This is a genomic window from Sporosarcina sp. NPDC096371, from assembly GCF_044762865.1.
Classification (GTDB): domain Bacteria; phylum Bacillota; class Bacilli; order Bacillales_A; family Planococcaceae; genus Sporosarcina.
This window is the reverse complement of the sequence record NZ_JBIWFE010000001.1, coordinates 861,927-977,269: the sequence shown is the minus strand read 5'-3', so window position 1 is coordinate 977,269 and position 115,343 is coordinate 861,927. Positions and strand designations below refer to the sequence as shown.

Below are 115,343 nucleotides of genomic sequence, written 5' to 3'. Positions count from 1 at the left end.
TATACTTATGGATAGGTAATAAAGGACAAAGAAGTACATTTATGAAAACAGAGAATACAAGCACCATTTATACTGTTTCACCAGAGATAACCGATAAATTGATTGAATTAGTTGAATCTCGTTTTAATTGAGATCTCGTATGAGGTCTTTTTTATGCACTTCTAAGTATTTCAATAGTAGTAATACCGCGATTACAACCTTGCCAACTACAAGCGAATTTTAGAGACTTCGACGCAAAAAAACGGAAGAACAAGGACATTACTCCCCTTGTTCTTCCGTTTTTTCTCGTCGTGGCAGCAATTCAGGTGTGGATTCAAGTTGATCGAGAAAAGATCTTGATTTCAAACGAATGCCAACCTGTTCATCATAAATTGTGCGCACTAGCTTTTTCATAAATTGTTTTGTTGTCTTTTTCAACGTTAAGTTACCGACTCGATTAATCGGGACCGTATAAAATGTTCGAATAAGCTTCAATTGCGTTGGTGAAATGCGAATAATATACCGGTCGATATGGAAACAACGATGACAAAGGAAGCCGATTTCTTTAAAAGAAAACGCAAACTCCCCTTCCGTCGCCCCACAATTCGCGCACTGATGCAAAACAGGATGAATCCCCGCTACCGGTAGCATTTTCCACTCGACAAACAACGCGATTGCCTCTGGATCATACTGCTCATTAATGGCATGTAGCGCCTCATGTAACAACCCGTAAATGCCCTCTGAACGCTCGCCATCCTCCGTCAAACGGTCAATCAGCTCCACGACATAACTAGCATAAGCCGTCGCTTCAAGATCTTCGCGAATATGTCGCATCGAGTCAATTGGCTCACCTTGTTCAAGCGTCCCCATTCCTCTACCCTTTTGGATAAGGAACGAGCCATGCGTAAACGGCTGCGTAATCGCAGCCAAACGACTTGCCGGCTTTTTCGCTCCCCTCGCCATCGCGGTCAGCTTGCCAGCTTCCCGCGTATAAAGGGTAACGATTTTATTCGATTCGCCGTATGGCATACTTCTTAAAATGATACCTTCCCATTTATTCAGCAAGGCAATCACTCCAATTTCCTATTGTTATCAGTACTCGTCTTCTCTAAAACCAAATTCTTTCAGTTGGCCCGGCTTATTACGCCAGTCTTTCTGTACTTTCACCCACAACTCCAAAAACACTTTCGAACCAAGTAGCATCTCAATATCATATCTTGCTTTTGTTCCAATCTCTTTCAACAATGCACCTTTTTTACCGATAACGATGCCTTTTTGAGAATCACGGTCAACAACAATCGTCGCCATTACATTCACCATTTCACGTGACTCTTCACGCTCGATTTTCTCAATGACAACCGCAATGGAATGTGGAATTTCTTCGCGTGTCAAATGCAAAACCTTCTCGCGAATCAATTCTGAAATGATGAAACGCTCTGGGTGATCCGTTACTTGATCATCCGGATAATACTTCGGTCCTTCTGGTAAATACTTTGTCAACGTCTCATTTAACCGCTCTACATTATTACCATTCATCGCAGAAATAGGCACAATTTCCGCAAAATCGTATTCAGCTGTATAAGAAGTAATAATCTTCAAAAGTTCTTCTGGGTGAACCAAATCGATTTTATTAATAATTAAAAATACCGGTGTTTTGGTATTTTCAAGCATTTCGATAATAAAACGGTCTCCACGGCCAATCGCTTCGTCTGCATTGACCATAAACATGATAACGTCGACTTCCTTCAATGTATTTCGCGCCGTTTTCACCATAAAATCGCCTAACTTATGCTTTGGCTTATGAATCCCAGGCGTATCTATAAAAATGAATTGAGAATCATCTGTTGTGACAACCCCTTGTACTTTGTTACGAGTCGTTTGTGGTTTATCACTCATAATGGCAATTTTTTGCCCCACGACACGGTTTAAAAATGTTGATTTTCCTACGTTCGGGCGACCAATGATGGAAATAAAGCCCGATTTGAATGATTTATTGCTCTGCTGCATAAGAAAGATCCTCCTTGGAAAAAGCACCGGGTAACAATTCTGCAACTGTTGTTTCTAGAACGTCCCCTTTTAAATTTGTTAAATAAACAGGCATGGAGCCCTCGCAAAATTCTGCTATCACTTGCCTGCATGCACCACATGGTGAAATAGGACCTTCCGTATCTCCAACGACTGCTAGCGCTTTAAACGACCGAACACCTTCTGAGATGGCTTTAAAAAACGCCGTACGTTCTGCACAATTGGTCATACTATACGCAGAGTTTTCAATATTGCATCCATGATAGATTGTTCCATCCTCCGCCACTAGCGCAGCTCCGACCGGAAATTTCGAATACGGGACATATGCCTTGTCCCGTGCTTTTTTTGATTCGTCTAACCATTTTTCCATATCCAAAAAAATCACCTCTTCTACTTAATTAAACCATTTGGGAATAAAAATCATCCATCCAATGACTACACTGATAACGGCATAAATGAGTACCCCACCCGCCGCAAGATCTTTTGCCTGCTTGGCAAGTGGATGACGTTCCATCGTACAAAGATCTACCGTACGTTCGATAGCAGCATTTATCAACTCAAGGGACAACATCCCACCGATTAATAATAAAACGATAGCCCATTCTATACTTGACAAACCAGTAAATAGACCCGCCAAGATAACAACAACAGTCGCGAACAAATGAAATTTCACATTCCGTTCCGCTTTTATGCCGTAAACAATCCCACTCCAAGCATAATGAAACGCTTTGAAGAACTTTCGCACAGGATCACCTCACAAGTCCAAATGAAGCAAGAATCTCCTTCTGCCTACTAATCATCACTGTTTCATCTGCCTCAGTCATATGATCATAGCCAAGCAGATGAAGAAAGCCGTGTAATGCAAGGAAACCGATTTCACGATTGATATCGTGACCATATTCCTCTGCCTGTCTGATAGCTGTTTCCACAGAAATAAGTATATCACCTAACACGGTCGGCATGCCCTCTTTCGCTACGATGGCTATCTCACCTTCTGTCATCTCTTCCAGCGCAAAAGAAATAACATCCGTCGGCACATCTTTTCCGCGATATTCCGCATTCACTTGTTGAATGGCCTGATCCGTCATGAAAGTAACGGAGACTTCTAATTCACCTGTTAAGGCTTCTTCTGCCGAGGCGTGGTTCAATAATTTGTGAATTAATTCCTCCACTTTTTTATCAACCCCAGCTGTTTCGTCTTCAAAATATATGTCCAACATGTGTCGTAACCCCTTTCGTAATTAATCCGGATATTCAATCCGATTATGGAATGTCCCATTTAATGTTTCACAGATAACCTTTTCCGCTTTCTTCAATTCCTTCATGGAAATATCGCATTCATCGAACTGACCGTCATTCAATCGATCGTTGACAATCGCCCGCACGAGTGTCGCAATTTTTTGCGGTGTCGGTTCTTTCATGGAACGTACGGCTGCTTCAACACTATCCGCAATTGAAATAATCGCAATTTCTTTTGTTTGAGGTTTCGGACCTGGGTAACGAAACGCTTCTTCCTCAACGTCCTTGCCAGATTCCTTCGCTTTCACATAGAAATACTTCAAGGTACTTGTCCCGTGATGTTGACGAGCTATATCGATAATTTCTCGAGGCATTTTATGCTTCTCAAGTAGTTTCGCACCATCCGCGGCATGGGCAATAATGATATCACGGCTTTTTTCCGGTGGCAATGAATCATGTGGATTTTGTCCAATATGCTGATTTTCAATAAAGAACCCCGGCCTAATTGTTTTGCCAATGTCGTGGTAGTAACTACCAACCCGTGCAAGCAACCCATTCGCGCCGATTGCTTCACAAGCAGCATCGGAAAGATTCGCAACCATAATGCTATGATGATAGGTGCCTGGCGTTTCAATCAGCACTTTTTTCAATAATGGATGGTTTGGGTTCGATAATTCAATGAGTCTCATATCTGACAATAAACCGAAAGCCGATTCAAAAAACGGCATAAGGCCAATTGTTAATGCCCCAGAAAGAATACCAGAAGCAATTGCAGCTATTAAATAAAATGCCAACTCAGATAGATCATAAGATGATTGTGTCATAAGTAAATAAAAGGCGATGAAGAGCATGTTCGAAATGGCGACTCCTGCGCTTGTCTGTAAAATGCTTGAACGCCTACCTCCATCACCAAGTAGATAAAGGCTTACAATTCCTCCAAACAGTATGTACAATGCCACTTCCATTTGAATGATTGCCGCAAATCCTTCCTGCAGCATGACACCCGCAGTAGCAGCGGTAATGACCGTCATCATGATGGCAATCCGTTCGTTTGTCAATAATTTAACCAGCATCGGTGCGAGTGCTGTTGGGAACAGGAATGCCAATAACACATTGAAATCCTTATCAATGAGCGCAATCAGCTTCATCAAAACAACAAGTAAAAAGAAAACGCAAAGGACAATAAGCAACGCTTTTTTCTTCACTGAGCCACTTTCTTGCCATGTAATAAAATGCATGAAAATGATGGCTGAGATGAATAACACAAATAGACCGAGTCCCGCAAACGGCTTAACTGATGACTGATTAGTCAACAATCCTGTCAATTCTAGTTGTCTGTAGATTTCCCTATCTATCATTTGCCCCTCACGGACAATGACTTGTCCTTGTAAAATTCGTGTAGGCTCAACGGCAGCCCTTGCCTGTTCAATCCCCGCCTCAGTTGCCTCCACATTTATCGTTTCGGTTTCTACAACTAATAATCGTCCAAGTGTCAAAACGGTTTGCAGAACAGACGGAGGAATCTTATCCGCGAGACGTATTTTCTGCTCCACCTCATAACGAATTGTAGACAGGTCTGCATTACGTACCGGTTTCGATAACTCTTCCCCTATAGTTGTTGACAGAACACTTTGGATATCCTGTAGTACTTCAGTTTTTTGTGCCAACAAAGCAGAAATCGCATCGTCACTCAAGCGGAGACCTGGTTCTTCCTTCTCCAGATTACCGAGTTTTTTTCGCACTTCCGCAATTTGCTTTTTACTGTCCGGAACCGATTCTCCACCGTCCGATTTTACTGACTCCTCCATCTCTTTCGCTTCGATAAGGAAATCAAATATCGACACTGCGATTGCTTGTCTATTTTTCCCGACATCTTTAGATAACTGATAAACAGGTGTCACTTCGCGTGCCGCCCGCTCTCTATCCTGCTCAGTTTTCACCGTGTCCTCCACCGTTTTGATGGATCGAATTGTATCCGGTGAAATTTGAAGCGACTTTAACTCATATGTCTCCTTCTTCACACTGCCATACATAATCGAAAACAGAAGGATTGCGGACAATCCGATAAGAAATATAGCTAGATAATTAAATTTCAGTGACATTAAAAATTTCCTGATTGGATGCAACATTAAACATCCCCCATTTCTCTTTCTCTTTATCTGTACATGTAAAAAAGAATTCCATCGTGTCCGCCGCGACGCCAAGGAAGGATTGACCTATCCCCTTCCTTGGTGATGACTTCCCCCATGCGGCTTCAACGCGATGTCTAGACATCACTTGTAAAAAAAGCAGTCAACTTAAGATGACTGCTCCTCTTCATAAGCTTCAATTATTTTTGCGACAAGCGGATGTCGAACAACATCGCCTTGCTCCAAGTACTGGAAATTGATATCGCTAACTTTCCCCAGAATTTTTTCGGTTACAATCAATCCAGACTCGATGCCTTTTGGTAAATCAATTTGCGTTTTATCGCCCGTGATGACCATTTTCGAGCCAAAGCCAAGACGTGTCAAAAACATTTTCATCTGGGCTTTTGTCGTATTCTGTGCTTCATCAAGAATGACAAATGCATCATCGAGCGTCCGCCCCCTCATATAAGCCAATGGGGCAATTTCAATCACTCCCCGCTCAATTAGCCGGTCCGTCTGTTCCGTCCCTAGCACGTCGTGAAGCGCGTCATATAACGGGCGCAGGTATGGGTCAACTTTCTCTTTTAAGTCGCCAGGAAGGAAGCCTAGGCTCTCTCCTGCCTCCACAGCAGGACGCGTTAAAATAATTCGTTTTGCAGAACCCGATTTCATCGCCTGAATCGCGAGAACAACTGCTAAATACGTTTTCCCTGTTCCGGCAGGCCCAATACAAAATACTAGATCACGCGTACGGATTGCATGAACATATTCACGCTGCCCGATCGTTTTCGCACGAATCGCTTTGCCTTTGTTATTCCTTGCAATTTCTTCATCATACAATTCTGCAAAATATTCAATTGTTCCACTTTTCACCATCTCAATCGCCGTTGAGACATCACGTTGGTTGATATTAACACCTTTACGAATTACTTTTAGTAACTGCTCCAAAAGTGCTCTAGCTGAATTTCTATTTTCTTCCTCACCACTGAGCGAAATCGTATCGCCCCTTGTCAAAATTGCAATGTTCAATGCTTCTTCGATTAATTTCAAGTTTTGGTCGGAAATCCCGAGTAGCATGACCGCTTCGTTCGGGTCCTCGACATGCAGTTGAATCAATTGTTCATCCATTCGTCTCATTCTCCTTGGGAATCGGTCTTTTTACTGCAATATTATCATTGATAAGAAACAATACGGTCCCACTAACTTTATCATTATCGAATGACACGTGCAAAACTTTCTCATCTCGAATGATTGCTTTTGATAAAGATTCCGATAATAGTTTGTTTTTTAACAGCGGAATGATAACCGTCTCTTCCATTCCTTCTACTAATTCAAACTGACCTGCCGTTTCTTGTACATGGCGCTCCGTCTGGACAAAAGACTTTGGAGACCACTTCTGCTTTTGTGATTGCCATGGTAGATTAAAAGAAAATTCCACAGTTTCTTCACCTTGTAAACTGTAACCAATTGTTTTAGGTAAGTTAAAAGAATACTCCACCCAATAGTCTGCATAGACCGCACCATCCGCACCAACAACTGCTGTTTTGTCGCCTTGAACGAGGGTACCTGTAGCTAGCACGTCCCCCTTTTTAACGGTTTGATGGACGCGCCCTACCCGTTCCCCTTTTTTTAATGCAAAGCCGGTGATAATGCCCCCAGTACGTGCAATCAGATCGGATGGCGTACCTTCCTCGACAACCTCGTTATTTGTTAAAGGAGATAACATCGGAATAACAGTAAGTGATGTCCCAACTCGTCTAAAGCGGACCCATGATAGTGAAGGGTCATCGAGCATAAGCTCCCGGCGAATTTCACCCTCATCTGGAATAGATGCCAGAGGTTTTAACGGGACAATGGATATCCTTTCTAATTTTTGATCAATCCTTTCCACAACTTCGGGTCGATCCGATTCGACATTCACAGTCCACAAGAATAATGATGCGACAAAGGGAATGATACAGGCAATTAGAAAAAGGTTGGAGGATAGTATTCCTTTAGCACCTGACTCATCCCCCACAATCGAAATCTTGACCTTTAAACGATAGCGCCTTCTATTGCTCCGAATCACTTTAATCCCTTGACGGTCTGTACGAAACCGGGCTACACCGTCCACAACCGATAGCGCTAATACCTTCACCCTCATTGCAACAAGTTTCGTGAGGAATCCTGCAAGGTCTCCATCGCCTGAAATCTTAATATCATACCGTTTACGCACGATGCGTTACCTCGTGGTCTTCTCCCGTTGTCACATGCATAGTTGTGATTACAGTAAAAGAAAACACAGCCATTTCCTCAGATAGCGTTTCGACAAGCAAGTCTTCACCAGACACCTCAATCATGTAATCACCGCTTTTGATCATCGCAAAATCGGGGCCAAGCTTGAGTAATGTGTATGGACCATTAATGCGTAATGAAGAAAACTCTTCAATTGTTACCGATGAACCCGTATTAAATATTTTTCTCAAAAATAAACCCCCTTATCCATATCGTATGAAATGAATAGGGGGTCAATGATTATCGTTTTGATTTTGGTGGACCTAAAATTTCAGAGAAAATAATCCCCTTGACAAGGTCCTCCTTATTCTTGGGTACAAATTCATTCGTTTGCATAGTAGACATTTGATATTGAGCGCCATGTGCAGAAAGGCGTCCACTATGTCTCTGGTGCCCTCTTGTACTGTCTGTACGCTCTTTTCGTTCAGCACTGGCACGTGGTGTAGTGGAACGCGCAGGTGTGGCCGTAACGGGTGGTGCAACCGGTTGGGCTGCAACGATAGGTTTGGGCGCCACCGGCTGTTGTAATTGCCGACTAGGCGGCTCCCCGTCCGTGCGTTGCATTTCTTTCTGTAATTCACGGTACAAGTCTTTTGACATATCTTTCAATTTCTTTTGCGGACTGTCCGGAATGCGTCCCGTTGCTGTGAATGGCTTCGCCTGGCCTTTCGCCGGGGTATCCGTCTTCTCTTTGCCTTTTTTAAAAAAGGCGGAGACAATTGCCAAAATAACGAAAATGATTATCTGTTCCATCCATGCATCCCCTTTCCAGGAAATGGCTTGTTACGTGTTAATCTTTTTTAATATCGATATCGTGTTTATCTCCACCTAAACCACTGATGGAATCACGCATGCCTGTATCTGCCTGGATATTTTTATAATTCATATAATCCATTACACCAATATTACCTGTGCGTAACGCTTCTGCCATAGCGAGTGGAACTTCTGCTTCAGCACTTACAACTTTCGCACGCATCTCTTCAACTTTCGCTTTCATTTCCTGTTCATTTGCAACGGCCATTGCGCGACGTTCTTCAGCTTTTGCCTGTGCAATGTTTTTATCAGCCATTGCTTGTTCAGTTTGAAGCTCCGCACCAATATTTTTACCGATATCAACGTCTGCAATATCAATGGATAGAATTTCAAATGCTGTTCCTGAATCCAAGCCTTTTGCTAGTACAGTTTGTGAAATCATATCCGGATTTTCCAACACTTTCGCATGGTCAATGGATGAACCGATTGTTGAGATAATCCCTTCACCAACACGAGCAACGATCGTTTCTTCACCAGCACCCCCGACAAGACGGTCGATGTTGGCACGTACTGTAATACGCGCTTTTGCTTTTACTTCAATCCCGTTCATTGCCACACCAGCGATAAATGGTGTTTCGATAACTTTCGGGTTAACAGACATTTGAACAGCTTCTAGTACGTCACGACCTGCTAGGTCAATAGCGGCACAACGTTCAAAAGTCAGTTCGATGTTGGCACGGTGTGCAGCGATAAGCGCGTTAACAACACGGTCAACGTTCCCTCCTGCAAGATAGTGACTTTCTAGTTGGTTAATCGATACATCAAGTCCAGCCTTATGGGCTTTAATAAGCGGGTTGACAATACGACTCGGAATAACCCGACGAAGACGCATCCCAATTAATGTAAAGATACTTACACGTACGCCTGCTGCCATGGCAGAAATCCATAATGTTACGGGCACTAAAGTGAAAAATACGGACAATATGATGATAGCGATAACAACGATTGCGATCATGCCTACTGTACCTGCTGAACCTACGAATGCTGGCATTATTCATTCTCCCCTTTCTCTACTGATTCCCTGACGACAATACGGGAACCTTCAACCTTAACAATACTAACACTTATTCCTTTATCAATGTAGCTTCCTTCAGAAACAACATCGATTTTTTCTCCATCTAACTCAATGGCACCGGCCGGTCTAAGTGGAGTGGACGTTTTAGCAATGCGCCCGAGTAATTCTACTCTGTTAACATTTGACACATACCCTAATTCCGTATCTGTCGAATCCATTAGCACAACTTTGTTGAGCAAGTGTAATTTCTTACTGAAAAACTTCATAATAATCACCATCCCTGTGACAGCGATAGCAACCGCGATAAGGACAGAACCTGCCATATACATCGGATTGCCGCCAGCCATAATGATACTACCAATAATTGCGAGCGAACCAATAGCTCCTGCTATACCATGCGGGAGGAATATTTCCGCAACGACGAGAATAGCTCCTAGGACGAACAGTATAATCGATTCATAGCCCGCAAGACCAGCTACTAAATGTCCGTAGAAAAACAGAACGAACGCGATGATAGCCATCGTTCCTGGTACACCAAACCCTGGCGAATACAATTCCAATACAAGGCCAAGACCTGCAATCGATAATAGAATCGGTACAACGACTGGATGTGTAATTAGGCTCGCAAGACTTTCTGCAAAGGTTTTATTTGTTGAAATGATTTCGGCATTTTCATAGCCAGTTTCTTGAAGAAGCTCTTTAAAAGAAGCTACTGTTCCCTCACTATAGCCGACATCAAGTGCCTCCGAGGCCGTAAGAGTTAACAATTTACCCACACCTGCTCGGTACTCAGAAACATCAACCGAACTCTCCGCCATAGCTTGCGCGTATTTCGGATCGCGACCATGGTCAGAAGACTTCGCAGCACTCACCATATCTGCGACCCATGCACTATGCACCTTATCTGCCGCCGCATTCCCCGACGATTCAATTACTTGTGCAGCACCCATTGTGGCATTGCGCGACATATAAATATCATCTGCATGGAGTGCGATAAACGCACCAGCTGAAAGCGCTTTGGGGTTGATATAAGCGATTACCGGCAACTCTGTCTCATCCATTAACTTAGCAATCTCCCAAGCCGCATCTGTAAAGCCACCTGGAGTGTTAATCTCGAGGATGATAGCCTCTGCTCCTGCTTCCTCAGCTTCCGAAAACGAGCGTTGCAAAAAAGCATATAATCCTTTTTCAACTTCATTTTTAATCGGAACTTTATATACTTTCTGACTAGCCGCATCGGTTGACGCAAGCGGAAACGCAAACGTCGAGACGAATAAAATGAACAGGAGCACGGTTCCTATCATTTTACGCATTGTAGTTTCACCTCTTTCTATTATTTATTATATCTCTATATACGGCTGAAAAGCTCGGAAGTTTCATTTTTTCTAGAAAAATTCGTTTCGACAACAAATAAACCGGAAAACCCCTAAGGATTTTCCGGTTTACCAAATTTTAGATTCATTACAAGATCGAATTCATGGCAACAGGAAATTAGAACTTACGTTTCCTTGCAGCTTCAGATTTCTTTTTACGCTTTACGCTTGGTTTCTCATAGAACTCGCGCTTTCTTACCTCTTGTATTGTTCCACTTTTGGATACAGTACGTTTGAAGCGGCGAAGAGCATCTTCAAGCGATTCGTTTTTACGAACAACAGTTTTCGACATATCTCTTGTCCCTCCCTCCAAACACACTTCGAACATAGCCAAGTGCCATGTACTCAGAAATTATACCGCATAATTAAAAATAGGTCAATATAAAACTTTTAATTTTAGTTGGTAAATTAATATTCCGATGTGGATTCGAGCCCTTTCATGATTTCCACACCAGAGCTGGCACCAATTCTTGTGGCCCCCGCATCAATCATTTTTTTCATGTCGTCTAAACTGCGGACGCCACCTGAAGCTTTGACACCCGTTTTAGGTCCAACAACAGCTCTCATCAGTTTGATATCTTCAACTGTCGCACCACCAGTCGAGAAACCTGTTGACGTTTTTACGAAATCAGCGCCTGCAAGAATTGCCAGTTCACACGCTTTTCTTTTTTCTTGATCAGTTAGCAAAGCTGTTTCGATAATCACTTTGACAATTGCTTCACCTTTCGCCGCCTGGACGACTGCTTCAATATCTTGTTTGACTAGGTCATCGTCACCATCTCGAAGCGCACCAATATTAATGACCATATCGATTTCACCCGCACCGTTTTGAATGGCATTTTCTGTCTCAAATGCCTTCACTTCAGAAGTCGATGCACCGAGTGGAAAACCAATCACCGTACATACTTTGACAGGTGATCCTTCTAGTTCTGCTACCGCTGTTTTAACCCAAGTCGGATTCACACAAACAGACGCAAAGGTATACTGCCGTGCTTCTTGACAGAGCTCCACGATTTCAGCTTTCTTCGCATTAGCTTTTAGTAAAGTATGATCGATATAAGTTGCAAAATTTGTATTCAAATGAATACCTCCCTAAAGTTGTCCGTACTTCTTCCATCATAACAAGAACCATTCAATTCTGCACGAAAAAGCCATTCCGACCATTAAGGGTTGGAATGACTTCTTCAACACATCGTTTAAGCATGAACTTCCGAATCTTCAACGACACGAACAAATTGTCCCTCGTTATATGGATAGCCAGGCTTTGTAATCTTCACACGAACAATTTTGCCGACCATGGACTCCTCAGCCGGGAAGACCACTTTTAAGTAATTATCCGTATAGCCCTCATAGAGGCCACTGTCCGGATCCAACTTATAATTCGCTTCTGGGATGACTTCAAGCACTTCATCCTCAAAAGTAGATGCATATTGTTTTGCCAATTGATCGTTCAGTTCAATCAAGCGATGAACGCGTTCATTTTTCACTTCTTCATCCACTTGGTCTTCCATTCTTGCTGCAGGCGTACCTGTCCGTTTCGAATAAGGAAAGACATGTAGTTCGGAGAAGCGATGGTCACGGATAAAATTATATGTCTCCATAAATTCCCCTTCCGTCTCACCTGGGAAACCGACGATAACATCTGATGTGATCGCTAGTTGAGGCAACGCTTCACGCAGTCTATCCAGACGCTCCGCAAAAAATTCCATCGTATACTTTCTACGCATTCGTTTCAACACCGTATCTGACCCCGATTGAATCGGGATATGAAGATGGCGAACAACAATATTTGAATTTCTTAGGACGTCGATTACTTCATCCGTTATTTGGCTCGCTTCAATCGAACTGATGCGCAATCGTTTCAGCCCTGTTACTTGCGATTCAAGATCACGCAGTAAACGAGCAAGATTATAGTCTTTCAAATCTTCTCCGTAACCGCCCGTGTGAATACCCGTAAGAACGAGCTCAAGATACCCTGCGTCCACCAACTGTTGCGCTTGACGAATCACTTCTTGCGGATCACGTGAGCGCATCAATCCACGTGCCCAAGGAATGATACAAAATGTACAGAAGTTATTACAACCTTCTTGGATTTTGAGAGATGCACGCGTACGGTCTGTAAACGCTGGCACATCCAGCTCTTCGTAAACCCTGTTTTTCATAATGTTACGCACGGCGTTAATCGGTTGACGCTCAGTTTGGTATTCTTCAATCAAACCAAGTAATTTCGTCCGATCCTGCGTACCAACAACGATGTCAACGCCTGGGATTGCCATAATTTCCGCAGGTGAGGTCTGTGCATAACAACCTGTTACGCAAATAACCGCATCCGGGTTCTGTCTAATTGCGCGGCGAATCACTTGCCGACTTTTCTTGTCACCCGTATTGGTGACAGTACATGTATTGATGACATAAACGTCTGAATTTCTCTCAAAATCTTCGCGATTATATCCAGCATCCTTGAATAGTTGCCAGATCGCCTCAGTTTCATAATGATTCACTTTGCAGCCCAACGTATGAAAAGCAACCGAAGACATCAACTGCTCACCTCTTTCATTCAAATTCGTAAGACATTGCGGACAATAAATACAACGGAGCCGTTTCCGTTCTCAATATACGCGGACCTAATGCAATCGGCAAAAAGCCAGCGGAGCGTAATGCATCCGCCTCGTTTCTCGATAAACCGCCTTCTGGTCCGAAAACAGTCAAGACGGTTTGCTCTGGTTTTACATTTTTTAGACGCTCAGCCATCCGATTCGGATTTCCGCTCTTGGCATCTTCCTCATCAGCAAATAGAAGAACATCATAATTTGCAGATTGTGCAATCAGTTGCTTGAAGTTGGAAGGTGTTGCTACTTCCGGTATAACCGTTCTGTGACATTGCTCCGCAGCTTCTTTGGCAATTTTACACAGTCGCTCGACTTTTTTACCACCTTTTTTGGCATCCCATTTGACAATAGAACGTTCCGCTTCAAATGGCAAAATGCCCGCCATACCCAACTCAGTACCTTTTTGCACAATCAAATCTAGCTTATCGCCTTTTGGTAACCCGCATGCGATTGTCACACGAACAGGCATCTCATTTGTTGTCAGGGAGCCTTCTTGGCGCTGGATCACGACACCATTCTCAAGTATCTCCGTAATCGTTGATATAAATGCTTCTCCGTCTGATACAGCAATCACATTGTCCCCTACAGCCATTCGCATAACCCGGGTAATATGTTTACCGTCATCCCCTGTAATGGTCGCATGCTGTTGTTCATCAAATTGTGATTGTAGAAAATAACGTTGCAAAGCGTTACACGCCCCTTTTTTGGGCGACGATAGCAACCCAATCTTCCATTAGTACAGACTCAACGATGTCAAATCCTTTTTCGATAAGGTCATCCTTCACAAGATCCCGTTTCTGCCCAATAATACCCGAAACGATGAACAGTCCATCTTCCGGTAAAATGGAATAGGCATCTTGTGAAAAGGACAGAATCACTTCTGCAAGGATATTCGCAATAATAATGTCGGCTGGTTCTTTAACAGAATCCAGTAAATTACCATGTGTCACAGTAATTTTTTCCTCCACTTTATTTAACAAAATATTTTCCTTCGCAGCGACAACGGCAACTTCATCTAAATCTAGCGCATGAATATGGGATGCCCCTAGTAATGCCGCCCCAATTGACAGTACACCTGATCCAGTCCCTACATCGACGACTGTATTCTCCGGCTTAACATACTTCTCAAGCGCTTGTAAACACATGACTGTTGTTGGGTGAGTTCCCGTCCCAAAGGCCATACCTGGATCCAACTCAATGATCAATTCATCAGACTCAACGGGTTCGTATTGTTCCCATGTTGGAACAATCGTAAAACGGCCAGATATCTTGACAGGATGGTAGTATTGCTTCCAAGCAGTTGCCCAATCTTCCTCATCAATCTCATGGGTTTGAATGGCGTTTTTTCCAACATCCAATCCGAATTCGGCTAAGCCCTCGATGGATTGACTAATATCCTTCATTGTCTCAATTAAAAAACTATTGACAGGTAAATAGGCTTTCACAATGACTCCGTCTACAGGGAAATCATTTTTGTCAAGGGCATAAATTTCCCCGTAACGGTCTTCATGGATTCTATCTGGCTCTACCGAATCTTCAATAACAACTCCACTGGCACCTGCTTCATGCAAAATATTTGCTACAGCCTCAGTTGCTTCGTGCGTCGTATGGATGGCAATTTCTGACCACTTCAAATGACTTCAACCCTTTCAGTCGCCTTTGATTGTACGTTTGATTTTATCAAACAAGGAGCTTGAATACTCTTCCGGTGTGTTGCCGCTAATCGCCGCAAATTCACGCATCAATTCTTTTTGCTTTTCCGTCATTTTTTTAGGTGTTACCACTTTCACCACAACATGCTGATCACCGATTCCACGACCATGGACGTTTTTAACACCTTTTCCTTTTAGGCGGAAACGCGTGCCTGTTTGCGTACCTGCAGGAATTTTCAAGTTAACATTCCCTTGCACAGTCGGGACTTCAATTTCGTCACCAAGTGCGGCTTGTGAGAACGACAAGCTAAGTTCCAAGTAAATATCATCATCTTCACGGATGAATTTGTCATGGGACTTCACGCGGAATACGATATACAAATCGCCTGCTGGTCCGCCTTTGTGTCCCGGTTCACCTTGCCCCGATACACGAAGCTGTTGACCATCATCAACGCCCTCAGGTATTGTTACTTTAATTTTCTTGTTTTTAGTTACTTTGCCTGCACCATGACATGTTGTACATTTTTCTGGAATGATTTTCCCTGTTCCTTGACAGTGTGGACATGCTCTACGATTGACCATCTGACCGAGTGGTGTATTTTGCGTAACACTGATTTGTCCCGAACCACCACAATGGTTACATGTTTTAGGAGAAGTCCCTTTTTTAGCACCAGAACCCTCACATGTGTCGCATGATTCTTCTTTAGGTATTTCTATTTCTGTTTCTTTCCCAAAAACAGCTTCCATAAAGTCAATCGTCATAGAATACTGTAAATCGTCACCTTTTCTTGGCGCATTCGGGTCACGTCGGCGTGCATTTCCGCCGAAAAATGTACTGAATATATCATCGAATCCGAAGCCATCAGCACCGCCACCTCCGAAACCACCGAATCCTTGGTTTGGATCTGCATGGCCAAACTGGTCATAATTCGCTTTTTTCGAATCATCGCTGAGTACTTCATAAGCCTCTGTTGCTTCCTTAAATTTCTCCTCAGCATCAGCCGCTTTGTTTAAGTCAGGGTGATACTTTTTGGATAATCCTCTGTACGCTTTTCTAATTTCGTCTTTGGACGCAGATTTGGATAAACCCAGCACGTCATAATAATCTCGTTTACTCATTTTTCACTCTCCCGAAATACTTTTACCTATCTTCTATTGTACCACTACATACTAAAAAGCGTAAGCACCTGGTCAGACCCGACAAGCGCTGGAAGGCTGGAAGATAAAGGCGTTTTTTTGCCTTTACCAGGTAGCCTGAAGCGACACATGGGGCTAGGTGCTGAAGCCAAGATCGCGCAATAAAAACCGAAAAAGCCAAAGCCGGAATATCGGACTTTGACTTTCCCGTCAACAATCATTATTATTTATTTTTTCTCGTCTATTACTTCTTCAAAGTCAGCGTCGACAACGCCATCATCTTGAGGTTCGCCTGCATTTTCTGCTGCAGCTTGCTCATACAATTTCATCGTCATTTGTTGAACGATCTCTTCTAGTTTTTCTTTCTTCGTACGGATATCATCGAAGTTAGCAGCTTCAAGTGCAACCTTCAATTCTTCCTTCGCTTCTTCAACGCTTGTCACTTCTTCTTCAGAAACTTTACCTTCAAGGTCTTTCAAAGTCTTTTCAGCCATGAATACAAGTTGATCCGCTTCGTTTTTCAAGTCCGCTTCTTCTTTACGCTTTTGGTCTGCTTCAGCATTCGCTTCCGCGTCTTTCACCATGCGCTCGATTTCATCGTCAGACAGACCTGAACTCGCTTGGATTGTAATATCTTGCTCTTTTTGAGTACCAAGATCTTTCGCTTTAACCGTTACAATACCGTTTTTATCGATATCGAATGTTACTTCGATTTGTGGAACGCCACGTGGTGCTGGTGGAATATCCGTCAACTGGAAACGACCCAGTGTTTTATTGTCAGCTGACATTGGACGCTCACCTTGCAATACATGGATATCTACTGCTGGTTGGTTATCCGCTGCTGTTGAGAATACTTGTGATTTACTTGTTGGAATCGTTGTATTACGTTCGATCAATTTCGTGAACACGTTACCCATTGTTTCAATACCAAGTGACAATGGTGTTACGTCAAGTAGAACAACGTCTGTTACGTCTCCGCTCAAGATTGACCCTTGAACAGCCGCGCCCATTGCAACGACTTCGTCTGGGTTTACGCCTTTATATGGCTCTTTGCCTGTTTCTTTTTGAATTGCTTCTTGTACAGCTGGAATACGTGTTGATCCACCTACAAGAATAACGCGGTCGATTTGTGATGCAGATAGAGCAGCATCTTTCATCGCTTGACGTGTTGGTACCATTGAACGTTCTACAAGATGTGCAGTCAATTCGTCAAATTTCGCGCGTGACAATGTCACTTCAAGGTGAAGTGGACCTGCTTCTCCAGCTGTGATGAATGGTAGTGAGATTTGTGCAGATGTTACACCTGACAAGTCTTTTTTCGCTTTTTCAGCGCCATCTTTCAAACGTTGCATCGCCATTTTATCTTTTGATAAATCAATGCCGTTTTCTTTACGGAATTGCTCAACAAGGTACTCGATGATGACGTCATCGAAATCATCTCCACCTAGTTTGTTGTCACCCGCAGTTGAAAGCACTTGGAATACGCCGTCGCCTAGTTCAAGGATCGAGACGTCAAATGTACCACCACCAAGGTCATAAACAAGGATCGTTTGGTCTTCATCTGTTTTATCAAGCCCGTAAGCTAGTGCTGCTGCAGTTGGCTCGTTAATGATACGTTCAACTTCAAGACCTGCAATTTTACCAGCATCTTGTGTTGCTTGACGTTGTGCATCGCTGAAGTAAGCAGGAACTGTGATAACCGCTTTCGTTACTGGTTCGCCAAGATACTCTTCCGCATAACCTTTCATATATTGAAGGATCATTGCAGAAACTTCTTGAGGTGTATATTCTTTATCGTCCACTTTTACTTTATAATCTGATCCCATATGACGTTTTACAGACATGATTGTGTTCGGGTTTGTAATCGATTGACGTTTCGCTACTTCCCCAACTTGTCTTTCGCCGTTTTTAAACGCTACAACAGATGGCGTTGTGCGGTTACCTTCTGGATTTGGAATTACTTTTGGCTCTCCGCCTTCATACACTGACACTACTGAGTTTGTTGTTCCTAAGTCAATACCGATAATTTTGCTCATAATCAAATTCCTCCTAGAAATAGTTCTTCTATTTTTTATTCGTTCACTTTAACCATTGAAGGTCGAAGGACACGATCTTTCAACAAATAGCCTTTTTGCATTTCTTCAAGAATAGCTCCTGAAGGTTTTGTGTCATCTGAGCCTGTCATAATCGCCTGATGGACATTCGGATCGAACTCCTGATCAAGCGTCTCGATTTCAACAAGGCCTTCTGTTTCAAGCGCCGTGACAAGCGTACGATAAATCATTTCCATCCCAGTCATAATCGACTGCACTTCTTCAGTTTTCGCCTCAACAGAAAGTGCACGTGCAAAGTTATCCAGAACTGGAAGCAGATTCGTCACGACGTTCTGCGCACGATATTTTTGTAGTGCTTCCTGATCAAGCGACGCTCTTCTTTTAAAGTTATCGTAATCAGCAAGCAATCTCAAACGCTTGTTTTCTTCTTCCTGCAATTTTGCAGTTAGTTCTTCAATGACACTGTCTGCGCTACTTTCAACTTCAACAGCCTCATTTTCTTCAATCGTGTTTTCTTCGCCCACAGCTTCTGTATCCTCTACCGCCATGTCAGCTTCTACAAACTCATCTTTAATTTCTGTCATTTATTGTTCCCTCCTGCTGTTCCTCCACCGATTGTCAGCCTCGCCAGTTCCCTGGACAGATCACTGCTCATAAGATCTAGCAATGTGATGACGCGCGCATAATCCATTCGTTTAGGTCCAATGATAGCAATAGATCCTGTCATGTTGTCCCCAGCAGAATAAGTCGCTGTAATTACACTGTAATCTTCCATCGCATTATGATGATTTTCAGAACCAATGCGCACATGAATCCCTGCAATTCCTTTTTGGAAAAACTTCATAGCAGGTACCCCTTTGTCCATCAGTTCGAAAAATGTTTTCATCTTCTCGATGTCATTAAATTCGGGTTGCTTCATCATGTTCATTTTTCCGCCAAAATACAGGCGCTCTTCTGGTTCGATTGAAATCGCCTGCTGAAACGAGGAATACAGGTCACCCGCGTGATGGATATGACGCTCCAACACCGTTTTCGTTTCCTGGACTAACATCCTCTGCAAATGCGCTAGCGGCGTACCAACCAGTCGCTCGTTTAAGATATTAACCATTTTTTCGATATCGGATGCCGTAAAACCCTCTGGTACATTGAACAATCTGTTTTCCACACGTCCATTATCCATGACAATAATAGCAACAGCCGTTTTATCGTCTAAAGGAACAATTGAAAAACGTTTCACTGTATGCGACGACGTATCTGGCCCAAGTAGTATCGAAGTATAATTCGTCAAATCAGAAAGTATCGTTGCCGATTTCCGGATTAACTCCTCAGTTTCTACGATCTTATCTCGGAAAATGGAGCGTAATTGAATACTGTCTTCGGTTTTCAGTTTTTCTGGTGTCAATAAATGGTCGACATAAAATCGATATCCTTTTTCGGATGGTATCCTGCCAGATGAAGTATGGGTTTTTTCAAGATAGCCCATTTCTTCAAGGTCTGCCATTTCATTCCGTATCGTTGCCGAACTAAATGGAGCTTCCGGCTTTTTGGAGAGCTGCCTTGATCCGACAGGTTGTGCAGACTCGATGAAATCGTCAACCGTCAGTTGCAATATAAGCAATTGTCTGTTCGTCAACATAATCATCACTCCTAAAAGTACCTGATGTTGCGAAGTGCTCTAAGGGCACCAGACTGCGCTAAGTGCTTTGTGGGCACAAGGCTTCGCCATGTACTTTGTTAGCACTCTTTAATGACGAGTGCTAATACTACTGATAATTTAACAAATCCAGATCGTGGTGTCAACGAATTGACTCTATATCATTTAAGAAATTGCTGGAACACGTCGTTTCCTCTATAAACACCACGATGTGTTAACTTAATCACGTCACCCATTCGCTCGACAAGTCCATCTTTCATAAGAGTTTGCAATGTTTCACCATAGACATCTTCGAGCGACTTCCCAAATTTTTTCTGGAACAAAGTGATGGATACACCATTTGATTTGCGGAGTCCGAGGAACATTTCTTCTTCCATCGCTTCTATTTCCGTTACGACATGTGTCTGTTGAACTGGCCTTTCCCCCGCCGTCGTCTTCTCCATGTATTTCGTAATCGGTCCGATGTTCGAATAGCGAATGCCGTCTACGTAGCCGTGTGCACCTGCGCCAACACCTGCATACCCGTCATTTTCCCAATAGATAAGATTATGGATAGATTCACTGCCCAGAACCGCGAAGTTACTAATTTCATAACGCATCCGACCTTGTTTCTCCATTTGATTGATGAGCATCGAGAACATTTCTGTTTCGATATCCTCGCCAGGTAGTGGCAATCTGCCTTTGTTCATTAAATTATAAAAGACCGTTTTTGGTTCAACAATAAGCGAGTACCCAGAGTAATGAGGTAATTCAAGTGCAGCCGCGCGGTCGAGCGTATCTTGCCATTGGACGATTGTCTGATCTGGTAAGCCGTATATCAGGTCGATACTAATATTGTCGAAGCCAGCTTTCCGTGCTTCCCTAACGACACGCTCAGCATCGTCTGGGCCATGTGTTCTACCAATCCTCTTGAGTAGATCCGAGTCAAAAGATTGAACTCCGATGCTCAACCTGTCTACACCACCACTTTTTAGTACGGTCAACTTGCCATAAGTTAATTCATCCGGATTCGCTTCCGTTGAAAATTCTTTTAATGAGCTGACATCTACATAATCGTGAATGATTGTCAGCAGTCGATCAAGTTGCTTCTCAGACAACGATGTTGGAGTTCCCCCGCCTAAAAAAACCGTTTCTAAGTCTTTGAATGATATCCCCTGCTGGCGCATAATCGCCAGTTCCTGCCCAATGGATTCGATATACGCATCGACAGGCTGATTTTTGAAAAACACTTTATTGAAATCACAGTAATGGCAAATTTGATGGCAAAACGGGATGTGGATATACATTCCTCTCATACCGTCGCCTCCTTTCTTAACAGCAAAAAGAGGGCTAAGACGCCCTCTCCTCCCCTTTACAATTTAATCCTCATCCATTCTCAAAACAGCCATAAAGGCTTCTTGAGGCACTTCCACAGACCCAACTTGCTTCATACGTTTTTTACCTTCTTTTTGTTTATCAAGAAGTTTACGTTTACGTGATATATCTCCACCATAACATTTAGCTAATACATTTTTACCCATCGACTTGATAGTTGAACGTGCAACAATTTTTTGTCCGATTGCCGCCTGTACGGGCACTTCGAACTGTTGTCTCGGGATTAGCTTTCTTAGTTTTTCAACAATTAATTTCCCACGCTCGTACGAGAAGTCTTTGTGAACGATGAAACTGAATGCATCGACCTGCTCGCCGTTTAAGAGGATGTCCATCTTGACAAGCTTCGATTGTTTGTAGCCAATCAATTCATAGTCAAGTGAGGCGTATCCTTTCGTACCAGATTTCAATTGGTCAAAGAAGTCATAGACGATTTCTGCCAGGGGCAGTTCGTAAATGATATTAACACGTGTCGCATCGATATAATCCATCGTGATAAAGTTACCGCGTTTTTGCTGACACAGCTCCATAACAGAACCCACATAATCATTCGGTACCATAATTGATGCTTTCACATACGGTTCTTCCACATAGTCGACCTTCTGTGCATCTGGCATCATGGCAGGGTTGTCTACTTTCAGTTCAGTGCCGTCGGTTAGCACAACATTGTAAATAACACTTGGTGCAGTCGTAATCAGGTCTATTTTAAATTCGCGTTCAATACGTTCCTGGATAATTTCCATGTGTAGCAAACCTAAGAAACCACAGCGATACCCAAAACCAAGCGCTTGCGATGTTTCCGCTTCATATTCGAGAGCAGAGTCATTCAATTCAAGTTTTTCAAGCGCATCGCGCAGATCATTGTATTTAGATGTATCGATTGGATACAGCCCGCAGAATACCATTGGATTCATACGACGGTAACCAGCTAACGGTTCGCTCGCTGGATTTTTCACACTAGTGATCGTGTCCCCAACGCGAGTATCCCCAACATTCTTGATAGATGCTGATAAATAGCCTACATCTCCAACAGTCAATTCATCTCGTGGTGATATTTTCGGCGTGAAGACGCCTGTTTCAAGCACTTCGAATTTCTTACCCGTCGCCATCATATGAATCATATCACCAGGCTTAACTGAGCCCTGCATAATCCGGATATTAACAATAACCCCTTTGTATGCATCATAATGCGAGTCGAAAATTAGAGCTTGCAGTGGTGCATCCGGATCTCCCTGAGGAGCAGGAACTTTTTCCACAATTTGTTCTAAAATATCTTCAATACCAATGCCAGCTTTAGCTGAAGCCAGAACTGCTTCTGAAGCGTCCAATCCGATGACATCTTCAATTTCCTGCCTCACACGTTCTGGATCAGCCGCAGGTAAATCGATTTTATTGATAACAGGTAAGATTTCAAGATCGTTATCAAGTGCTAGGTATACGTTTGCCAGTGTTTGCGCTTCAATTCCTTGAGCTGCATCGACGACGAGAATTGCGCCTTCACAAGCTGCTAGACTGCGTGACACTTCATATGTAAAGTCGACGTGTCCTGGCGTATCAATCAGGTGGAATGTGTAGTCCTGCCCGTCTCTTGCCGTATACGTCAGCTGCACAGCATTCAATTTGATGGTAATGCCGCGTTCACGTTCTAAGTCCATTGAGTCCAATGTTTGGGTTTTCATTTCCCGGGATGTTAATGTTTGGGTTGTTTCCAAAATGCGATCGGCCAATGTCGATTTACCGTGGTCAATATGGGCAATAATGGAGAAGTTCCGTATGTTTTTCTGACGTGCCAATTTCTGCTCAAGATTCATCGTTTAGTTCACTCCTATTTTAGCTATTCAAATTATAGCAGTGAACGGGCTAGACTTCAATATTCGGCGCGTATAGAATTTTCTATAATCCACTTTTAAATTGCAAGGGGGAGAGGACAAGAAAAAGCTGATCTAAAATCAACACTGGATGTGTCCATTTCAGATCAGCTCCCTTTTGAGCAATAGTTATTCCTGTTCTTGTTTCACTGTGAATTTCATTTTTGCAGTTGTAACACTTAGTTCACTTGGATGGGTAGCTTGTGCATACGCAACATACGTACCATCAGGTGTATCGGCTTTCGGCGTCCAATTTGAGCGCAACGTATGCTCGTTTTCCACATCAAATTGCGCGACTATTTCTCCATTTTCACTTTCAATAAAGACTGTCCAGTCAAGTCGATTATTGGCAAAACCAGTAATCTCCAAAGGATTACTAGCACTAACATTTTTTCCATATGAGTAGACGGCAAAGTGAGGAACTAACAAATCTCCATCAATAGCAAAAGTATCTCCCCAAACCGCAAAGTTCTGGTTACGGGCATAATCACTGGACATTATGATGACACTCTTTGGCTCATCGTTCACCTGTAAAGATGTAGCTCCAACATCTAAAGAAATATACTTGTTATCTACATAAGCGACGGATCCATAAATTCCGCTTCCATTTGTCTCATCTTTAGCATCAAAAGTGATTTCATATTTCCCGTCTTTCGGTTGAACTTGAATGTTTGTGATTTCAGGCGACTTCGAGTCCACTTTAAATGGCATCTTATTCACTTGAGGCTCAGCACCCTTATAATCAAGCGTGGTTTTAATCACATATTTATAGTCTCCATCAGGAACTATGTTCTGTTTGTCATCGTCCATATTCCAACGATATCCACCATACATATCATCTTGATAAACCATAATATTTTTACGATACTTCCATGGTTTCCCTGTATATTCACTAAAGTCGCCAAGGTAATTAACAACCTTACCCTTATCATTTTCAATATACATTTCAGTTTTTCCTAAATTTCTTAAGGCTGTGAAGGTTGAGAATGGTCCAGGTGCAAAGTAATCGGGTGACATTGCAATTTTACTTGTATCAAATTCACCAGTTGCCAAGTCAAAGCCCATAGGTAAGTCAATGACATCATCCCACAGTACCGTATAACCTAAAAACTCCCCATCTTCCCAAGGCGACGGATCAAGGTTTTTCGGCTTGTCCCATTCACCGTAATACCCCATAAATGGAACCGTTAATGGCACCGCTACCTCGGAATTCTTTGGAACAAGACGTACAAACCCTTCTACAAATTGACCCTTTTTTACTGAATTTGGTAAATCGATTTTCACACTTACTTTTTCTGTTTTCTTATTCTTCACCATCACCGCTGTCCCTTTTTGATGCGTTGTTGATTGACCATTGACAGTTACCACAGCATCTTCAATGCGTTTACTTGTTAATGTAAGATATTCGTGACTTTCATCAATCGTCCCGTCTTGATTATTATCAAACTCTTTTGTTTCCGTTTCGTCTGTCAATACATCCACGTATATATCGTATTCAGTTGTTGCATTTGTTAAAGGGTATAAACTCAGGTCAAATTTCACAGACGAGCTTTTAATTTCTTTTAGTGCAACCGCTGCACCTTGTTCTGGTTTTGCCCCTCTATGAAACACCTGTACAGGTGATTGAATGGCATTTTTCAACTGCATTATGCCCGATCCTTGGTAGCGTGGAGAGTAAGGTACGTCTGAATTTGGTTGATTTGCAATTTTAGATGTGGTCATTAGGGCATTTTTCGCAAGATATACTGTTTCTTTTGTTTTAGGAAGCCCTTTTTCATACAAAGACTGCAATACAAGAGCTGCACCACCTGCGACATGTGGGGAGGCCATTGACGTACCACTCATTACTTCATAACTATCTGCCCCAACCGTCGAATAGATTTTTCCGCCTGGTGCAGAGATTTCTGGTTTGAAGCTTAGATCATGTGGTGATCCGACGGATGAAAAACTAGATATTGTGTCGCTATCAGGGTTTTCATACCAAACTCCATCAGATAGTTTAATCGATACTTTTTCACCTGATTGTAGTTTAGAAATTACCATGTTACCTTGTTCCCGACTTGTAGTTGCAACTGGTATAGAATACGCACTCAATCGTACTCTCTCAAGATCCGGAATCGGTGCCGGAGGAACGACAAGAATTGCTTTTGCTCCACCGCGTTCAGCAGCAAATTGCGCATATGAAAAAGAATAATATTCTTGTTTGGGTTGAACGATAACGATTTTACCTTTTACATCTACCCCTTTGAGATCAGCATCTTGACCTTCCCCTGCAAAAACCAACTCATAAGCAGTATCTTTGTCTAAACCCTTCGCAAGATTGAAATTATACTGCGTTTGATCTTGATAGGCTAGCACCTCTCCATCCGATAATGAAAATGATCCGTACCTGACATGATCATTTTCATAGGAAGCAACAGATAACGCAAAAGGGCTTATCCCTGGTTCGCCTACTGTTCCAATATCAGGGTTCTCTGCATAAGGTTGTGTCGCCCTATTCAATTTCACTGTTTTAGTGCTATATGCAGCATTTCCACCAGCTGCAACAACCAATGTTCCTTGCTCTGTCGCTACACGAATTGCTTTTTGAACGGGATCATTTTCTTCTGATACGAATCCAGCATCAGAACCGAGGCTTAAATTAATGACGTCGGCTCCAAGCTCAACAGCATGATAAATACCTGCAATGATATCATCCTCATATGCAACACCACTTTTATCAGAAAATACTTTTTCAGCTACAATTTGGACCCCAGGTGCAACCCCTTTAATACCGCCCGATTGTTCATTACCATTTGCACCGACCGTTCCAGCTACGTGCATACCATGTTGGCTTCCCGGGGAAATGACATCATCGTCCATATCAGCCCAGTCATAACCACTTGGAACCTTGTCGGAATACCATTTATCGTTAACGGCCGTACTATTTAGGGTGGATACAATAGAAGACTCAGTCCATTTTGCCCCCTCTTTGGAATCCTCAGGTAACAAGAAATCCTTGTGAAGATAATTGACACCTGAGTCAACTACAGCAACAACTAACCCTTCTCCACGATACCCCAAATCTTCCCATACTTTTTGCGCCTGAACCATGTCCTTACTTTCTGTCATTGAAGGTTGGAAAGTTTTTGCGACATGAACTGAAACAACACCAGGAGTGGATTGAATCTTTTCTAGTTCTTGGTATTGTCCTTCCATACTAAATCCATTTAAACCATCATAATAGCGATGCCTTACCTTATTGTCTTTTTTGGCAATCTGACTAATAACAGACTCTTGCTTACTCGTTAATAGACGTCGGTGATCAGCTTTCGACCTTGTTTTAGTTACGGCAGGTTGTTCTACTTCGACAATAAATCGGACTTGTTCATTTGGTGAATAGGCTTTTTTCTTTGCATCTTTATAACCAAGTTCATCGGCCAATTTCGCCGCATGTTCACGACGTTCTTGCATTAATATTTGTTGACCTTGGCTGATAATTCTTTCAACCACTGGTGTTGTGTCACTCTCCTCGGCAAACGATGATGGTGCAGATGTTGATGTAAATAATAGAGTCGAAAGCATTGCTGTTGATAGAACTTTGATTGCTAGTTTTTTTGACTTGTCCATTTACTAATCTCCTTTTAGTTCACATTTTACGAAACCTTCGCACCAATGGTATTCCTTACACCATTAGTTAAAACCTGCATATAAAGGTATAAAAACACAAATTTAATTCCAAATACCTCGACCCATTCAGTAAAGTTGAACTAGTGAAATATGTAAATTAACTAGTTGACGATAGTATTGAACTATGCCAACGGGTCAGACTAGGAATGCAACAGTTTTTTCTTATCAATTTTCATACTGCTAGAATTAAAGGACAAAAAAGCTGATCTAAAAATGAACACTATTCGTGTTCATTTCAGATCAGCTCTTGTTACGTCGTTTTTTAGTCCTATTCCTGTTTAACTGTAAAATTCACTTTTGAAGTTGTAACGCTTAAACCACTTGAATGAGTAGCCTGTGCGTACACAAAGTACGACCCATCAAGCACATCGGCTTTTGGCGTCCAATCGGAGTACAGTGAATGTTCGTTTTTCACATCGTATTGATCGATTAGTTCCCCATTTTCATCTTCAATAAAGATTGTCCAATCCAGTCGGTTGTTTGCATAAGCTGTGACCGAAAGCGGATTATTGACACTTACATTTCTTCCATATGCATTAAAGTAAGGAACAAGCACACCTTCATCGACTGAAGGATCTCCCCAAGCAGCAAAGTTCTGGTTATAGGCATAATCTATTGACATAATAATGACACTTTTCGGCTCATCAGGGACTAGTAATGATGTCACACCAGGATCTAAAGGCGTGTATTCGTTATCTACATAGACGATGGCTCCATAAAATCCACTACCATTCTCCTCATCTTTAGCATCAAACGTGATTTCAAATTGTTCGCCTACCGGTAGAACTTGAATGTTTGTGATTTCAGGAGACTTCGAGTCGACTTTAAATGGTATCTTATTCGTTTGAGGCTTAGCCCCCTTATAATCCAAGGTAGTTTTAATAACGTATTTATAGTCCCCATCAGGAACAGTGTTTTGGTTGCTATCATCCATCAGCCACGTGTATCCGTTATACATATAATCCCTATAACTCATGATGTTTTTACGATATTTCCATGGTTTCCCCGTAAACTCACTAAAGTCACCCAGGTAATTAACCACCTTGCCTTTTTCATTTTCGATATACATTTCAGTTTTCGCTAAATTTCTTAAGGTTGTGAAGGTTGAGTATGGTCCTGGTGAAAAGAAATTAGGCGACATTGCAATTTTACTTGTATCGAATTCACCCGTTTCCATATCATACCCCAACGGTAATTGGCCATTATCATCCCACAGTACGGTATGACCTAAAAACACCCCTTCTTCCCAAGGTGACGGGTCAATGTTTCTTGGTTTGTCCCATTCACCGTAATACCCCATAAATGGAACCGTTAATGGTACTGCTACCTCGTCGTTTTTTGGAACAAGTCGTACAAATCCTTCTACAAATTGATCCTTCTTCGCTGATTGTGGCAAAGCAATTTGCACACTTACTTTTTCTGTTTTCTTATTCTTTACGGTCACTTCTGTTCCTTTTTGATGGGTTGTTGATTGGCCATTTACAGTTACCACAGCATCTTCAATTCGTTTGCTTGTTAATGTAAGATATTCATGGCTTTCATCAATAAACCCGTCTTCGTTATTATCAAACTCTTTTGTTTCAGTTGCATCAGTCAATACATCCACATATACATCGTATTCAGTTGTTGCATTTGTTGAAGGATATAAACTCAGGTCGAATTTCACAGTAGAACTTTTGATTTCTTTAAGTGCAACCGCTGCGCCTTGTTCTGGTTTTGCCCCTCTATGAAACACCTGAACAGGTGATTGAATCGCATTTTTCAATTGCATTAATCCAGAGCCTTGGTAGCGCGGAGAATAAGGTACGTCTGAATTTGGTTGATTCGCAATTTTAGATGTGGTCATTAAGGCATTTTTTGCGAGATATACCGTTTCTTTCGTTTTAGGAAGCCCTTTTTTATACAAAGATTGCAAAACAAGAGCTGCACCACCTGCGACATGCGGGGAGGCCATTGACGTTCCACTCATCACTTCATAACCATCTGACCCAACCGTCGAGTAGATCTTTCCGCCTGGCGCGGAGATTTCTGGTTTAAAACTCAGATCATGCGGCGATCCAATGGATGAAAAACCAGATATTGTATCGCTTTCAGGATTTTCATACCAAACACCATCAGATAGTTGAATCGTCACTTTTTCACCTGACTGTAATTTAGATATTACCGCGTTCCCTTGTTCTTTATTAGTTGTTGCCGTTAACACAGAACTCGCATTAAATGGCAGCCTCTCAAAATCCGAAACGGCTGCTGGCGGAACGACAAGAACTGCTTTTGCACCTTTTTTAACAGCAGCATATTGAATGTAGGCATAAGTCCCATATTCTTGTGCGGGTCGAACAATGACGATTTTATCTTTCACATCTAGGTCTTTAAAATCGGCATCACTACCTCCCCCTGCAAAAACTACTTCATATGAACTGTTTTTATCTAAACCTTTTGCTAGATTGAAATTATATTGTGTTTGATCTTGATAAGCTAACGTCTCTCCATCAGATAATGTAAATGATCCATACTTTACATGGTCATTTTCATACGATGCAACAGATAACGCAAATGGGCTTATCCCTGGTTCACCAACCACGCCAATGTCAGGATTCGCAGCGTAAGGTTTTTCAGCTCTCGGCAAAACGTTTGTTTGAGTGCTATATGCAGCATTTCCACCAGCTGCAACGACCAATGTACCTTGCTCTGTTGCTATGCGAATTGCTTTTTGAATCGGATCATTTTCCTCTGATACGAATCCAGCATCAGAACCTAGGCTTAAATTAATGACGTCCGCTCCAAGCTCAACAGCATGATAAATACCTGCGATTACATCATCCTCATAGGCATTACCATCTGTATCGGAAAATACTTTTTCAGCTACAATTTGGACACCAGGTGCGACCCCTTTAATACCACCGGTTTGTTCATTACCATTCGCACCGACCGTTCCTGCAACATGCATACCGTGTTGATCTCCCGTGGGAATAACTTCGTCGTCCATATCAGCCCAGTCGTAGCCGCTCGGGACCTTATCGGAATACCATTTATCGTTAATAGATGTACTATTTAATGTCGATGCAATTGAAGATTCTGTCCATTTTGCCCCCGACTTGGATTCATCAGACAACAAAAAGTCTTGGTGAAGATAATTAACGCCAGAGTCAACAACAGCAACAACTAACCCTTCCCCACTATACCCAAAATCTTCCCAAACCTTTTGTGCCTGAACCATATCCTTACTTTCCGTCATAGAGCGCTGGAATGTTTTGGCGACGCGAACTGAAACGACACCCGGAGTGGATTGAATCGTTCCTAGTTCCTTATATTTGCCTTCCATACTAAATCCATTTAAACCATCATAATAACGATGCCTTACCTTATTTTCTTTATTAGCAATCTTACTAATAACAGCCTCTTGTTTATTAGTTAATAGACTTCTATGATCAGCTTTTGATCTAGTTTTAGATACTGCGGGTTGTTCGACTTCAACGATAAATCGTACTTTTTCTTCTGGTCCATATGCTTCTTTTTTCTCTTGCTTATAGCCAAGCTTTTCGGCTAGTTCTGCAGCATGTCTTTGGCGTTCTTTTAAGAGAATTTGTTGTCCCCGGTTGGCAATTTGCTCAACCGTAGGTGTGGTTACAACATTATCCTGTGCAAACGTTGTTGGCGTAGTAGTTGCTGAAGTAATTAAAAGTGTTGTAAGCATAGCAGTAGAAAGTACTTTGCTTGCTAATTTTTTCGACTTTTCCATTCTTTATTCCCCTTTATCTTCCGAATTATTCTAAAATGACGCAATTAATAGTATTCTCCGACATGCATCAGAATTCCTTCAAAACAAGAATCATTTTCCATATTAGGTTCTAAATGCCCAATTATTATTAGTTAAGCAGTACTAGTAAATTATTCAAATTCACTACTTAATGATAGGATTGAACTATTCAACCTGGTTATCATGGACGCAAAAAAACCAATCAGTTTATAGAACACTGATTGGTTACATATACTAGTATTCACATCTAAAATAGAGCAAAAAACGACGCAAACTGCATTATTCGACAGCTGAAGAATTTTCTATGACCGTTGCCGCCGCTTTCGCTATAACAGCAACGGACCGATTGAGTTCATCTTCCGTATTTTCAATACCTCCAAGTTCAATGACAAGAAGTGATGGATCCAAATCCTGATTATACTTGCCGTCAACCCCTGGACCATGCTTCATGATGAGATCACGTGTAATACCCGGTACCAGTAGCTCCATCTCTTTTTTCAGTGACAGCGCTTTGGCTCGATTACGCTCAAAATTCGGATGTTCCATTCCAATGACAAAACCAATTTTCGCATAGTTTTCTGCATTGTAGACAATAGTTGTTCGGTCTTTTTTGGGATCATCCCTATGAAGATCAATGATGAGATCATATTTTTTTTCCTGCAGTTTTTTTTCAACATACGGGCGTATTTTCCGATAGGCACCAGTATGCGGAACGCCAACAGTTAACATATCGGTTTCAATACCACTAGACATCAGCTGCATTTTTAACTTTTCCCCAAACTTCGTAATATTTTCAGTTTGATGGGAAACGGCAATGACCCCACTCTTTGCTTGCGTAACCGGTTTATACGCTTCGTTAGAATGCGCAAAATAAAGAAGCGCTTTACCCGGGTTCTTTACTACGATGTCTTCTTCCGCGATATTTGCGGCGTACACCATATACGTAGTATCTTTCAAAGGCTTCGGGGCTTTCGCCGTTTGTTCACTCGGAACGGTCGTGACGATGACAGGAAACAGGAAGAGAATTAGGATAAGTGTGCTCCAAATTAGTGATGTCTTTTTCAATTGGCATCCCTCCGTCTCCAACTATATGCATTGGATAACGGCTCCATGACTACTGTTTTAGGTCAGACATCCAAGATGCCAACGAATTAGAAAGCGCATCCGCATATACGGATACCCACGCATCAATTTCTTTTGGAGATATGAATGTCCTTAGCTCGTGGTTTGTCAACACTTCTTCAAACAGTTGAACGCGGTCTTCATGCGGCCATGATGCCCAATCTCCGAAAATCGGTAGTAAGTTAGAACGATCCGTATCTTTACTCTCATTATGCAACCACGGTGTAACAGAAAGACGTGACGATGGACTATCTTTTTCGTTTATTTTGGAAGCAATATAACCAAACATAGTATCAATAGCATCCGCGATCAAAACAGGGCCATCAACAACTGTCGGAATCCCAATTGCGATGACGGGTAGTCCCAGCGTGTCTTCCGATACTTCTTTCCGACTATTGCCGACACCTGAACCAGGATGTATACCTGTATTCGTTAGCTGAATGGTTCTGCATAACCTTGAACTGCTTCGGGCTGCTAGTGCATCGACGACAATTAGCACGTCCGGTTTTATTTCCGCCGCAATCGCTTTAACAAAGTCTGCAGTTTCAAGGCCAGTCTGGATGGTCACACCTGGTGCATAGACAAATACTTCGCTTCCTTCTTCAGAATAATAATCAGGCACGACATTACGCAAACGATCCATTGTCATCGGACCCACCGCATCAGGTGTAATATCCCGATTGCCTAGACCAATGAAAAGAATCTTCCCTTTTTTAATGGTCGTCAAATCTGCAAGCATTTCTCCTAGTTTGTCAATTAACACGCGAGATAAGTCATCCATACCTTCTTGATCATCTGGCGTCAGCCCTGGTACCGTTAATGTGATATACGATCCTTTTTTCTTTCCTATCCTTTTTTCACCTTCCGCATCGACGGTAACGGACGTTACGATAACGCGCCCCAATCTAGATTCACCAAATGTGACGCCCCCCTCTTCTTTTAACCTATTCTTCTCCGCAGCCGTCCGGTGGCGTACCATTTCTTCACTTTCATCTAGCAGATCCGTCCTATAAAAATCATACTTAGTCATCCAATCACCTCACGTCTCAGTTTGTGCCATGTATTACGGAAATATTCTTATGTAACAAGATGTTGGCCATGTAATTGTCGACTTGAAATGTGACAGTTTTAAATGTCCTTCCTTTTTGATTGGCTTTCTCTAGCTTTTCTAGTTGCAATCTAGCGCGTGGTTTGCTAAAATAATGCTTGTTGTGAAAGTGATATCCTAAACTTAGTGGAAACACTCTTGCCTTACCTGAAATTTGGAGGTGAATGAATTGCCAAACATTAAATCTGCTATCAAACGCGTGAAACAAAGCGCTGCTGCTAACGAACAGAACTCAAACACAAAGCATGCTATGCGTACTGCTGTACGTAAAGCTGAAGTTGCTCTTGACGCTAAAGCTGAAGACGCTACTGTTCTTCTAAAAGATGCGATCAAAAAAATGGACACTGCTGCACGTAAAGGCCTTATCCATAAAAACACTGCATCACGTCAAAAAGCACGTCTTACTAAAAAAGCACTTTAATAAAGACAAGACCGCCCAGAATTCTGGGCGGTCTTTTTCATTTCTACTATGCTATTGGGCACCTTCTGCTTCTACCCCTATTTCCGTAAAGGTTCCATAAAAAACAATTCCATAATTCGTTCCCTTTTCCCACTTGTCGATTTCAATTTATAATCAATCGCAGCAAGCTTGTCTAAAATCATCAGCAGACGCCCCTCGTTGGGCAAACTACGGTTTTCCATCATCAATTTCACTCTATATGGATGGACACTCAATGTTTGGGCAATCTGATTTTGCTGATACCCTTTTTTTCGTAACGCCCCCACATGAATCATCAAACGGATGTGACTCGCGATGAGCGATGTCAGCATAATTGGTTCTTCACCATTGCGTAACAAATCATGATAAATAGAGACTGTATCCTCCACTCTCCCGGAAACATACGCATCGGTCAATTGAAAGACATCCATTTCAGGTGTCCTTGGCACAAGTGATTGGATAACAGTTGTTGTAATTTCACCTGTCTCACCCAAATACGTCGCCATTTTAGTGAGTTCTGCCGAAAGCGTTAATAGACTATCTCCAGCCATTTGTACCAGAAGCTCTGCCTCCTGAGAGCCTATATGCGCGCCGTTCGCCCCTGCCTCCTGCTGAACCCATGTAATGAGGTCTCTGCCTTGCAGACGCCCCGCTTCGATGACTGTCGCTTTTCCCTTCATTATTTTCGTTATCCGTTTCCTGGCATCTAACTTTTCATAAGGTGCTATGAATACGACAATCGCTGTCGGAGACGGGTTCTCAAGCCATGCGCCCAATAACTCTAGATTATGCATCACTTTTTCTTTACTCTTATCTTTTGCAGTTAAAAAAGAGGCATTTCCCGCTATGATTAACTTTCTATCTTCAAGAAACGGCAAGGTGTCCGCCTCTTCGATAACCGTGTCGACAGATGTTTCTTCCAAATCAAAGCGAATAACAGAAGCATCATCAAGATCAGGTAGCGCCTTTTTCAAACGCGTAATCGTCGAATCGAATATATGTTGTTCAAGTCCAGTTAGTAGGTAAACCGAATCAAGTTCCCCTGCGGCTATTTTTTTCCATACTGCTGTCGCCACATTTCTCACCTCTTCTGAATTTATCTCATTCAATTATACAGCATTGCAAAACAACTGTTTGAACAAATTGTGTCATTTACAGACGAACATGGACAAAAGTTTGATTGCTCTGGATTTTTTATCGGCTATCATCTATACTATAATGGAATTAGGAGGTGTAGCAATGAACGAGTTTGAACATGATGTACAGTCCAAACGTAATGATGCAATCGATTCAGGTATCGGATTTATAGTAGCTTTTGTCGCTTTTTCAGCAATTTTTTTGGTTGCTACAATTATCGACATCGTCGCTCGCTAATCATTATCTCAAAAACGGTGTTGTAGTTTCTTTAATGAAATTACAACACCGTTTTTTCATGGCTTGCCAATAAAGACCTCATAACGCTCTTTTTTCACAGTAACAGTGATTGTACCAGATTCCGCCGTCGATAGCGTTTGCAGACCATATTTTCGGAATGTCTCCACAACTTCTGGATGCGGGTGTCCATAGCGATTGTTTCTACCTGCCGAAAAAATCGTCAATTCCGGACGGAGCGCTGCAATGAACGGTTCCGTACTTGATGTTCGACTCCCATGATGCCCCGCCTTTAAGATAATAGAGTCAAAATGAGCTTGTCCATACTGACGCAGAAATTGTCGTTCCCCCTCTTCTTCCATATCCCCCATAAATAGAAATGAAGGACCTGTAGTGGTCATGTACAAGACAAGTGAACTGTCATTTCCCTTGTAAGGACCATCGGTTGGCCCTACATAATGAAAAGAAGTCGAACTTTCTTTCCAAGAAACCCCTTCCTTCATTTGAAAAACCGGAATTTGTTGTTCCTTGACCATGCGCATTACGCTTTCCATTGTCTTTTCTTCGTTGCTATTAGGTGCAATATGAAGTTCGCGCACACGAATCTCCTCTAACACCTCATCCGCCCCCTCCATATGGTCGGCATCCGCATGAGTGAGAATCAGCTTGTCGACAGTCGTAATCCCTCGCCCCTTCAAATAGGGAACGACGATTCTCCTTCCAACTTCAAATGGTTTGGCTGGTGTTTTCCAATTCGCTTCTCCAAAGGTCACCGTCCCTCCCGTATCAATCACATAAACCGCCCGGCGATGGGGAAGTTCAATCACCATGCTATCTCCTTGACCCACGTCAAGATAGGTAATGCGCAACGAACCATCCATGTAAGGTATAACGTGCATGATAACCGCAGGCACGATAACGACTGGCAATGCTCGTAGAACATTAGCCCCCCGCTCAATACAGACAAAAAACACCAAGACACCTACAACAGCTAGCGATACCCACAGCGCATCCGGTTTCCCTGGCGTCCATAATTGATAGGGCAATTCAGCTAGCCAAGTTGTCACGTTGCCAACTATCTCACGAAATGGGACATACAATAGGAACAGTACATCAGCAAGTTTTGGAAGCAAAGTGGTCGTCAATAGTAAGACAATATTGGCAGGCAAAATGACTAATGAGTACAAAGGGACATAGGCAAGGTTCACAACAAATGAAGATATGGATAGCTCATGAAAATGGAACAGCAAAACAGGGTACAGCGACAATTGACTAATCGCAGTTACATAGAATGATGTCGCAAGTGCTGACTTGGCTTTCGCTAAAAGCGAGGACGAATACACGAGTGAGCACGCCGCCAAATAAGACAACTGAAAGCCCGGCTGAAACAACACAAACGGCTGATAGAGAATAAAAACGATGGCACTTATGGCTAGCGCATCATCTAACCTCACTCTGATCCGCCCAGACGCCGCTAACAGGACCATGACGGTCACTGATACCGCGCGCCAAACAGAAGGCGCTCCGCCCGCGAGTACAGCATACAAAGGCAACAAGATAATAATTAACATATCCACGGTCTCTTTCCTCAATGACAACCTAAGAAGTAGAGCACGAAATAAAAAAGCAAGCAGACCAACATGCAATCCAGAAATGGCAAATAAATGCGTGATGCCAAGTGTTCGATAATTCGCAGCTAATTCATCATCCATTCCACTACGGTCACCGATTAGGAGCGCCTCTGCCTCCACCTTAAGCTTTTCAGGGAATGTTGCTGCAATATGAATTTTCACTTTGCGCCGTTGTTCAGATAGGAGGGTTCGGATGTCTGACTTCTCTTCAACTCGAATCATCGAATCCGACTCAAATATTCCAGAGGCCCCGTACATCTTCATATACTTCATCATGTCGAATGAATAGTCATGTGAGGGAGTTTCTGGTTCTCGAAATACACCAGACATCGTAAAGATCATAGACGGAATGTTTATATCAAGAAAACGCATTTTTTCTTGTTCGCTGCCAAATGAATATATGGCGTATACAGTTTGCCCGGAAGAAGTTTTGGCAAAGCCTTTCATTTTTCCACCGTCGATTTTCACACTATCCGACCATGTCAATGAAAGTGTTGCCGGACTTTCTTCAGTAATAACAGGAATTGTCGTTGAAATATAAAAATAGGAAAGAAATGCAGCCGCAACTGCGAGGATAGGTGTGAGGAAATCTTCTTTTCTACGCAAGAAGAGGGGGAGTAAAAACAGATGACAGAACAATAGATAAACCGGACCGTATACAGCAAACACTGATACGGCGACCGGAATGGCGATATAGATAAATCGTACACGCATGATTATTTGCCGAATAAGTCATCCACCCTTTGTTGATAAGGGGCAAGTTCGTCATGTTCGACTCCAAGTGCTTGCATTTTGTGTAACAGTTCATTGAACAGTTCCAACTTGCTATCACTCGTAAAATCAACATGCTTTTCATCAAACGGAATATGCTGAACAGCCACTCCTGATTGGGCAAATAACTTCATGGCATACTCATTGTTGCGATAATCCGCTGAATAGATGACCTGCCGTATCCCCGCCTGGATAATGGCTTTTGAACATTGCAAACACGGAAAATGTGTGACGTACAAGGTTGAACCTGCTACTGGTATGCCATACTTCGAACATTGTAGCAGCGCATTCATCTCCGCATGAATCGTCCGTATACAATGATTGTCTACGACATAGCAACCATGGTCGATACAATGGTCTCCTCCAGATATAGAACCATTATAGCCACCCGCGACAATTCGGTTATCCCTTACAATCGTCGCCCCTACTGCAAGCCTTGTACACGTACTACGCACCGCCAATAAATGGCATTGCGCCATAAAAAACTGATCCCACGTTATTCGCTCCATATGATTGCCTCCATCATTTTTTTAGTTATATTTTTTAGGTATATAAGTTGCTATAAAGGTTTCCCTAGAATCCCTTCAGATCCTACTCGCAAGGTATCTACGTTCGATTTAACTCGGTGGAACATTAGCTTATACACACTTCGTGCACTGATTGGTGGCAGCTATTCTGAATACTATCAGGAAGTAAAAAGCCAATTTCAATCCACTGTGATCTGGGACGCCAGTTTGTCAAATGTTTTCTGACCGATTCCAGATACCTCCATCAACGACTCGGGCAGTTTGAAAAGACCATGCTCTTCCCTGTATTGGATAATAGCCGCGGCTTTTGAAGGGCCTATTCCAGGAATGGTCATTAGTTGTTGTATATCCGCAGTGTTTATATTAACTTTTCCGTCATCTTGATGCGTAGTAGACCCCATTACTAGTGGTGACGATGCCTCTATAGGTTCTTCTCCTTCGACAGGTACATAAATGACCCACTCATCCACCAGTTTCGCCGCATGATTCAACATACGGGAATCAGCGGTAGGCAAATAGCCGCCTGCTGCATGAATCGCATCAATCAGACGTTCTCCTGGGTGCATCGAATAAACACCGGGATGTAACACAGCCCCCTTTACATCGACTACTATTGTCGCTGTAGCAATGGGGTCAGTCGTTTCTCTAGGTTCTTCACTTTGTTCTTCACTTACTTCAGGAAATGGGTTTTGTTCGCTCATGACAAACGTAGTGTTGTCGGCCTGTCCTTTGGGGAGGAACAGTAAAGCGGATATGACAGCGATTGCTGCGATTGGGGTTATGATTTTACGCCATTTATTAGATACAAACGAAAGAAACAGTACGTTCACCCTTCCCTCGGCGGCATCCATATGGAGTTCGTTCCATTGTATAGGAATGGTCAAAAAAAATCAATTACGCCTTGGCGCAACTTCATACCTTAGGGTTGTTAAACCCCTGAGGTATGAAGTTAAAAGATTATTTTCGTACTTGAAAAAATACGCGTTCACATTCTTCGTGCGGTGGCTCATCTTCCCAATCTGCAAATATTCGCTCCACTGAAAAGCCAGCTTCCATCAGCATGTCTACATAATCATGGACTTCAAATGTCCGCTGGTTATGTACCTCATTAAAACGTCTATACAAGCCATTGGCTTCCTGAACAAAAAAGGCCAGTTCAGAATAAACGGAGTGGGGATGTTCCCCCTCTTCCACTTCCCATATGTACGCAATTCGATCATTATCAAATGTAAAAGGACCTTCCATGAAAATGACATCCGTTTTGAACGTCGAATGGACGTCAAACACGAGCGTCCCACCTACTGCGAGCGACGCATGGATATGACGAAATGTCGCACACACATCTTCTTTCTCCGCTAAATAATTCAACGAATCGATTGCGATAACGGCAACATCATAGCCAGTAAAACCAGTCAGCTGCTGCATCGGTTGTTCAATAAATTGGACAGGCAAGGAAAGCGCCCTTGCCCGTTTTTCAGCAACCGCAAGCATATCAGCGGAAAGATCAATCCCCGTGACTTGCGCACCTTGCTTTGCAAGCTTCACGGATAACAGTCCTGTTCCGCAACCGATATCCAACACTCTTTTACCAGCAATCCCCCCCGCTGCTTCGTCAAGTAGTTCAACGTAAGCATCGTAGGGAATGTCCGTCATGAGTTCATCATAGACAGCGGCAAATTCAGTATAGGAATGATTCATTTTCCTTCGGCCATATCAAGCAATGGAGCATCTCCCCAAAGCCTTTCAAGATTGTAATAGCCACGCTCATCGCGATGGAATACATGGACAACAACATCGCCAAGATCGATTAGTACCCATCTTGCTAAATCCATTCCTTCAATTCTTTTTACCATATAGCCGTTTTCTGCAGCTTTGTCTGCTACTTCTTTGGCAATTGCTTGGACTTGTCTTTCAGAGTTTGCATGGCAAATGATGAATTGGTCCGCGATAAGCGAGACCCCTTCCATGTTTAGGACGACGATGTCTTCCCCTTTTTTATCGTCTACTGCTTGGTAAGCTGCTGTTAGTAATGTAGTTGTCATTATGTCACTGTTCCCTTCTGGTTATCTATTCTCCAGCGTCCTGTTATTCAGGATGCTTGTTTCGACAAAATATCGCGTAATTAGACTGCGTTCTACTTCACGTACTCATTGTAACAGTCAATCGAATCCGGAAAAACCGGTACTCTTTTATTCACAAGAAATTGCACCGACTGATAGATGCAAGCTCCCATTGCTGTATCAAGATTTTCCTCAGCTTGTTCCCGTAAATTCTCTACGCCTGGAAAGCTGCGTCCAGGTTCAATCATATCTGCAACATAGATAAGTTTTTCAAGCATCGACATATTGGCACGCCCCGTCGTATGATAACGGATTGCATTCAAAACGTCCACATTAGAAATGCCAAACTCATCACGCGCAATCATCGCCCCCACTGGACCATGCCATAGTTCATGGTGGAATGAATAGAGTCGTGCATCCTCATTCCCTTGCTCAAGTCCGCAGCGCAGATTATCCCTGTCCATACATTTTGCAATGTCATGGAATAATGCCGCCTGCTCCGCCTGTTCAACTGAAATCTGGTACATTACTGCTAGTCGTTTCGCTGTATCCGCGACACGCAAGACATGTTCATAACGCCCTTTTGATAGTCGCTGTAACAATTGTTGTTTGAGTGCGTTAACATCCATATAAACCCTCCTCACGTATAAATGTATCCACAGCAAGAGGGAGTAATAACTGGACGGTCCCCTTATTAGCATACCGTTGTCGTATGAGAGTCGATGACAAATCAATCTGCGGTATGTCTACGAGGTTGATCGGAAAATCTGTTATTCCGATCGTACCAGGTCGTCCCACACCGACAAATTTAACAAGTCCAACAAGCTCCTCAATGCGATACCATTTCGGCAACATGTCAATCATATCACCGCCGATAATGAAGTAAAAGTCGTTAGTAGGCTCCAGGGTTGTTAACTGTTCCATCGTATCATACGTGTAGGAAATCCCACCCCGTTCCACTTCGAACGAAGATACAAACAGGCCATCCATATCAGCCACAGCGAGTTCCGCCATGTGAAGACGCTGTTGAGCCGTAGCATCGCCAGGCGCGGTCTTATGCGGTGGAACCGCAGTCGGCATTAACCGAACTTCATCGAGACCAAGAGCATGCATCACTTCATTTGCAACAAGTAGATGACCGATATGAGGTGGGTTAAACGTCCCCCCAAGTATGCCAACTTTTTTCATAGTATCCTCCTTACGGCAGTTCGATACGTTTTTTCTCTTTTGATTCTTTATATAAAACAATAATACTACCAATTACTTGAACGACTTCAATCCCTACCTGTTCGTCAAGTTTTACAGCAATATCGTTTTTATCTTCTTCGCAATTTTGTAAAATCGTTACTTTGATCAATTCTTTTGCTTCTAGCGCTTCATCAATTTGGTTAATAACTGACTGAGTCAAGCCACTTTTACCAATATGAACGAGCGGTTGTAATTGATTTGCGTTACTGCGTAAAAATCTTTTTTGTTTACCTGTTAACATGTGTTAACCTCCAAGAGTTGTTGTTATTTTTTTTATCATTTGTTCCGTATTCGGTCGAATGCCTGTCCATGTTTCAAATGCAAGCGCACCTTGATGGGCAAACATACCGACACCATTTAGCGTTTTTGCCCCTCTTTTACGGGCTTCTGCAAGAAATTCCGTTTCTAGTGGATTATAGATGATATCGGCAACGATAGTCCCTTTCACCACATGCTTTGGATGAAGCGGCATACCCGGTTGTGCAAAGTTCATGCCGACCGTCGTTGTTTGGACAATTAGTCCAAATTCTGCAAGTGTAGACTCCGCCTCAACAATAGATAAGACGGTGGAATGTACTAATCCCGATGCCAATTGTTCGGCTTTTTCCACGGTTCGATTTGTGAATGAAATAGGACCGTATCCCATGGTATGCAGTGCATAGGCAATGCCGCGTGCCGCCCCACCCGCACCGATGATTAGTACCTTCTTGTCCTTACATTGCGTGCCATACGCTTCCTCTAGCGCGCGAACAAAGCCAAGACCATCTGTATTGGAACCGACAAGCAAGCCGCCAGGGAGGACGTGAACTGTATTCACTGCGTCCATCTGTTCGGCCGACAATTCCAACTGGTCAAGAAATGGGATAATCGCACTTTTATGAGGCACTGTTACATTCCATCCACTGCAGCCAAGACGTTTCAAGCTTGCTACCGCTTCCTCAAGCCCATCCGCTGTTACATGAACAGGAATATAGCTAGCATCGATGTCATTTTCAGCAAACCAGAAATCGTGCATTGCAGGAGACATCGATTGGGCAATGGGGTCTCCGATAACAGCATGCCATTTTTTCATAGAGTATTCCCCCTTAGATTAAGGATGAGCGTAGAACGACATCAACGCCACGCGGTGCATGGACAGCGACAACAACGCCTGGATGCTGAATGGTCAACCAGCCAAGCCCTGAAATAACCACATCCATTTTCCCTTTTTGAATGGAAAACTCATGGCGTACAAGTGGTGGCAGTTTCTCCAGCGATTCACCAGATGGCGGTGAGAGTAGCTCGCCTAAATGTTCTTTATACAACGCATCTGCATTAGACAACTTCGTCCGATGAATCGGCAAATGATTTGATACATGAACCGTAAAGGACGAACGTTCCCCAGCTATAAAATCAAAGCGTGCAAGCCCTCCAATGAACAGCGTCTGCTCAGCGTTTAACTGGAATACTTTCGGCTTAATCTCTTTTTTAGGTGTTACAGCTTTCAAATCCTGTGCATCCAAGTAATGTGCAATCTGGTGATCATTGATGATCCCTGGTGTATCATAAATTGCTTTACCATCTTCAAGTGGAATTTCAACAAGATCTAGTGTTGTTCCCGGGAAATGGGACGTCGTAATCACTTCCCCGATGCCTGTTGCCCCCTTGATAATACGGTTAATGAATGTTGATTTTCCGACGTTCGTACAGCCAACCACATAGACGTCCTTGCCATGTCGATGTGTATCGATTGCCGTAAGGGCCTCTTCCATTCCTTTGCCGGTATGGGCAGAAACAAGCAAGACGTCAGTAGGCTTCAAACCTAGTTTTGCAGCTTCAGCTTTCATCCAATTAATCAAACGATTAGGATTCAACGACTTCGGCAAAATATCGGCCTTATTCCCAATCAACAAAATATCTTTCTTGCCAACAAAACGATGTAGGCCATTAATCCAACTGCCATTGAAATCAAAAATATCGACGACTTTGACGACCAAGCCATCTTTTTGACCAATCCCATTTAAGATATTTAAAAAATCATCACCCGATAACGATACAGGTTGTAATTCATTATAATTGCGTAGCCGGAAACAGCGTTTGCAAATCACATCTTCTTTTTCCATCGATGCAGGGGGCGCATAGCCTTCTACTTTCGGGTCTTCGGTCTGGATTGTAATCCCACAACCAATACATTTAATTTCTTCCAAACTTATTCCTCCCACTTAATCATGCCTTTACGTTTAAGATTGGCCATAATTCGTCTTTCCATCATCCGATTGAATTTCGTGAAAAAACCGTCCGAACTAGCAACAGGTACAACAAGTATCGTATGTAATCCTGCTCGGTTTCCTCCAAGTATATCGGTCATCATCTGATCACCGATGAATACCGCTTGCTCTTTCTGGATTCCCATCGTGGCCAGCGCTTTGTTAAAAGATTTGCGCAGCGGCTTGCGCGCAGCACAAATAAACGGAATGCCTAACGGATCGCAAAATGCTTTCACGCGGGCTTCATTGTTATTTGAAACAATCATCACTTGGATACCAGCATCTTTCATCGCCGTCATCCATTCCGTGACTTCCGGCGTTGCATTTGGCCGGTCCCATTCGATAAGGGTATTATCTAAATCTGTAATAATGCCTTTGACCCCTCTTTCCTTGAGGTTTTCTGGTTTAATATGAAAAACGTTTTTAACATATTCACCTGGCAAAAATTTATTGTACACGTTATCCACTCCGATGTAGTACTGTTTCTGAAACGATTATAACATAACAGCATGCAATACATGTATTGTTGAACAAAAGCGCAGGTCGTCTGTATAAAAATACGCAATCTAAGACCGCCACATCCTGTGGCAACAAAGAGGGATGCAGATCAATCCCTATCCACTGCGTAACTCACCTCAATGTGAGCCTCCGAGCATCTGGCGCCCAGAGCCTAGACGAGAAAATACGGACATCCTGTATCGCATGTCCGACTAAAAAATCGGTGATACGGCAGGACCCGACCGCATATGCTGTCATACAACGACACAGGAGGTGGCCCGATGAGCGGGTTTGTCATGGCAATTGTTCAGCTATGGCTTGAAGTTCCTGCAGTGATCGGCTATATTCGTGGGCAGGCTTTTCAGCGCCCTCTATCGAAAGAAGAAGAAGCGGCTTGCCTTCAACGCCTGGCGGAAGGTGATGAAGACGCAAGAGACGAACTGATTGAACGCAATATGCGCCTCGTTGCACACATCGTAAAAAAATTCCATCCAAAACACGAATTGCTCGATGACTATATCTCCATTGGAACGATTGGACTGATGAAAGCAGTGAACAGTTTCACACCTGATCGGAAAACGAAACTGGCCACATACGCAGCTCGCTGTATTGAAAACGAAATACTGATGTATTTGCGCACTCAGAAAAAAGTTCAAAAAGACGTTTCACTCTTCGATCCAATCGGTATGGATAAAGACGGTCAATCTCTGCAAATTGCGGATTTACTTCAAACGGACGATGAAACCCCCGTTGAGGCGGTCGAACACAAAGAACGTAAGGAACGGTTATATCGCCATCTTGGGAAACTTGACGGTCGGGAACTTGAGATTATCCAAAGACGCTACGGTCTGCTCGATGATCAACCCATGACACAAAAAGAAATCGCAGAACAGCTCGATATCTCCAGAAGCTACGTCTCCCGGATTGAAAAACGCGCAATCGTTAAATTGTATCAGTTATTCAAGCATGAGTATAATGAATAACGAAATGCGAAGGGCGCCTGCTCAGACTTGACAGGCATAAGACTGTTAAAGATGGCTAGCCTAAGATCGCCGCGTCCTGCGGCAACAAGGAAGGATGCAGTTCAATCCTTCCCGACTGCGTACCTGGTTCCTGCAGGCACGACGTGGCGCTCTACGCTACATAGGAGGGATGCAGTTCTACCCCTCCCTGCTGGATTGCTTATGACACGAGCGGCTGGGGCCCGGAGCTAGACAACGAAAAAAACAAAAAGGCGTTTCCATGCGGGGAGTGATCCCAACATAGGAAACGCCTCTTCTTTTCTTACTCAGTCAGCACGAACCTCACTAGAAATGACGACTGCAATGATTGTTGATGCGATAAACACACCTGCCATTAAAAACAACATGTGACATCCCTCCTTGAAAATCTATCAATCAGATTTACTCATAGAACCATCTTACCATGAAATGCTTAAAGTTTCGAGATAGCTTTTAAAACAATATCAGTCGAATGACGAGCCGCAACTGGAAGGAACTCATCGAAACTGATGGATGATTCTTTTCCTGCTATATCCGATAACGCTCGAATCACCACAAACGGTGTACCAAATAGATGACAAACTTGTGCAACAGCCGCTGCTTCCATCTCTGCCGCTATCATCGTTGGGAATTGTTCCTTCACTTTGTCAACATGCGTAGCATCGCTCATGAATGTATCTCCAGAAGCAATCAATCCCGTTGCGTGTGCATGCTTCCCAATTTCCTCAACAGCAGCGCGTGCTACGTCGATTAGTTTAGCATCTGAAAGATATGCCACAGGGTGCCCTGGCACCTGCCCAAGCTCATAGCCAAAGGCTGTCACATTGACATCATGATGACGTACTTCATCAGAAATAACGACTGTCCCGACTTCAAGGGATGCTAGGAATCCACCCGCCGACCCCGTATTCAACACAACGTCTGGTGTGAAATTATTTAACAAGAGCGTCGTCGCCATTGCTGCATTTACTTTACCAATGCCGCTTTTGACAAGGATCACGGTATGTTCACCAATTTGGCCTTCGATAAATTCACAACCTGCAACCGTTGTTACCTGTCCAGAGCCAATCTCTTCACGTAAAAGTTCTACTTCTTCTTCCATTGCACCAATTACTGCGATTTTCATGCTATTCATCCATCCTTTGCTTTGCACCACTATTTTTAATACGCGAAATCTAATGTTTTCAATACGTCCATTTGAACAGGTTTCCAGCCTTCGCCATCGACCCACTCGAGATAGACACGATATTTTTCCTCTTTATCCTTCGAGGAAACAATTCCTACAGACTTCTGCGGTCCGCCATTGTTCTTGATTTTCCAAAAAATCATTGAGTCCTGAGATAACCCAGTTGCATACGCAAGCGCCTGCTGTTTTTCATTCCAGTCAACTGAGTCACTATTATATTGGGAAACATGGTCACCAGTTTGAGTCGTACCGACGGGTTGCCATGATGCATCGACAATTGTCTCGGCAATGATGGCGTCGTCTGATATGACACTTGTAACCGATCCGGAACTTTGATCGTCTCCTTCAACACTGCCATCTTCCTTCACCGAGCCAGTTTCTGGCAGCGTATTAGACCCTTCTGGTTGACCAGACTCCTCTTCATCCGTCGAATCGGATTCAGCATCATTTGTAGTGACATCTTCATTATCTTGAGGATCATCTTCAGCCTGTTTTTCTTCAGCTGCGGTATCACCTGTTAAGGGTAAATTTTCGTCACCCGCTTTTCCATCGTCATCATTTCCAAGAACAATCGTCGCAGCCACAATGATTATCAGTAAGACGACGACCCCAATCAAACTATTCAAAATAACACTCGAACGTTTCCGACTTTTATTTCGCCCCGACCTTGAAAAGTTAGGTCCTTGTTCTGTCATATGTCATCATCCTCCATCTTCATTTTATAGGCTATCTGATGTAGATAAGTTGAATCAAGCAATGCGTTCCCTGCTGTTGGTGCAGATTCAAATAAATGCAGTATGCTCAACCATCTATAGTAGACGATGCAAAAGAAAATTTGTTTCATTGGAAAACAGTGAAAAAACCACCCTCAAAGTTGAAGGCGGTTATTAACACTTTACTTTATTTCTAAAATGATTACTAACATTTCTCCACCAGGCGTTATGATTTTTACTTCCTCGTCTTTACGACGACCAATCAATCCTTTGGCGATTGGTGAATCATTTGAAATGAGACCTTCGATTGGATTTGCTTCAGCAGAACCAACAATTGTATATGTTTCTTCATCACCATCTGGCAGTTCTTTGAATGTAACCGTTTTCCCGAGACGCACTTCATCCGTATTCAGCTCATCTTCTGTAATGATAACTGAGTTACGGATCATTGACTCTAGCGTCGAGATTTTCCCTTCTAGGAAGCCTTGATCTTCTTTTGCAGAATCGTATTCCGAGTTCTCCGAAAGGTCACCGTAACTACGTGCAATTTTGATACGCTCTACAATTTCTTTACGTTTAACTGTTTTTAAAAATTCAAGCTCTTCTTCCAACTTTTGCTTACCTATCGCAGTCATAGGAAACTTCTTCTCAGTAATCATTTCACAACACTCCTCATATTCCTGTTCATAAAAATACTATGCCACGCCTACGATAGGTATGCGGCATAGTGTTCATCTTTATAGAATTCTGTCATCATCATATTACAGTTTCGTTCCAGATTCAAGAATTGTTTTTATTTTTGTAACCATTAGGTCAATTGCGACTTCGTTATGACCACCTTCTGGAATAATAATATCAGCATATCTTTTAGTCGGTTCAATGAATTGATTATGCATCGGACGAACAACAGACAAATACTGTTCTATGACTGAGTCAATTGTACGACCCCGTTCGTTGATATCCCGCATAATTCGACGAATAATGCGCAAATCTGCATCCGTGTCCACAAACAACTTAATATCCATCAGTTCACGTAGGCGTGCATCTTCTAATACTAAAATCCCCTCGAGGATTATAACATCCTTCGGTTCAATGCGTATCGTCTCATCAGACCGCGTGTGTAATGAATAATTGTACACAGGTTTTTCCACTGTTTGACGATCCAATAGCATTCCCACATGGTCAATCAATAGATCTGTGTCAAACGCCAATGGATGGTCATAATTCGTTTCCAACCGCTCCTCAAAAGCTAAATGGGATTGGTCTTTGTAATAAAAGTCCTGTTCGATGACGACGACAGAATGCTCTTTAAACACATCATAAATCGAATGCGTAACGCTCGTCTTACCGGATCCCGAACCACCTGCGATTCCGATAACGAGAGGTTTTCTTGGTTGCATGTCAAATTCTCCTTACACATTAATATTCCTAGATAAAATATCGTTATTTTTTAACTGCGATTAGTAGCCCATCCCCCACGGCTAGCAGGGATGTTTCATAATCCGGGTTGTCCATAATCCACCTAGTAAATTCTTTTAGATTACGTATCATTGTACGATTACGTCTTGGAATATCTTTTTCTTCATACAGCACGGCGCTATGCATAAACATATTGTCGCAGTAAATAACGCCACCAGTAGCAACTGTCGGTGAATACTTTTCAAAAAAACGTTGGTACTGCCCTTTTGCAGCATCAATGAAAAGCGCATCATAAGTCTGACCAAAGATGACGGCCTCTTCTGTTAACAGCGCATCTGCTTCAAGAATAGCAATCCGCTCTTCTAGACCACTCCGTGTAATAAAGTCGACCGCTTTCGAATATCTATCGGTATCTCGTTCAATCGTCACGACAGAGGCATCTGGCAGTGCCTCAGCAATCCGGATAGCCGAATAGCCAATTGCACTACCAATTTCAAGAATACGCTGTGATTTTTGAATGCGTAAAAGACCGATAAGCAGTTCCATACCGCCTCTGTCCATAATTGGAACATGATGCTCTACCGCATACTGTTCCATTTCAACGACAAACGCATCTGGTTCTTTGTTAAAATTGGCTACATATGCCGCATACTTACTCATTTTGTTCCCCTCAGTTTCCGGACAAATAAAGGTCCCGGTTTTTCAAATGTTGATCATACGAGTCAGTAAAATGATTGACTCCTTGCTTATCCGCTAGGAAATACAGATAGTCCGTCTTTGCAGGATCAATAACTGCCTCAAGCGAGGACTTTCCTGCTCCAGCAATCGGCCCTGGCGGCAATCCTTTATTGACATACGTATTATAGGGATCTTGCACTTCCAAATCAGCATATAGGACACGATCTTTATGTTTTCCTAATGCGTACAGGACTGTTGGATCCGTTTGCAAAGGCATATCAATCTTTAGTCGATTGAAAAATACGCTAGCAATGGTTTCCCGATCCGATTGCGCTGTCGCCTCTTCTTCGAGTAAGGAAGCGAACGTCAACAGCCAATGTACCGATTTCTCCTCTTTTTGAAGAAAATCAAGAAAAGGTGTGACAGTTGTTGCGGTCGCACGGACCATCGTTTCAACAATCGTTTCAACAGTTGGTTTTTCTTCATAAAAAGGATATGTCGCAGGGAATAAATAACCTTCTAGTGGATATTTGATATTTTCTGCCCGAATATCCTCCGTCAGGATTGTTGGATATTTACCTATTAGCATACTGATCGTCGCTTCGTCATTGACATAAGCAAGAAATTCATCCTCTGAAATTCCTGTGTGTTTTGCTACGATTTTCGCAATCTGTTGCAAAGTTAAGCCTTCCGGAATCGTAATGGTAAATACAGGTGTTCTGTATACTTTGCCAGTTTTCAGGCTTTCAATCAATTCATCCAACGTCATCGCTTTTGTCAAACCATACGTACCTGCTTGAAATTGGGATTCATTATTAAATTTCGCGTAATACTTAAAAATACGCGCATCTTTGATAATCCCTTGTTCTGCAAGTTTAGCGGAAATCGTGTCGAGTCCTGAACCAATTGGAATTTCCACTTCAATTACTTCTTCGGAATTCGGATCTATCGGCTGCAATGCACTTGTTATGTATTTATAGACAGAACGTCCGCCGATAAGTCCAATGAGAAGAGTAACTAACGTGATAATCAGAACAATTCTCCGAACAACTTTCACTTCTTTTTTCTTTTCACGCATCCGTTCAAACATGACATCTTTTTTTGAGCCATTCGCCATGCGGAATCCACCTCTTTCGATTGGAGCATCAACCGTAAGCCCCTTGTAAAATGACAATAATCAATCGCCCCAATGAAAAAACGGAACGGTCTGGACCGTCCCGTCCGTGCGCATATGGATTACTCTTCGTCTTCGTCCTCTTCAGCAAGGAACGTGTTCAACATTTCTTCAATCATTTCCCACTCAGCGTCGTCCTCAATTGGTAGCAACTCGCCATCTACGTTGTCTTCAGAAGGAACGAAGGCAGATGCGTGGATTTCAACTTCCTCATCGTCGTCTGTATCATCTTCACCCAATACGTGGTAAAGTACATATGATTTACCAAATTCCTCTGAATCGAATGTGAAAATAACCTCACATACGTGCTCTAAGCCATTCTCGTCTACAATCGTCATTGTTTCTTGTCCGTGTTCCATTCCGATCACCTCATCAATTTTTTGAATCAAGATACCCTTGAAGTATCATGATTGCTGCCATCTTATCAATAACAGTCTTTCTTTTTTTACGACTTACATCAGCGTCTATTAACACGCGTTCAGCAGCCATCGTCGTCAGTCGTTCATCCCATAATATAGCTGGAACACCGAATGTTTCTTTTAAAAGTTCCGCATAGTTTTCAGATGCTTCCCCTCTCGGTCCGACCGTGTTGTTCATATTTTTAGGGTAACCCACTACGAATCCACTCACACTGTATTCCTTTACAAGTTCCTGGATTCTTTCCATGCCAAACTGGCCGGCACTTTCATCGATCTTTATCGTTTCAATGCCTTGGGCTGTCCACCCAAGAGCATCACTGATCGCAACGCCGACCGTTTTGGACCCTACATCCAATCCCATTGTCCTCAATCCGGTTGTCCCCCGTTTTCACGGATATAAAACTTCACAAGTTCTTCTAGAATCTCGTCTCGTTCCAATTTCCGAATCAAATTACGTGCTTCCTCATGACGCGGTATATATGCTGGATCGCCCGATAGAAGATAGCCGACAATCTGGTTGATTGGATTATACCCCTTATCATCTAGTGCCTTGTGCACATGGAGCATGACCTGCTTAACTTCTTGCTCCATCGACTCTTCGGGAAAGTTGAATTTCATCGTCTTATCGTATAAATCCATAATCGACACCCCGCTTTCAGATCATCCGTTTTACGAATCGGATAGCATTCCGATTATCATTATAACCGATTCGTATCGTCCCATCAATCACGCTACAGCGAAATTGATTCAGTAGAGGTTTCCCCCTACTGAATAGAATGATACTTCGCATTCTTCCAGGCACTAAAGAGAAGTATAGTTCTCTCTTATAAAAGTGAAGGAATTCTGCTGAAGCAAGTTAAACAGATTTGACATAATCATACACGGATTGAAGCGCTTCATCAAGTTTTGATGCGTCTTTTGCTCCAGCCATCGCCATATCTGGTCGCCCACCGCCTTTACCATCACATTGAATTGCAACATGATTGACGATTTTACCAGCATGATAGTTCCCAGATTTCAAATCATCTGTCACACCTGCAACAAGCATTACTTTACCATCAACGGCTGCACCAAGGACAATAATTGCATTCGTTAATTTCTGCTTCATTTCATCCATCATCTGACGCAATCCATTGTTATCTTTGACATCTACACGTGTAGCAATGACCGAGACGTCACCGATTTGTTGCGCTGACGCCAATACGTCCGCAACCTGGCTATTCCCTAGTTTAGCAGACAGCGATTCATTGTCACGCTGTAACTCTTTCATATCCGCTAATACAGAACTGATTTTCGTTACTAAGTCTTTTGGATTCGATTTCAACAGACTTGCTGCACTGACAAGCGTAGCTTCTTCTTCTTTATATGACCGATAAGCTTGTTGTCCTGTCAATGCCTCGATACGACGGGTACCCGCCCCGATTCCACCTTCAGATACCAGTTTGAACAAACCGATAACGGACGTCGATGGAACATGACAGCCTCCACAAAGTTCCAACGAATAATCGCCGACTGATACGACGCGAACGACATCACCGTATTTTTCACCAAATAAAGCCATAGCCCCCATCTTTTTCGCTTCGTCAATTGGCTTTTCTGCAATATTTACGGCTATGTCTTGCCAAATTTTCTCATTAACCATCTGTTCGATTGTCTCAAGTTCTTCTTTCGTCACTTGGCCGAAATGCGAGAAGTCAAAACGTAGACGATCTGGACCTACATATGAACCAGCCTGATTGACATGCTCTCCCAATACTTCTTTTAACGCCTTGTGTAAAAGATGTGTTGCTGTATGGTTCCTAATTGTCAATTTCCTTGCTTCTTCATAAACCTCAGCTTGTACAGTTGCCCCTGTCAGCAATTCTCCTGAACGAATCACTGCCGTATGCAAGTTTTGCCCGTTTGGCGCCTTCTGAACATCTTTGATGTCTGCCACGAATGTATCACCGCTGATTGTCCCCTTGTCCGCTACTTGTCCGCCGCTTTCCGCATAAAATGGCGTGCGATCCAGGATAAACTGAATTTCATCACCTTCTGACACATGGTCTACTACATTCCCCTGTAGCAATAAAGAAACGACCGTTGATTGACACTGTAGTGTGTCGTAGCCTACAAATTCACTTTGAACATGAATTTCACCAAGCATTCCCGATTGAACATGCATCGAATCAACATCTTGACGAGCGGCACGTGCACGTTTACGCTGATTGTCCATTGCTGTATCGAAACCAGCACGGTCAACTGTGACATCTGCTTCTTCCGCAAATTCTTCCGTTAACTCAAACGGGAAACCATATGTGTCATAAAGTCGGAACGCATCCGCCCCCTCAATAACAGCTGTACCAGATGATTTTGCTTTATCGATAACACCAGTTAGAATAGCCAATCCTTCATTCAATGTTTCATGGAAGCGCTCTTCTTCGTTTTTAACCACTTTCATGATGAACGCCTGCTTGTCGTCTACTTCAGGATAGAAGTCTTTCATAACTTCCCCAACGACCGGTACAAGATTATACATGAACGGTTTGTGAATGCCAAGTTGTTTAGCAAAACGTACGGCTCTGCGCAGCAATCTTCTGAGGACATAGCCCCGACCCTCATTTGACGGTAGTGCTCCGTCTCCAATAGCAAAAGCAACTGTGCGGATATGGTCTGCAATAACTTTGAATGCAGTATCCTTCTCTTCAGTAACGCCATATTTCTCACCAGAAACCTGTTCAGTCGCCCGGATGATTGGTTGGAAAATATCGATATCGAAGTTTGTTGGAACGTTTTGGATGACAGATGCCATACGCTCAAGCCCCATGCCTGTATCAATATTCTTTTTCGGTAGTGGTGTGTACGTATTATCTGGATTATGATTGAACTCCGAGAACACAAGATTCCAGATTTCAAGATAGCGTTCATTTTCGCCGCCCGGATACAATTCAGGATCCGTGAAATCATCACCGTATGTCGGTCCACGGTCATAGAATATTTCAGAGTTTGGACCACTTGGACCTTCCCCAATATCCCAGAAGTTCCCCTCTAATCGAATAATTCGATGTTCAGGAATCCCTACTTTATCACGCCAAATTGCATATGCCTCTTCGTCTTCTGGATGGATTGTAATGGACAGAAGTTCCGGATCAAAGCCAACCCACTTTTCGTCCGTCAAAAATTCCCAAGCATGAAGAATCGCTTGCTCTTTGAAGTAATCTCCGATCGAAAAGTTACCAAGCATTTCAAAAAATGTATGGTGACGTGCGGTTTTCCCGACATTTTCAATATCATTTGTACGGATTGATTTTTGTGCATTGACAATACGCGGATTTGTTGGCACAACACGTCCATCAAAATACTTTTTAAGTGTCGCAACACCACTGTTAATCCAAAGTAGGGATGCATCGTCAATCGGGACAAGTGGGGCTGAAGGTTCGATACTGTGCCCCTGTTCTTTGAAGTATTCTAAGAACATCGTACGAATTTGTGACGTTGTTAAGTTTTTCATAAAAATTCCTCCTCATGATTGGGAAAAGCGTAGGCTAAAGAACGCAGCCAAAGTTCGCAGCGTCCTGCCGCAATAAGGAGGGATGAAGTGCAATCCCTCCCTGCTGCACACTCACATCCTGTGAGCACAAAAAAATCCCCGCCCCTAAAACAAGGGACGAAGATGTTAGTCTCGCGGTACCACCCTAATTACCGAACGACTTGCATTCGGCATCTCTGGTTGCCTTAACGCGGCGGACGGCAGGGATGAGCTGCACTCGGGAGTAGCTTTTCGACATCCACACTCGAAAGCCCTTTCAGCCAAGGGGCTTCTTTCTGAACGAGTAGACATGTGTACTTTCTCCGTCAACGTATTGCGTATGAACTGGGTATTTCGCTTCAATAGTCAGATGCTAATGCATTTCTATCTGGATTATAGAAAAGTTCTGTCCCCTTGTCAATCAGTTGCTTCAAGAAAGTCATAGGGCGTGATGCCTTTCATACCAATCAGCGGGTCAATTGTGATGAATGTATCAAGCGTTAGCTCATACACAATCGGTTCTGAATCATTTGTTTCAACAACTTCTTCTTGAGCCTGAACTTCTGATTGCTGGTCGGCAACTGCATTACTTTCTGACACAACGACATCGCCATTTAATCGTTCTTTCAATGTCGTCTGCCTTTCCAACTCATCCGTTCGGCTAATTCCTGCCCTAAACTCTTCCGGTTCTCCGCATAGGATCAGGAAGTTTTTCGCGCGTGTAATGCCCGTATATAATAAATTACGTCGAAGCATTTTGCGTTGACTACGTACGACAGGCATAATAACGATTGGGAATTCACTTCCCTGCGATTTATGAATCGAACAACAATAGGCCAACGTGATTTGGTTTAAATCACTTCGCTCATAAGTCACTTCAATCCCGTCATACGAAACGACAAGTAACTCCTTTTTGTCAATCGTCTCTTTCGCTTTAATAATCGAGATGACTTCGCCCATATCTCCATTGAAAACGTTACTTTCGGGTTGATTGACAAGCTGGAGCACTTTATCACCAATGCGGTATATGGCTTCGCCAAATACGACTTCTTTACGCTCAGGCCCTGGTGGATTGACCATTTCTTGGATCATCTTATTCAGCCCATCTATTCCAGCAGGCCCCTTATACATTGGGGCTAGGACTTGGATGTCTTTGATATGATGTCCTTTTGCAATGGCATTTTTGACAACTTGCTCCACAACTTCGAGGATGCGTTCCGCGCTCGCTTTGATGAACGATCGGTCGGATGTCTTTTGCGTGATGTCCGTAGACCATTCGGATCGTTTAATCATATGTGCCATTTCGATAATCGTTGAACCCGCACTTTGCCTGTAAATTTCGGTCAGTTCTACAACAGGCACCTTATCGGAATCCAACATATCTCTAAGGACCTGCCCCGGTCCAACCGGCGGTAACTGATCTTGGTCACCAACGAATAAGAGTTGGACATCGTTGGCGAGCGCTTTCAGAAGTTGATGGGCTAGCCAAGTGTCTACCATCGACATTTCATCGATAATAATGAGGCGCCCTTCCACTTCTCGCTCGGTTTCCTCTTCCTTCTCTAGTCCGTTAAATCCAAGTAAACGGTGAATGGTCATCGCGGGTAATCCCGTCGATTCTGACATCCGCTTCGCTGCACGCCCTGTGGGTGCCGCCAATACAATCGGAAACGGTTCTTGCTTCTTAGCGTACTCCTTTGGGTCAAGCGACAAGCCATGCAGTTCTGCATATACCTCGACCAGTCCGCGTATGACAGTCGTTTTCCCTGTCCCTGGACCACCTGTTAAAATCATAGCGGGGGAATGAAGTGCGGTCTCAATCGCCGCCACTTGCGTTTCCGCATAATTGACGCCAAGCCGTTCTTCCACTTCTCCAACCGCTTTTCTTATTTCAGATACAGGAAACCGATCCGTTGTATCATTTTGCAAAATCCGGTCAATTTTCGCCGCAATACCAATCTCCGAAAAATAAAGAGAAGGTATGTACAGTCTACGCCCTTCTGCCGCTAGTTTCCCTTCCTCAACAAGTTCAATGACCGCCTGGGAAATGGCATCAAACGGAATATCAACAGGTTGACTCATTTCAAGAAGTCTCTTCACTTCCGGTAAAATCGCTTCCGCTTCTACGAAAACATGTCCCGCGGATTGCACCGCTTGATTCATCGAATGGAGAATCGCAGCTTTTATCCTTGAGGGATGATTTCCCGTTATGCCAAGATTCTTACCGAGTTCATCCGCGCGTTGAAAACCGACCCCTTCAACTTCTTCAATGAGTCGATACGGATTTTCAGTCAGCTGTGTAATCGCTTCTTCACGATACGTCTGATAAATACGCATCGCGATTTGCGGACCAAATCCCCATTCATTCAACTGGATGATCGTCCGTTCGAGACCCATATTTTGTTCAAGGACAGAGACCAGTGTCTCTTTCTTGTCATCCGATAATCTGGGTACTGTATCCAAAACAGCTGGATTATCTAAGATTTTTTTAATAACATCTTTACCCAGTTTTTTGACGATTGTTTGGGCTGTTTTCATCCCGATACCTGGAAACAAATCTCCCGACAAATAATGAACAAGTCCCGTCTCCGTCGCCGGCATCTCTTTCGCAAACGTCTGCACGTCAAACTGCGCACCGTACGTAGGATGATTGACGAGTCTACCTGTAAATTTATAATCTTCTTCGGGTGTCAACTGCGGAAAACTACCTTTGACGATGATTTCCTTGTCCTCATACCCACTGTTCGTTTCGCGCACTTTCAATTTGACAATTGTAAAGAGACTATCAGGGTTATGGAAGATAGTCACAACCGGTCGCCCAATTAAAAAAATCTCTTCTACCTTTGCTACCCCGCTGTGTCCTTCCATCACCGCCACCCCTTTACTTTTCGTTTTCACCCAGTTGAATCATGTCATAGATATAACGTGCTTGAACATGCTCTGGATCGATTGTAAAGGCTTTTTCTAGATGTGCGAGTGCATCTTGTTTCTGCTCTGTCGACACTGCATACAAAAAGCCTAGATTATAATGTGCATCCGCATTTTCTTCGTCTTGCTCAATAATGAAACGGAATTCGGCTCCTGCTTCCGTAAATAACTCCATATTTGCAAGTACAATGCCATAAGATAGTCGTATTTCAAGATCATCAGGCGCCAATTCGGCAGCTCGTTGCAAGTACGGCAGGGCCAATTTCTCTTTGCCCGCACGTTCAAGGCTTTTACCGAGCATGAAATAAGCATCCGCTTCTTCCACGCCATGACGAATCGCTGTTTCGTATAATTTTGCCGCTTCCTCATAACGTTCTTTATTGTAATAAAGATTGGCAAGGCCATAAAATGCCGTGCCCGCTTCTGCATCAAACGTAATCGCTTTTTGGAAAAACGGCTCTGCTTTTTCAGCATCTCCTAGAGAGGCAAAAACATTCCCTAGGTTGATGTAACCAACCGCGTTTTCCGGATCCCCTTCAATTGCTTTCACAAACGATTCGACCGCTTTTTCATATTCTCCATCTTGCAGTGCAGTAATGCCGATTTCATTATAATTCATCTTTCAATTCCCCTTATCCAACGTATTCAAGTTGTTTACCATTTTTAATAACTGTATCGATTGTTCCGCCACCGAGACACTCGTCCCCATCATAGAAGACCACCGCTTGGCCTGGCGTAATTGCACGAACTGGTTGTGCAAATCGAACCACAGCCGTTCCGTCGCCAGTTAGCTCAACTGTAACCTCTGTATCCGGCTGACGATAACGGAATTTCGCTGTACAGTTAAACGTGGTTGGTAATTCGCGCACTGTTGAGAAGCCAACATCAATGGCTGTCAAACTATCTGAAAATAGTGCTTCATTATGGAAGTTTTGGCCGACAAGCAACACATTCGTCGCCAAATCTTTGCCGAATACAAACCACGGATCACCTGCTCCACCGATACCCAGACCGTGACGCTGACCGATTGTATAATACATCAGTCCATCATGACGACCGACTACTTCTCCATCCATCGTCTTCATATCACCAGGTTGTGCCGGCAAATACTGACCAAGGAAATCCTTAAAATTGCGCTCACCAATAAAACAAATGCCTGTAGAGTCTTTTTTAGCTGCTGTCGTAAGTCCTGCTTCAACCGCTTTTTCACGCACCAAACTTTTATCCATATGACCGATTGGGAACATAACTTTTTGCAGTTGTTCCTGAGTAAGCTGATTGAGGAAATAAGTTTGATCTTTATTTTCATCTTTCCCACGAAGCATGGACACGCCACCTTCTACTTCAACAACTTGTGCATAATGACCCGTCGCCAAATAATCCGCTCCAAGGCTCATCGCGTGTTCAAGAAAAGCTTTGAACTTAATTTCTTTGTTACACATAACGTCTGGATTAGGTGTACGTCCTGCCTTGTATTCTTCAAGGAAATAAGTAAATACTTTATCCCAATATTGTTTTTCAAAATTGACTGCGTAGTACGGAATACCGATTTCGTTACACACGCTGATGACATCTTCATAATCCTCCGTTGCAGTACAGACACCAAATTCGTCTGTATCGTCCCAGTTCTTCATAAAGATACCGATAACATCATATCCCTGCTCTTTCAATAGAAGTGCTGCAACGGATGAGTCGACGCCGCCTGACATGCCGACGACAACCCTTGTATCCGCTGGTGCTTTTGTTGTTCTCATATATTTCTCATCCTTTTTATCTTTATTCAGCTGAATACTCCCACCTCCATAGGTGGTGAATATTTGCGGTATTAATTTCCTGTCCAGCGTGTATTCGAACACCCGCCGAACAAAGATAAAGCCTCCGGCGGATGTCACGGATTTTAGGGGAACTTTTCGAGCTCACTCGAAAAAATCCGGACGCAATTACGCCGGGGCGTAATTGATAATCATTTCACAAGACGTTTGACAATGTTCGCTGTCGTTTCCGCTGCTTCCTTTATCACTTGCTCATCAAGCCCAAGCCCAAAGCTAAACCGTACTGAATTTCGCAGTTTCGGTGAACCTTCCCCGAACATAGCAGACAACACATGCGATGGATCGAGAGAACCAGCAGTGCATGCTGAGCCGCTTGAAACAGCAATACCCGCCATGTCAAGATTGACCAGTAGCGATTCGATATCCGTTCCAGGGAAGCTAATATTGATGACGTGTGGCAGTTTTTCCACATGTTCATCGACATTCACTTCATAGGAAACTGCTAGTTCATCAAATACATTCGTTAACATAGTGGCGTATTTTCTGTAATTCTCAGCATTTTGTTCCATGGTCTGTCCAGCAATGGTTACCGCCTCCGAAAAAGCGACAATTGCCGGAATATTTTCCGTGCCGGCTCGGCGTTGTCTTTCTTGTTGGCCACCAAAAAGCAACGGCGTTGTATCCGTTCCTTTACGTTGATAAAGGAAGCCTATTCCTTTAGGTCCGTTTAACTTATGAGCCGAAACCGATAGTAAATCGACTCCAAGTTCGTCCACATCAAGTGATACAAGTCCATATGCTTGAACGGCATCCGTATGGAATATGGCTTGATGTTCTTTCAACAACTGACCGATTTCACGAATCGGTTGAATGGTTCCCACCTCGTTGTTGCCATACATAATGGAAACAAGAATGGTTGAGTCCTTCAAAGCATTTTTCACTTGCTGCGCAGTGATTTGTCCATTTTTATCCACTTCTAAGTACGTGACCTCGTACCCAAGTAATTCAAGTTGTTTACATGGGTTTAATACAGCGTGGTGCTCAATTGCGGATGTAATAATATGGTTTCCTTTAGCTTTCATGGCCACGGCCGTGCCGAAAACTGCGTTATTATCCGCTTCCGTACCGCTTGCTGTAAAAATGATTTCTGCCGGTTCTGCATGAATAGACTGCGCCAATGTTTTTCTGGCGCCATCAAGCCATTTTCGCGCATCCCTACCGTAATGATGAATGCTGGAAGGATTGCCAAAAACAGATTCGAGCAGTTTATGATGCGTTGCGCTGACTGTCGGATGTATCGGGGTCGTCGCAGCGTGATCCAAATAAATTGTTGTCATAATTAAGACTCCTTTAAATATAAAACATATAACTATCACGTTCAGATGGTTGACCTGATTCCATCAAATCTTGAATCGTTGTGGTATCCAGCACTGCACGTACCGCTTCCCCCATACGTTTCCATAATTCCTGTTGAGGAACGTCAGATTCCTCCAACCCTTCTACAAGCTGAATCGGTCCTTCGAGGATGCGAATCACATCGCCTGCCGTAATTTCAGTTGGCTGCTTCGCAAGCATATACCCTCCGTAGGCGCCACGAACACTTTTCACGATACCACTATTACGTAGCGGTGGAATAAGCTGTTCAAGATACGCTTCAGATAATTCCTGTTCCTCAGCAATTTTACGTAGTGGTACAGGGCCTTCCCCATACTTACGTCCAAGCTCGACGACGATTGTCAATCCATATCGCCCTTTAGTTGAAATTTTCATCTACTAAATCCCGTCCTTTTCTTACGATTACTTCAAAATAGTATAGCATAAATGCGCACCTGCTAGCTTGAAATGACTTCCGTTCTTCTAATGTTGTATACTAGAGGAACTGATGTACGAGGAGTGATCGTTTGCATAATGAACCCTTGGCGTACCGTATGCGCCCCAGAAATATTGATGAAATAGCTGGCCAGAAAGACATTATCGGTGAACAGACAGCCCTTTATCGAATGATTAAAAACGGACATATCCCTTCCATGCTGTTATACGGAGAACCAGGAATTGGTAAAACGTCACTAGCGCATGCAATAGCTGGAACCAGTAACATTCCTTTCATCGCCATGAATGCAACCGTTTCCGGCAAGAAAGATGTCGAAGATGTAGTCGCAGAGTCACGGATAACAGGGAAAGTACTATTATTCCTCGATGAGATTCATCGTTTCAATAAATTACAGCAAGATACCTTACTACCCCATGTCGAAAGTGGCGCGATTGTGTTAATCGGAGCGACAACGGAAAATCCATACCACGATGTCAATCCCGCTATCCGTTCGAGATGCGGTGAAATTCGTCAGTTATCTAGGCTGGAACCGGAGGATTTGTTGGAAGTTCTTCATAATGCACTTACTGACGAAGAGCGTGGTCTTGGGAAAATGGCGATTGACATTACGGACGACCAGATTACGTTAATTGCTGAGGGAGTTAATGGGGATGCTCGCAAAGCGTTAACTGTGCTTGAATCGGTAATCTCTGCAAGCGATGAAACAGATGGAAAAACCATTGTCGAAGACTGGCTGATCGAAAACTTACTGGGCCGAATCGGTTTATTCGGCGATAAAAAAGGATCACATTTTTATAATCTGTTATCTGCCCTGCAAAAATCCGTACGTGGTAGCGACGTCAACGCCGCTATTTATTACCTTGCTAATCTGCTTGAAATTGGAGATTTAGTAGCTGTCTCTAGGAGATTACTTGTGATGGCCTATGAAGATATCGGACTCGCCTCTCCTGAGGTAGGCCCGCACGTCCTGGCAGCAACAGAAGCTGCCGTTCGACTCGGCATGCCCGAAGCGCGTATTCCACTTGCCAACGCCGTTATTGAAATGTGTCTCGCCTCTAAATCGAATTCGGCATATAAAGCATTCGATGCCGCGGTAAAAGCCATCAATGAAGGAAAAACCGGTGACATTCCACTCCATTTACGCGATGCTCATTACGCTGGAGCCGCGGAACTTGGGCATGTCGGCTACAAATATCCTCACGACACCCCACTCGGTTCGTTCGGTGGCTGGATCAACCAACAATACTTACCCGATAAACTTGTAGGCACAGAATTTTACAAGCCAGTCGGCGCAGGTGATGAAAAGAAGTTGGCCGCTATTTATGAAAAGTTGAAAGAATTTCGGAAAAGTTGATTGTCATCAAATATAACCGCCTGGAAATTGTAACCTTTTTCTCCCCCCAATCGTCTAACCAGTCAATAAGGGGGGACTTATTGTTGAATAAAAAATTTACGGCTATCCTACTTTTAGTCGGTCTATGTCTGCTTGCGGCGGCATGTAGTATGAGTACCTCACAAGAAAACGCAAAAACAGAAGAATCGAAGACCATCTCCAATGAGGTAGGAATGGAGAGTGAGATGGAACAATCGTCAGACAAAGATTCGTCACAGCAAACGCAGACAGGAAGCTCAACGGATCGAATGATTATCCATCAGGCACAATTGCAGATAAAAGTGAAGGAATTTGAACAAGCACAGCTGAATATTGAACAAAAGGTTACGGAATATGGGGGCTATATCGTTGAATCCAATGTTCATCGTCAAGATGCTGATGCCGTCAGTGGAACAATCACCATTCGCATCCCAGAGAAGCATTTCCAATCATTTTTAAAGGATGCTGAAGAGCAAGCAACTATCTTAGAACGCAATGTGACCGGGGAAGATGTTACGGAACAATATGTGGATTTGAAGTCCAGAGTCACATCTAAACGCGCGGTAGAAGCGCGACTTCTCGAGTTTATGAGTCAATCACAAAAGACGGAGGATTTATTGAAAATATCCTCTGATTTAGCGGCAGTCCAAGAAGAAATCGAATTGATTGTCGGTAAGATGAACTATCTTGAAAACCAAACATCTTATTCCACAATCGAAATTTCGATGTTCGAAGATCGTATTATCGTTCCTGAACTCGACAAAAACAATTTAGATACCTGGGATAAAACAAAAAAACAATTGGCGACCAGCACAAACTTTATGCTTGCAGCTGGTTCTGGATTGATTGTGTTCTTCATCGGAAACCTACCCGTGATTATTCTTCTATTACTAGTTGGAACTGTAGTTTATTTTATCATCAAAAGAAAAAAGCCAAATAAAAAATAAGTCTACGTAGAAATCTCCCTATGTCATCCAAGACATGGGGAGATTTTGATTTGTACCCGTTACTGCTTGTCCTTCACACGACGAATCGGAATATCGGCAACGATGTCGTTGACAACCCAACTGGCACAGACAAGGCCGGCAACCGATGGGACGAATGCGTTGGAAGCCGGGGGCATTTTGGCTTTGCGTATTTTCGCTTCCGGCTTGCCGACTGTATCGACGACGTCTTCCCTGATTACAATAGGGCTTTCATCAGAAAATACGACGGGAACACCTTTGTGGATGCCCTCTTTGCGAAGTCGCAGGCGGATTACTTTAGCAATCGGATCCGTATGCGTCTTGGAAATGTCCGCAATTTGAAAACGAGTTGGGTCCATCTTATTTGCTGCTCCCATACTTGAAATGATTTTCACATCACGTGTTAGACATTCCTTAATAAGGTGAATTTTATAAGCAATTGTATCTGACGCATCGATGACGTAGTCGGGCTTATAACTGAAAAACTCTTCAGCTGTTTCTTCTGTATAAAACATATGAAGTGAAATGACTTCACACTCTTTATTAATATCAGCAATACGCTCTTGCATAACTTCTGCTTTAGAGCGACCAATCGTCGATAAATAGGCGACAATCTGACGATTAATATTGGTAATATCTACGTCATCTTTATCCACGAGGATGATACGGCCTACACCACTTCTTGCGCAGGCTTCTGCCGCAAAAGATCCCACTCCCCCAACACCGAGTATGGCAACAGTCACGTCGCGCATACGTTGTACACCTTCTGTACCAATTGCTAATTCATTGCGTGAAAATTGATGCAACAAGCTAATTCCGCCTTCCATTCATTAAATAAGTACTATATTTCCCTAAACAGGGAAACTCCAGGGCGTCTGGTGCCCGTAGTTAGACAATAAAAAACCTCTCCGCACATGCGCCAGAGAGGGTTGTAGTTAAGTAAAGAACAAATCCCGAACGTGCCGTCTTTGTAGTATCGTTTTGAACCTGCAATTTCAGCAGGTGGGTGCCCTATCCGATTATTTTGGCGTCCCCCTAGAGGGCATGTCATCCTAATCGAAATGCGGGCTCCCGACGATAGAATGTTCGGTCAAAACTGATTGGCAAATAACGAACACTTCAGGATTTGTTATTAAAGATAGCTTAACACACATTGACAGGCAATTCAATATCTTTATAACAAGTTATTGAATTGGACAGTCGTTCATTACTTATTCTTGGACATCACAAGGATGCCAAGTTCTGCGAGTTGACCGTCATCGACACGGTCAGGCGCCGCTGTTAACAAGCAACTTGCACTTGCTGTTTTAGGGAATGCGATGGTATCCCGTAAGTTTGTAGAACCTGCAAGTAACATGACAATTCGATCGAGTCCAAATGCCAATCCACCATGTGGAGGCGTTCCGTAATCAAATGCGTCAAGTAAGAAACCAAATTGTTCCTGTGCTTGCTCCTTAGTAAAGCCGAGTGCTTGGAACATTTTCTCTTGAACATCGCGTTCGTAAATACGAAGTGATCCACCACCAAGTTCATATCCATTTAACACAAGGTCATAGGCTTGCGCTTTGACTGTTTCAGGGCTTGATACAAGTTCTTCCACATCAGCCGGCATTGTGAACGGGTGGTGTGCAGCGGAGTAGCGTCCCGCTTTTTCGTCATATTCAAATAGTGGCCATTCTGTAACCCATAGGAAATTGAATTTTGATTCATCGATCAAATTATGATCTTTTCCGAGCTTCGAACGAAGTGCACCAAGTGCATCTGCAACAACGCTTTTCTTATCTGCAACGAAAAGCAATAAGTCGCCAGCTTCAGCATCTGCCACTGCTTTCAAAGCCGCTCCTTCTTCTCCTTCGAAGAACTTGGCAATCGGACCTTTGAAACCTTCTTCGTCGACTTTCAACCATGCAAGTCCTTTGGCACCATAAAGTGCTGCAAACTCCGCCAGTGCATCAATATCTTTACGTGAATATTGATCTGCCAAACCTTTGGCATTGATCAATTTCACTTGCTGACCTGATTCGACTGCTCCAGCAAACACTTTGAAAGATGATTCTTTCATAACTTCGGACACATCCGTCAATTCCATGTCGAATCGTGTATCCGGCTTATCTGAACCATAACGTGCCATTGCTTCGTCATACGGAAGACGTTTTAATGGAAGTTCAATGTCGATGCCTTTGACATCTTTCATAACCTTTTGCATTAATTGCTCATTCAATGACATGATTTCTTCCATCGACATGAAACTCATTTCCATATCGATTTGAGTGAATTCCGGTTGGCGATCTGCACGTAGATCTTCATCACGGAAACAGCGTGCAATTTGGTAATAGCGGTCAAAACCGGATACCATTAACATCTGTTTAAACAATTGTGGTGATTGTGGCAACGCGTAAAACTCACCTTCATGGACACGACTCGGTACCAGATAATCGCGAGCTCCTTCTGGTGTTGATTTTGTAAGGATTGGTGTTTCCACTTCAAGGAATCCTTCGCTATCCAGGAAATTACGAACTGTTTTCGTAATGTCTGAACGCATTTTGAAGACATTTGCCAATTTTGGACGGCGCAAGTCTAGATATCTATATTTCAGTCTGATTTCTTCATTGACATCCGTTTCATCTTCAATCATGAATGGTGGGTTTTTTGCTTCGTTTATGATGGTTACTTCATCCACCTGAACTTCAATTGAACCTGTTTTCACTTTCGGGTTCTTTTGTCCTTCTTGACGCTCAACGACCTTGCCCGTAATTTCAACTACATATTCGTTCCGTAGTTTATCAGCAGTTGCTAGTGCTTCTGCTGAAATATCTGGGTTAAAGACAGCTTGAACAATTCCTGAACGATCCCGTACATCGACGAAGATTACTCCGCCCAAGTCACGCCTTTTTTGTACCCATCCCTTTAGTGTGACTGTTTCTCCGATTACTTGTTCTGTTAAATCCCCACAATAATGTGTCCGTTGCATTGCAATCATCAACCCTTCTTCATTTTAACTTATTTTTAATGGTTACTACCAATTCGGCGAAAGGAATTTTTTCTTGTGTCCCGTCCACCATGTTCTTCACTTGTGCGACGCCCTCTGCCACTTCATCTTCACCGATAATAATCACTGTTTTCGCTTCCAGGCGATCCGCCGATTTCATCTGTGCTTTCATTTTACGATCCATATAATCCATATCTGATCGAATGTCCGCTGCTCTTAGCTCACCTAATAATTTGAAACCAGGGCGACGCGCACTGTCACCGAGTGTGACTATATAAACGTCCAATGCCGGCTCATCCGTAAATGACTTGCCTTCAGCTTCCATAGCCAATAGTAAGCGCTCAATACTCATCGCAAAACCGATACCTGGTGCAGGTGGTCCACCAATTTCTTCAGCAAGACCATTGTATCTTCCACCACCACATAAGGTCGTAATTGCGCCGAAGCCACTTGATGTGCTCATGATTTCAAAAGCTGTATGATTATAATAATCAAGCCCGCGAACAAGATTCGCATCGACAACATAAGGAATCCCTGCATCATCTAGATAGCTTTTCACATTTTCAAAATAGCTAGCTGATTCTTCATTTAAATAGTCAGCAAGTGATGGTGCCGACGCCATCAATGGATTACCACTGTCGACTTTACAGTCGAGTATGCGCAAAGGATTTTTTTCGATTCTGGACTGGCAATCCGAACAGAATTCGGCGATATGTGGATTAAAATGTGAAACAAGGGCTTCTCGGTGCTCTTTCCTTGAATCTGTATCTCCAAGTGAGTTGATGATCAACTTCAACTCTGTTAGCCCTGCACGTTTGTAGACATCCATCGCTAGGCCAATGACTTCAGCATCAATTGCTGGGTCTGCACTACCGATTGCCTCTACACCAAACTGAACAAATTGGCGATAACGCCCCGCCTGCTGACGCTCATAACGGAACATCGGCCCTGTATAATACAATTTGACAGGCTGATCTGGATAACCAAACATTTTGTGTTCAACGAAGGAACGAACAACAGATGCTGTCCCTTCAGGTCGAAGCGTCAATGAGCGATTGCCCCTATCTGTAAAGGTATACATCTCTTTTTGTACAATATCCGTCGTATCTCCTACCGTCCGCTGAAATAGCTCCGTTTGTTCAAACATTGGAGTTCGAATTTCCTGGTACCGATAAAGATCACATACTTCATTAATAATCCTTTCGACTTTCTGCCATTTCCACGTTTCAGTCGGTAAAATATCCTGCGTTCCTCTAGGCACTTTAAAGTTCATGTTCATTCCCCTTTCTATGAATTAACGATGGCGCTTACCGCTAAATTCAGAATACAAAAAAGACCCCCATCCCTTGCCTATGCAAGGGACGAGAGCCTTTATAGCTTCCGCGGTTCCACCCAAATTGACGCATCTAACTCGCGTCCACTCAAAACCCGGATAACGGCCGGTTCCGTCTGTACCTACTGAATCTAAATGGTTCAGCACAGAGCCTCGGTGGTGTTTTTCATTGCACATGTCTGTAGGGTGGATTGCAGCCACGTCCGCCCCTCTCTTGTCAGTCCATTATACAGTTACTTTCCACGTCTACAGCAAACACTTTATACAACTTGATTAATGTTTATCTTAATGATTCCCCATCAGTGTGTCAACCTTTTTCGATTAATTGTAGTTTTTTGTACGAAAAACTTCTACAATAGAGCATGAGGGGGATGATATTTTGTCTAAAGCAAGTAAATGGATAATTGCGGGCATACTTCTTTTAAGTATTTTTCACGATATGCCCACAACCTACGCCAATGTGGATTCAGTAGTCGTTGATACGACCTCACTCCACATTCGGTCCGGCCCTGGACTTACATATGATGTAACAGGCTCACTTAAAAAAGGCGCGCAAGTAGAGGTCCTATCCACATCAGGTGACTGGCTAGAAATTCGGAATGGTAACAGCTCGGGATGGATTGCTTCATGGCTAACGACTTCAAGAGATCGTTCAGCTAGCTCCACCACGACGGTCGTGTCACGAGTAAATCAACTGAATATCAGATCAGGACCTGCTACCGGCTCTGCGGTACTGGGACGAATGTCTGCAGGCGATGAGGCACTAATGACGCAGCAAGACGGCGAATGGGCGGCTGTTACGTATAACGGCATAACAGGTTGGGTCCATATGGATTATATTACACAGTTGGCAAAACAAACTAATCCATCACCTAAATCTGTTGAACCAACAACTTCAGCCGAATTATTTACCGTTTCAGTAGATGCGCTTAATGTAAGAAATAAGGCAGATCTTTCATCCAAGCGTATCGGACTCATTTCACAAGGTGAGTCGTATCCTGTAAAAAGGATTGACGGCAACTGGGTACAAATTGTCGTCGATAAAAACAAATTGGGCTGGGTCTACTCATTCCACGGAAAATTATCATCAAAAGAGACAAAAACTTCCGATACAAAAAAAGCTAGAGTCGTAACCATTTTGTCGAATGGGACAAACATCCGGACAGAGGCCACCACCTCTTCAGCTATTAGCACACGTGCTGATGCGGGGCAAAAGTTTACCATCGTCAAAGAAGACGGCGATTGGTATGAAATTGCCTTGACGTCAGGTGAATCTGCATTTGTTGCTAAATGGGTTGTGTCCACTGAGGATGAATCCGTAGCAACAAACTCCGTAAAAAAAGAACAGAAAAAGCATGTGTCTGGTACGTTAAAAGGACTGACAATTGTTGTGGACGCTGGACATGGAGGCAATGACCGCGGAACGACAGGGACTCGCGGGACGGATGAGAAAGATTTCACGCTACTCACTGCAGAACTTTTAGCGGATAAACTGAGAGCTGCTGGCGCTAACGTTGTCAATACGCGCGAAACGGATACATATGTATCGTTAAGAAAACGGGTTGCCATTAGTCATCAGGCCAACGCAGATGCATTCATCAGCGTCCATTATGACGCCAACCCTGATTCAAGGGTGTCAGGCTTCACGACCTACTACACACATTCACACCAACGCGGATTAGCTTCGGCAGTGAATGATGGACTGGCTTCTTCCGTCAATTTACGAAACCGAGGATCACAACCGGGAGATTATCTCGTCCTTCGGGAAAATAGACAAAATGCAATTTTGATTGAGCTCGGCTTCCTATCGAACTCGGCAGAAGAACGAACTGTGACTAGCGAAATGTTCCGAGAACAAGCAACACACGGTATTTATAAAGGGCTTCTTGATTATTTTGATTCAGCAGCACGTTAGTTAATGGAAAAGGACCTTCCCTGAAATGGCGGAAGGTCCTTTTACTATTATTTCGATTCTACTAGAATTGTCACAGGACCATCATTGACGAGCTCGACATCCATCATGGCTCCAAAAACCCCTGTTTCAACATGTAGTCCCTCTTGTTCTAACTTACGATTGAATGCTTCCCAAAGCGGTTGGGCTTGTTCCGGTCTTGCCGCTTCGATAAAGCTTGGGCGACGTCCTTTTTTCACATCACCGTACAATGTAAACTGAGATACTGACAAAATGGCTCCGCCAACTTCGAGAATGGAATGATTCATCTTCCCTTCGGCATCCTCCCACAAACGAAGCCCTGCAATTTTCTTTGCGATATATGCAGCATCCTCTTCGGTATCGCTATGCGTGATTCCAACGAGTAATACATAGCCTTTGTCAATTGCCCCTGTCACTTCGCCAGCAACCCGAACAGTAGCTGGCCCCGATCTTTGCAACATCACTTTCATTCGTTACATCTCCCCATCAATTGATAACGCGTTGCACGGAGTAAATATCACGAATTTGCTTAATTCGATCGACAATTCTATGCAAATGTGCAATATCAGTAATTTTAATCGTCATATTGATACGTGCGATTTTATCACGATCCGCTTTACCGTTGACTGCAATCATCGGTGTCTTCGTTTCTGCAACGACCATGATGACTTCATTTAACAAACCTTGTCGGTCAAACGCTGACACTTCAATATCTACCTGGAATTCCTTCTTAGAATCAGCTGGTCCCAGTGCCCACTCCACATCAATAATCCGATCGCTTTCTCCATCATCCGTATGGATGTTCGGGCAATCTAGACGATGGACGGAAACACCACGCCCTTTCGTGATGAATCCGACAATTTCATCGCCCGGAACTGGATTACAGCATTTCGATAATCGAATGAGCAAGTTGTCGATTCCTTTCACGCTGACACCTGATTCAGTCATTCTATTTAGCTGTGGAGATTTCATATCCTTCACAATTTTGTCGATGGTGTCTTGTTGTTCGCGTTCTTTACGCAGTTTCTCCGCCAAACGATTGACAACTTGTTGAGCGGTTATCCCATTGAATCCGACAGCAGCGTACATATCTTCTTCTGAAGTGAAGCTGAATTTTTCAATGACTCGTTTGATACCCTCTTGCGTAAGTGTTTCCTTGATATCATATTCCTGCGCCTTTATTTCTTTTTCAATCATCTCTCGGCCTTTTAAGATATTCTCTTCTCGGAGTTGTTTCTTGAAATACTGCCGAATTTTATTTTTAGCCTGAGAGGTGTTAGCAATTTTTAGCCAGTCGCGGCTTGGTCCAAACGATTGTTTAGATGTCAGTATTTCAATAATATTACCCGTAAATAATTCGGTATCTAGTGGAACCATCTTGCCATTCACCTTTGCACCGATTGTCCGATTCCCTACCTCGGAATGGACACGATAGGCGAAGTCAATCGGCACAGAACCCGCTGGTAGCTCCATTACGTCACCATCAGGCGTAAAGACATATACCATGTCCGAGAATAAATCGAATTTCAATGATTCCATAAATTCTTCCGCATTAGACGATTCGTTTTGAATCTCGAGTATTTCCCTAAACCATGTCAATTTCGAATCAATATCACTAGGATTTGCGGTAAGTGTTTTTCCTTCTTTATAGGCCCAATGCGCGGCAACCCCAAATTCTGCAATTTTATGCATTTCTTCCGTTCGAATCTGCACTTCAAGCGGATCGCCTGCTGGACCTACAACCGTCGTATGCAATGACTGATAAAGATTTTGTTTTGGCATCGCGATATAATCCTTAAATCTACCTGGCATCGGCTTCCACAACGTATGAATAATGCCGAGAACCGCATAGCAATCTTTAATACTTGAAACGATTATTCTCACTGCAAGTAAGTCATAGATTTCATTAAATTCTTTTTTCTGAATGGCCATCTTGCGGTAAATCGAGTATAGATGCTTCGGTCGTCCCGAAAGATCGGCTGCAATTTCCATCTCGCCAATTTCCGATTTAATTTGTGTCATGACATTCTCTAAATAATTTTCTCGTTCTACACGCTTACGCTTCATCATATTAACAATTCGATAATAATGCTGAGGATTTAAATACCGCAACGCGATATCTTCTAACTCCCACTTAATGGCAGATATTCCCAGTCGGTGTGCAAGCGGAGCGAATATTTCCAAAGTTTCGGCTGCAACTCGGCGTTGCTTTTCTTCCGGCACATGTTTGAGCGTACGCATATTGTGGAGTCGATCCGCCAGTTTAATAAGAATGACACGAATATCCTGTGCCATGGCCACAAACATCTTACGGTGATTCTCCGCTTGTTTCTCTTCTTTAGATTTATATTTTAGCTTCTCAAGTTTCGTCACACCATCGACTAGCATCGCGACTTCTTCGCCGAAGTCACGGATAATATCTTCCCTGCTAATGTCCGTATCTTCCACAACATCATGGAGAAATCCCGCAGCTACCGTCGAAGGGTCCATTTGCAATTCGGCTAGAATACCCGCAACTTGGACAGGATGAAGAATATATGCCTCACCTGAACTCCTATACTGTCCCACATGTGCAGACTTCGCAGCCTCATATGCTTTTTTGACGAATTCAACGTGCTCTTCATTCATATAGGAGGCAACAAATGAAAATATTTCTTCTGCCGTCATGTCACGATTTTTCGCCATTACCTTACCCCTTTCGACCTTACTCGCAAAAATCTTAGTATTCCTATTGTATGTATAAATGCATGCATATGTAAAGTCCTTAGATATAGAAAAATCCTCCGCTTTTCGTGCGAAGGATCTTTTTTCATAATTTAGACGTAAGTAACTCAAGCTATTCACGCTTTTCTTTGTTAATAAGTAATCAATGATCGCATGTCGTATTTCTGCAATTTTTCACGGCCACTCAAGTAAGACAGCTCAATGATAAATGCACATCCTGCCACAACGCCGCCAAGCTTTTCGACTAGCTCAACTGTTGCACCAACTGTACCACCTGTCGCAAGAAGATCATCGACAATCAACACACGTTGTCCCGGTTTAATAGCATCTTTATGAATGGTCAACGTATCCTTACCGTATTCAAGATCGTATTCAACCTCGATAGTTTCTCTTGGTAACTTACCCGGTTTACGGACCGGAGCAAAGCCGACTTCCAGTGCATATGCAACTGGACAACCGATGATAAAACCACGCGCTTCAGGACCAACGATAATATCAGTCCCCACTTCTTTGGCAAACTTAACAATTTCATCCGTAGCAAATTTATAAGCTTGACCATTATCCATAATTGTTGAAATATCCTTAAAGCTAATGCCTTCCTTCGGATAATTCGGTACAATCGTCACATAATCTTTCAAATTCATACGTTTTCCCCCTTATTGACGGTGCCATTCTTTGCCTTATCAAACCAGTTTTTCAATTCCATATATGGCGCGTACAGCAATATTTTTTCAAGTTCAATCTGCCGCTCTCGTTCTTGATAGGACGTAGCTTCAGAAAGATCTCGTTTACCGACTGTCTCCACTACAGAAACAAGACCATTTTCTATCTTAACAAATCCAAGCTCGGAAAACACCTGCGACATAAAATAAACCGTATCTTTTTTCCACGCTTTGTGTTTAGTCAGCTGTTCACCATTTTTTCTCATATCAAATTCTCCGCGTTTTTTCAAGAAGCTGTAATACCATCCAAACTGGTCACGACCTGGTAGCCCATCAAAATACTTGGAATCCGCCGCATAAAAATGCGCGAAGATTCGCTTCGGATTAACATTCAAAATAAGTTCCTCAAGCTGAACAGCATCGTTAGGAATATCTAACAAAACAAGATTGTCCGCTTCTACCATCAATCCCTGTCCGTAAAGATGAATCGCAATTCCCTTTAAAGATGATTGGAAATAGGTCACTGTTTGTTCATGGAATGCGATAAACAACGTCCGTTCTTCTGGTATCGATGGTAACCACCTAGAGGTTTCACGAACACCCCGCAAATCAAATAGTTGCCAATCATCGGACCTGATATCTCCGATTAATAACTGTGGTTTCTTATTACCGTTCCATTCATTGACTTGCAAATCGCCAACAACCGATAATTTGACGCCAGGCGTTAATTGATCGGCAATATGCCCAAGACCGAAACCAATGGCATCTAGCGAATGCTCGCCAACAGACAATTCCAATTTCATATGGTTTTTTGCTGCCCCAATTTTTCGGATCGTTGTGGCCGATAAATCTTCAAGAAGATAGACTGGCTTTTGGAAATCCATACCGAATGGGCGTAACAATTCCAATGACTCCAGGACGCCAACATCAATTTCATCCATCGACAAGGGGACATCGATAATCAGCTCTGGAGACAGCATGTCGTCCGTCAATACCTGCGCCGCCTGGGCATTCAATTGTTCACGCAACGTTTCTATGTCTTCGATTGCAAGGGACATCCCCGCGGCCATCTGGTGCCCACCGAAATGTGGCAGGATATCGCTGTTCTTCGATAGTTCAGCAAACATGTCGAAGCCTACGATACTCCTAGCAGACCCTTTGGCAATCCCCTTCTCCGTATCAATTGACAGCACGATTGTCGGACGGTAATATTTCTCGGTAATGCGTGAAGCAACAATACCGACAACGCCCGCATTCCAGCCCTCTGCCGCAATGACAAAAACATAAGGAATCCTATCCCCATACCTCTTCACAATCATTTCCTCGGCCACACTACTGATATCGGCAACAATCGCTTGCCTTTCTTTATTCAACACATCCAATTCTTTCGCCAAGGACGCCGCCAGTAGGCCATCTTCCGTTTTGAGTAGATGTACGGCTGGCGCAGCATCGCCTAGACGGCCTGCTGCATTCAAACGTGGTCCTATCATGAAACCGATTGATTCCTCTGATAGCACGGCCTGCTCGGTGCCTGCGATACGTGCAAGCGCTTGAATCGCAGGACGTTTGGAAACACGCATCTGCTTGATACCTTGTTTAACAAAATAACGATTTTCACCGCGAAGTGGTACGAGATCCGCAACTGTACCAATTGCCACGAGTTCAAATAGATCTTGCGGAACTTCATCAAGTAATGCACATGCAAGCTTAAACGCCACACCGACACCAGCAAGTTCCCCGAATGGATACTTGCCATCCGGATGGCGTGGATGAATGATCGCATCTGCCGGGGGCATGATACTGCCTATTTCGTGATGGTCTGTCACAATGACGCTTAGCCCAAGTGTTTTTGCATAAGCGATTTCGTCAATACCTGAAATTCCGTTATCGACCGTCACAATGAGTGACACACCTTGTTCATATAGCTCCGTAAATAATTCTTTATTCGGACCATAGCCATGTAGAAAACGATTAGGGATGGCGAATACAACATCCGCTCCCAACCGTTCTAGTGCCGTCATCATAACAGTGACACTGGTCACACCATCGCCGTCATAATCACCATAGACAGCTATTTTTTTATCAGCAGCGATTGCTTTTTTTATGATTTCAACAGCCTCATCCATTTCATGGAGTAAATAGGGGTCATGCATAGAAGATGCATCCATATGTAGAAAAGCTTTTGCTTCATCTGGATCTGTTATTCCCCTTGAAGCGAGTATTTTTGCCTGGACAGATGATACACCGAGTTCCTTTGTCAACAAGTTAACGAGTTGTTCATCCGGTCGCTCTACTGTCCATCTCTTCATTGATTCAATCAAAATCTTTCACATCCTTATATTCATTATAGCGGATGCGCCCCCTATCTGAAAGAAAAGTTACTAGGTGATTAGGATGAAAAAACAATTGATGTCCATACTCATGCCGCGGGATAATTCGTGGGAGTATGCAGCGCAATTGCGGAACAGTCCGACCAACACCAAAACTACATCCGATCACTTCCGATAAATCGTAAAAAACCACAACCCGTAAGGCTGTGGTTACTTAATAGCAAATGTTAACTAACTTAATCTACTTTAGGTTCAACATTTTTTTTCGTTCCTACAAAAATGGACTTGGTATGCTTTTGCAGTTCCGCGATTTCGTTTTGCTGTGACGCAATTGTTTGCTCTTTCATTGTGATTTCTTTCTGCAATTCTTTCACACGATGATTGGACTGAACCGTACGGAACATTGCGACAAAGCCGCTTACCGCTGCCCCTAGAAGGGCCGAACATAAAATTACCAGTACGAGTGGCGACTCAGCTTTCCCAAAGATATAATTCACTTGCACTGCGTCGATATTGAAGATAGCAAAAAGAGCAATAATTATGGCAAATAGCAAGCCCAACAACAAATTCCATTGAAATTTCATGACACTACCCCTTTCATCAGAAAAATGGAACAAGATATACTCTAGAGTATACCCTGTTCCATTATATTGTGAAACCTATTACACGACTGGCTCGTCAGAACCCCATTGTTTCTTCTGTTCATCCGCTTTAATCGCGCCTTTTTTCTTCATCTCACGTTTTTTCAGATCAAACCAGATTTGAGCTGAAATGAAAATGGAAGAATAGGTTCCGGCAAACAATCCGATGAGAAGTGCAATCGAGAATGTTTTAATCGATTCTGCTCCGAGCAACGTCAATGCTGCTACAACAAGAATAACAGTCAGTACAGTGTTGACAGAGCGTCCCAATGTCTGACGCAATGACTTATTGACAACTTCGGCCAACTCTTCCTCAGTAGCAATATGTTTACGATGGTTAATATTTTCCCGTATCCGGTCAAAGGTAACAATCGTATCATTGATGGAATACCCGACAATCGTTAAGACCGCGGCAATGAATGTAACATCGACTTCAAGTCGAAGAATACTAAACACTGCAACCATGAAAAATGCATCATGTAATAGCCCAATAATTGAGGCAACACCCATACGCCATTCAAAACGGAAGGCAACGTATATAACAATTCCTAAAGCAGCATATAGCAATGCATACATTGCGTTTTTCGCAAGTTCTTTACCGACCGTATTTGATACCGTTGAAATGTTCGGTTCAGCACCAAATTCTGTAGCTAAATCAGCTTTCAGTTTGCTAACTTCTTCCTGCTTAAACTCCTCTTTATAACGGACAACACCAATATTTTTTGTGTCTCCTGAAATAACAATATCAGTAGATGGATGTCCGATTTTGTCGAGATAATCTGAAACTTCACCTTCAGTTATGGATTGGCTCGCCATTACTTCAACGCGCGTACCGCCTGAGAAGTCAATTCCTAGATTCAATTTGAAGATACCAAGCATAATAATACCTGTCGTCAGCAAAATCGCTGAGATGACATAGAATTTCTTACGCGTACCAACAAAATCGAATCGGTCAAACTTCGTTGTTAGCTCCAATGTCTCCACTTTTTCTTCTGCAGGGTGAACCCTGCTTTTCGAAATACCGAATAGTCCTGTTTTGCCATCTAGCATGCCGCTATTGACAAGAAGCCCTAGCAGTAAACGGGATCCCCAGACAGCCGTCAAGAAGCTGGCTAGAATACTGATGATTAGCACCGTCGCGAATCCTTTAACTGAGCTTGTCCCGAATATGAACAGTACAACAGCTGCAAGGATTGTTGTAATATTAGCATCAAGAATGGCAGTAAAAGCAGATTTTGCTCCCGCCGTAAATGCTGTTTTGACCGATTTACCAACACGTAATTCCTCACGGATCCGTTCATACGTCAAGATATTGGCATCGACGGCCATCCCGACTCCAAGCATCAAGGCTGCGATACCTGGTAACGTCAGCACACCATTTATCTTTGTAAAGACAAGCAAAATGATGTAAATATAAATCGACAAGGTAATGACTGCCACAAATCCGGGCAGGCGATAATACACAAGCATGAAGACGAAAATAAGCGCGATACCGATGATTCCCGCAAATATCGTCTTAGTAAGCGCTTGTTCACCGAACTGTGCCCCTACTGAAGTCGAATAGACTTCTTCAAGGTGAACAGGCAATGCCCCGGCATTCAAAATACCAGAAAGCTCTTTCGTTTCTTTCGTCGTGAATGAACCGTTAATCTCGACATTAGAAGAAGCGATTGTTTGAGTTACGCTAGGAGCCGAAACAATTTTCCGATCCTTTTCCGGCTTCAACATTTCTGCCGCATAAGAATCTTCACCTTCAACAAAATCGAGCCAAATAACGAGTAGATTCTGACCAGGTGGTTTAGCCTTAATCTGAGTCGTTACTTCGCCGAATTTGTTCGGATCTTTCATTTCAAGTGTCACGACAGGGTTATTTCGTTCACCGAAGCTCGCCTTCGCTTTTCCTTCTTTCAAGTCATCCCCACTGAGCAAGAGATTATCGTCCACATCCCTAAATGTTAGGTCTGCTTGTGTCGATAATAGTTCACGGGCTGAGTCTTGATCTTCTACACCCGCAAGCTGCACACGAATCCGGTTATTAGACTCGATTTGAATACTTGGTTCACTGACACCAAGCACGTCAATTCGGTTTCTAAGTGCGTCTGCTGTATCAGAAACAACCGCTTCCGTTATTTTTGTACCGCCCTTTAATTCACTAACTTCATAGAGGACTTCAAATCCCCCTTGTAAATCTAGACCAAGTTTCACATCTTTTAATATCGGCTTAGTAGTCGTACCTATCGTCGAAGCAAAAATGACGAGTAGTAATAGGAACGCTACGATCCTTCCTCTTTTTCTCATTTCCAATTTCCCCCTCTTTATGTGGAGCTATGCGGATTACTTATGCACGCACTCCGAGAACAACGTAAGCACTTTGGGCAATAGATGCATGCCGAAAGCTCCCCAATAAAAAACACAATACGTACATTATGAAACACGTCCCCCCATGTGTCAAATCGACGTGTGTCGGTGTAGCCTACCTCTACTTTTAAATTAACGTGGTTTCAGTAAAATTTGCAGTTCTTCACTATTGAGATCAGAGAACCAATTGGAGCCTCTCTGTTCTTCAATTTGTGTATATGTCATAAACTCAGCGGGTGACACATATAAAATCTCATTGACCATTTCGTGCATTCGCATTGCAATAATGTCTTTTTTTCGCCACTTTCTTTGAACACAATACGCCCAAATATCCTCATTCGTTACCGTCGAATAACCGTATAGATGAAATTCGGTCTTTTTGCTTTGAATCGCTGGTAGCATATGCGTAAACAGTTGTTCAAATTGTTGCGCCATCATCCCATTCCTTTCGTTCACTGTCGTAAGGACGTATATTTCTGCATACGTTTAGTGTATATGAAATGACCGGAATTAGGAAGGAGTTGTTTAAATTGTCTTCGTTTATCCGCGGGACAGTCGTTCTCATGGTCGCCGTATTCCTATCCAAGCTATTGGGATTCGTCTTCCGGATTCAATTCATGCGCATTGCCGGAGAAGAGGCCGTCGGGATTTATATGACTGCTTATCCCGCTTTCATTTTTTTCCTGTCACTTGTCCAACTTGGTGTACCTATTGCCATCGCCAAAGTCATTGCCGAACTTGATGCCAAAGGGCAAACCGTAAAGCTACCAGCCGTCATGAAAACTGCAACTTTCATAACGATTTTGACAAGTGCCGTCTTCATCCCCGCCTGCATCTTGTTTGTACCTTATTTATCGGAGACGTTACTCAGCAATGCGGCATCCTCCACGACTCTGTACGTAGGCATCGCGATTGTGCCAATTGCAGCAATCGGGGGACTCATTCGCGGATACTTTCAAGGTATCGCGCGCATTGAGGAAACTGCTTGGTCGCAAATCATCGAACAATTTGTACGAATCGCCCTCATTACATGGTTATTGCCATACCTTCTGATTAACGGCAATACCGCAATGAATGCCGCCTATGCGATGGTCGTTACGCTACTAGCAGAACTAGTGTCTTTGCTTTACTTATTCTTTAAATATCAACAGAAAAAAAAGCGTGTACCAAAAGACCAAAAGGTCAAGCGCTATCCAATGGAACCACTGCTCGCCATTGCACTTCCGTCTTCCGGTAGCCGGCTATTTGGAACATTCACGTGGTTCCTTGAGCCCATTATCTTCCTTCGCGCTTTAGCCATGTCAGGAGTCACTGCGGTCGCCGCCACTTCGTTATATGGAATCATATCGGGCGTGCTCATTCCGTTGCTACTATTCCCGTCTTTTATTCCCTATGCCTTGTCCGTCGTCCTTGTGCCTGCGGTCAGTGGCGCGGTAGCTTCGACAAATAAAGGGAAATTACAAGAACGGATCCACCTGTCTCTTCGTTTATCAGCTTTGACAGGGGCCTTTGCAGCAGCCGTCTTCTATGTCCACGGACAGGCGTTGGCGGAAAAACTTTTTCATGTAACTGAAGGGGCATCTTTTATGACTTTACTCGCCCCGATTTTTTTCTTTTATTATATCCAGAGTCCACTCTACTCAATCTTACAAGCGACAGGGGATGCCAAAGCGGGGATGATGAACTCCGTTTACGGCGGCATCGCTAAACTCGGTGTCATGTTCATTCTTGCTTCGCAACCCGGCCTGCAAGTAACAGGTGCCGTCTTAGCCATCGGTTTTGGTGTGCTTATCACATCGTTTCTTCATATCGCGACATTACGAAAAAACAAAGCGACAGCGACAGGTTTCACCATGTTTGCCATGCCTTACGCATCGTTCATTATGACGGCTATCATGCGTCCGATTTTCATCCCCATCGGTAATTTTGGATTAATAACAGAATGTGCCATCACAACTGTTTTCCTGCTTGTTATTCTATTCTTGACAGGCCAAGTGAAAAAAAGCGATCTCATGTTGTTCAAAAAATTAGTAAGAATTCATTGATATGGCTCCTTGAGCTGATATCTCAACTCTCCATTTTCGTAGGAAGCATAAAAAATTTGTTTTACATCATTAATTCCCAAATTCTTAAGTTCCTTTTCCAACCACTGCTCAGTCTGATTCATTAGCGCTAAATGCTTTTGTTGGATAATACCATCTGCAATAAGCGCAAGAACAGGTTGGACATCATCATGTTTAAATACAGATAAGTTACCCGATGGTTCTAAGTAAGCAAAAGAAACTTCATGCACAGAGCCGATTTGCTGCTCACGTAATTGTTGGAACAAATCATCGAGATTATAGCGCTGTTTCCGCATTTCGTGTTCCATTATTATGCCATGCCGAATAATGATGGTCGGTTCACCATCCACCAAATCCCTAAACTTTTTACTTTTTAATGAAATAAATGACGACAGCAATTGAATGGCAAGCAAAAGAATCATTGGGATAATCGAGTGTATTAGTTTTTCGTCAGGTGAATCAAGAGCAAATGCAGCCACTTCAGCCATAATAACGAAAACGACAATGTCGATGACCCCTAGCTCACCAACTTCTCGTTTTCCCATGATCCGCAATATAATTAGTATCAGGACGTAGAGCAACACTGTTCTGTAGCTAATGATGATCAAGTCATGCATAAAAATCCTCTCCCCTTCTAACAGGAAGGATGCCCTTATCACTTCACCTTGTATACACGAAAACATATAGAAAAAAGGCGATTGACTAAACGGGAAATTCCCCATCTAGCCAACCGCCTTTTATTCATGATTATAGAGCTGTTTTTGAATCCACTACGCGTCCGACTGCTTGTCTATCGAATTGTAATGTTGTACCTTCAGAAACCTTAAGGAATACCGATGCATCATCGACAGCATCGATCGTTCCGTGAATTCCACCAATTGTAATGACTTTATCTCCGCGTTTTAAGTCGCTTTGCATCTGCTTCGTCGCTTTCTGTCTCTTTTGCGCCGGCCTGATTAACAAAAACCACATAACTGCGAACATTGCCACGAACGGCAATAGTCCCATTAAACCTTCCATTATTTCATCCCCCTTTCAACCTCGATTCATTATACAAGATTTAAAAGTTTTTTGCATTCGGTTTGTTGAATCCATAGCTTTCAAAAAACTCTTCACGGAAATCTCCAAGACGGTCATGGCGAATCGCATCCCTTACTTGCTCCATCAAATTGAGCAAGAAATGAAGGTTATGATGGGTTGTCAGACGAATACCAAACGTCTCCTCCGTCCGGATCAAATGATGAATGTAAGCCCGAGTATAGTTTTTGCAAGCATAGCAATCACAGTTCTTATCGAGTGGACCGAAATCATTTTTATACTTCGCATTGCGGACAACTAAACGTCCTTCACTCGTCATCAATGTACCGTTACGTGCAATACGCGTCGGTAACACGCAGTCAAACATGTCGACACCGCGAATCGCACCATCGATGAGCGAATCAGGTGAACCAACGCCCATTAAGTAACGCGGCTTGTCTGCTGGCAACAACGGCGTCGTATATTCTAGCACACGGTTCATAATATCCTTCGGCTCACCAACCGATAACCCACCAATCGCATAACCAGGAAGATCGAGTGCAACAAGATCTTTTGCACTTTGCTTACGCAATTCCTCGAACTCGCCCCCTTGGACAATGCCAAACAAGGCCTGTTCTTCCGGACGAGCGTGAGCTGCTTTACAACGCGCCGCCCATCTAGAAGTTCGCTCCACGCTTGCCTTCATATATTCGTAGGTTGCAGGGAACGGCGGACATTCGTCGAAAGCCATCATAATATCTGGACCGAGGGCATTCTGGATTTCCATCGCTTTTTCAGGGCTTAAGAACAGCTTGCTCCCATTCAAATGATGTCTAAAATGAACGCCTTCCTCTTCAATCTTGCGGAATTTGCTCAATGAGAACACTTGAAAACCGCCTGAATCCGTCAGAATCGGTCTGTTCCAATTCATGAATTTATGCAAACCGCCTGCTTCTTTAATGATTTCATGACCCGGACGGAGCCATAAATGGTACGTATTACTTAAAATAATTCCCGCGCCAATATCTTTTAGTTCTTCTGGTGACATGGTCTTAACGGTCGCCTGTGTACCAACTGGCATGAATGCCGGCGTTTCGAAAGATCCGTGCGGCGTATGGACGATTCCAAGACGCGCCCCCGTCTGTTTACAAGTTTTAATATGTTCGTAAGTGATTGCTGCCATTAAATTGATTCCTTCCTTTGTGACGGTTTTATGAACATCGCATCTCCAAAACTAAAGAAGCGATAACTTTCCTCTACCGCCTGTTGATATGCTGCAAGAATATGTTGGCGAGTTGACAATGCCGAGATAAGCATAATGAGCGTCGATTTCGGCAAATGGAAATTAGTCAATAGTCCATCTACAATGCTAAATGTATAGCCGGGATAGATGAAAATCGATGTCCAGCCACTCGTTGCAACCATTTTACCATCGTTTGCAGAAGCAATGGTTTCCAATGTTCGCGACGATGTTGTTCCAACCGCTATGACGCGACCACCACGTTCCTTCGCCCCATTTATCGCATCTGCTGTTTCTTGCGTAACCTGGTAATACTCCGAATGCATTGTATGATCTTCAAGCGTATCCGCACTCACTGGACGAAACGTCCCAAGACCTACATGCAAGGTGATAAAAGCAATTTGAATACCCTTCGCACGCATACTGTCAAGAATTTCATCTGTAAAATGAAGGCCCGCCGTTGGTGCTGCTGCCGAACCACGTTCTTTCGCAAATACTGTTTGGTATCGCGCCTGATCATCTAACGTTTCCGTAATGTAAGGCGGAAGCGGCATTTGTCCAAGTGTATCCAGAATTTCATAGAAAATCCCATCATAGATGAATTTGAACGTTCGTCCACCTTGTGCTTGCAAGCCTGTACACTCCGCTTTGAGGCGCCCGTCACCAAATGTGACAATCGTACCTAGTTTCACCCGCTTCGCCGGTTTAACGAGCGTCTCCCACTCATCAGACCCTATTTCCTTTAATAATAGCACTTCAATTGTAGCACCTGTATCCTCTTTTACACCCATCAGACGCGCTGGCAAGACACGCGTATCATTTAACACAACAATATCCCCCGCTACAAGCTCGTCCAGCAAGTCAGGAAAGTGACGATGCTGCACTTGTCCCGTCACCTTATCAAGCACCATTAACCTGCTCGCTGTACGGTCCTGGAGTGGTGTTTGTGCAATTAGCTGTTCCGGTAAATCAAAATCGAATTCATTGACATCCATCGTCTATAAGATCTCCCTTTATTTTAAAAATTTTGTTCAGGAAAGGCATAGCCAAAATGATCATATGCCAATCGTGTCGCAATTCGTCCACGTGGCGTCCGTTGGATGAAACCAATCTGCAACAGATACGGTTCGTAGACATCCTCTATTGTCACTGATTCCTCCCCAATACTTGCGGAAATCGTATCGATACCCACGGGTCCACCACGAAAGCGTTCAATCATCCCCGTTAATAGTTTATGGTCGATATGATCCAGACCATGTGAATCGACTTGCAACATTTCAAGGGCTTGCTGTGCTGCTTCTACCGTAATGTTGCCGTTGCCTCTTACTTGGGCGTAATCGCGCACACGGCGTAATAACCGGTTGGCAATACGCGGGGTCCCCCTCGAACGGCGGGCAATTTCCACCGCAGCTTGCGCGTCAATCTCCACTTCAAAAAGACCCGCACTACGAATAACAATTTCCTTTAGTGGCTCCACTTCGTAAAATTCAAGACGCAGCGGCACACCAAAACGATCACGTAGAGGTGCCGATAATGCCCCTGCACGCGTAGTCGCCCCAATCAAGGTAAATGGCGGCAAATCAAGACGGATTGATCGTGCAGAAGGACCTTTTCCCACAACAATATCGAGACAAAAGTCTTCCATCGCAGGATAAAGGACTTCTTCGATCGCCCGATTGAGTCTGTGAATCTCATCTATGAATAACACATCACCCGGTTCTAGTGAGGAAACGACCGCCGCAAGATCACCCGGGCGCTCAATCGCAGGTCCACTCGTCATGCGGATATTGACGTCCATTTCATTGGCGATGACGCTAGCCAGTGTTGTCTTACCGAGACCTGGAGGCCCGTATAATAAGACATGGTCCAAGCTTTCACCGCGCCCTCTTGCCGCCTCTATGAAAATACCTAGATTATCTTTCACTTTTTCTTGCCCAATATACTGGCTAAGAAACTGCGGTCTAAGCGATTGTTCAAAACGTTCATCGAAATTGGATACTTCCCCCGAAATGACCCGTTCTTCCATCATCCGCCCCCCTTTCTTAGAGAAGGATATAGTTCAATCCTTACTTGGGTAAGGATATAGTTCAATCCTTACTTATTGCTGTTTCAATAATAAGCGCAAAGCCAATTTCATATAACCTTCTGTATCCAGCTCTTCCTTCTCCAACTTCGGTTTCACTTTTGTCAATTCACGCTGCGAGTAGCCAAGGGCTTCCAGCGCCAAAATCGCTTCATCAAGTGCACCGTTTTCAGCCATCGTCAGCAGTGTAACGTCATCGTCCGGCATATCAATCTCGCTGAATAAATCAAACAGCTTGCCTTTCAAATCAAGAATCATCTGGCGCGCCGTCTTTTTACCGACACCCGGGAACTGGACCAAAAACGTCTCATCCTCCCGTTCTATTGCGCCAATCACTTGGGAGGGAATACCGCTAGCGAGTATCGCCAAGGCCCCTTTTGGACCAATACCAGAAACAGTAATAAGCTTTTTAAATAATTCACGTTGCTCCAATGACTTAAAGCCAAGTAGTAACTGAATATCTTCCCGAACATGCAAATAAGTAAAAACTTGCTGAATATCATCGGTTTTATGAAACGCATAAGGATTTGGCGTCATAATTAGCCAACCAATTCCACCCTGTTCAAGGGTAATATATTCTGGCGTGACTCGTGTAATCTGCCCTTTTATGTAATCGTACATCTTTTTCTCCCCCTATATGGTTAGAACTAATTATACCATACGAACGGACTTTCTACATTTGGTAACCACAAAATAAAAATGGCCGCTTTATCGGCGGCCACCGGTCATTCACTGGCATTGTGGTAGATATCCTGCACATCGTCGTCATCTTCGAGTGCTTCGAGCATCTTATCAAACAACTCTTGATTGTCAGCCGAAAGCTCAGTATACATCGATGGGATCATCTCAATCTCTGCGGAAATGAAATCAATGCCCTCTGCTTCAAGTGCTTCTTTCACCGTTAGAAAGTCAGAAGGCTGCGTGACAATTTCAAAGCCTTCTTCTGTTGATTCAATATCATCGGCACCAGCTTCTAGTGCCGCCATCATCACGGCATCTTCATCCGTGTCGTCCGTCCGTTCAATGAAAAGACGTCCCTTGCGGTCAAATAGATAGCCCACCGAACCACTTTCTCCAAGACTGCCGCCATTTTTATTAAATGCGACACGAACATTTGGAGCTGTTCGGTTACGGTTTTCCGTCAGACTGTAAACGAGTACTGCGACACCACCTGGGCCATAGCCTTCGTAGACTACTTCCTCGTAGTTTTCATCCGCACCGGCACCCGTTGCCTTATCAATTGCCCGTTTAATGACATCATTTGGCACGTTCACACTTTTCGACTTTTCAATTGCCAGACGAAGCGCAGCGTTCGATTCAACATCAAGTCCCCCCGATTTTGCGGCTACAAAGATTTCTTTCGACATCTTTTGAAATACCTTACCACGTTTCGCATCTTGTGCACCTTTACGATTTTGAATATTTTTCCACTTGGAATGGCCTGCCATACCGACTACCCCCTATATGTTAATCCGTTCTACATCATACCATAATTTCGGCCAATGTGAGAGTGCGGACTCTGTAAAAGGGATCAGTTGTTTCGCCTGCCTCTCCCTAGCGGACGGGGAAAGCATAAAAAAGTGGAGCCATTCACGCAAGAGTTCATTCGGAAAAAGAAGTAACGTCTTAGATGCGCGATCCAACTTTTGCAATGAAGGCTGTTCATCAAACAAAAAATCAATATCATAGCCAATTTGCGGTAACACACGGTGAATCCACAACGCAATTTCAGTACCGGCAGGCCCCGTGCAAGCAAGATCAAAGTCGATGAAGCGAATTACACCATCCGTATCACGAAAAATATTATGATGCACCACATCTCCATGAAGTAACGTGCCATTCAACTGATCTTTATAAGTTCTTTTGACAATGCTAATCGCATTCAGTGCATAAAATATTATTTCATCGACCCGGCCTTTTCCAATATACGCCTCACACGCACCGCTAATTTCACGGAAACGAACAATCCGGTCCTCCCACTTCATAATAAGCGGGTAGGAATGCAAGTACGGTGAGGCGTGCCAGTCAATTTGACTATGTGTTTCATGAAGTGCATGAAGAGCCGCGAGCGAATCCGTTCGATCGGCACGTTTCTTGAAATTGACTGCCTTTGCACCATCCAACCACGGTTGAATAAACAACAAGTGGTCTTCTACAGACACAACAGGTACGATATGAGGAAATGACATCGATTGAAGCGTCTCATGTATATGTTTCACTTTTATGGCAGTTGAGTTGGAGCGATACTGCTTTACTGAAAAATGGTCGCCATCTTTATCCAACTTCCACACATTCTCTTTTATTTTTTCTAATTTCCCCCCAAGCGCCATACGCCTATCAATACGATCCGTACCAATTGGAGCCCTGATAAGGTGTAGGCATCATTTGGTAAGGCATCGACTGCATCGGTGACTGGCAATTACAAGGTGATCCGTAGAATAGTGGCATCATCATTGGTTGGTATTGTTGGTGCTGTTGATGATGATGTCCGCTACAACCACATCCGCAGCCCTGCTGATAGGAAGGATATGGCATCATTGGATACCCTGGTTGCATCGCGGGTGATAAAGCTTGCGGCACGTATCCTTGCTCAGGTGGACACCAAGCCGATGGTTCTAGATCCATTTCCGGTGATTCTTCGCACTGGTAATCAGGTGATTCAATCAATTGCCAGCCTTCCATCATTGGCATTTGTTGTGGTAGTGTTGCAGGTCCTTGACTTGAGAATATCGGTGATTCTTCACACTCTTCTTCGTACATCGGAAATTGTGTGGATGGTAATGATGGTGTCGGTAACGGCAACGGTGCTGGCTCCTCTGAAGCTGGCGGGAACGGCATTGCCTGGATTTGCCCCGAATGCATAAACGGATGACAGTCTGCGTCAAAAATCGGCATCCAACCACATGGAATCCCAATCATCGGATGCATATGCGGCATGCATGGTTGCATCGGAAACATTTGAGCTGGCGGAACAGGTAACGGAACTGGCATCGGTGGCGGCGATGGTAACGACGGTGTTGGTAACGGCAGTGGCGGTTGCACCTGTACTGGCGGTGTCGGTTTTGGTGCTGGTAACGACGGCGTCGGTAGCGGTCGTGGCGGCTGAACCTGTACTGGCGGTGTTGGTTTCGGGAGTGTCGGTTGTGTTGGTTTCGGATGCGTTGGTTTCGGATGTGTTGGCTGCGTTGGTTTCGGATGCGTTGGCTGTGTTGGTTTCGGATGTGTTGGCTGTGATGGTTTCGGATGTGTTGGCTGTGATGGTTTCGGATGTGTTGGCTGTGATGGTTTCTGATGTGTTGGCTGTGTTGGTTTCGGATGTGTTGGTTGTGTTGGTTTCTGATGTGTTGGCTGTGTTGGTGCTGTTGGTGGATGAGTCGGCTTCACCGGAACCTGCCCTTTTCCGGGATGCTTACCGTGCTCCGGCGTTCCACCTTGCACTTTGTTCGGCAGAAATATTTTCATCCCAGGCACAATGTAATCAGGATTAGCCAGATGTGCATTGACTCTTTTTAACTCTTCGAACGGGATACCATATTGACGCGCAATCTTCCATAATGTATCCCCTTTTACAACAATATGAACTTCCACTTAAATATTTCCCCCTTCCGTCAATCCATCGTATGAACGGACGCCCGTCTTTGTGACGCACATGCTACATGTGATGTCCCCTCTTGCTATGTATATGCCGAGGTGGGCGTTTTATTCATTTGAAATGTGGAAGGCGCCTGCTTAAGGAACGAGTCTGAGATCGCCACGGCCTGTGGTAGTAAAGAGGGATGTAGTTCAATCCCTCTCCATTGTGTAACTCATCTCCTGTGAGCCTTCCCCGGATCTAGACATAAAAAAACCGCCACAGTCATTTTTCAATGACGGGACGGAAGTTGATCGTATGTAAAATAAGAACCGAATGAGCGGACAGAACAATTAAGTGCCACGAGCTCTTCCATTGCACCTTGAATCATCGGGTGATCCTCGGATTCCAATACATCGATAATGAAAAAGTAATTGCCAAGACCTGTTTTCAACGGCCTAGATTCAATTTTACTTAAATTGAGCTTGCGCCATGCAAAAACAGATAGGACTTGATGTAGTCCCCCTGAACGATCGTCTTCTGGTAATTTCACCATAAACGTCGTTTTCAGTTTTGCTGAATGTCCTTCACCTTCTAAACATTCTTTCCGCAACGATAGGACAACAAAACGCGTATGATTAAAATGGAAGTCATGAATGTTTTCTTCTACGATATGTAATCCATACTTTTCTGCAGCCAACCTGTTGCCAATTGCGGCAATCTTTTCATCCGGATTTTCGGAAATAAATTTTGCAGCGGCTGCCGTCGAAGTAGTCTGGATAAGTGGAACACGTCGAAAATTATACTGCAAATATTTATGACATTGGGCAAGCGCATGTGGATGAGAATTGATGGATTTGATTTCATCAACAAAAGCAGCTTGCTTATGATTGACCATCAGATGCTGTTCAATTGGAATGGAAATCTCAGCATTGATGAATAACTCACTACCATGAAACAAATAATCAATCGTTAATGGAACAGATCCTTCCAAGGCATTCTCCAGTGGCACAATCGCGTAGGCGACATGCCCTGCAGCTACAGCCTCAATGCAGTCAGGTATCGTCGGATGTGATACCAAACCTGACGTCCCTCCAAAAAGAGTGCTTGCCGCCACATGCGTAAATGACGCTTCAGGTCCCAAATAGGCAACTGTCGGCGTGAATTTTTCGTCCATCATATCCTGTTTCTCCCTTCACAGTGCACCTGAACTAATCAAATTAACCGAATCTACAAAATCAGGAACTTTTAATCGTTGCAGAAACTCTTCCATTTTTATCTGCATTTCTGTCACATCAAGCGACAATGTAATATTTGCACGCGCCTGGACAGGTATTGTTTGGTGAATCGTTAGTACGTTGCATTTGGCTTCAGAAATGATATGCAACAGCGTCGCAAGCGATCCTTTTCGATCTTCAAGTTGAATGAAAATCGTCAGGATACGTTCACGCGCAATCGATTCGAATGGGAAAACCGTGTCTCGATATTTATAAAATGCACTTCGGGATAGGCCTACCCTTTTTGTAGCATCTTGTATCGTCGATTCTTCTCCACTCGCCAAAAGCCTCTTCGCCTCTAGCATTTTTTGCATAGATTCCGTCAATACATCTTCCCTGACAAGATAAAAATGACCTTCACCCAATTGCTTCACCAAGATATCCCCCTTGCTTCGCAGTAATCTTGTGAATCAGCAGAGAGTTTAGTCTTCTGCTGATTCAAGTTAATAATCTGCCTTGACTCCCTAACGATTATTCGAGGAATTCAAATTCGAATTCAAGTAGGCGTACCGTATCGCCGTCTTTTGCACCGCGTTCACGAAGTGCATCATCCACGCCCATACCACGCATTTGTCTTGCAAATTTACGAACAGATTGATCGAAGTTGAAATCAGTCATTCTGAATAGACGTTCAATCGTATAACCTGACAAGACGAATGCACCATCATCATCACGTGTCACTTCAAAGTCTACATCCGATTCATGTTTGTACAGAACGGAGTTTTCTTCATCATCCTTGATTTCGTTCATTGGGAATTCTGGTGTAACCTCAAGTAAATCTGCAACTGCGAAAAGAAGTTCTCCGAGACCATTTCTTGTAATTGCCGAAACCGGGAAGATCCGTGCATCTTCATCGCCAAGCTTTTCCTTGAATACTTTAAGATTGTCTGCCGCTTCAGGCATGTCCATTTTATTGGCCACAATAATCTGCGGACGTTCTGTCAATCGCAAGTTGTACATTTCCAATTCCTCATTGATGGTTACGAAATCTTCGTACGGGTCACGTCCTTCAAGTCCAGACATATCGATAACATGGATAATAACACGTGTCCGTTCGATATGGCGTAAGAACTGATGGCCTAGGCCAACCCCGGCATGCGCCCCTTCAATCAAACCAGGAAGATCTGCCAGTGCGAAACCACGGTGGTCTTCTGTTTCAACCATCCCTAAATTCGGCACAAGTGTTGTAAAGTGATAATCAGCAATCTTAGGTTTTGCAGAGGAAACAACAGATAATAACGTTGATTTTCCTACACTTGGGAAACCGACAAGACCTGCATCCGCTAGTACTTTCAATTCTAGATTGATTTCCCGTTCGACTCCTGGCTCACCTTTTTCAGAGAGTTCAGGTGCAGGATTTTGCGGTGTTGCAAATCGACAGTTCCCACGTCCGCCTCGCCCACCCTTTGCAATGACAGCTGTCTGCCCATGCTCGACGAGGTCAGCAAGAATCGTACCCGTTTCTACATCTGTCACAACTGTTCCAGGTGGAACCTTAACAACCATATCCTCTCCACTTTTTCCGTGCATGCTTTTACTACCGCCATGTTCGCCACGTGGCGCTTTAAAATGACGTTGGTAACGGAAATCCATTAGTGTTCGCAACCCTTCATCCACGATGAAGACGACGTTAGCACCTTTCCCTCCATCACCGCCGGCTGGACCGCCATATGCGATATACTTTTCTCGACGGAACGCAACCATCCCGTCACCACCGTCACCACCTTTTACATAAATCTTTACGTGATCGACAAACATGTAATTTCCTCCTATTGTCCACGAATTGTGAACGTCCATTGATGTTGTGAAATTGTTTCTTCTACGTTGAAGTGCCCAGTCGTTTCTGGTGACGCCAGCATATTGTCCATTTTACCATTGACAATTATTGTGATCGACCAGCTAGACGACGAAGCATTGACATCAATCTGCGTTTCATATTCAGATGTGGGATCCACTAACTTTTCCGCCGTACGAAACACTTGCCCCAAATAGGCCGCAACTGCCGCATCATCCGCTTCCCGAATTCCTGGCGTAATCGTAGCCGTTATTGTTTTAGGAAACACGCTGTACATCCAATCAAACGTTACGATCCACGCTTCAACAGCTGGTAGTCCAAGTCTTTCTAACATCGCTGTTTGGCGCATTGCATTCGTTGTATCTAAAATTTTCTGCTTTGCTTCTGGTAGTTTTCCAAGATCCATATACAGTAAGATTAACTGAAGATCATTCAAAAAATCATGTCTCGCAAATTTTAGCGCTTGTACCAGAGTCAGCTTATCGTTTCCCATTGTCATTCACCGCCAACATTTTCATCTTTATAGTATAGCATTTTTCTACCACGCTTCGCCAACTATCGAGGATTATCGGTATCTGAAAAAATAAAAAGAAGGACTGCACATCATATGCAGTCCTTCCTTTCGTATTTTACGCTTCCTGAACTACAGGATAAACGCTAACTTTCTTTTTGTCACGGCCTAGACGTTCAAAACGAACGACGCCGTCAACTTTTGCGAAAAGTGTATCGTCACCACCGCGACCGACGTTTTCACCTGGGTGAATTTTCGTTCCGCGCTGACGATAAAGGATTGATCCGCCTGACACGAATTGTCCATCAGCGCGTTTTGCGCCAAGACGTTTCGAGTGAGAGTCACGACCATTCCGAGTAGAACCTACCCCTTTTTTCGATGCAAAAAACTGGAGATCCAAACGTAGCATGTATGCCACCTCCTACTTGTTGAAGATGAGTTTTATATGTTGCCCATAGTCTTGTTCAATCGTCTGTAATGACACAATCATCGCTTTTAGGATTAGCTGTATATCGTAATCTTTTTCATCGTTTTCCGGAAAAATGACTTTCAAATAACCACCGTCCGCTCCTTGATGGATGTCAGGGGTTTTTCCTGTGAGTGCAATGATGGCATTGACAGCACCAAAAGATACTGCAGATGCTCCTGCACAGACAAGGTCTTTTCCATGTTCCGCGAAATCAGCGTGACCTTTCATCTCAAATGAATGGATGTGGCCTGAAGACTGTTCATTGATGATGATCTTGATCATGCCGGCTTACGCGTTAATACCGTCAATGACGATTTTCGTGTATGGCTGACGATGACCTTGTTTTTTGTGATAGTTCTTTTTCGGCTTATATTTGTAAACAGTGATCTTTTTAGCACGACCTTGTTTAACAACTTTACCCGTTACAGAAGCACCTTCCACGAATGGAGCGCCAACTTTCACGTTTTCTCCACCTACGAATAGAACTTTGTCAAAAGTGACGATTTCGTCAGCTTCACCAGTTACTTTTTCGATGTAGATTTCCTGGCCTTGTTCAACTTTGATTTGTTTACCACCAGTTTCAATGATTGCGTACATACTTGCACCTCCTCTTTAAACTCAGACTCGCCTTCAAAGGTGATCCATTTGGATGCTTGTACCTTATCAGCGCGGTTGCAGTAGCACGGGTGCTACAAACAATAACATTTGAATATTACCATATATATTTTATTACGTCAACCGTTTTGATTTTATTTCTGCGAATGCTTTTTCATATTTTCGGAAACGGAAAGCGGAAATATTTTGGATTAGGAGGAATAAAGCAAGTAGAATATAAGGTATTGTTTTAGGTAAACCACTAGATAAAAGAAGAATGGCAGCAGAAATAAATAAAATAGAATGCACCAGAAAAATTGCGCGTGTGCGATAAACGGAACCATCTGTCTCGAGTAAAGCACAAATCGCCTGTCCACCATCGAGCGGTAAAATCGGCAGTAAGTTCAAGGCAAGTAACGCAACTTGAATACGAATAACTTGGTCATCACCTGGGAACGGAATCCACAGCGCAAGTACTAATAATAATGCTGTTGCTAGTGGGCCCCCAAGCGCGACAATCAACCGGTCTTTTTTAGGTGCCATATGGCGATTACTAATAACAAGTTCCCCGCCATATGGCATGATTATACACGACCGAACGCGCATCCCTGTAAGATACGCTGCAAGTAGGTGACCCGCTTCATGGAACAGCAATGATACAAAAATAAGCGCATACACCGATATGTCACCTGTTACAATTAGAAATAAGAAAAATGGTAGAAGTACAGGATGAAGCCTAAACTTCATTCATCCACTTCCAGTGGAGTGTCACCCGAAAGATAAGTCGGCAGGAGGGTTACATCCAATGTCACCCCATCACGTTTGACCATCAAAAAAATAGCTTCGTCTCCCATTAATGCCAGCGTGTCCCCTTTTTTTACGGCTGTATAAGGCAGTTTAGTAAACTTACCCACAAAACCGTACGTCACTTCATCTCCATCATCATACAACACCGTAATGGTCTTAGCTGATTCACGCGTAAAGCCCGTGAAAACGACAAGCCCACTGCTCTGTGCTTCAATCGGCATTGGATTTGTATAAGAGACAAGCACACCCCCTTTATAGGGCTGCATCGATTCATACACCGAAAAAGGGTCAACTATTTCTGGACCCGCCATTACCGCAATTTTTTCTTCCTCTGTATCCTTTATCATGGACGCAACCCACTTCTTCACGGCTACAAAGTCCTGCCCCGACGTAATATACTGCGTGACAGGTTGCCGGATCACCTCGGCCTCCTCCAGCTTTGCCACGCTGATCACCCCAAGCGTCAATACAATCGCCACTAACCACTTTGTCCTCCACTTCACCCCGGCCACACCACCCGTTTTTTTCAGTATATGACCGTAAGTGAAAACAAATGCTTATTATAGGTCTAATCAATGATCAAACAGTTGCCCCTAAATCCACTCTAATCACCAAACTAGCAAACTCCTATCTCAAAGCACAAAAAAACCCGACGCAAAAATGCATCAGGGGTTGGATTATCTTGCAAATATTAATTTAAGTTTGCCGAAAAATCCAGGCTTACCTGTATCCAGCGACATGAGCGGGACCGATTCACCAAGAATGCGGCGCGCGATATTACGGTAGCCAATAGCCGCCGCATTAGACGGATCCATGACGATTGGTTCTCCTTTATTCGAGGAAGAGATAACGCGTTCGTCATCCAATACAATGCCTAGCAAATCAATTGACAAGTGCGTTGTAATATCGTTGACGTCGAGCGCATCACCTGACGACATCAACTGCTGTTTAATACGATTAATAATTAGTTTGGGCGGTTCAATATCTTCCTGTTCGAGTAATCCGATGATACGATCAGCATCCCGGACAGCCGAAATTTCGGGGGTCGTAACGACTATTGCACGATCTGCTCCTGCGATAGCATTTTTAAAGCCTTGTTCGATACCAGCAGGACAATCAATCAGGATATAGTCATAATCCCGTTTTAGTTCGGTGACTAATAGTTTCATCTGCTCTGGATCCACTGCATTTTTATCAGTTGTCTGAGCAGCTGGCAATAAAAAGAGACCTTCTTCAAAACGTTTATCTTTCACAAGAGCCTGTTGCACTTTACAACGCCCTTCAATCACATCCACAAGGTCATAGATGATACGATTTTCAAGCCCAAGAATAACATCAAGATTACGAAGCCCGATGTCAGTATCGATAAGACACACTTTCTTACCTTGAAGGGCCAATGCAGTTCCCAGATTTGCGGATGTCGTTGTCTTACCGACACCACCTTTACCAGATGTTATTACAATTGCTTCTCCCACATTAGCTTCCTCCTTTGAATGATGACAAACCAGGTCGGAGTATCCGAAGTTCCTGAAGACGATTGATAGCGATAGAACCATTCGGATGTAAATAAGCGCATTCCATCTCTGGGTATTCCGACAACACTGTCAATTCATCCGTCATCGTTTCCATTTTGTCCGCAATGATGAGATGTGTTGCTTCGAGCCACGAGGCTGCAATGACCGACTCGACATTGCCATTCGCTCCCGCATGGGCAATTCCTTTTAGGCGCCCTAGAATGAATATGCTACCAGCTGCAACAACTCGACCATTCGGATTGACATCCCCGACAACGACTAAATCTCCATCCGCTTTCACGACCTGTCCTGACCGGACGATGCCTACATAAGTTTCAGATTGATTTTCAAGTATTTTTCGGTTACATTCTTCCATCGTGATGACATCACTTTGAATTTTCGACACACGTAAATGAGGAGAATCTTGAATGGTGTTCATGATTTCCTTTAGTTCTTCTTCATTGCAGTAGCGGCTCCCTGTATGGACTTGCACTTCCGCCAGTCCCTCCAAGCCATTTTCTTCCACTTTCCTACGAAGCTCGGCAATCATATCCGAATAGGCACATTTGTCATCAAGGCGAAGGACAAGTCCATCCTTTGTCCCTTTGATCGTTACATTTTGCTGTTTCGTCATTTGCGTCACCCCGCGTTCTCTTTCTAATCAATTACGACTCGGCGTAATTGCGCTAGCGCAATTCAAAATTGTGGTATCTATCGGAGACTTGGGCTCATGTTACAAAATTTCTCCTTGTCGCTGCAATACCTTTTTGAAAAATAAGCCGAACATTCCAACAAAAACAGAATTAGCAATAAATGTTGGCACAAGCCTTCCGCTTATGAATTCATCTAATCCAATCGATGTCAATGAAACTAGACTCGCAAAAAAGTAGGATAGTAATTCAAGAACTATAATGAGGAATAGCGCCAAGAACATCACCGTAACAATATGACGCTGAACTTGGCGTATGATCAATGCTGCAATAAAACAAATTAACGGAAAAAGAAATGCATATAATCCAATAATATCAATATGGAACATATCATACAAGAGTCCAAGCCCAATTCCATAAATGATTGCACGACGTTGACTACAATAGACTGCTATAAAGATAAGGTACACGATAACAAACCGGGGGACAAGCGTATACCTCATCCCCCCGATATCTATAGGTGAAAAAAGGCTAAAGACAGGTTCCAAGAAAAAGAGCAGGACGGCAAGGAGAGGGATGACGAATCGGATCATGATCCTTCCTCCCCCTCTTTCACTATCGTCCCGTCCGTACCATCACCATCTGTTCCATCCACCTTAACAGACTTTCTTGTTGCAACCATGACATGATCCAACATTGTAAACTCCCCAGCCGGCCGGATATATGCCAACTTCGTCAATCCGTAATCATCCGTCGACACTTCTGTGACTTCACCAATCAGAAGCCCTTTTGGAAATATTCCACCGAGACCAGATGAAATAACTTTCTGACCGACTTCAACAGCAAAACTAGCGTCAATCCGTTTCATGATTAATTCATTTCGTTGTCGGTCATATCCTTCGACAAGCCCGAACACAGGATTTTCCCCAGGTATGGCTGCTGAGACGCGAAAATTACGATTTTCTGTCGACAAAAGTTCGACAGTGGAAGTAAATGGCGTAACGAGAACGACTTTGCCGATTAGACCAGTCGCCGTAATAACTGCCATATTCTTCTCTATCCCGTGCACTTCACCTTTATCAATAATGATTTTCTCTTCCCACTGATCAGGATTTCGGGAAATCACTGTCGCATGAACAGGTTCGTAAGCACGCAAATCGTCTGCCTTACCAATGATTTCAAGTAGTCGTTCATTTTCCGCCTTTATATCCGTCAATTCGGCCTGGTTCGAGGCGTATTCGCTCAGCCTCGATTTCAGTTGTTTATTTTCTTCATATGTATTCAAAATCCCATCAATATTCCCGATAACATCTGTAATATAATGCGCCGGCTTCGAGAATAATGATTGCCCGAAGCCGACGACGTCTTTCACAATTTGTTCTGGAAGTGAGGCATTCTGCCGGTCTTTGAGGGAGAATGAAATTAATGCTACGAGGACAATTACGCCAACAAGCAATAAAATCAATCGTTTATTTGAAAAAAATCGCGGCATTGCCCTAGTCCTCCCTCATTTATCTAGATTGCATTTTTTTAATCAAGTCAAAATTATCAAGTGCCTTACCCGTACCGATAGCCACACAATCGAGTGGATCTTCGGCGATGAACACAGGCATATTTGTTTCATCGGAAATGATTTTATCGAGATTCTTAAGTAATGCGCCGCCGCCTGTTAAGACAATTCCGCGCTCCATGACATCTGCAGATAATTCAGGAGGTGTTGTTTCAAGCGTTTTCTTCACGCCATCAATAATTTGCGTGATAGATTCACGCAACGCTCCAGCGATTTCATCCGACGAGATTTCGATTGTTTTCGGTAAACCTGTCAATAGGTCTCGACCACGAATCTCCATCTTTTCTACCTTGTCCAGGCTCCCAGTCACTTTTGCAGAGCCAATTTCAATTTTGACAGCTTCAGCAGTCCGCTCACCAATCGTCAAATTGTACGTTTTACGAATAAAAGTAATGATCGCGTTATCCATTGTATCGCCACCGACACGAATCGACTCACTTGTTACAATACCTCCAAGGGAGATAACTGCAACTTCTGTTGTTCCGCCACCTATATCGACGACCATACTTCCAGTAGGTTCCCAAACTGGTAGATTTGCTCCGATTGCAGCTGCAAACGGTTCTTCGATTGTAAACGCTTCTTTTGCACCAGCTTGTTTTGATGCATCTGTAACTGCACGTTGTTCAACAGATGTAATGCCGTAAGGAACGCAAATCATCACGTTCGGCTTTTTAAAGTTGCCACCTGCTGCTTTCATTGCTTCTTTCATGTAATGCTCAATCATCGCTGTCGTAATTTCAAAATCAGCAATAACGCCATCTTTCATCGGACGTGTTGCAACGATTGAACCAGGCGTCCGACCAATCATATTTTTCGCAGCGCTACCGACTGCAACAATTTCACCAGTATGTGTATTTTTTGCTACCACTGAGGGTTCTCGAAGGACAATCCCTTTCCCCTTAATGAAAACCAATGTATTTGCTGTGCCGAGGTCAATCCCGACATCTTTTGATCCAAATCCAAACAAGACTGTTCTTCCTTTCTCCATAACCGCTCAATTACGGCCTTCATGAAATCATAAATCCTAGTATAACGGATTGGAGAACAAATTTACAGTGTCAATAGCAATAGTCTTGGGTTAATGTTTTTTCCATCTTTTCCCCCTCAGCAGTGAAGAAGTAGCATATCCACTCCCGATTTACAAATCAACCCATATAACCCTTTTCTTTCAGGCTTATAAATTTGTGATCACCGATGATGATATGGTCAAGGGTTTCAATGCCCATAACCAATCCCGCTTCTATTAAGCGCTTTGTCACTTCGATGTCTTCCGGAGACGGCGAAGGATTGCCGGACGGATGATTATGTGCAACTACAATGGACGCTGCTGACCGTTTCACAGCCTCACGAAAAATCTCCCTTGGGTGTACAATACTCGAATTCAAACTCCCGATAAAAATTGTTTGTTTATGTAGCACTTCGTTTTTAACGTTCAAAAAAAGCACCACAAAATGTTCTTGGCTAAGCGAAGACATGTCCGTCATTAAATAAGAAGCTGCATCTTCGGGTGAACGAATTGTATAGCGTCCATCCGAATGCTTGCGATATAACCGTTTGCCTATCTCTGCCGCAGCCAGAAGCTGAACAGCCTTGGCCTTGCCGACACCTTTGACAGACATCAACTCTTCAATCGTTGCGTCTTTCAAGTCTTGGATCTTATCGAATGAAGAAAGAATCCTGTTGGCAAGTACCAGCACCGATTCCTCTTTGGTGCCTGTTCGCAACAATATAGCTATCAGCTCCTGATTGGATAAACTGCTCGCCCCTTGGTTAATGAGTCTTTCACGTGGCCTATCTGCAATATGTACATCCCGGATCATCATTTTTGGCTGAAGATCAATAGGCAATGTAAGGATCACCATCCTTTAATGCAATCAAAGCCAGCCTCCTCAAATGTTCCGTCAACTTGGCAAGTGGCAATCCCATGACATTATAGTAATCACCGTCAATTTTTTCGACAAGCAATGCCCCAGCCGTTTGAATGCCATATCCACCTGCCTTGTCCATCGAATCGCCAGAATCTACATAGGCATCAATCAATACATCGTCTAGTTCACGAAAAGTGACGGCTGTTTCAACTGAGAAAACACGTAAAATCCCACCCTCGAAAATTCCAACACCTGTTATGACTGTATGTGTTTTACCAGAAAGTTCTTGTAAAAAAGTTTTTGCTTGTTCTTTACTGTTCGGTTTCGAATAAAGTTTACCTTCATGCACAACAATCGTATCGGCTCCAATCACAATATGATTGTCATGTTCCTTTGCAACTGCCGACGTTTTCATAGAGGCCAGTTCCCGTGCATATGCCGCAAAATCATCAGTCGGCACGTCAATATCTTCCGACACAAGACTCGGTATGACCGTTATCGGAAAGTCAAGTAAACTTAAAATCTCCTTCCGTCGCGGTGAAGCCGAAGCTAAGATAACTGGTTTTGCAATTTTGAATTTCATCATAAATTCCCCCTTTGTCCAATCATACTCGAAAAAAGGATTCGTGGGAATTGTGCCAAAATCGCAATAACTAGGATTTGCTTCGTTTCCAGCACTTAAAATGTGAATTTGGCACAGTTTTTTGCGGAAGAGTAATAAGAAAGGAGTTGCAATCGGATGATCCGTAAATCTGATGTAAACGCCGTAATGGCGGTCATATTCTTGTGAAAATCCTTCACTTCCCCCTCTTCTCCACCGCTCTTTTGCTCCGCAATCAATTTTTTAATTTTGTCTATTTCTGTTTCCGCCAACACCTCGCGTAATTTCCCCGCACCAATTGCCCCACAAGCCGATGCATCCACCGAAAAAGCTTTACGATACGTCCCTTCATTGCCGTTCGTTTCAATCTCACTTTCCGTTAATCCAACCGCCGACCAAACAAAATAGTTTTCACCAGCTTGGATCACCGCGGCTTTCGCTAGTGACGAATCTTCAGCAATAAATTGAGCAGCAGATTCCGCTGTTGAAAATACGCCATGCTGTTTCGCAAATAATGGCAATGCGTTTTCAGGTGCCGACGTCGGCGTCTCAGCCGCCGGCGGACCCGTTGTTGGCACTTCCTCACCACTTGCGTTGATATCGCCCTTTCCCTTAGTCACAATCAGGACTAGACCAATGACTACAACCGCCGCGACACCGATAAGAATGCCTTGCAACATCGCCATGAAAACAGTTGCATTTGAATAGCGTTTTCCAAATTTCATTCCAGACCACTCCTTACTTAGTCGCTTACGCGTTACCCTTCATATAACCGTAGCAGAATGGACATGAAAAAGAACAAGACGTATGTCGCCTTGTCCTACAAAATTTATCGACTTAAAAGAATAGATTGCTATACCAAGCGACAAAATTAGCGCCCCAAAAATAAACAATAACGGCCGCCACTGCAATTGACGGTCCAAACGGAATTGGCGTTTTCCTTCCTTTTCCCGCCCGTTTCAATATAATCATTCCCGCAATTGTCCCGATGAGCGCCGCGACAAACAACGTCAACAGCGTAAGCACCGTGCCTAACATAAGTCCAATCACAAAAAATAATTTAATGTCCCCACCGCCCATGCCACCTTTCGACACGACCGCAATGATATACAACACGCTAAAGCCAATGAGCGCCCCTAGCAAGCTATCCCACCACGGTTCCAACGGGATGAACAGCCGGGCACCTAACAACGCAACAGCGAACGGCAGAAGCACCTTGTTGGGGATTAGCATATAAGCTATATCTGAAACCGTAATGATGACAAGTAACGACATAAACAGCAATGCGATGACCAGTTCACCACTAAAACCTAGCATATAAAATGACAATGCAAATAAAACACCCGTCACGAACTCCATAAATGGATAAATCGGGCTAATTTTCAAGCCGCATCCTCGGCACTTCCCCTTCAAGAAGAGATACGAAAAGACCGGAACAAGGTCAAGAACCCCTAGTTTCCGGTCGCAAGTCGTGCAACGAGAGGGCGGCGACACGATGGATTCTTTTTTCGGAACACGCAAACCAACGACATTAAAAAAGGAGCCGAAGACGATTCCATATAGAAAGAACAATACGATAATAACAATGGACATTTAGTTGTTCACATCCTCTGCATAAAACGTTGTCAATTGGACCGTCACAGCTATCCGTTTATCCGGGGTTAATTTTGTCAATTCTTCCTCGCCTGGTGAATTGAATTCCACACGACCTATACGCACAATTCGTTCAATACTTTCCAATTCCTTTAGAAAGTCCATCAAATGTGCTTCATCCAATACCTGCATGACTAACTCCATTGACATCCATTTCAACTCTTTTGGCAATGATTCAATATCAATCGACGTGATTGGGTTCACCTCGTCCACCGCTTCTTCAGTTGCGTCAGCCATCGTCTGATCTATCTCTGGCGTAGTTTCTCCTTCTGATTTCAGGCTATCAGCTTGAGCTACTTCCTCATCATAATTATTAAAATTTATACTCATGATTTTGGAATCACTCATCACTTCCACCTCATGAATCGTTCGTAGTAATTCATCCAATTCGCGCTGGTTAGGCAATTTTTTACGCAACTCAAATTCATCCACATTACCCGAATCCACTACACTTAACACAGCAACATGCTGTTCCAAAGTTGTGATTTCAGTATGCAGTTGTTCAATTGCTTGCACCATTTGCTTTTCTGTTTCAACTTTTGGATATATAAAATAATAATAAATTGCACCCAGTACTAGAAGACCAACTACCCCAATAAGAATGAGCAATACTTTATTATCATTCAACAATTGCCTCATCGCACAGCACCTCCCGAACGCAAATAGGATGGATCAAAGGTAACTGTAAAACGGTTGGTGAAACGCTCCATCACGTCAAATGACTCTGTCGTTCTTTCTTCCTCTTCTAACGCCAGGTCAACCGTTGTTATTTCTTCCACTTTCACATCTGTAAAGTAGGCGCTACCGGTCAATTCGCCTACATAGGTTGCTGTTTCAGGCATCGTTTCGAAATCCAGGACGAACTCGATTTCGCTGTCTATCAATATAAATTCACGTAAATAGACATGGTTACCTCTGTAGCGATTTAATTCTTCTATTAGCGGCGACACAGGATAGGTCCCACTTTCTAGCACTTCAACAACAGTAGTCAAATCCATTTGTTCTGGCTGTTCCAACGCTGTAATGTTGGCTTCAATCGACGTTCTGTCTGCCAATAAAGCTTGTTGATCTACCTGTAATGCATTGACACTTTTCGTTAGTGAAAAGTATTGAAAAGCTAAAAACAGCACGATTAGAATGAAGGCGATCCCTAGTAGCAGTGCCACCCATCGATTGCCCGCAGATTTCCGTTCCATTTGCGGCAGCAGGTTAATTTCAGGAACCAAGGTTAACAGTCTCCTTTCAATGCCAGCCCAATCAGCGCCGCATGTTTAGCTTCAAATGATGGATACTTTTCTTGCATAAACGCATCGTCAATGATGGTCAGCGGTGTATCAATAGCCGTACGCATTTGCTCCGCAATGAAATCCATTTCAGGATGATCACCCATCATAATGATTTTATCGACAGACCTCTCACCTTTATGTAGTGAAAAACGATAGAAATTCAAAATACGTTCAATCTCCAACACTTGATTTGCTAACGACTGATGGTAGTCTTCCAATTGACCGTCAAAAGAAAAGACATTAAGTTCTTTGCCATCCGACTCATAGCGCCAATTTCGTGATGACGTCTCGGTTGGCTGATAGCGGAGAAAATCAACATTTCCTTCGGAATAAATGCTGACTGTCACTGCATTTATCGACCAATCAGCTATTAAATAGGTCTTACCTGAAGTAAACATTGATGCACTATCTAAGAAGCGGATATTAGACAATGGTCGTACATCTAACACTGTTGGATGCAAATGCACGTCGGCGTATAATTGCATCAATTTAAAGACTTCTTCAGAAGGAGCCGCAAAAATAACAGCTGCCCCGTCATCCACTTTCGAGTCATAGACATCTATTAACGGCTCATCAAACGGTAAATGAAGGGTGCGCCCCAATTCCATTTCCACATACCCTTTTAATTTTTCGGACGGAATATCTGTTGGATGTTCAAACGCCCGCATCATAACCGAATGATCCTGCGCAAAAAAACGTACATCATGCTTAGCAATCTGCCAATCTTTCGCTAACTCTTTTAGTAATTCGAAAAAAGCCAATTCATCTTGGATTGTTTCTCCCACAACCAAGCCGAACGGTAGCGGATATTCATACACAGTTGCATTCCCCACATCCCCATCATTCACGATGAAAACACGGACGAGAAAATCATTTAATTCCAGTGATACAACGCGATTCTTCTTTCTTCCAAACATTTGATGGGCTCCTTTCTAACAAATACAGTGAATTCGTTTTTAATACCGAGTAACGAGTAATCATTACTCCGGATTTCAAACGAAAAGAATAGACTACAGCAGCGGGTTAGGGCTGCTGTAGATTAATTTATAGGAATAAATGTTTCAATAATGACAAGTCAATCTTATTTGATTTAATTAAAATTTTATCGTGTTACTGATACCGGTCCAGTCCCACCTGTTTTAGTATTATTTGCAAAATTAATTATTTGTTGTTTCGTTGCGCCCACCGCAGTAAGAGTTATATTACCCTTCTTTGCCGTTGATGAGATTTTTTTACCAGATACCGTGAATTCAAATGCAGTCAGACCACCTTTATCATCTAAGTAAGGATCTCCCGTAGCATTTGTAGCAGTACCATCTATATCATCCAATTTAATAGTAGTTGCAGTCGGATTATCTAATAAATATAATTCGGCCGCACTAATAGCATTAAGGGTATCTGATTTAAGTGCCCCTACCTGTGAGTTCTTAATAATATTTCCAATCGCCGGAATCGCAATCGCTGCAATAATAGCTAGGATAACGACTACAGCCAATAGCTCAATCAACGTTAACCCTTTCTCATTCTTCATCTGTTTCTTAAATTTGTTCAACATCTCAATTCCTCCATTTTGTTTTCTATTGTTGGTGCAACTTGCATTCGTTCCTCCTGACACCTTTCCAGGGTACCAGGTACTCACCCAATTCATGATCCTCGAATTGCGCAAGTACCTAGTACCCTTGCAAACTCTTTTCAACCTAGACTTGCTCATACAAACTAAACATCGGTACCATAATCGCGAGGACAATCGTTCCGACTACTGCCGCTAAAAAAACAATCATCAATGGTTCGATTAAGCCTTTCAGTGTATCAACTGTTCTATCGACATCGTCCTCGTAAAAGTCTGCAATTTTCTCCAACATATAATCCAGTGAGCCCGTCTTCTCGCCAATCATCGTCATTTGTGTGACAAGCGGGGGGAACAGCCAACTTTTCTGTAACGGTGCGGACAATGAGCTTCCTTTTTCCAAACTACTTCTCGATTCCAACACCACTTGTCCCATGACAGGATTACCAATGACTTTTTCAACAATCGACAACGCTTGTAAAATAGGAACCGAACTACTAAATAGCGATGACAGCGTACGCGACATACGGGCAATAGCCGCTTTTTGCAATAACTTTCCGAAAATCGGCATGCGCAATAATGTATAATGCACTCGATAATGGAAGGACTTATGCTGCTTAAATAAATAGTTGAAGCCGATGACTAACCCAACAACAACGATGAGCAGTAGCCACCAAAATGCTTTGAGTAAATCACTAATCTTCATCACAAATACGGTAATCCCCGGCAATTCGGCATCAAAATCAGCGAACATCGCGGTAAACGTCGGTACAATCGTCAACATTAGGAAAACCACCACAATAATCGTCATCATGAACAGCACAAGCGGGTACATCATCGTCGATTGAATTTTCTTTTTCAAATTATGTTGCTTCTCGTAATAGCTAGCGAGTCGTTCCAATGTCTCATCCAAATTGCCCGTCGCTTCACCTGCACGGATCATATTGACAAACATAGGCGGAAATACTGTACTATTTTTGGCAGCCGCACTAGAAAAGGTCATCCCCGTTCGGACATCTTCTTCGACAGCAAATAATGCTTTCTTCAGCAACTTACTCCCTGTTTGCTCCGCGAGTATGTTGGTCGATTCCACTAAAGAAACACCTGCACGAATCAGCGTGGCAAATTGTCTACAATACACAACGAAATCCTCGTTTTTCACTTTTCCACCTATCGACAGCTCTTTATGGAAAATGCTATTGGATTCCGCTATCTCCCGTGGATTAATGCCTTGTTTACGCAACTTAACAACAGCAGCCACTTGCGTTTCAGCGTCAATCGTTCCTTTTTTCATCGTACCCGCAGCGGTCCGACCACTGTATTTATAAACCGTCATAAGACATCACCCTCATTCAAAAAAGGTTTGGCATCGTCATAACGCAGCGCTCCACTGGCTATCAAATGTTGAATGGACGTTTCTAACGTGTGCATACCCAATTTACGGCTCGTTTGCATGACATTCTGAATCTGATGGACCTTCTCCGAGCGTATTAAGTTCGCAATAGAAGCTGTGTGGACTAGAATTTCCGTTGCCGCCACACGGCCACGCCCATCTTTTTTGACGAATAAACGTTGGGATACAACACCCTGTAAAACACTCGCCAATTGAAACCGAATTTGACTTTGCTTATGCGGTGGAAAGACGTCAATTATTCGATCAATCGTTGCCGCAGCACTGCTTGTATGTAAAGTCGCCAACACGAGATGACCTGTTTCGGCTGCTGTAATCGCTGTTGAAATGGTCTCCAAATCGCGCATCTCTCCGACAAGGATCATGTCAGGGTCTTGTCGCAACGCCGCCCGCAGTCCATCTGCGAAACTTTGTGTATCGATGCCGATTTCCCGTTGATTGACCATGGATTTTTTATGTAGATGCACATACTCAATTGGGTCTTCTAGCGTAATAATATGTTTGGCATAGTTGTCATTGATGTAGTCAATCATTGCCGCAAGCGTCGTTGATTTCCCAGAACCTGTCGGGCCTGTCACTAAAATAAGTCCTTGCGGTTTTTTAACCAGATCTTTTAAGACACTCGGCATCACTAATTGCTCGATGGTCGGTATTTCAGATGAAATCAAACGAGCTGCCATCGCCACTTGGCCACGCTGATGATAGACATTGACACGAAATCGACATAACCCTTCCAATGTATAGTTAAAATCAACGTCCCCTTTAGACTCGAAATCTTGTTGTTTATGAATAGGAAGAATATGCTCGACCATCTGTTGCAATTCGGTCGATGTATAGGCACGGTCCCCAAGTTGGCGCAATTGCCCATCGATCCGAAAAACGGCTGGAATCCCGAATGACAGATGCAAATCAGATGCTTGTTCTTCATAAGCTTTTGTGAACAGTTGTACAATGATATTCGACATTCCATCACATCCTAATCAGATGTTGCTACACGTAGCACTTCGTCCGTTGTTGTCAGTCCTTCGACAACTTTTTGCAGTCCGTCCTCTAGTAACGTTTTAAAGCCTTGACTTCTAGCGTATTCACGCATTTCCGTCGGACTACCCTGCCCCATCATTTGCGCCTTGATCGTATCATCGATGGCCAGTATTTCATGGATCGCTAAGCGACCGCGATAACCGGTTTGATTGCACGATGGGCACCCTTCTCCAAAAGTAATGGCTGGGATGGTCAATCCATATTGCGTGAACAACTTCAGTTCATGGGCATGTGGTTCACGTGTATCTGAACAATCTCTACAAATACGGCGTACAAGTCGCTGCGCCATGACACCAATTAGTGACGAAGACAGCAAATACGGTTCCACGCCCATATCGGTCAACCTTGAAATCGAGTCAATCGCATTATTGGTGTGCAATGTACTAAGCACAAGATGTCCGGTCAGCGAAGAACGAATGGCGATTTGTGCCGTTTCCATATCCCGTATTTCCCCGACCATGATAATATCCGGGTCTTGCCGAAGAATGGATCGTAAACCCGCTGCGAACGTCAAGCCAACTTCATCGCGCACTTGAATTTGATTGACACCTTGCAACTGATATTCAACGGGATCCTCAACTGTAATAATATTCACTTCTTCATTATTTAAGTGATTTAGACCCGCATAAAGCGTCGAAGATTTCCCCGATCCCGTCGGACCCGTTATTAAAATAATGCCATTCGGTCTGTCTAGCATAGATTGAAATAATTGAAGATTGTTTGAAGTAAATCCGAGCCCATCCAAGTCATTTAACGCCCTACTTAAATCTAGAATCCGCATGACGATTTTCTCTCCGTAAATGGTCGGCAATGTCGACAGTCGAATATCGATCGGTCTAAAGTTCACAATGGATTTGATGCGTCCATCCTGCGGGATACGGTTTTCCGTAATGTTCAGATTCCCCATAATCTTTACACGCGCAATGATTATATTTTGCATGTTTTTCGGCAATGAGCGTTCTTCTCGTAACACACCATCCACACGATAACGTATCTTCAGCTCCGATTCCTGCGGATCAAAGTGAACATCACTTGCGCGTTGAGCAACACCATTCGCAATGACTTGGTTGACTAACCGAACAATGGGTGAGTCATCATCGGTTATTTGATTTTCAGTTTCCAAATCCGTTTGGATGATGTCATCAAGCGCGTCATCCATCGATTCTTGTAAATCATAATACTTCGTAATCGTTCGGTAGATATCGTCTTTGGCGGCGATACTCGTCTCAATTTGGTAGCCCGTCGTCATTCGCAATTCTTCAATCGCAAAATAATCCATCGGGTCTGCCATCGCCACCAATAACTTATTTCGATCTTTTCGTACAGGCATCAAATGTGCACGTTTCGCCAATTCCTTTGGCACAAGTTGAGTCAGTTCTGATTCGATGGAATATTGGCCCAGATGAAGGTGTGGAATACCCAATTGCAGTTCAAGCACTTCAATTAGCTGCTGCTCGGTAATTTCTTGAAGCCTAATTAAGTAATCTCCAAGCTTTTCCTCACGACTTTTCTGCGCTAATGCTTTATCCAGCTGCTCCTGACTGATGACACCCGCTTCCATCAATAAATCCCCGAGTCTTTTCCGCGTTTTCATTCTGACCACAGGCCCACCCCATTCCTTAATTATTCTGAGTCAGACGTTATCAAATTTCCGCCCTTATCATACGTACCAACTTCAGGAATCAAAGCATCTTTCTCAATCAGCACTGATTCGTCATCTTCAATCTGCTCACCATCTGTTACTTGGGTAGTTTGGTTTCCTGTTGATGTCTCTTCACTTTGTAATGTCGTCGGATCCGGCGTAATCACGGACACAGATGGTGACAATGAGGACACAAGAATCACCGTATCTTTAGCAGGATAAAAATCACGGCTGATCACCACTTCTTTTTCATTTGCGCCATCGGTAATCCTTTTCTCTACTTGGACACGCAAACCATTCTTACCCTCTTCAAGTACCCGTTCCTGACCGGCTGCTAATTCGGGAGTACGCCGATAAATCGTTCTTGGCTTGATGATTTCTGTCGTTGACACATCGTAGCCAACCTTCGCATTCGACTTGAAAGAATACAGTTCAATGACTAATTGCCCATCCTTCACAAAAGCATAAATTTGAACGGGACGATTGGTGTGATTGACAAATGCGAAATCTCGTTTTCTCGCCGCATCCACCTCCACTTCAATTCCGGCAACCAAATAAGTCGGAACGCTATGTTGTGAATGTCTTTCCAGGATGTCCATTTCTGATTTCAGCACTGCACTATACAGTGTGGATGCGATAAAGTTCGCCGTCTCTTTGCTATAGAAGCCATCTACCTCACTCAATTTACCTAGGAATGACAGTGATTCCCCATCTAAAAGTGTCGTTTCATCTAGAGTACGAACGATTTGCGTAAGACCTGTAACATTAACGGCAACTTCTTGTGTTTCAAAAGCTATTCGACTAAGTAGGTCTTTGGACAAAGCTACTTCCCGTGCTTTGACAGGCCCTTGTTGCAAGGTGCCGGCGTGAGCAATTATCGCTTCAATGGTTTCATCAATGAAAAACAGCGGGGCTTCTTTAAGCAATTCAACTATTTTTTCATCCACTGATACTTCAAGTGGTAATTGGATTTTTTTATTGTTACCTAAAAAGTTATACCAAGGTGTAGACGAGGTACTTATGTAATGATTGACTGTTTTCTTTATGTCGAATTTTATGTAATTACTCGGGATGACAATCTTTGCAGTAGATCCTTGTACAACAATGTCATCCTCTTTCCATTTCGTCACTTCGGCAGCCAATAGCGCTTCGATTTCAGAACGCTTTTTCCCATCTATATTAATTTCTGCAATCATTCCGTTTTGCACCCTATCTTTAGCTGACACGATTGAAGGTGGAACAATTACTTGATACAGAAGAAGAACGATTAAAACAGCACATGTAGCAATCGGCAAATAGTATTTCATCGTCAAATTTACTCCTTTCGCACTTCTCTATCCGAACATTTCCCTCTCAAATCGACTAACACTCTAAAAGTCCTGTGTGTTCCACCTGTTAGTTTAGTATTATACCCACTTCGTAGGGATAAGCAACTATATTTTAAATAATTATTATTCTATTTCCCTACACGAATTCTCTAAAATGGTTATTTGTACCCAAACAAAAACCAGCAAGCCATTGTGTTTTAATTCCTAACATCAAAGCGCAGTCAACACATCAGTCCATAGGGCCTACCTTTGTATTTTACGGAAATAAAAAAAAGACTGGTTTCCCAGTCTCCCTTAAACAGTCACAATTTCTTTTTTTGCAAATACACCCACACGATTCCTGCCCGCCTGCTTACCACCGACATATAGCGCCCTATCCGCATTGCGTAACAACAGCTTGGCATCGTCCGCATCTTCTGGAACCGTTGCAACGCCAATACTAACCGTCATTTGAACGTCAATCGGACTTCGATCTTCCAACAAATCCGGGATGATACGGAACGTAGTCGCCGCCACTTCTGCCCTGATGTCCTCCGCCAACTCGATGATTTCATCTTTCCCCCTATTCGGAAGAATAAAGACAAACTCTTCACCGCCATACCTTGCCAGCGTGACGTCTGGATCTACATATGTCATCAAAATTGTCGACAGTTCACATAACAAGTCATTGCCACTTTGATGTCCGTATGTATCGTTCATCCACTTAAAATGATCGATGTCCAGGATAATGGCTGAAAGCGAATGAATGTCACCTTGATGATAACGAATCATCTCTTCATCTAATTTTGCGTCAAGATAACGAAAGTTATGTAAGTTAGTTAGAGCACATCGTTCACTTTGCTCCACATTCTTTTCATACAAACGAGCTTTTACCAATGAAATAGAAAAATAATTGCTCAAGACGGCAACAATTTTCATGTCAAGCGCTTGAAAAGCATTTTTCCGACTCGAAGTAAGAATAAGAAAACCCTCTGCTCTCAAGTTGCGCTTAATAGGTACAGTCATCACACTTTCAACCGAATACGCAAACTTAAAGTTCTTTAATAGACTTGTTTCTTTTTTCGATTTAAATATCTTCGTGGCATGTAGATCGAGCCCGTTGCCCAAAAATATTCTCGACGTAAATACTAAGTCATTCACACGCCGGGAAACTACACCATTTTCAGAACCCATCAGCATGATAAGATGTTTCCCTTCCCGTAAATCGAGTACATAAGCCTGATCATGCGTAATCACATCACGTAATTTCACAAGAAATGTCCGGATTACATCTTCATAACCAAGCCGATCCGCAAGTTCTCGACCAATTACACTGGCAGATGAAAGGACAGCAGTCAAATTATCTGAGCGATGATACATTCTCAACACATACAAAGTAATTAAGTATGGAACGACAATTAAAACAATAGATTTATTATCATAATAAACATTTAAATAATATAGCGATATGCTAAACGGCAATATAATGAGCGTGATTACATAATCCCAAAGCGCACCTTTGCCCCACAAAGCAGTCGAATTACCTATCCATATAAAATACAGTTTCAGCAAAATACTATTCAACACCATATACGTAACTACATATATCGAACCCAATAGCGCAACCGATGATAAACTTAGCATACCAACCTCACCACCCAACAAGTGGAAAATCAAACCACTCACAATCGATACAATGGTAAACAACGTTGAGTTAACCAGAAATCGATGGGATGTAGGCACCGAACTTTTGCTACTTAAAAGTAGGATAATCATGGCTATTTGCGAGATCACCAATTCAGCGAATATGCCGTATTGAAGGAAGACGACGAACGTAATCCAATGTTCTAACGTAACCGTCATTTTGGGAAGATGTAAAGGCATTACCATGGTGACAAAGATGATCGCGAGATAAAGCATGATGTTTACCCAATCAATTTCCCTTGCAGGCAGATAATTGAAAGCGAAATAGACGGAGGGAGGAACGATGAGTATCCAAGCCACTAATGTAAGTAGTTGTTTTTTTCTTGATATCATTACGTCCTCTCCTTCACTTAACTCATTTCGCATACTTCGCCACGCGATTCCGCCCAGCATGTTTTGCACCAAGATACAATGCCCTGTCTGCATCACGTAATAATGCCATTGCTTCATCCGCATCTTCAGGAGTAGATGCAATTCCCATACTACATGTAATACGAATGATTTGCGGATTTTCATCGTCGAAAAGATCTGGGCTAATCAGAAAATCTTGCCCCGCAATTTCTGTTCGCAACTTTTCAGCAAACGCGTATGCTTCATCTTTTGATTTTCCTGGCAGTATAAAAACAAATTCCTCACCGCCATATCGGCCGACAATGCCATTTTCCGGTAGTGCTGCTTCCAGTTTCCTTGCAAACTGAAAGAGTATGTCATTACCACTTTGATGACCATATGTATCATTCACGTTTTTAAAATAATCAATATCGAGCATAACGACGGACAAATCCTTGTAGTCGTTATTCTTCACTTGCTCCATCAGCAAAGCAAGAATATCTCCAAGATACCTGTAATTATATAGCCCTGTTAAGGCACATCGTTCATTCTTCGTAACAGCCTCCTGTATATAACGGGCTTTTTCCACAGAAACAGTAAAATAAGAGCACAGTAAATCCAACACTTTGAGCTGGTATTCTTCAAAAGCAGATTTCTTATTGGAACCTAAAAGTAAGACCCCTTCAATTTTCTGATTTCTTGTAATCGGAACACAAAGCAAACTTTGTAGTTCATCGGATAGATAATCTTTGGCAACCATTTCCCACTCTTCTCTTGCCGAAAATATAAGTGGCTCATTTTTCTGAAGAACTTCCCTCGCCAAGCCTTGTCCCAAAGCTAATCCAGCGAATTCAATATCGATGAACTGTTTATGCGCGTAAAAACGAATCATTTCTAACCACCCATCCTGATGATCGAAAAGATACGCAATATCTGCATTAAAAATGGCTGACACTTTGCTCGTGAATTGATCAATAATTTCATCTTCTGTCATCTTATCAGAAATTTCATGACCTATATCACCAGCCTCTTGCAGGTACTTATTAATTTTTTCGGACGTATTATAAAGGCGAACAATGAAAGTGATAGAGAAAAACGGAATCGCCAATAGTAAAAACGCACCCGTTCCAACGATTCCAATTAGATAATAGAGCGACAGCGACAATGGCGTAATCACAAGAACAATTGCATAGCCCATCAAGACTTCGTTAGTTATATAGATAGACTTAATCTTCTTGTGACGCGCGTAAAATCTAATTGCGAAATCATTGGCAATTGTATGGACGAGTTGATAAGCTAAAACACTTAAAAACACGAGTCCAAAATTATCCGATTTGATTTCCCCACCGACCATATAAAAAGCGAATGATGCCAAAACAGATAATATAAAAAAGAGCATAGAATTAATGAAAAATCGTGACGACAATGATAGCGTTTTAGAATCTTTAAACAGGATTGCCAGAACAGCAATCTGCATAATAAGGATTTCTATTAGCAATCCATACATTAAAAAGGCCGGGATTGTCAGCCACATCACAAGAAACAAAGGTGATTCGTTTCTTATGACAGGAAAATAGATTGCCAGAAAACTGAGGATCGCAAAAATAGCTACATGGATCCAATCCACCTGCACTGGTGGATAATTTACGCCAAAAAAATACAGACCCGGTGGAACGATAAATAACCACAAAAGGAAGTACATGATAGTGGACCTATTTACACCTTTCACTTTGCGCTCCACCCCTAATTAGACAAGTCAAATGAATCAGAAAAGACAGAAGTTACTTATAACTTATCAAACCATAAAACAACCGGTATAGCAAACTACTTATACTGAACAGAACTCAAAAGTAGGTAGCAAGTCCTGAAACCATATACAAAGAACCAGTTACCACCCTCGCATTATCACCACTACTGACTAGTAGTATATTACTATATTCCTGATTTGTCATCGTTTTATTTTCATGATGACAATATCTCATCAACTGCTCTGCTTTTTCTGCTCTGGGGTGAGGAAATGTCAAAAATGTGAAGGAAGAAGCCACCGGTACGAGTTCATCTAATGTTTTCTCAATGTCTTTCCCTTGTAGCATTCCAATGACAAAATCTACTTTTTCTCCTGGGAACTCCATTTGAATTGTTTTCACCAACTCTTTGGCCGCCGCTGGATTGTGGGCACCATCCACAAATACCCTAGGAGAAACTTCTTGAAAACGGAATGACAATTGAGTCGTCGCAATGGCAGTAGCCACTTCTCCCTCCATAAGACCTATTCCCGCCGCAAGAAGAGCCTCAATTGCCACTGCTGCGTTGACACCTTGATGAGGTCCTTTCATCTTTCTATCTTTCAACTGGAAGGTTTTCACTCCCGTAAATACATCATGCCCATCTATACTAAAATCCTCTCCATAAGCGAATACATGACTATTCTTGTCCTTAGCTACGCGATGCGCGACTGCTAATGCCTCTTCAGGTAAGGAGCCTATAACGACCGGAATTTCATTTTTAATGATGCCTGCTTTATGCTTTGCAATTTCCTCCAAGGTATTCCCAAGAAATGCTGTGTGGTCAAGTGCAATGGATGTAATGACCGACACTGCAGGTATTACAACGTTTGTACTATCCAACTCCCCACCCATCCCCGTTTCAAGGAGCACATAGTCGGGTGCACACTTGTTAAATGACACAAATGCAGCCACCGTTAATAATTCGAAATCGGTTAACAGGCTACTTAAACCTGCTTCTTTCATTAACTTAAACGTGGCATCCAGGTCTTCTTGCGAAATGGGTAGCCCATTGATGCGAATCTGGTCATGAATGTCTAGTAATGCCGGGGACGAAAAAACACCCGTTGAAAAACCATGTTGGCGTAGAATACCTTCCATAAATGCGATTGTCGATCCTTTCCCATTGGTTCCCGCCACATGAATAATCGTCAAATCTTTTTCCGGATTCCCTAACTTAGCAAGCGCTTGTTGCACGGCTTCTAATCCTGGTTTTATGGCATCATCACTAGTAATTGCCCATCGTTTTTTATATTCATCCATTTTTGGAATCAAAATTATCCCTCCGTATGATAGAATCTACATAGAAAAAGTATATCATGGCTGGAGGGTCACAATGTTAAGTTGTTGGGTGATTTATAATGGTAGTCTTACAAGTGATAAATTTAAAGATCAAGCAGAATTATTAAAGGAAGCCGCGGAACGAGCTGGTATTCAAACCGAATTAAAAAAAAATTATGAAGTGATGATGGATTTGGGGCAAACGACTGAACAGCGTCCCGATTTTGTCGTCTTTCTTGATAAAGATATTTTACTTGCCCAGTTTTTAAAAAACGCAGGGATTGCTGTATTCAACGATCCGGACGTTATTGAGACTTGCGATAATAAAGCGAAACAGTATTTACAATTAGCTGTCTCCAATGTTCCAATGCCTGACACCATCATCGCCCCCAAAGTCTATCCCGCCTTTACCATCCGTGATTCAGGGTACTACGAGCGAGTACTGAAGCGCCTTGGACTACCGATGATTATTAAAGAAGGTCATGGCTCTTTTGGCATGAAAGTGTATTTAATTGAAACGGAAAAGCAGTTCTATGAGAAGACAGATGAATTACGAGGCGTCGACTATGTCTTTCAACAATTCATCGCGACAAGTCGCGGTCGTGATATCCGCGTCAACATCGTGGGCGGTGAAGTCGTTGCGGCGATGTACCGCTATTCTGAAACGGATTTCCGTGCAAATATTACAAACGGGGGTGTCGCAACCGAAGTCGTACTAACAGAGTCTCAACAGGCACTTGCCATACGTGCAGCAGAGGCGGTCGGAGCAGAATTTGCAGGTGTCGATTTACTTTTCGGTGAAGATGAGGAACCCCTCGTCTGCGAAGTAAATGCCGCGGCGCACATTCGTAACATCTACAACGTGACGGGTGTCAATGTTGCAGACGCCATGATTGCCTATATTTTGAAAGTACTCAAATGAAAGGTTATGTGTATTACACCGAAATTGAAGCGTCCAGGAATCGTGGATTTATCGATGATTTAATGGTAGAAGCGCAGCGAATTGATATTGACCTTCACCTACTCATTGACCATGAACAACCTGATAAGGATGCGGATTTTATTTTGTTCCGAGACCGTAACCCTAATCTTGCTACAAAACTTGAGATGGAAGGTTTCCGTTTAGTCAACC

The 115,343-nt window shown here is 43.2% G+C and carries 113 protein-coding genes, 1 other RNA gene and 2 other annotated features (2 of these 116 cut by a window edge); of the genes, 10 read left to right on the top strand and 104 right to left on the bottom strand.

Annotation, left to right across the window (positions count from 1 at the left end; genetic code table 11):
* Positions 1-131: part of a YhfM domain-containing protein coding region (locus ACIQ0H_RS04540; protein ID WP_403411525.1), annotated on the top strand (this coding region is incomplete at its 5' end). The annotated region extends 224 nt beyond the left edge of the window; the window shows 131 of its 355 annotated nt.
* A gap of 127 nt (positions 132-258) precedes the next feature.
* Here the strand turns inward: ACIQ0H_RS04540 and recO are convergent.
* The 28 genes from recO to gpr all read right to left on the bottom strand — a co-directional run bounded on the left by recO (position 259) and on the right by gpr (position 32,770).
* The gene (gene recO, locus ACIQ0H_RS04535; protein WP_403411522.1) at positions 259-1,044 is read right to left on the bottom strand and encodes a DNA repair protein RecO; all 786 of its coding nucleotides are present in this window, start codon (positions 1,042-1,044) and stop codon (positions 259-261) included.
* A gap of 27 nt (positions 1,045-1,071) precedes the next feature.
* A complete protein-coding gene (gene era / locus ACIQ0H_RS04530) occupies positions 1,072-1,986 on the bottom strand; it encodes a GTPase Era (protein ID WP_403411519.1) in 915 nt (304 codons plus the stop codon).
* Positions 1,970-2,374: a cytidine deaminase gene (locus tag ACIQ0H_RS04525; protein WP_403411516.1), complete on the bottom strand. Its 405-nt coding sequence runs from the start codon at positions 2,372-2,374 to the stop codon at positions 1,970-1,972. Before ACIQ0H_RS04525 ends, era begins: the two co-directional genes overlap by 17 nt.
* Before the next feature lie 24 nt (positions 2,375-2,398).
* Positions 2,399-2,749, bottom strand: coding sequence for a diacylglycerol kinase family protein (locus ACIQ0H_RS04520; RefSeq protein WP_403411514.1), 351 nt, complete (start codon positions 2,747-2,749; stop codon positions 2,399-2,401).
* A gap of 4 nt (positions 2,750-2,753) precedes the next feature.
* The gene (gene ybeY, locus ACIQ0H_RS04515; protein WP_403411512.1) at positions 2,754-3,224 is read right to left on the bottom strand and encodes an rRNA maturation RNase YbeY; all 471 of its coding nucleotides are present in this window, start codon (positions 3,222-3,224) and stop codon (positions 2,754-2,756) included.
* Positions 3,225-3,245: 21 nt separating this feature from the next.
* Complete coding sequence (locus tag ACIQ0H_RS04510) at positions 3,246-5,345, bottom strand: HD family phosphohydrolase (protein WP_403411510.1); 2,100 nt, start codon at positions 5,343-5,345, stop codon at positions 3,246-3,248.
* A complete protein-coding gene (locus ACIQ0H_RS04505; RefSeq protein ID WP_403411507.1) occupies positions 5,329-5,517 on the bottom strand; it encodes a hypothetical protein in 189 nt (62 codons plus the stop codon). Before ACIQ0H_RS04505 ends, ACIQ0H_RS04510 begins: the two co-directional genes overlap by 17 nt.
* 23 nt (positions 5,518-5,540) lie before the next feature.
* Positions 5,541-6,500: a PhoH family protein gene (locus ACIQ0H_RS04500; RefSeq protein WP_403411504.1), complete on the bottom strand. Its 960-nt coding sequence runs from the start codon at positions 6,498-6,500 to the stop codon at positions 5,541-5,543.
* On the bottom strand, positions 6,493-7,587 hold the full coding sequence (locus ACIQ0H_RS04495; RefSeq protein ID WP_403411502.1) for a sporulation protein YqfD: 1,095 nt from the start codon (positions 7,585-7,587) through the stop codon (positions 6,493-6,495). Before ACIQ0H_RS04495 ends, ACIQ0H_RS04500 begins: the two co-directional genes overlap by 8 nt.
* A complete protein-coding gene (locus ACIQ0H_RS04490) occupies positions 7,580-7,837 on the bottom strand; it encodes a hypothetical protein (RefSeq protein ID WP_403411499.1) in 258 nt (85 codons plus the stop codon). The genes ACIQ0H_RS04495 and ACIQ0H_RS04490 overlap by 8 nt, the downstream gene beginning before the upstream one ends.
* Before the next feature lie 49 nt (positions 7,838-7,886).
* On the bottom strand, positions 7,887-8,399 hold the full coding sequence (locus ACIQ0H_RS04485; RefSeq protein ID WP_403411496.1) for a hypothetical protein: 513 nt from the start codon (positions 8,397-8,399) through the stop codon (positions 7,887-7,889).
* Positions 8,400-8,436: 37 nt separating this feature from the next.
* The gene (gene floA / locus ACIQ0H_RS04480) at positions 8,437-9,450 is read right to left on the bottom strand and encodes a flotillin-like protein FloA (protein ID WP_403411493.1); all 1,014 of its coding nucleotides are present in this window, start codon (positions 9,448-9,450) and stop codon (positions 8,437-8,439) included.
* Entirely contained in the window at positions 9,450-10,787 is a 1,338-nt protein-coding gene (locus tag ACIQ0H_RS04475; RefSeq protein WP_403411490.1) for an NfeD family protein, read from the bottom strand. The genes floA and ACIQ0H_RS04475 overlap by 1 nt, the downstream gene beginning before the upstream one ends.
* Before the next feature lie 178 nt (positions 10,788-10,965).
* Positions 10,966-11,139, bottom strand: a complete 174-nt coding sequence (rpsU, locus tag ACIQ0H_RS04470; protein WP_016426884.1) for a 30S ribosomal protein S21 — start codon at positions 11,137-11,139, stop codon at positions 10,966-10,968.
* 116 nt (positions 11,140-11,255) lie between these two features.
* Complete coding sequence (gene deoC, locus ACIQ0H_RS04465) at positions 11,256-11,927, bottom strand: deoxyribose-phosphate aldolase (RefSeq protein WP_403411487.1); 672 nt, start codon at positions 11,925-11,927, stop codon at positions 11,256-11,258.
* Between the two features lie 116 nt (positions 11,928-12,043).
* A complete protein-coding gene (mtaB, locus tag ACIQ0H_RS04460; protein ID WP_403412371.1) occupies positions 12,044-13,384 on the bottom strand; it encodes a tRNA (N(6)-L-threonylcarbamoyladenosine(37)-C(2))-methylthiotransferase MtaB in 1,341 nt (446 codons plus the stop codon).
* Positions 13,385-13,400: 16 nt separating this feature from the next.
* Complete coding sequence (locus ACIQ0H_RS04455; RefSeq protein WP_403411484.1) at positions 13,401-14,141, bottom strand: 16S rRNA (uracil(1498)-N(3))-methyltransferase; 741 nt, start codon at positions 14,139-14,141, stop codon at positions 13,401-13,403.
* Positions 14,142-14,145: 4 nt separating this feature from the next.
* Positions 14,146-15,090: a 50S ribosomal protein L11 methyltransferase gene (prmA, locus tag ACIQ0H_RS04450; RefSeq protein ID WP_403411481.1), complete on the bottom strand. Its 945-nt coding sequence runs from the start codon at positions 15,088-15,090 to the stop codon at positions 14,146-14,148.
* Positions 15,091-15,105: 15 nt separating this feature from the next.
* Positions 15,106-16,227: a molecular chaperone DnaJ gene (dnaJ, locus tag ACIQ0H_RS04445; protein WP_403411478.1), complete on the bottom strand. Its 1,122-nt coding sequence runs from the start codon at positions 16,225-16,227 to the stop codon at positions 15,106-15,108.
* 245 nt (positions 16,228-16,472) lie between these two features.
* Positions 16,473-18,281: a molecular chaperone DnaK gene (dnaK, locus tag ACIQ0H_RS04440; protein ID WP_403411475.1), complete on the bottom strand. Its 1,809-nt coding sequence runs from the start codon at positions 18,279-18,281 to the stop codon at positions 16,473-16,475.
* 35 nt (positions 18,282-18,316) lie between these two features.
* On the bottom strand, positions 18,317-18,883 hold the full coding sequence (gene grpE / locus ACIQ0H_RS04435; protein ID WP_403411472.1) for a nucleotide exchange factor GrpE: 567 nt from the start codon (positions 18,881-18,883) through the stop codon (positions 18,317-18,319).
* Complete coding sequence (gene hrcA, locus ACIQ0H_RS04430) at positions 18,880-19,935, bottom strand: heat-inducible transcriptional repressor HrcA (RefSeq protein WP_403411469.1); 1,056 nt, start codon at positions 19,933-19,935, stop codon at positions 18,880-18,882. The genes grpE and hrcA overlap by 4 nt, the downstream gene beginning before the upstream one ends.
* Positions 19,936-20,114: 179 nt before the next feature.
* Positions 20,115-21,248, bottom strand: coding sequence for a radical SAM family heme chaperone HemW (gene hemW, locus ACIQ0H_RS04425; protein WP_403411466.1), 1,134 nt, complete (start codon positions 21,246-21,248; stop codon positions 20,115-20,117).
* Positions 21,249-21,311: 63 nt separating this feature from the next.
* Positions 21,312-23,135, bottom strand: a complete 1,824-nt coding sequence (gene lepA, locus ACIQ0H_RS04420) for a translation elongation factor 4 (RefSeq protein WP_403411463.1) — start codon at positions 23,133-23,135, stop codon at positions 21,312-21,314.
* A gap of 186 nt (positions 23,136-23,321) precedes the next feature.
* Entirely contained in the window at positions 23,322-26,801 is a 3,480-nt protein-coding gene (locus ACIQ0H_RS04415) for a S8 family serine peptidase (protein WP_403411461.1), read from the bottom strand.
* 328 nt (positions 26,802-27,129) lie between these two features.
* Positions 27,130-30,600 carry a S8 family serine peptidase gene (locus ACIQ0H_RS04410; RefSeq protein ID WP_403411458.1) on the bottom strand — a complete coding sequence of 1,157 codons (3,471 nt, stop codon included), beginning with the start codon at positions 30,598-30,600 and terminating at the stop codon, positions 27,130-27,132.
* Between the two features lie 297 nt (positions 30,601-30,897).
* Positions 30,898-31,683 carry a stage II sporulation protein P gene (gene spoIIP / locus ACIQ0H_RS04405; protein WP_403411455.1) on the bottom strand — a complete coding sequence of 262 codons (786 nt, stop codon included), beginning with the start codon at positions 31,681-31,683 and terminating at the stop codon, positions 30,898-30,900.
* Positions 31,684-31,732: 49 nt separating this feature from the next.
* Complete coding sequence (gene gpr / locus ACIQ0H_RS04400) at positions 31,733-32,770, bottom strand: GPR endopeptidase (protein WP_403411452.1); 1,038 nt, start codon at positions 32,768-32,770, stop codon at positions 31,733-31,735.
* Positions 32,771-33,017: 247 nt separating this feature from the next.
* Between gpr and rpsT the strand changes: the two genes are divergently transcribed.
* Entirely contained in the window at positions 33,018-33,269 is a 252-nt protein-coding gene (rpsT, locus tag ACIQ0H_RS04395) for a 30S ribosomal protein S20 (protein WP_403411449.1), read from the top strand.
* A 77-nt stretch (positions 33,270-33,346) separates the two neighbouring features.
* Here rpsT and holA read toward each other — a convergent pair whose 3' ends face one another.
* The gene (gene holA, locus ACIQ0H_RS04390; RefSeq protein WP_403411447.1) at positions 33,347-34,396 is read right to left on the bottom strand and encodes a DNA polymerase III subunit delta; all 1,050 of its coding nucleotides are present in this window, start codon (positions 34,394-34,396) and stop codon (positions 33,347-33,349) included.
* 130 nt (positions 34,397-34,526) lie between these two features.
* Between holA and ACIQ0H_RS04385 the strand changes: the two genes are divergently transcribed.
* A complete protein-coding gene (locus tag ACIQ0H_RS04385; RefSeq protein WP_403411445.1) occupies positions 34,527-34,661 on the top strand; it encodes a YqzM family protein in 135 nt (44 codons plus the stop codon).
* Positions 34,662-34,717: 56 nt separating this feature from the next.
* Here ACIQ0H_RS04385 and ACIQ0H_RS04380 read toward each other — a convergent pair whose 3' ends face one another.
* From ACIQ0H_RS04380 to ACIQ0H_RS04330, 11 genes are all read right to left on the bottom strand, one after another.
* The gene (locus ACIQ0H_RS04380) at positions 34,718-37,003 is read right to left on the bottom strand and encodes a DNA internalization-related competence protein ComEC/Rec2 (protein ID WP_403411442.1); all 2,286 of its coding nucleotides are present in this window, start codon (positions 37,001-37,003) and stop codon (positions 34,718-34,720) included.
* A 2-nt stretch (positions 37,004-37,005) separates the two neighbouring features.
* Complete coding sequence (locus ACIQ0H_RS04375; RefSeq protein WP_403411439.1) at positions 37,006-37,569, bottom strand: ComE operon protein 2; 564 nt, start codon at positions 37,567-37,569, stop codon at positions 37,006-37,008.
* 197 nt (positions 37,570-37,766) lie between these two features.
* Positions 37,767-38,438: a helix-hairpin-helix domain-containing protein gene (locus ACIQ0H_RS04370; protein WP_403411437.1), complete on the bottom strand. Its 672-nt coding sequence runs from the start codon at positions 38,436-38,438 to the stop codon at positions 37,767-37,769.
* A 106-nt stretch (positions 38,439-38,544) separates the two neighbouring features.
* The gene (locus ACIQ0H_RS04365) at positions 38,545-39,285 is read right to left on the bottom strand and encodes a class I SAM-dependent DNA methyltransferase (RefSeq protein ID WP_403411434.1); all 741 of its coding nucleotides are present in this window, start codon (positions 39,283-39,285) and stop codon (positions 38,545-38,547) included.
* Complete coding sequence (rsfS, locus tag ACIQ0H_RS04360; protein ID WP_403411431.1) at positions 39,282-39,629, bottom strand: ribosome silencing factor; 348 nt, start codon at positions 39,627-39,629, stop codon at positions 39,282-39,284. The genes ACIQ0H_RS04365 and rsfS overlap by 4 nt, the downstream gene beginning before the upstream one ends.
* A gap of 92 nt (positions 39,630-39,721) precedes the next feature.
* Positions 39,722-40,276: a bis(5'-nucleosyl)-tetraphosphatase (symmetrical) YqeK gene (gene yqeK / locus ACIQ0H_RS04355; RefSeq protein ID WP_403411428.1), complete on the bottom strand. Its 555-nt coding sequence runs from the start codon at positions 40,274-40,276 to the stop codon at positions 39,722-39,724.
* A complete protein-coding gene (locus ACIQ0H_RS04350) occupies positions 40,266-40,835 on the bottom strand; it encodes a nicotinate-nucleotide adenylyltransferase (protein WP_403411426.1) in 570 nt (189 codons plus the stop codon). Before ACIQ0H_RS04350 ends, yqeK begins: the two co-directional genes overlap by 11 nt.
* A gap of 10 nt (positions 40,836-40,845) precedes the next feature.
* On the bottom strand, positions 40,846-41,136 hold the full coding sequence (yhbY, locus tag ACIQ0H_RS04345; RefSeq protein WP_403411423.1) for a ribosome assembly RNA-binding protein YhbY: 291 nt from the start codon (positions 41,134-41,136) through the stop codon (positions 40,846-40,848).
* A gap of 3 nt (positions 41,137-41,139) precedes the next feature.
* Entirely contained in the window at positions 41,140-41,967 is an 828-nt protein-coding gene (gene aroE, locus ACIQ0H_RS04340; protein ID WP_403411420.1) for a shikimate dehydrogenase, read from the bottom strand.
* Positions 41,968-41,980: 13 nt separating this feature from the next.
* Entirely contained in the window at positions 41,981-43,081 is a 1,101-nt protein-coding gene (gene yqeH / locus ACIQ0H_RS04335; RefSeq protein WP_403411417.1) for a ribosome biogenesis GTPase YqeH, read from the bottom strand.
* Positions 43,082-43,083: 2 nt separating this feature from the next.
* Positions 43,084-43,599 (bottom strand): YqeG family HAD IIIA-type phosphatase, encoded by a 516-nt coding sequence (locus ACIQ0H_RS04330; RefSeq protein ID WP_403411414.1) that lies wholly within the window; start codon positions 43,597-43,599, stop codon positions 43,084-43,086.
* A gap of 321 nt (positions 43,600-43,920) precedes the next feature.
* Between ACIQ0H_RS04330 and sigK the strand changes: the two genes are divergently transcribed.
* Positions 43,921-44,622, top strand: coding sequence for an RNA polymerase sporulation sigma factor SigK (gene sigK, locus ACIQ0H_RS04325; RefSeq protein ID WP_340738405.1), 702 nt, complete (start codon positions 43,921-43,923; stop codon positions 44,620-44,622).
* Between the two features lie 451 nt (positions 44,623-45,073).
* Here sigK and mtnN read toward each other — a convergent pair whose 3' ends face one another.
* The 15 genes from mtnN to cymR all read right to left on the bottom strand — a co-directional run bounded on the left by mtnN (position 45,074) and on the right by cymR (position 60,207).
* Positions 45,074-45,766: a 5'-methylthioadenosine/S-adenosylhomocysteine nucleosidase gene (gene mtnN, locus ACIQ0H_RS04320; protein WP_403411410.1), complete on the bottom strand. Its 693-nt coding sequence runs from the start codon at positions 45,764-45,766 to the stop codon at positions 45,074-45,076.
* 35 nt (positions 45,767-45,801) lie between these two features.
* Positions 45,802-46,521: a YrrS family protein gene (locus ACIQ0H_RS04315; protein ID WP_403411407.1), complete on the bottom strand. Its 720-nt coding sequence runs from the start codon at positions 46,519-46,521 to the stop codon at positions 45,802-45,804.
* 200 nt (positions 46,522-46,721) lie between these two features.
* Positions 46,722-47,198 carry a transcription elongation factor GreA gene (gene greA / locus ACIQ0H_RS04310; protein ID WP_403411404.1) on the bottom strand — a complete coding sequence of 159 codons (477 nt, stop codon included), beginning with the start codon at positions 47,196-47,198 and terminating at the stop codon, positions 46,722-46,724.
* A gap of 102 nt (positions 47,199-47,300) precedes the next feature.
* On the bottom strand, positions 47,301-47,939 hold the full coding sequence (gene udk, locus ACIQ0H_RS04305) for a uridine kinase (RefSeq protein ID WP_403411401.1): 639 nt from the start codon (positions 47,937-47,939) through the stop codon (positions 47,301-47,303).
* 43 nt (positions 47,940-47,982) lie between these two features.
* Positions 47,983-48,618, bottom strand: coding sequence for an O-methyltransferase (locus ACIQ0H_RS04300; protein ID WP_403411398.1), 636 nt, complete (start codon positions 48,616-48,618; stop codon positions 47,983-47,985).
* Between the two features lie 10 nt (positions 48,619-48,628).
* Positions 48,629-49,753, bottom strand: a complete 1,125-nt coding sequence (gene mltG, locus ACIQ0H_RS04295; RefSeq protein WP_403412368.1) for an endolytic transglycosylase MltG — start codon at positions 49,751-49,753, stop codon at positions 48,629-48,631.
* Positions 49,754-49,872: 119 nt separating this feature from the next.
* Positions 49,873-50,169, bottom strand: a complete 297-nt coding sequence (locus tag ACIQ0H_RS04290) for a DUF1292 domain-containing protein (RefSeq protein WP_403411395.1) — start codon at positions 50,167-50,169, stop codon at positions 49,873-49,875.
* Between the two features lie 13 nt (positions 50,170-50,182).
* Positions 50,183-50,599 (bottom strand): Holliday junction resolvase RuvX, encoded by a 417-nt coding sequence (gene ruvX / locus ACIQ0H_RS04285; protein WP_403411392.1) that lies wholly within the window; start codon positions 50,597-50,599, stop codon positions 50,183-50,185.
* Positions 50,596-50,868, bottom strand: coding sequence for an IreB family regulatory phosphoprotein (locus ACIQ0H_RS04280; protein WP_403411389.1), 273 nt, complete (start codon positions 50,866-50,868; stop codon positions 50,596-50,598). Before ACIQ0H_RS04280 ends, ruvX begins: the two co-directional genes overlap by 4 nt.
* A 217-nt stretch (positions 50,869-51,085) precedes the next feature.
* Positions 51,086-53,719 carry an alanine--tRNA ligase gene (alaS, locus tag ACIQ0H_RS04275; RefSeq protein WP_403411386.1) on the bottom strand — a complete coding sequence of 878 codons (2,634 nt, stop codon included), beginning with the start codon at positions 53,717-53,719 and terminating at the stop codon, positions 51,086-51,088.
* 435 nt (positions 53,720-54,154) lie between these two features.
* Entirely contained in the window at positions 54,155-56,605 is a 2,451-nt protein-coding gene (recD2, locus tag ACIQ0H_RS04270; protein WP_403412366.1) for an SF1B family DNA helicase RecD2, read from the bottom strand.
* A gap of 13 nt (positions 56,606-56,618) precedes the next feature.
* Complete coding sequence (locus ACIQ0H_RS04265; RefSeq protein WP_403411383.1) at positions 56,619-57,284, bottom strand: tetratricopeptide repeat protein; 666 nt, start codon at positions 57,282-57,284, stop codon at positions 56,619-56,621.
* 13 nt (positions 57,285-57,297) lie between these two features.
* The gene (mnmA, locus tag ACIQ0H_RS04260; protein WP_403411380.1) at positions 57,298-58,419 is read right to left on the bottom strand and encodes a tRNA 2-thiouridine(34) synthase MnmA; all 1,122 of its coding nucleotides are present in this window, start codon (positions 58,417-58,419) and stop codon (positions 57,298-57,300) included.
* Between the two features lie 209 nt (positions 58,420-58,628).
* A complete protein-coding gene (locus ACIQ0H_RS04255) occupies positions 58,629-59,774 on the bottom strand; it encodes a cysteine desulfurase family protein (protein ID WP_403411377.1) in 1,146 nt (381 codons plus the stop codon).
* Between the two features lie 13 nt (positions 59,775-59,787).
* Positions 59,788-60,207: a cysteine metabolism transcriptional regulator CymR gene (cymR, locus tag ACIQ0H_RS04250; protein WP_403411374.1), complete on the bottom strand. Its 420-nt coding sequence runs from the start codon at positions 60,205-60,207 to the stop codon at positions 59,788-59,790.
* Positions 60,208-60,338: 131 nt separating this feature from the next.
* On the opposite strand from cymR, the gene ACIQ0H_RS04245 reads away from it, so the two are divergent.
* Both ACIQ0H_RS04245 and ACIQ0H_RS04240 read left to right on the top strand, forming a co-directional pair.
* Complete coding sequence (locus ACIQ0H_RS04245; RefSeq protein WP_403411371.1) at positions 60,339-61,622, top strand: replication-associated recombination protein A; 1,284 nt, start codon at positions 60,339-60,341, stop codon at positions 61,620-61,622.
* A gap of 83 nt (positions 61,623-61,705) precedes the next feature.
* A complete protein-coding gene (locus ACIQ0H_RS04240) occupies positions 61,706-62,587 on the top strand; it encodes a DUF4349 domain-containing protein (RefSeq protein WP_403411368.1) in 882 nt (293 codons plus the stop codon).
* A 59-nt stretch (positions 62,588-62,646) separates the two neighbouring features.
* On the opposite strand, the gene ACIQ0H_RS04235 is transcribed toward ACIQ0H_RS04240, so the two are convergent.
* The 4 genes from ACIQ0H_RS04235 to hisS form a co-directional block, all read right to left on the bottom strand.
* Complete coding sequence (locus ACIQ0H_RS04235) at positions 62,647-63,414, bottom strand: tRNA threonylcarbamoyladenosine dehydratase (RefSeq protein WP_403412363.1); 768 nt, start codon at positions 63,412-63,414, stop codon at positions 62,647-62,649.
* 137 nt (positions 63,415-63,551) lie between these two features.
* A non-coding RNA gene (ssrS, locus tag ACIQ0H_RS04230) (6S RNA) lies at positions 63,552-63,734 on the bottom strand.
* Positions 63,735-63,812: 78 nt separating this feature from the next.
* On the bottom strand, positions 63,813-65,576 hold the full coding sequence (gene aspS, locus ACIQ0H_RS04225) for an aspartate--tRNA ligase (RefSeq protein ID WP_403412360.1): 1,764 nt from the start codon (positions 65,574-65,576) through the stop codon (positions 63,813-63,815).
* A gap of 19 nt (positions 65,577-65,595) precedes the next feature.
* Positions 65,596-66,867, bottom strand: a complete 1,272-nt coding sequence (hisS, locus tag ACIQ0H_RS04220) for a histidine--tRNA ligase (RefSeq protein WP_403411365.1) — start codon at positions 66,865-66,867, stop codon at positions 65,596-65,598.
* A gap of 81 nt (positions 66,868-66,948) precedes the next feature.
* Positions 66,949-67,185, bottom strand: a binding site (T-box leader).
* 121 nt (positions 67,186-67,306) lie between these two features.
* Between hisS and ACIQ0H_RS04215 the strand changes: the two genes are divergently transcribed.
* Positions 67,307-68,842: an N-acetylmuramoyl-L-alanine amidase family protein gene (locus tag ACIQ0H_RS04215; protein WP_403411363.1), complete on the top strand. Its 1,536-nt coding sequence runs from the start codon at positions 67,307-67,309 to the stop codon at positions 68,840-68,842.
* Positions 68,843-68,889: 47 nt separating this feature from the next.
* Here the strand turns inward: ACIQ0H_RS04215 and dtd are convergent, their stop codons facing one another.
* The 7 genes from dtd to ACIQ0H_RS04180 form a co-directional block, all read right to left on the bottom strand.
* Complete coding sequence (gene dtd, locus ACIQ0H_RS04210) at positions 68,890-69,330, bottom strand: D-aminoacyl-tRNA deacylase (RefSeq protein WP_403411360.1); 441 nt, start codon at positions 69,328-69,330, stop codon at positions 68,890-68,892.
* A 16-nt stretch (positions 69,331-69,346) separates the two neighbouring features.
* A complete protein-coding gene (locus ACIQ0H_RS04205; protein WP_403411357.1) occupies positions 69,347-71,545 on the bottom strand; it encodes a RelA/SpoT family protein in 2,199 nt (732 codons plus the stop codon).
* Positions 71,546-71,715: 170 nt separating this feature from the next.
* Positions 71,716-72,228: an adenine phosphoribosyltransferase gene (locus ACIQ0H_RS04200; RefSeq protein WP_403411354.1), complete on the bottom strand. Its 513-nt coding sequence runs from the start codon at positions 72,226-72,228 to the stop codon at positions 71,716-71,718.
* Complete coding sequence (gene recJ / locus ACIQ0H_RS04195; RefSeq protein WP_403411351.1) at positions 72,225-74,555, bottom strand: single-stranded-DNA-specific exonuclease RecJ; 2,331 nt, start codon at positions 74,553-74,555, stop codon at positions 72,225-72,227. Before recJ ends, ACIQ0H_RS04200 begins: the two co-directional genes overlap by 4 nt.
* A gap of 257 nt (positions 74,556-74,812) precedes the next feature.
* Positions 74,813-75,160 (bottom strand): LapA family protein, encoded by a 348-nt coding sequence (locus ACIQ0H_RS04190; RefSeq protein WP_403411348.1) that lies wholly within the window; start codon positions 75,158-75,160, stop codon positions 74,813-74,815.
* Between the two features lie 78 nt (positions 75,161-75,238).
* On the bottom strand, positions 75,239-77,515 hold the full coding sequence (gene secDF, locus ACIQ0H_RS04185) for a protein translocase subunit SecDF (protein WP_403411345.1): 2,277 nt from the start codon (positions 77,513-77,515) through the stop codon (positions 75,239-75,241).
* A gap of 192 nt (positions 77,516-77,707) precedes the next feature.
* Positions 77,708-78,031 (bottom strand): post-transcriptional regulator, encoded by a 324-nt coding sequence (locus ACIQ0H_RS04180; protein WP_403411342.1) that lies wholly within the window; start codon positions 78,029-78,031, stop codon positions 77,708-77,710.
* A 74-nt stretch (positions 78,032-78,105) separates the two neighbouring features.
* Between ACIQ0H_RS04180 and ACIQ0H_RS04175 the strand changes: the two genes are divergently transcribed.
* On the top strand, positions 78,106-79,620 hold the full coding sequence (locus tag ACIQ0H_RS04175) for a putative polysaccharide biosynthesis protein (protein WP_403411339.1): 1,515 nt from the start codon (positions 78,106-78,108) through the stop codon (positions 79,618-79,620).
* On the opposite strand, the gene ACIQ0H_RS04170 is transcribed toward ACIQ0H_RS04175, so the two are convergent.
* The 38 genes from ACIQ0H_RS04170 to ACIQ0H_RS03985 form a co-directional block, all read right to left on the bottom strand.
* The gene (locus tag ACIQ0H_RS04170) at positions 79,614-80,255 is read right to left on the bottom strand and encodes a DUF421 domain-containing protein (protein WP_403411336.1); all 642 of its coding nucleotides are present in this window, start codon (positions 80,253-80,255) and stop codon (positions 79,614-79,616) included. The two genes, ACIQ0H_RS04175 and ACIQ0H_RS04170, sit on opposite strands and share 7 nt — an antisense overlap.
* 130 nt (positions 80,256-80,385) lie before the next feature.
* On the bottom strand, positions 80,386-80,658 hold the full coding sequence (yajC, locus tag ACIQ0H_RS04165; RefSeq protein ID WP_403411333.1) for a preprotein translocase subunit YajC: 273 nt from the start codon (positions 80,656-80,658) through the stop codon (positions 80,386-80,388).
* A gap of 40 nt (positions 80,659-80,698) precedes the next feature.
* Positions 80,699-81,838 (bottom strand): tRNA guanosine(34) transglycosylase Tgt, encoded by a 1,140-nt coding sequence (gene tgt / locus ACIQ0H_RS04160; RefSeq protein WP_403411330.1) that lies wholly within the window; start codon positions 81,836-81,838, stop codon positions 80,699-80,701.
* The gene (queA, locus tag ACIQ0H_RS04155) at positions 81,838-82,890 is read right to left on the bottom strand and encodes a tRNA preQ1(34) S-adenosylmethionine ribosyltransferase-isomerase QueA (protein WP_403411327.1); all 1,053 of its coding nucleotides are present in this window, start codon (positions 82,888-82,890) and stop codon (positions 81,838-81,840) included. The genes tgt and queA overlap by 1 nt, the downstream gene beginning before the upstream one ends.
* 23 nt (positions 82,891-82,913) lie before the next feature.
* A complete protein-coding gene (gene ruvB, locus ACIQ0H_RS04150; RefSeq protein ID WP_403411324.1) occupies positions 82,914-83,921 on the bottom strand; it encodes a Holliday junction branch migration DNA helicase RuvB in 1,008 nt (335 codons plus the stop codon).
* 72 nt (positions 83,922-83,993) lie between these two features.
* Positions 83,994-84,599: a Holliday junction branch migration protein RuvA gene (ruvA, locus tag ACIQ0H_RS04145; protein WP_403411321.1), complete on the bottom strand. Its 606-nt coding sequence runs from the start codon at positions 84,597-84,599 to the stop codon at positions 83,994-83,996.
* A gap of 104 nt (positions 84,600-84,703) precedes the next feature.
* Positions 84,704-85,426, bottom strand: a complete 723-nt coding sequence (locus tag ACIQ0H_RS04140; RefSeq protein ID WP_403411318.1) for a YebC/PmpR family DNA-binding transcriptional regulator — start codon at positions 85,424-85,426, stop codon at positions 84,704-84,706.
* 12 nt (positions 85,427-85,438) lie between these two features.
* A complete protein-coding gene (locus tag ACIQ0H_RS04135) occupies positions 85,439-86,308 on the bottom strand; it encodes a phosphotransferase (protein ID WP_403411315.1) in 870 nt (289 codons plus the stop codon).
* 7 nt (positions 86,309-86,315) lie between these two features.
* Positions 86,316-87,566 (bottom strand): LysM peptidoglycan-binding domain-containing protein, encoded by a 1,251-nt coding sequence (locus tag ACIQ0H_RS04130; protein ID WP_403411312.1) that lies wholly within the window; start codon positions 87,564-87,566, stop codon positions 86,316-86,318.
* Between the two features lie 275 nt (positions 87,567-87,841).
* Positions 87,842-88,729 carry a prephenate dehydratase gene (gene pheA / locus ACIQ0H_RS04125; RefSeq protein WP_403411309.1) on the bottom strand — a complete coding sequence of 296 codons (888 nt, stop codon included), beginning with the start codon at positions 88,727-88,729 and terminating at the stop codon, positions 87,842-87,844.
* A 15-nt stretch (positions 88,730-88,744) separates the two neighbouring features.
* Positions 88,745-89,200 (bottom strand): ACT domain-containing protein, encoded by a 456-nt coding sequence (locus ACIQ0H_RS04120; protein WP_403411306.1) that lies wholly within the window; start codon positions 89,198-89,200, stop codon positions 88,745-88,747.
* A gap of 97 nt (positions 89,201-89,297) precedes the next feature.
* A complete protein-coding gene (gene obgE / locus ACIQ0H_RS04115; RefSeq protein WP_403411303.1) occupies positions 89,298-90,584 on the bottom strand; it encodes a GTPase ObgE in 1,287 nt (428 codons plus the stop codon).
* Positions 90,585-90,595: 11 nt separating this feature from the next.
* A complete protein-coding gene (locus tag ACIQ0H_RS04110) occupies positions 90,596-91,114 on the bottom strand; it encodes a Spo0B domain-containing protein (protein ID WP_403411300.1) in 519 nt (172 codons plus the stop codon).
* Positions 91,115-91,250: 136 nt separating this feature from the next.
* Positions 91,251-91,541 (bottom strand): 50S ribosomal protein L27, encoded by a 291-nt coding sequence (rpmA, locus tag ACIQ0H_RS04105; protein ID WP_403411297.1) that lies wholly within the window; start codon positions 91,539-91,541, stop codon positions 91,251-91,253.
* 12 nt (positions 91,542-91,553) lie between these two features.
* On the bottom strand, positions 91,554-91,883 hold the full coding sequence (locus ACIQ0H_RS04100; protein ID WP_342505303.1) for a ribosomal-processing cysteine protease Prp: 330 nt from the start codon (positions 91,881-91,883) through the stop codon (positions 91,554-91,556).
* Positions 91,884-91,889: 6 nt separating this feature from the next.
* Entirely contained in the window at positions 91,890-92,198 is a 309-nt protein-coding gene (rplU, locus tag ACIQ0H_RS04095; RefSeq protein ID WP_403411294.1) for a 50S ribosomal protein L21, read from the bottom strand.
* A 13-nt stretch (positions 92,199-92,211) separates the two neighbouring features.
* Positions 92,212-92,285 (bottom strand) — a sequence feature (ribosomal protein L21 leader region).
* 45 nt (positions 92,286-92,330) lie between these two features.
* Positions 92,331-92,942, bottom strand: coding sequence for a M50 family metallopeptidase (locus ACIQ0H_RS04090; protein WP_403411292.1), 612 nt, complete (start codon positions 92,940-92,942; stop codon positions 92,331-92,333).
* Positions 92,939-93,505, bottom strand: a complete 567-nt coding sequence (locus tag ACIQ0H_RS04085) for a hypothetical protein (RefSeq protein ID WP_403411289.1) — start codon at positions 93,503-93,505, stop codon at positions 92,939-92,941. The genes ACIQ0H_RS04090 and ACIQ0H_RS04085 overlap by 4 nt, the downstream gene beginning before the upstream one ends.
* A 174-nt stretch (positions 93,506-93,679) precedes the next feature.
* Positions 93,680-94,477: a septum site-determining protein MinD gene (gene minD, locus ACIQ0H_RS04080; protein ID WP_403411286.1), complete on the bottom strand. Its 798-nt coding sequence runs from the start codon at positions 94,475-94,477 to the stop codon at positions 93,680-93,682.
* A gap of 1 nt (position 94,478) precedes the next feature.
* Positions 94,479-95,150, bottom strand: coding sequence for a septum site-determining protein MinC (gene minC, locus ACIQ0H_RS04075; RefSeq protein WP_403411283.1), 672 nt, complete (start codon positions 95,148-95,150; stop codon positions 94,479-94,481).
* 99 nt (positions 95,151-95,249) lie between these two features.
* The gene (gene mreD / locus ACIQ0H_RS04070) at positions 95,250-95,759 is read right to left on the bottom strand and encodes a rod shape-determining protein MreD (RefSeq protein WP_403411280.1); all 510 of its coding nucleotides are present in this window, start codon (positions 95,757-95,759) and stop codon (positions 95,250-95,252) included.
* Complete coding sequence (gene mreC, locus ACIQ0H_RS04065; RefSeq protein WP_403411277.1) at positions 95,756-96,658, bottom strand: rod shape-determining protein MreC; 903 nt, start codon at positions 96,656-96,658, stop codon at positions 95,756-95,758. The genes mreD and mreC overlap by 4 nt, the downstream gene beginning before the upstream one ends.
* A gap of 19 nt (positions 96,659-96,677) precedes the next feature.
* The gene (locus ACIQ0H_RS04060) at positions 96,678-97,703 is read right to left on the bottom strand and encodes a rod shape-determining protein (RefSeq protein WP_403411274.1); all 1,026 of its coding nucleotides are present in this window, start codon (positions 97,701-97,703) and stop codon (positions 96,678-96,680) included.
* A gap of 178 nt (positions 97,704-97,881) precedes the next feature.
* Positions 97,882-98,598, bottom strand: a complete 717-nt coding sequence (gene radC, locus ACIQ0H_RS04055) for a RadC family protein (protein WP_403411271.1) — start codon at positions 98,596-98,598, stop codon at positions 97,882-97,884.
* Positions 98,573-99,187: a Maf family protein gene (locus ACIQ0H_RS04050; protein WP_403411268.1), complete on the bottom strand. Its 615-nt coding sequence runs from the start codon at positions 99,185-99,187 to the stop codon at positions 98,573-98,575. Before ACIQ0H_RS04050 ends, radC begins: the two co-directional genes overlap by 26 nt.
* Positions 99,188-99,282: 95 nt before the next feature.
* The gene (locus tag ACIQ0H_RS04045) at positions 99,283-99,930 is read right to left on the bottom strand and encodes a hypothetical protein (RefSeq protein ID WP_403411265.1); all 648 of its coding nucleotides are present in this window, start codon (positions 99,928-99,930) and stop codon (positions 99,283-99,285) included.
* A 112-nt stretch (positions 99,931-100,042) separates the two neighbouring features.
* Entirely contained in the window at positions 100,043-100,798 is a 756-nt protein-coding gene (locus ACIQ0H_RS04040; RefSeq protein ID WP_403411262.1) for a prepilin peptidase, read from the bottom strand.
* Positions 100,799-101,497, bottom strand: coding sequence for a hypothetical protein (locus tag ACIQ0H_RS04035; protein WP_403411261.1), 699 nt, complete (start codon positions 101,495-101,497; stop codon positions 100,799-100,801).
* Positions 101,494-102,084 (bottom strand): PilN domain-containing protein, encoded by a 591-nt coding sequence (locus ACIQ0H_RS04030; protein WP_403411258.1) that lies wholly within the window; start codon positions 102,082-102,084, stop codon positions 101,494-101,496. Before ACIQ0H_RS04030 ends, ACIQ0H_RS04035 begins: the two co-directional genes overlap by 4 nt.
* Before the next feature lie 2 nt (positions 102,085-102,086).
* Positions 102,087-103,061 carry a type IV pilus biogenesis protein PilM gene (gene pilM, locus ACIQ0H_RS04025; RefSeq protein ID WP_403411255.1) on the bottom strand — a complete coding sequence of 325 codons (975 nt, stop codon included), beginning with the start codon at positions 103,059-103,061 and terminating at the stop codon, positions 102,087-102,089.
* A gap of 185 nt (positions 103,062-103,246) precedes the next feature.
* Positions 103,247-103,699 carry a prepilin-type N-terminal cleavage/methylation domain-containing protein gene (locus ACIQ0H_RS04020; protein ID WP_403411252.1) on the bottom strand — a complete coding sequence of 151 codons (453 nt, stop codon included), beginning with the start codon at positions 103,697-103,699 and terminating at the stop codon, positions 103,247-103,249.
* 142 nt (positions 103,700-103,841) lie between these two features.
* Entirely contained in the window at positions 103,842-105,047 is a 1,206-nt protein-coding gene (locus ACIQ0H_RS04015) for a type II secretion system F family protein (protein WP_403411249.1), read from the bottom strand.
* Positions 105,044-106,087: a type IV pilus twitching motility protein PilT gene (locus tag ACIQ0H_RS04010; RefSeq protein WP_403411246.1), complete on the bottom strand. Its 1,044-nt coding sequence runs from the start codon at positions 106,085-106,087 to the stop codon at positions 105,044-105,046. Before ACIQ0H_RS04010 ends, ACIQ0H_RS04015 begins: the two co-directional genes overlap by 4 nt.
* Before the next feature lie 11 nt (positions 106,088-106,098).
* Complete coding sequence (locus ACIQ0H_RS04005) at positions 106,099-107,757, bottom strand: GspE/PulE family protein (protein WP_403412357.1); 1,659 nt, start codon at positions 107,755-107,757, stop codon at positions 106,099-106,101.
* Positions 107,758-107,786: 29 nt separating this feature from the next.
* The gene (locus tag ACIQ0H_RS04000) at positions 107,787-109,112 is read right to left on the bottom strand and encodes a VanW family protein (protein ID WP_403411243.1); all 1,326 of its coding nucleotides are present in this window, start codon (positions 109,110-109,112) and stop codon (positions 107,787-107,789) included.
* A gap of 315 nt (positions 109,113-109,427) precedes the next feature.
* A complete protein-coding gene (locus ACIQ0H_RS03995; protein WP_403411240.1) occupies positions 109,428-111,149 on the bottom strand; it encodes a GGDEF domain-containing protein in 1,722 nt (573 codons plus the stop codon).
* 22 nt (positions 111,150-111,171) lie between these two features.
* Positions 111,172-112,875 carry a sensor domain-containing diguanylate cyclase gene (locus ACIQ0H_RS03990; protein ID WP_403411237.1) on the bottom strand — a complete coding sequence of 568 codons (1,704 nt, stop codon included), beginning with the start codon at positions 112,873-112,875 and terminating at the stop codon, positions 111,172-111,174.
* Between the two features lie 115 nt (positions 112,876-112,990).
* A complete protein-coding gene (locus ACIQ0H_RS03985; RefSeq protein ID WP_403411234.1) occupies positions 112,991-114,205 on the bottom strand; it encodes a bifunctional folylpolyglutamate synthase/dihydrofolate synthase in 1,215 nt (404 codons plus the stop codon).
* Positions 114,206-114,266: 61 nt separating this feature from the next.
* On the opposite strand from ACIQ0H_RS03985, the gene ACIQ0H_RS03980 reads away from it, so the two are divergent.
* Together ACIQ0H_RS03980 and ACIQ0H_RS03975 are read left to right on the top strand one after the other, a co-directional pair.
* A complete protein-coding gene (locus tag ACIQ0H_RS03980) occupies positions 114,267-115,133 on the top strand; it encodes an ATP-grasp domain-containing protein (protein WP_403411231.1) in 867 nt (288 codons plus the stop codon).
* Positions 115,130-115,343: the 5' portion of an ATP-grasp domain-containing protein gene (locus ACIQ0H_RS03975; protein WP_403411228.1), read on the top strand. 578 nt of this gene lie beyond the right edge of the window; 214 of the gene's 792 nt are visible here — the first part of the coding sequence; its start codon is at positions 115,130-115,132; its stop codon lies beyond the right edge, outside the window. The genes ACIQ0H_RS03980 and ACIQ0H_RS03975 overlap by 4 nt, the downstream gene beginning before the upstream one ends.

Coding starts and splice junctions, on each gene's coding strand:
- era (WP_403411519.1), bottom strand. CDS start 1,986: ATGCAGCAGAGCAATAAATCATTCAAATCGGGCTTTATTTCCATCATT.
- ACIQ0H_RS04525 (WP_403411516.1), bottom strand. CDS start 2,374: ATGGAAAAATGGTTAGACGAATCAAAAAAAGCACGGGACAAGGCATAT.
- ybeY (WP_403411512.1), bottom strand. CDS start 3,224: ATGTTGGACATATATTTTGAAGACGAAACAGCTGGGGTTGATAAAAAA.
- ACIQ0H_RS04510 (WP_403411510.1), bottom strand. CDS start 5,345: ATGTCACTGAAATTTAATTATCTAGCTATATTTCTTATCGGATTGTCC.
- ACIQ0H_RS04505 (WP_403411507.1), bottom strand. CDS start 5,517: ATGTCTAGACATCGCGTTGAAGCCGCATGGGGGAAGTCATCACCAAGG.
- ACIQ0H_RS04500 (WP_403411504.1), bottom strand. CDS start 6,500: ATGGATGAACAATTGATTCAACTGCATGTCGAGGACCCGAACGAAGCG.
- ACIQ0H_RS04485 (WP_403411496.1), bottom strand. CDS start 8,399: ATGGAACAGATAATCATTTTCGTTATTTTGGCAATTGTCTCCGCCTTT.
- floA (WP_403411493.1), bottom strand. CDS start 9,450: ATGCCAGCATTCGTAGGTTCAGCAGGTACAGTAGGCATGATCGCAATC.
- ACIQ0H_RS04475 (WP_403411490.1), bottom strand. CDS start 10,787: ATGCGTAAAATGATAGGAACCGTGCTCCTGTTCATTTTATTCGTCTCG.
- rpsU (WP_016426884.1), bottom strand. CDS start 11,139: ATGTCGAAAACTGTTGTTCGTAAAAACGAATCGCTTGAAGATGCTCTT.
- mtaB (WP_403412371.1), bottom strand. CDS start 13,384: ATGTCTTCGGTTGCTTTTCATACGTTGGGCTGCAAAGTGAATCATTAT.
- dnaJ (WP_403411478.1), bottom strand. CDS start 16,227: ATGAGTAAACGAGATTATTATGACGTGCTGGGTTTATCCAAATCTGCG.
- dnaK (WP_403411475.1), bottom strand. CDS start 18,281: ATGAGCAAAATTATCGGTATTGACTTAGGAACAACAAACTCAGTAGTG.
- grpE (WP_403411472.1), bottom strand. CDS start 18,883: ATGACAGAAATTAAAGATGAGTTTGTAGAAGCTGACATGGCGGTAGAG.
- hrcA (WP_403411469.1), bottom strand. CDS start 19,935: ATGTTGACGAACAGACAATTGCTTATATTGCAACTGACGGTTGACGAT.
- hemW (WP_403411466.1), bottom strand. CDS start 21,248: ATGAGAGGAATGTATATCCACATCCCGTTTTGCCATCAAATTTGCCAT.
- lepA (WP_403411463.1), bottom strand. CDS start 23,135: ATGAATCTTGAGCAGAAATTGGCACGTCAGAAAAACATACGGAACTTC.
- ACIQ0H_RS04415 (WP_403411461.1), bottom strand. CDS start 26,801: ATGGACAAGTCAAAAAAACTAGCAATCAAAGTTCTATCAACAGCAATG.
- ACIQ0H_RS04410 (WP_403411458.1), bottom strand. CDS start 30,600: ATGGAAAAGTCGAAAAAATTAGCAAGCAAAGTACTTTCTACTGCTATG.
- gpr (WP_403411452.1), bottom strand. CDS start 32,770: ATGACTAAGTATGATTTTTATAGGACGGATCTGCTAGATGAAAGTGAA.
- ACIQ0H_RS04385 (WP_403411445.1), top strand. CDS start 34,527: ATGAACGAGTTTGAACATGATGTACAGTCCAAACGTAATGATGCAATC.
- ACIQ0H_RS04380 (WP_403411442.1), bottom strand. CDS start 37,003: ATGCGTGTACGATTTATCTATATCGCCATTCCGGTCGCCGTATCAGTG.
- ACIQ0H_RS04375 (WP_403411439.1), bottom strand. CDS start 37,569: ATGGAGCGAATAACGTGGGATCAGTTTTTTATGGCGCAATGCCATTTA.
- ACIQ0H_RS04370 (WP_403411437.1), bottom strand. CDS start 38,438: ATGGATGCCGCCGAGGGAAGGGTGAACGTACTGTTTCTTTCGTTTGTA.
- ACIQ0H_RS04365 (WP_403411434.1), bottom strand. CDS start 39,285: ATGAATCATTCCTATACTGAATTTGCCGCTGTCTATGATGAACTCATG.
- rsfS (WP_403411431.1), bottom strand. CDS start 39,629: ATGACAACTACATTACTAACAGCAGCTTACCAAGCAGTAGACGATAAA.
- yqeK (WP_403411428.1), bottom strand. CDS start 40,276: ATGGATGTTAACGCACTCAAACAACAATTGTTACAGCGACTATCAAAA.
- ACIQ0H_RS04350 (WP_403411426.1), bottom strand. CDS start 40,835: ATGAAAAAAGTTGGCATACTTGGGGGGACGTTTAACCCACCTCATATC.
- yhbY (WP_403411423.1), bottom strand. CDS start 41,136: ATGTTAACAGGTAAACAAAAAAGATTTTTACGCAGTAACGCAAATCAA.
- aroE (WP_403411420.1), bottom strand. CDS start 41,967: ATGAAAAAATGGCATGCTGTTATCGGAGACCCCATTGCCCAATCGATG.
- sigK (WP_340738405.1), top strand. CDS start 43,921: ATGAGCGGGTTTGTCATGGCAATTGTTCAGCTATGGCTTGAAGTTCCT.
- mtnN (WP_403411410.1), bottom strand. CDS start 45,766: ATGAAAATCGCAGTAATTGGTGCAATGGAAGAAGAAGTAGAACTTTTA.
- ACIQ0H_RS04315 (WP_403411407.1), bottom strand. CDS start 46,521: ATGACAGAACAAGGACCTAACTTTTCAAGGTCGGGGCGAAATAAAAGT.
- greA (WP_403411404.1), bottom strand. CDS start 47,198: ATGATTACTGAGAAGAAGTTTCCTATGACTGCGATAGGTAAGCAAAAG.
- udk (WP_403411401.1), bottom strand. CDS start 47,939: ATGCAACCAAGAAAACCTCTCGTTATCGGAATCGCAGGTGGTTCGGGA.
- ACIQ0H_RS04300 (WP_403411398.1), bottom strand. CDS start 48,618: ATGAGTAAGTATGCGGCATATGTAGCCAATTTTAACAAAGAACCAGAT.
- mltG (WP_403412368.1), bottom strand. CDS start 49,753: ATGGCGAATGGCTCAAAAAAAGATGTCATGTTTGAACGGATGCGTGAA.
- ACIQ0H_RS04290 (WP_403411395.1), bottom strand. CDS start 50,169: ATGGAACACGGACAAGAAACAATGACGATTGTAGACGAGAATGGCTTA.
- ACIQ0H_RS04280 (WP_403411389.1), bottom strand. CDS start 50,868: ATGGATTTATACGATAAGACGATGAAATTCAACTTTCCCGAAGAGTCG.
- alaS (WP_403411386.1), bottom strand. CDS start 53,719: ATGAAAAACTTAACAACGTCACAAATTCGTACGATGTTCTTAGAATAC.
- recD2 (WP_403412366.1), bottom strand. CDS start 56,605: ATGGAAGGACACAGCGGGGTAGCAAAGGTAGAAGAGATTTTTTTAATT.
- ACIQ0H_RS04265 (WP_403411383.1), bottom strand. CDS start 57,284: ATGAATTATAATGAAATCGGCATTACTGCACTGCAAGATGGAGAATAT.
- mnmA (WP_403411380.1), bottom strand. CDS start 58,419: ATGAGAACAACAAAAGCACCAGCGGATACAAGGGTTGTCGTCGGCATG.
- ACIQ0H_RS04255 (WP_403411377.1), bottom strand. CDS start 59,774: ATGACAACAATTTATTTGGATCACGCTGCGACGACCCCGATACATCCG.
- cymR (WP_403411374.1), bottom strand. CDS start 60,207: ATGAAAATTTCAACTAAAGGGCGATATGGATTGACAATCGTCGTCGAG.
- aspS (WP_403412360.1), bottom strand. CDS start 65,576: ATGCAACGGACACATTATTGTGGGGATTTAACAGAACAAGTAATCGGA.
- hisS (WP_403411365.1), bottom strand. CDS start 66,867: ATGAACTTTAAAGTGCCTAGAGGAACGCAGGATATTTTACCGACTGAA.
- dtd (WP_403411360.1), bottom strand. CDS start 69,330: ATGAAAGTGATGTTGCAAAGATCGGGGCCAGCTACTGTTCGGGTTGCT.
- ACIQ0H_RS04205 (WP_403411357.1), bottom strand. CDS start 71,545: ATGGCGAAAAATCGTGACATGACGGCAGAAGAAATATTTTCATTTGTT.
- ACIQ0H_RS04200 (WP_403411354.1), bottom strand. CDS start 72,228: ATGAATTTGAAAGATTATGTGACGATTGTACCGAATTATCCGAAGGAA.
- recJ (WP_403411351.1), bottom strand. CDS start 74,555: ATGAAGAGATGGACAGTAGAGCGACCGGATGAACAACTCGTTAACTTG.
- ACIQ0H_RS04190 (WP_403411348.1), bottom strand. CDS start 75,160: ATGAAATTTCAATGGAATTTGTTGTTGGGCTTGCTATTTGCCATAATT.
- secDF (WP_403411345.1), bottom strand. CDS start 77,515: ATGAGAAAAAGAGGAAGGATCGTAGCGTTCCTATTACTACTCGTCATT.
- ACIQ0H_RS04170 (WP_403411336.1), bottom strand. CDS start 80,255: ATGCATGACTTGATCATCATTAGCTACAGAACAGTGTTGCTCTACGTC.
- yajC (WP_403411333.1), bottom strand. CDS start 80,658: ATGGAAGGTTTAATGGGACTATTGCCGTTCGTGGCAATGTTCGCAGTT.
- tgt (WP_403411330.1), bottom strand. CDS start 81,838: ATGGCAGCAATCACTTACGAACATATTAAAACTTGTAAACAGACGGGG.
- queA (WP_403411327.1), bottom strand. CDS start 82,890: ATGGATGTCAATGAATTCGATTTTGATTTACCGGAACAGCTAATTGCA.
- ruvB (WP_403411324.1), bottom strand. CDS start 83,921: ATGGAAGAACGGGTCATTTCGGGGGAAGTATCCAATTTCGATGAACGT.
- ruvA (WP_403411321.1), bottom strand. CDS start 84,599: ATGTACGATTACATAAAAGGGCAGATTACACGAGTCACGCCAGAATAT.
- ACIQ0H_RS04140 (WP_403411318.1), bottom strand. CDS start 85,426: ATGGCAGGCCATTCCAAGTGGAAAAATATTCAAAATCGTAAAGGTGCA.
- ACIQ0H_RS04135 (WP_403411315.1), bottom strand. CDS start 86,308: ATGGCGCTTGGGGGGAAATTAGAAAAAATAAAAGAGAATGTGTGGAAG.
- pheA (WP_403411309.1), bottom strand. CDS start 88,729: ATGATGGACGAAAAATTCACGCCGACAGTTGCCTATTTGGGACCTGAA.
- obgE (WP_403411303.1), bottom strand. CDS start 90,584: ATGTTTGTCGATCACGTAAAGATTTATGTAAAAGGTGGTGACGGTGGT.
- ACIQ0H_RS04110 (WP_403411300.1), bottom strand. CDS start 91,114: ATGGGAAACGATAAGCTGACTCTGGTACAAGCGCTAAAATTTGCGAGA.
- rpmA (WP_403411297.1), bottom strand. CDS start 91,541: ATGCTACGTTTGGATCTCCAGTTTTTTGCATCGAAAAAAGGGGTAGGT.
- ACIQ0H_RS04100 (WP_342505303.1), bottom strand. CDS start 91,883: ATGATCAAGATCATCATCAATGAACAGTCTTCAGGCCACATCCATTCA.
- rplU (WP_403411294.1), bottom strand. CDS start 92,198: ATGTACGCAATCATTGAAACTGGTGGTAAACAAATCAAAGTTGAACAA.
- ACIQ0H_RS04090 (WP_403411292.1), bottom strand. CDS start 92,942: ATGAAGTTTAGGCTTCATCCTGTACTTCTACCATTTTTCTTATTTCTA.
- minC (WP_403411283.1), bottom strand. CDS start 95,150: ATGACGAAACAGCAAAATGTAACGATCAAAGGGACAAAGGATGGACTT.
- mreD (WP_403411280.1), bottom strand. CDS start 95,759: ATGATCCGATTCGTCATCCCTCTCCTTGCCGTCCTGCTCTTTTTCTTG.
- mreC (WP_403411277.1), bottom strand. CDS start 96,658: ATGCCGCGATTTTTTTCAAATAAACGATTGATTTTATTGCTTGTTGGC.
- radC (WP_403411271.1), bottom strand. CDS start 98,598: ATGGTGATCCTTACATTGCCTATTGATCTTCAGCCAAAAATGATGATC.
- ACIQ0H_RS04050 (WP_403411268.1), bottom strand. CDS start 99,187: ATGAAATTCAAAATTGCAAAACCAGTTATCTTAGCTTCGGCTTCACCG.
- ACIQ0H_RS04045 (WP_403411265.1), bottom strand. CDS start 99,930: ATGAAATTTGGAAAACGCTATTCAAATGCAACTGTTTTCATGGCGATG.
- ACIQ0H_RS04040 (WP_403411262.1), bottom strand. CDS start 100,798: ATGTCCATTGTTATTATCGTATTGTTCTTTCTATATGGAATCGTCTTC.
- ACIQ0H_RS04035 (WP_403411261.1), bottom strand. CDS start 101,497: ATGAGGCAATTGTTGAATGATAATAAAGTATTGCTCATTCTTATTGGG.
- pilM (WP_403411255.1), bottom strand. CDS start 103,061: ATGTTTGGAAGAAAGAAGAATCGCGTTGTATCACTGGAATTAAATGAT.
- ACIQ0H_RS04020 (WP_403411252.1), bottom strand. CDS start 103,699: ATGTTGAACAAATTTAAGAAACAGATGAAGAATGAGAAAGGGTTAACG.
- ACIQ0H_RS04015 (WP_403411249.1), bottom strand. CDS start 105,047: ATGACGGTTTATAAATACAGTGGTCGGACCGCTGCGGGTACGATGAAA.
- ACIQ0H_RS04010 (WP_403411246.1), bottom strand. CDS start 106,087: ATGTCGAATATCATTGTACAACTGTTCACAAAAGCTTATGAAGAACAA.
- ACIQ0H_RS04005 (WP_403412357.1), bottom strand. CDS start 107,757: ATGAAAACGCGGAAAAGACTCGGGGATTTATTGATGGAAGCGGGTGTC.
- ACIQ0H_RS04000 (WP_403411243.1), bottom strand. CDS start 109,112: ATGAAATACTATTTGCCGATTGCTACATGTGCTGTTTTAATCGTTCTT.
- ACIQ0H_RS03995 (WP_403411240.1), bottom strand. CDS start 111,149: ATGATATCAAGAAAAAAACAACTACTTACATTAGTGGCTTGGATACTC.
- ACIQ0H_RS03980 (WP_403411231.1), top strand. CDS start 114,267: ATGTTAAGTTGTTGGGTGATTTATAATGGTAGTCTTACAAGTGATAAA.